116 protein-coding genes, 1 tRNA gene and 1 pseudogene (1 of these 118 only partly in view) are annotated in these 109,770 nt (G+C 67.7%); 54 read left to right on the top strand and 64 right to left on the bottom strand.

Annotated features, from left to right (window positions below; genetic code table 11):
* From J0J01_RS01995 to J0J01_RS02005, 3 genes and pseudogenes are all read left to right on the top strand, one after another.
* Positions 1–112 (top strand): annotated as a pseudogene (locus tag J0J01_RS01995) (IS110 family transposase); the annotation flags it as partial.
* Positions 113–170: 58 nt separating this feature from the next.
* Positions 171–773 carry an SRPBCC family protein gene (locus tag J0J01_RS02000; RefSeq protein ID WP_296378475.1) on the top strand — a complete coding sequence of 201 codons (603 nt, stop codon included), beginning with the start codon at positions 171–173 and terminating at the stop codon, positions 771–773.
* Complete coding sequence (locus J0J01_RS02005) at positions 770–2,437, top strand: thiamine pyrophosphate-binding protein (protein WP_296378476.1); 1,668 nt, start codon at positions 770–772, stop codon at positions 2,435–2,437. The genes J0J01_RS02000 and J0J01_RS02005 overlap by 4 nt, the downstream gene beginning before the upstream one ends.
* Positions 2,438–2,452: 15 nt before the next feature.
* Here the strand turns inward: J0J01_RS02005 and J0J01_RS02010 are convergent, their stop codons facing one another.
* The 3 genes from J0J01_RS02010 to J0J01_RS02020 all read right to left on the bottom strand — a co-directional run bounded on the left by J0J01_RS02010 (position 2,453) and on the right by J0J01_RS02020 (position 5,155).
* Positions 2,453–3,847 (bottom strand): hypothetical protein, encoded by a 1,395-nt coding sequence (locus J0J01_RS02010; protein ID WP_296378477.1) that lies wholly within the window; start codon positions 3,845–3,847, stop codon positions 2,453–2,455.
* Between the two features lie 119 nt (positions 3,848–3,966).
* Positions 3,967–4,203: a helix-turn-helix transcriptional regulator gene (locus J0J01_RS02015; RefSeq protein ID WP_296378478.1), complete on the bottom strand. Its 237-nt coding sequence runs from the start codon at positions 4,201–4,203 to the stop codon at positions 3,967–3,969.
* Positions 4,204–4,408: 205 nt separating this feature from the next.
* Positions 4,409–5,155, bottom strand: coding sequence for a hypothetical protein (locus J0J01_RS02020; RefSeq protein WP_296378479.1), 747 nt, complete (start codon positions 5,153–5,155; stop codon positions 4,409–4,411).
* A 369-nt stretch (positions 5,156–5,524) separates the two neighbouring features.
* Here J0J01_RS02020 and J0J01_RS02025 point away from each other — a divergent pair, with 369 nt between their 5' ends.
* The 3 genes from J0J01_RS02025 to J0J01_RS02035 all read left to right on the top strand — a co-directional run bounded on the left by J0J01_RS02025 (position 5,525) and on the right by J0J01_RS02035 (position 9,053).
* On the top strand, positions 5,525–6,805 hold the full coding sequence (locus tag J0J01_RS02025) for a Rieske 2Fe-2S domain-containing protein (protein ID WP_296378481.1): 1,281 nt from the start codon (positions 5,525–5,527) through the stop codon (positions 6,803–6,805).
* Positions 6,806–6,879: 74 nt separating this feature from the next.
* Complete coding sequence (locus J0J01_RS02030; RefSeq protein WP_296378482.1) at positions 6,880–7,665, top strand: hypothetical protein; 786 nt, start codon at positions 6,880–6,882, stop codon at positions 7,663–7,665.
* A 185-nt stretch (positions 7,666–7,850) separates the two neighbouring features.
* Positions 7,851–9,053, top strand: coding sequence for an acyl-CoA dehydrogenase family protein (locus J0J01_RS02035; RefSeq protein WP_296378790.1), 1,203 nt, complete (start codon positions 7,851–7,853; stop codon positions 9,051–9,053).
* A gap of 42 nt (positions 9,054–9,095) precedes the next feature.
* On the opposite strand, the gene J0J01_RS02040 is transcribed toward J0J01_RS02035, so the two are convergent.
* The gene (locus J0J01_RS02040; protein ID WP_296378483.1) at positions 9,096–9,398 is read right to left on the bottom strand and encodes a hypothetical protein; all 303 of its coding nucleotides are present in this window, start codon (positions 9,396–9,398) and stop codon (positions 9,096–9,098) included.
* A gap of 515 nt (positions 9,399–9,913) precedes the next feature.
* Here J0J01_RS02040 and J0J01_RS02045 point away from each other — a divergent pair.
* Genes J0J01_RS02045 through J0J01_RS02065 form a run of 5 tightly spaced genes read left to right on the top strand, consistent with a single transcriptional unit; the run spans position 9,914 to position 13,740 of the window.
* On the top strand, positions 9,914–11,101 hold the full coding sequence (locus tag J0J01_RS02045) for a urate hydroxylase PuuD (RefSeq protein WP_296378484.1): 1,188 nt from the start codon (positions 9,914–9,916) through the stop codon (positions 11,099–11,101).
* Positions 11,098–11,574: a hypothetical protein gene (locus J0J01_RS02050; RefSeq protein ID WP_296378485.1), complete on the top strand. Its 477-nt coding sequence runs from the start codon at positions 11,098–11,100 to the stop codon at positions 11,572–11,574. Before J0J01_RS02045 ends, J0J01_RS02050 begins: the two co-directional genes overlap by 4 nt.
* Positions 11,571–11,951, top strand: a complete 381-nt coding sequence (locus J0J01_RS02055; RefSeq protein WP_296378486.1) for a hypothetical protein — start codon at positions 11,571–11,573, stop codon at positions 11,949–11,951. Before J0J01_RS02050 ends, J0J01_RS02055 begins: the two co-directional genes overlap by 4 nt.
* The gene (locus J0J01_RS02060; protein ID WP_296378487.1) at positions 11,948–12,715 is read left to right on the top strand and encodes a crotonase/enoyl-CoA hydratase family protein; all 768 of its coding nucleotides are present in this window, start codon (positions 11,948–11,950) and stop codon (positions 12,713–12,715) included. Before J0J01_RS02055 ends, J0J01_RS02060 begins: the two co-directional genes overlap by 4 nt.
* Before the next feature lie 2 nt (positions 12,716–12,717).
* Positions 12,718–13,740 (top strand): NADPH:quinone oxidoreductase family protein, encoded by a 1,023-nt coding sequence (locus tag J0J01_RS02065; RefSeq protein WP_296378488.1) that lies wholly within the window; start codon positions 12,718–12,720, stop codon positions 13,738–13,740.
* 236 nt (positions 13,741–13,976) lie between these two features.
* Here J0J01_RS02065 and J0J01_RS02070 read toward each other — a convergent pair whose 3' ends face one another.
* From J0J01_RS02070 to J0J01_RS02085, 4 genes are read right to left on the bottom strand one after another with little or no spacing between them, the layout of a single operon-like run.
* A complete protein-coding gene (locus tag J0J01_RS02070) occupies positions 13,977–14,210 on the bottom strand; it encodes a hypothetical protein (protein WP_296378489.1) in 234 nt (77 codons plus the stop codon).
* Position 14,211: 1 nt separating this feature from the next.
* Positions 14,212–14,988 (bottom strand): crotonase/enoyl-CoA hydratase family protein, encoded by a 777-nt coding sequence (locus J0J01_RS02075; protein WP_296378490.1) that lies wholly within the window; start codon positions 14,986–14,988, stop codon positions 14,212–14,214.
* A gap of 2 nt (positions 14,989–14,990) precedes the next feature.
* Positions 14,991–15,449: an acyl dehydratase gene (locus tag J0J01_RS02080; protein ID WP_296378491.1), complete on the bottom strand. Its 459-nt coding sequence runs from the start codon at positions 15,447–15,449 to the stop codon at positions 14,991–14,993.
* Positions 15,450–15,473: 24 nt separating this feature from the next.
* Positions 15,474–15,659 carry a zinc-finger domain-containing protein gene (locus J0J01_RS02085; protein ID WP_296378492.1) on the bottom strand — a complete coding sequence of 62 codons (186 nt, stop codon included), beginning with the start codon at positions 15,657–15,659 and terminating at the stop codon, positions 15,474–15,476.
* A gap of 79 nt (positions 15,660–15,738) precedes the next feature.
* On the opposite strand from J0J01_RS02085, the gene J0J01_RS02090 reads away from it, so the two are divergent.
* Together J0J01_RS02090 and J0J01_RS02095 are read left to right on the top strand one after the other, a co-directional pair.
* The gene (locus tag J0J01_RS02090) at positions 15,739–16,677 is read left to right on the top strand and encodes an alpha/beta hydrolase (RefSeq protein WP_296378493.1); all 939 of its coding nucleotides are present in this window, start codon (positions 15,739–15,741) and stop codon (positions 16,675–16,677) included.
* Positions 16,674–16,943 (top strand): hypothetical protein, encoded by a 270-nt coding sequence (locus J0J01_RS02095; RefSeq protein ID WP_296378494.1) that lies wholly within the window; start codon positions 16,674–16,676, stop codon positions 16,941–16,943. Before J0J01_RS02090 ends, J0J01_RS02095 begins: the two co-directional genes overlap by 4 nt.
* 21 nt (positions 16,944–16,964) lie before the next feature.
* On the opposite strand, the gene J0J01_RS02100 is transcribed toward J0J01_RS02095, so the two are convergent.
* The 3 genes from J0J01_RS02100 to J0J01_RS02110 all read right to left on the bottom strand — a co-directional run bounded on the left by J0J01_RS02100 (position 16,965) and on the right by J0J01_RS02110 (position 20,507).
* Positions 16,965–18,257, bottom strand: a complete 1,293-nt coding sequence (locus J0J01_RS02100; protein WP_296378495.1) for a hypothetical protein — start codon at positions 18,255–18,257, stop codon at positions 16,965–16,967.
* Positions 18,254–19,987, bottom strand: a complete 1,734-nt coding sequence (locus tag J0J01_RS02105) for a hypothetical protein (protein ID WP_296378496.1) — start codon at positions 19,985–19,987, stop codon at positions 18,254–18,256. Before J0J01_RS02105 ends, J0J01_RS02100 begins: the two co-directional genes overlap by 4 nt.
* Positions 19,988–20,129: 142 nt before the next feature.
* On the bottom strand, positions 20,130–20,507 hold the full coding sequence (locus J0J01_RS02110) for a Rid family hydrolase (RefSeq protein WP_296378497.1): 378 nt from the start codon (positions 20,505–20,507) through the stop codon (positions 20,130–20,132).
* Between the two features lie 38 nt (positions 20,508–20,545).
* Between J0J01_RS02110 and J0J01_RS02115 the strand changes: the two genes are divergently transcribed.
* From J0J01_RS02115 to J0J01_RS02130, 4 genes are all read left to right on the top strand, one after another.
* Positions 20,546–21,307, top strand: a complete 762-nt coding sequence (locus J0J01_RS02115) for an SDR family oxidoreductase (protein ID WP_296378498.1) — start codon at positions 20,546–20,548, stop codon at positions 21,305–21,307.
* Entirely contained in the window at positions 21,304–22,803 is a 1,500-nt protein-coding gene (locus J0J01_RS02120) for a class I adenylate-forming enzyme family protein (protein WP_296378499.1), read from the top strand. Before J0J01_RS02115 ends, J0J01_RS02120 begins: the two co-directional genes overlap by 4 nt.
* 11 nt (positions 22,804–22,814) lie before the next feature.
* Positions 22,815–23,675 (top strand): LLM class F420-dependent oxidoreductase, encoded by an 861-nt coding sequence (locus J0J01_RS02125; RefSeq protein WP_296378501.1) that lies wholly within the window; start codon positions 22,815–22,817, stop codon positions 23,673–23,675.
* 82 nt (positions 23,676–23,757) lie between these two features.
* Positions 23,758–23,834, top strand: a tRNA-Arg gene (locus J0J01_RS02130).
* Positions 23,835–23,973: 139 nt separating this feature from the next.
* Here the strand turns inward: J0J01_RS02130 and J0J01_RS02135 are convergent.
* On the bottom strand, positions 23,974–24,537 hold the full coding sequence (locus J0J01_RS02135; RefSeq protein ID WP_296378502.1) for a histidine phosphatase family protein: 564 nt from the start codon (positions 24,535–24,537) through the stop codon (positions 23,974–23,976).
* Between the two features lie 211 nt (positions 24,538–24,748).
* On the bottom strand, positions 24,749–24,910 hold the full coding sequence (locus tag J0J01_RS02140) for a hypothetical protein (protein WP_296378503.1): 162 nt from the start codon (positions 24,908–24,910) through the stop codon (positions 24,749–24,751).
* 295 nt (positions 24,911–25,205) lie between these two features.
* Between J0J01_RS02140 and J0J01_RS02145 the strand changes: the two genes are divergently transcribed.
* Positions 25,206–25,976, top strand: coding sequence for an FkbM family methyltransferase (locus tag J0J01_RS02145; RefSeq protein WP_296378504.1), 771 nt, complete (start codon positions 25,206–25,208; stop codon positions 25,974–25,976).
* 5 nt (positions 25,977–25,981) lie between these two features.
* Here J0J01_RS02145 and J0J01_RS02150 read toward each other — a convergent pair whose 3' ends face one another.
* Entirely contained in the window at positions 25,982–26,893 is a 912-nt protein-coding gene (locus tag J0J01_RS02150) for an energy transducer TonB (protein ID WP_296378505.1), read from the bottom strand.
* 65 nt (positions 26,894–26,958) lie between these two features.
* A complete protein-coding gene (locus J0J01_RS02155; RefSeq protein ID WP_296378506.1) occupies positions 26,959–27,876 on the bottom strand; it encodes a hypothetical protein in 918 nt (305 codons plus the stop codon).
* A gap of 323 nt (positions 27,877–28,199) precedes the next feature.
* Between J0J01_RS02155 and J0J01_RS02160 the strand changes: the two genes are divergently transcribed.
* From J0J01_RS02160 to J0J01_RS02175, 4 genes are all read left to right on the top strand, one after another.
* On the top strand, positions 28,200–29,918 hold the full coding sequence (locus tag J0J01_RS02160) for a dihydroxy-acid dehydratase (protein ID WP_296378507.1): 1,719 nt from the start codon (positions 28,200–28,202) through the stop codon (positions 29,916–29,918).
* A 64-nt stretch (positions 29,919–29,982) separates the two neighbouring features.
* On the top strand, positions 29,983–31,050 hold the full coding sequence (locus J0J01_RS02165; RefSeq protein WP_296378508.1) for a hypothetical protein: 1,068 nt from the start codon (positions 29,983–29,985) through the stop codon (positions 31,048–31,050).
* Between the two features lie 7 nt (positions 31,051–31,057).
* Entirely contained in the window at positions 31,058–31,579 is a 522-nt protein-coding gene (locus J0J01_RS02170) for a UGSC family (seleno)protein (RefSeq protein ID WP_296378509.1), read from the top strand.
* 13 nt (positions 31,580–31,592) lie between these two features.
* Positions 31,593–32,810: an LLM class flavin-dependent oxidoreductase gene (locus tag J0J01_RS02175; protein WP_296378510.1), complete on the top strand. Its 1,218-nt coding sequence runs from the start codon at positions 31,593–31,595 to the stop codon at positions 32,808–32,810.
* An 88-nt stretch (positions 32,811–32,898) separates the two neighbouring features.
* Here the strand turns inward: J0J01_RS02175 and J0J01_RS02180 are convergent, their stop codons facing one another.
* Positions 32,899–33,834, bottom strand: a complete 936-nt coding sequence (locus J0J01_RS02180; protein ID WP_296378511.1) for a tripartite tricarboxylate transporter substrate-binding protein — start codon at positions 33,832–33,834, stop codon at positions 32,899–32,901.
* A 240-nt stretch (positions 33,835–34,074) separates the two neighbouring features.
* Between J0J01_RS02180 and J0J01_RS02185 the strand changes: the two genes are divergently transcribed.
* Complete coding sequence (locus J0J01_RS02185) at positions 34,075–34,371, top strand: hypothetical protein (RefSeq protein WP_296378512.1); 297 nt, start codon at positions 34,075–34,077, stop codon at positions 34,369–34,371.
* Between the two features lie 430 nt (positions 34,372–34,801).
* Here the strand turns inward: J0J01_RS02185 and J0J01_RS02190 are convergent, their stop codons facing one another.
* Positions 34,802–35,875, bottom strand: coding sequence for a helix-turn-helix domain-containing protein (locus J0J01_RS02190; RefSeq protein WP_296378513.1), 1,074 nt, complete (start codon positions 35,873–35,875; stop codon positions 34,802–34,804).
* A 271-nt stretch (positions 35,876–36,146) separates the two neighbouring features.
* Here J0J01_RS02190 and J0J01_RS02195 point away from each other — a divergent pair, with 271 nt between their 5' ends.
* The 3 genes from J0J01_RS02195 to J0J01_RS02205 are packed head-to-tail and all read left to right on the top strand — an operon-like array spanning position 36,147 to position 40,749.
* A complete protein-coding gene (locus J0J01_RS02195) occupies positions 36,147–37,343 on the top strand; it encodes an efflux RND transporter periplasmic adaptor subunit (RefSeq protein ID WP_296378514.1) in 1,197 nt (398 codons plus the stop codon).
* A gap of 5 nt (positions 37,344–37,348) precedes the next feature.
* Positions 37,349–40,507 carry a multidrug efflux RND transporter permease subunit gene (locus J0J01_RS02200; RefSeq protein ID WP_296378515.1) on the top strand — a complete coding sequence of 1,053 codons (3,159 nt, stop codon included), beginning with the start codon at positions 37,349–37,351 and terminating at the stop codon, positions 40,505–40,507.
* Positions 40,507–40,749, top strand: a complete 243-nt coding sequence (locus tag J0J01_RS02205) for a hypothetical protein (RefSeq protein WP_296378516.1) — start codon at positions 40,507–40,509, stop codon at positions 40,747–40,749. The genes J0J01_RS02200 and J0J01_RS02205 overlap by 1 nt, the downstream gene beginning before the upstream one ends.
* Positions 40,750–40,783: 34 nt before the next feature.
* On the opposite strand, the gene J0J01_RS02210 is transcribed toward J0J01_RS02205, so the two are convergent.
* Genes J0J01_RS02210 through J0J01_RS02225 form a run of 4 tightly spaced genes read right to left on the bottom strand, consistent with a single transcriptional unit; the run spans position 40,784 to position 44,064 of the window.
* Positions 40,784–41,716 carry a branched-chain amino acid ABC transporter permease gene (locus J0J01_RS02210; protein WP_296378517.1) on the bottom strand — a complete coding sequence of 311 codons (933 nt, stop codon included), beginning with the start codon at positions 41,714–41,716 and terminating at the stop codon, positions 40,784–40,786.
* Positions 41,713–42,603, bottom strand: a complete 891-nt coding sequence (locus tag J0J01_RS02215) for a branched-chain amino acid ABC transporter permease (RefSeq protein WP_296378518.1) — start codon at positions 42,601–42,603, stop codon at positions 41,713–41,715. The genes J0J01_RS02210 and J0J01_RS02215 overlap by 4 nt, the downstream gene beginning before the upstream one ends.
* 5 nt (positions 42,604–42,608) lie before the next feature.
* A complete protein-coding gene (locus tag J0J01_RS02220; protein WP_296378519.1) occupies positions 42,609–43,313 on the bottom strand; it encodes an ABC transporter ATP-binding protein in 705 nt (234 codons plus the stop codon).
* Positions 43,306–44,064: an ABC transporter ATP-binding protein gene (locus tag J0J01_RS02225; protein ID WP_296378520.1), complete on the bottom strand. Its 759-nt coding sequence runs from the start codon at positions 44,062–44,064 to the stop codon at positions 43,306–43,308. The genes J0J01_RS02220 and J0J01_RS02225 overlap by 8 nt, the downstream gene beginning before the upstream one ends.
* Positions 44,065–44,298: 234 nt before the next feature.
* On the opposite strand from J0J01_RS02225, the gene J0J01_RS02230 reads away from it, so the two are divergent.
* From J0J01_RS02230 to J0J01_RS02250, 5 genes are all read left to right on the top strand, one after another.
* Complete coding sequence (locus tag J0J01_RS02230) at positions 44,299–44,433, top strand: hypothetical protein (RefSeq protein ID WP_296378521.1); 135 nt, start codon at positions 44,299–44,301, stop codon at positions 44,431–44,433.
* A gap of 63 nt (positions 44,434–44,496) precedes the next feature.
* Positions 44,497–44,895: a hypothetical protein gene (locus J0J01_RS02235; protein ID WP_296378522.1), complete on the top strand. Its 399-nt coding sequence runs from the start codon at positions 44,497–44,499 to the stop codon at positions 44,893–44,895.
* Complete coding sequence (locus J0J01_RS02240) at positions 44,790–45,395, top strand: hypothetical protein (protein WP_296378523.1); 606 nt, start codon at positions 44,790–44,792, stop codon at positions 45,393–45,395. Before J0J01_RS02235 ends, J0J01_RS02240 begins: the two co-directional genes overlap by 106 nt.
* Complete coding sequence (locus tag J0J01_RS02245; RefSeq protein WP_296378525.1) at positions 45,392–46,624, top strand: ABC transporter substrate-binding protein; 1,233 nt, start codon at positions 45,392–45,394, stop codon at positions 46,622–46,624. Before J0J01_RS02240 ends, J0J01_RS02245 begins: the two co-directional genes overlap by 4 nt.
* Positions 46,625–46,650: 26 nt before the next feature.
* Positions 46,651–47,880: an ABC transporter substrate-binding protein gene (locus J0J01_RS02250; protein WP_296378526.1), complete on the top strand. Its 1,230-nt coding sequence runs from the start codon at positions 46,651–46,653 to the stop codon at positions 47,878–47,880.
* A 51-nt stretch (positions 47,881–47,931) separates the two neighbouring features.
* Here the strand turns inward: J0J01_RS02250 and J0J01_RS02255 are convergent, their stop codons facing one another.
* Positions 47,932–48,906, bottom strand: coding sequence for a tripartite tricarboxylate transporter substrate binding protein (locus J0J01_RS02255; RefSeq protein ID WP_296378527.1), 975 nt, complete (start codon positions 48,904–48,906; stop codon positions 47,932–47,934).
* 117 nt (positions 48,907–49,023) lie between these two features.
* Here J0J01_RS02255 and J0J01_RS32675 point away from each other — a divergent pair, with 117 nt between their 5' ends.
* Genes J0J01_RS32675 through J0J01_RS02265 form a run of 3 tightly spaced genes read left to right on the top strand, consistent with a single transcriptional unit; the run spans position 49,024 to position 51,460 of the window.
* Entirely contained in the window at positions 49,024–49,488 is a 465-nt protein-coding gene (locus J0J01_RS32675) for an MFS transporter (protein WP_365735684.1), read from the top strand.
* Entirely contained in the window at positions 49,407–50,318 is a 912-nt protein-coding gene (locus tag J0J01_RS02260; protein ID WP_365735687.1) for an MFS transporter, read from the top strand. The genes J0J01_RS32675 and J0J01_RS02260 overlap by 82 nt, the downstream gene beginning before the upstream one ends.
* Before the next feature lie 14 nt (positions 50,319–50,332).
* Positions 50,333–51,460 carry an alpha/beta fold hydrolase gene (locus J0J01_RS02265; RefSeq protein ID WP_296378528.1) on the top strand — a complete coding sequence of 376 codons (1,128 nt, stop codon included), beginning with the start codon at positions 50,333–50,335 and terminating at the stop codon, positions 51,458–51,460.
* Between the two features lie 145 nt (positions 51,461–51,605).
* Here the strand turns inward: J0J01_RS02265 and pqqE are convergent, their stop codons facing one another.
* From pqqE to J0J01_RS02315, 10 genes are all read right to left on the bottom strand, one after another.
* Complete coding sequence (gene pqqE / locus J0J01_RS02270; RefSeq protein ID WP_296378529.1) at positions 51,606–52,691, bottom strand: pyrroloquinoline quinone biosynthesis protein PqqE; 1,086 nt, start codon at positions 52,689–52,691, stop codon at positions 51,606–51,608.
* On the bottom strand, positions 52,678–52,959 hold the full coding sequence (gene pqqD / locus J0J01_RS02275) for a pyrroloquinoline quinone biosynthesis peptide chaperone PqqD (protein ID WP_296378791.1): 282 nt from the start codon (positions 52,957–52,959) through the stop codon (positions 52,678–52,680). The genes pqqE and pqqD overlap by 14 nt, the downstream gene beginning before the upstream one ends.
* Before the next feature lie 25 nt (positions 52,960–52,984).
* On the bottom strand, positions 52,985–53,716 hold the full coding sequence (gene pqqC / locus J0J01_RS02280) for a pyrroloquinoline-quinone synthase PqqC (protein ID WP_296378530.1): 732 nt from the start codon (positions 53,714–53,716) through the stop codon (positions 52,985–52,987).
* Positions 53,713–54,648, bottom strand: a complete 936-nt coding sequence (gene pqqB, locus J0J01_RS02285) for a pyrroloquinoline quinone biosynthesis protein PqqB (protein ID WP_296378531.1) — start codon at positions 54,646–54,648, stop codon at positions 53,713–53,715. Before pqqB ends, pqqC begins: the two co-directional genes overlap by 4 nt.
* A gap of 61 nt (positions 54,649–54,709) precedes the next feature.
* Positions 54,710–54,793 (bottom strand): pyrroloquinoline quinone precursor peptide PqqA, encoded by an 84-nt coding sequence (gene pqqA / locus J0J01_RS02290; protein ID WP_296378792.1) that lies wholly within the window; start codon positions 54,791–54,793, stop codon positions 54,710–54,712.
* A 54-nt stretch (positions 54,794–54,847) separates the two neighbouring features.
* Positions 54,848–55,450 carry a c-type cytochrome gene (locus J0J01_RS02295; protein WP_296378532.1) on the bottom strand — a complete coding sequence of 201 codons (603 nt, stop codon included), beginning with the start codon at positions 55,448–55,450 and terminating at the stop codon, positions 54,848–54,850.
* 63 nt (positions 55,451–55,513) lie between these two features.
* Entirely contained in the window at positions 55,514–56,773 is a 1,260-nt protein-coding gene (locus J0J01_RS02300; protein WP_296378533.1) for a PQQ-dependent sugar dehydrogenase, read from the bottom strand.
* Positions 56,774–56,917: 144 nt separating this feature from the next.
* The gene (locus tag J0J01_RS02305; RefSeq protein ID WP_365735693.1) at positions 56,918–57,571 is read right to left on the bottom strand and encodes a 2OG-Fe(II) oxygenase family protein; all 654 of its coding nucleotides are present in this window, start codon (positions 57,569–57,571) and stop codon (positions 56,918–56,920) included.
* Positions 57,572–57,723: 152 nt separating this feature from the next.
* Positions 57,724–58,116: a DCC1-like thiol-disulfide oxidoreductase family protein gene (locus J0J01_RS02310; RefSeq protein ID WP_296378535.1), complete on the bottom strand. Its 393-nt coding sequence runs from the start codon at positions 58,114–58,116 to the stop codon at positions 57,724–57,726.
* The gene (locus J0J01_RS02315; RefSeq protein ID WP_296378536.1) at positions 58,113–58,442 is read right to left on the bottom strand and encodes a metalloregulator ArsR/SmtB family transcription factor; all 330 of its coding nucleotides are present in this window, start codon (positions 58,440–58,442) and stop codon (positions 58,113–58,115) included. Before J0J01_RS02315 ends, J0J01_RS02310 begins: the two co-directional genes overlap by 4 nt.
* Before the next feature lie 63 nt (positions 58,443–58,505).
* Here J0J01_RS02315 and ubiG point away from each other — a divergent pair, with 63 nt between their 5' ends.
* A complete protein-coding gene (gene ubiG / locus J0J01_RS02320) occupies positions 58,506–59,249 on the top strand; it encodes a bifunctional 2-polyprenyl-6-hydroxyphenol methylase/3-demethylubiquinol 3-O-methyltransferase UbiG (RefSeq protein WP_296378537.1) in 744 nt (247 codons plus the stop codon).
* Between the two features lie 73 nt (positions 59,250–59,322).
* Here ubiG and J0J01_RS02325 read toward each other — a convergent pair whose 3' ends face one another.
* From J0J01_RS02325 to J0J01_RS02340, 4 genes are all read right to left on the bottom strand, one after another.
* Positions 59,323–60,177 carry a carbohydrate ABC transporter permease gene (locus J0J01_RS02325; protein WP_296378538.1) on the bottom strand — a complete coding sequence of 285 codons (855 nt, stop codon included), beginning with the start codon at positions 60,175–60,177 and terminating at the stop codon, positions 59,323–59,325.
* A 10-nt stretch (positions 60,178–60,187) separates the two neighbouring features.
* On the bottom strand, positions 60,188–61,054 hold the full coding sequence (locus J0J01_RS02330; protein ID WP_365735825.1) for a sugar ABC transporter permease: 867 nt from the start codon (positions 61,052–61,054) through the stop codon (positions 60,188–60,190).
* Between the two features lie 83 nt (positions 61,055–61,137).
* Positions 61,138–62,505, bottom strand: a complete 1,368-nt coding sequence (locus tag J0J01_RS02335; RefSeq protein ID WP_296378540.1) for an ABC transporter substrate-binding protein — start codon at positions 62,503–62,505, stop codon at positions 61,138–61,140.
* A 38-nt stretch (positions 62,506–62,543) separates the two neighbouring features.
* Positions 62,544–63,353: an alpha/beta hydrolase gene (locus tag J0J01_RS02340; protein ID WP_296378541.1), complete on the bottom strand. Its 810-nt coding sequence runs from the start codon at positions 63,351–63,353 to the stop codon at positions 62,544–62,546.
* A 20-nt stretch (positions 63,354–63,373) separates the two neighbouring features.
* Between J0J01_RS02340 and J0J01_RS02345 the strand changes: the two genes are divergently transcribed.
* The gene (locus J0J01_RS02345) at positions 63,374–64,348 is read left to right on the top strand and encodes a tripartite tricarboxylate transporter substrate binding protein (protein ID WP_296378542.1); all 975 of its coding nucleotides are present in this window, start codon (positions 63,374–63,376) and stop codon (positions 64,346–64,348) included.
* Positions 64,349–64,351: 3 nt separating this feature from the next.
* Here the strand turns inward: J0J01_RS02345 and J0J01_RS02350 are convergent, their stop codons facing one another.
* The 3 genes from J0J01_RS02350 to J0J01_RS02360 are packed head-to-tail and all read right to left on the bottom strand — an operon-like array spanning position 64,352 to position 65,924.
* Positions 64,352–64,678: an NIPSNAP family protein gene (locus J0J01_RS02350; protein WP_296378543.1), complete on the bottom strand. Its 327-nt coding sequence runs from the start codon at positions 64,676–64,678 to the stop codon at positions 64,352–64,354.
* A 15-nt stretch (positions 64,679–64,693) separates the two neighbouring features.
* The gene (locus J0J01_RS02355) at positions 64,694–65,581 is read right to left on the bottom strand and encodes an MBL fold metallo-hydrolase (RefSeq protein ID WP_296378544.1); all 888 of its coding nucleotides are present in this window, start codon (positions 65,579–65,581) and stop codon (positions 64,694–64,696) included.
* 46 nt (positions 65,582–65,627) lie between these two features.
* Positions 65,628–65,924 (bottom strand): hypothetical protein, encoded by a 297-nt coding sequence (locus J0J01_RS02360; protein ID WP_296378545.1) that lies wholly within the window; start codon positions 65,922–65,924, stop codon positions 65,628–65,630.
* Between the two features lie 89 nt (positions 65,925–66,013).
* On the opposite strand from J0J01_RS02360, the gene J0J01_RS02365 reads away from it, so the two are divergent.
* The 4 genes from J0J01_RS02365 (at position 66,014) to J0J01_RS02380 (ending at position 69,697) form a co-directional block, all read left to right on the top strand.
* On the top strand, positions 66,014–67,432 hold the full coding sequence (locus tag J0J01_RS02365; RefSeq protein WP_296378546.1) for an amidase: 1,419 nt from the start codon (positions 66,014–66,016) through the stop codon (positions 67,430–67,432).
* A 151-nt stretch (positions 67,433–67,583) separates the two neighbouring features.
* Positions 67,584–67,946 (top strand): SPW repeat protein, encoded by a 363-nt coding sequence (locus tag J0J01_RS02370; protein ID WP_296378547.1) that lies wholly within the window; start codon positions 67,584–67,586, stop codon positions 67,944–67,946.
* Positions 67,947–68,179: 233 nt separating this feature from the next.
* Positions 68,180–68,854, top strand: coding sequence for a lectin (locus tag J0J01_RS02375; protein WP_296378548.1), 675 nt, complete (start codon positions 68,180–68,182; stop codon positions 68,852–68,854).
* Positions 68,855–68,896: 42 nt separating this feature from the next.
* Complete coding sequence (locus J0J01_RS02380; protein WP_296378549.1) at positions 68,897–69,697, top strand: dienelactone hydrolase family protein; 801 nt, start codon at positions 68,897–68,899, stop codon at positions 69,695–69,697.
* Here J0J01_RS02380 and J0J01_RS02385 read toward each other — a convergent pair.
* Positions 69,694–70,671: a tripartite tricarboxylate transporter substrate binding protein gene (locus J0J01_RS02385; protein WP_296378550.1), complete on the bottom strand. Its 978-nt coding sequence runs from the start codon at positions 70,669–70,671 to the stop codon at positions 69,694–69,696. The two genes, J0J01_RS02380 and J0J01_RS02385, sit on opposite strands and share 4 nt — an antisense overlap.
* A 132-nt stretch (positions 70,672–70,803) precedes the next feature.
* Positions 70,804–71,703, bottom strand: a complete 900-nt coding sequence (locus J0J01_RS02390) for an SDR family NAD(P)-dependent oxidoreductase (protein ID WP_296378551.1) — start codon at positions 71,701–71,703, stop codon at positions 70,804–70,806.
* An 89-nt stretch (positions 71,704–71,792) separates the two neighbouring features.
* Between J0J01_RS02390 and J0J01_RS02395 the strand changes: the two genes are divergently transcribed.
* The 4 genes from J0J01_RS02395 (at position 71,793) to J0J01_RS02410 (ending at position 75,586) form a co-directional block, all read left to right on the top strand.
* A complete protein-coding gene (locus tag J0J01_RS02395) occupies positions 71,793–73,019 on the top strand; it encodes a serine hydrolase domain-containing protein (RefSeq protein WP_296378552.1) in 1,227 nt (408 codons plus the stop codon).
* 14 nt (positions 73,020–73,033) lie between these two features.
* Positions 73,034–73,909 (top strand): TauD/TfdA family dioxygenase, encoded by an 876-nt coding sequence (locus J0J01_RS02400; protein ID WP_296378553.1) that lies wholly within the window; start codon positions 73,034–73,036, stop codon positions 73,907–73,909.
* Positions 73,910–73,912: 3 nt separating this feature from the next.
* A complete protein-coding gene (locus tag J0J01_RS02405) occupies positions 73,913–75,328 on the top strand; it encodes an MFS transporter (protein WP_296378554.1) in 1,416 nt (471 codons plus the stop codon).
* A 105-nt stretch (positions 75,329–75,433) separates the two neighbouring features.
* A complete protein-coding gene (locus J0J01_RS02410; protein ID WP_296378555.1) occupies positions 75,434–75,586 on the top strand; it encodes a hypothetical protein in 153 nt (50 codons plus the stop codon).
* 4 nt (positions 75,587–75,590) lie between these two features.
* On the opposite strand, the gene J0J01_RS02415 is transcribed toward J0J01_RS02410, so the two are convergent.
* Entirely contained in the window at positions 75,591–76,538 is a 948-nt protein-coding gene (locus J0J01_RS02415; protein ID WP_296378556.1) for a GlxA family transcriptional regulator, read from the bottom strand.
* Between the two features lie 79 nt (positions 76,539–76,617).
* Between J0J01_RS02415 and J0J01_RS02420 the strand changes: the two genes are divergently transcribed.
* Positions 76,618–77,304 carry a DJ-1/PfpI family protein gene (locus J0J01_RS02420; RefSeq protein ID WP_296378557.1) on the top strand — a complete coding sequence of 229 codons (687 nt, stop codon included), beginning with the start codon at positions 76,618–76,620 and terminating at the stop codon, positions 77,302–77,304.
* Between the two features lie 82 nt (positions 77,305–77,386).
* Entirely contained in the window at positions 77,387–78,784 is a 1,398-nt protein-coding gene (locus J0J01_RS02425) for a serine protease (RefSeq protein ID WP_296378558.1), read from the top strand.
* Positions 78,785–78,951: 167 nt separating this feature from the next.
* On the opposite strand, the gene J0J01_RS02430 is transcribed toward J0J01_RS02425, so the two are convergent.
* The 4 genes from J0J01_RS02430 to J0J01_RS02445 are packed head-to-tail and all read right to left on the bottom strand — an operon-like array spanning position 78,952 to position 82,481.
* Positions 78,952–79,497 carry a hypothetical protein gene (locus J0J01_RS02430; RefSeq protein ID WP_296378559.1) on the bottom strand — a complete coding sequence of 182 codons (546 nt, stop codon included), beginning with the start codon at positions 79,495–79,497 and terminating at the stop codon, positions 78,952–78,954.
* A 9-nt stretch (positions 79,498–79,506) separates the two neighbouring features.
* The gene (locus J0J01_RS02435; protein ID WP_296378560.1) at positions 79,507–80,676 is read right to left on the bottom strand and encodes an acyl-CoA dehydrogenase family protein; all 1,170 of its coding nucleotides are present in this window, start codon (positions 80,674–80,676) and stop codon (positions 79,507–79,509) included.
* Positions 80,677–80,685: 9 nt separating this feature from the next.
* The gene (locus J0J01_RS02440) at positions 80,686–81,699 is read right to left on the bottom strand and encodes an ABC transporter substrate-binding protein (RefSeq protein WP_296378561.1); all 1,014 of its coding nucleotides are present in this window, start codon (positions 81,697–81,699) and stop codon (positions 80,686–80,688) included.
* Positions 81,696–82,481 (bottom strand): YdcF family protein, encoded by a 786-nt coding sequence (locus tag J0J01_RS02445; RefSeq protein WP_296378562.1) that lies wholly within the window; start codon positions 82,479–82,481, stop codon positions 81,696–81,698. Before J0J01_RS02445 ends, J0J01_RS02440 begins: the two co-directional genes overlap by 4 nt.
* A gap of 57 nt (positions 82,482–82,538) precedes the next feature.
* Between J0J01_RS02445 and J0J01_RS02450 the strand changes: the two genes are divergently transcribed.
* Positions 82,539–83,777 (top strand): aminotransferase class III-fold pyridoxal phosphate-dependent enzyme, encoded by a 1,239-nt coding sequence (locus tag J0J01_RS02450; protein ID WP_296378563.1) that lies wholly within the window; start codon positions 82,539–82,541, stop codon positions 83,775–83,777.
* Positions 83,778–83,880: 103 nt separating this feature from the next.
* On the opposite strand, the gene J0J01_RS02455 is transcribed toward J0J01_RS02450, so the two are convergent.
* The gene (locus J0J01_RS02455; protein ID WP_296378565.1) at positions 83,881–84,177 is read right to left on the bottom strand and encodes an HU family DNA-binding protein; all 297 of its coding nucleotides are present in this window, start codon (positions 84,175–84,177) and stop codon (positions 83,881–83,883) included.
* On the opposite strand from J0J01_RS02455, the gene J0J01_RS02460 reads away from it, so the two are divergent.
* From J0J01_RS02460 to J0J01_RS02470, 3 genes are read left to right on the top strand one after another with little or no spacing between them, the layout of a single operon-like run.
* A complete protein-coding gene (locus tag J0J01_RS02460) occupies positions 84,104–85,261 on the top strand; it encodes a thioesterase family protein (protein WP_296378566.1) in 1,158 nt (385 codons plus the stop codon). The genes J0J01_RS02455 and J0J01_RS02460 overlap by 74 nt on opposite strands.
* An 11-nt stretch (positions 85,262–85,272) precedes the next feature.
* A complete protein-coding gene (locus tag J0J01_RS02465; RefSeq protein ID WP_296378567.1) occupies positions 85,273–85,449 on the top strand; it encodes a hypothetical protein in 177 nt (58 codons plus the stop codon).
* Positions 85,446–86,867 carry an amidase gene (locus J0J01_RS02470; RefSeq protein WP_296378568.1) on the top strand — a complete coding sequence of 474 codons (1,422 nt, stop codon included), beginning with the start codon at positions 85,446–85,448 and terminating at the stop codon, positions 86,865–86,867. The genes J0J01_RS02465 and J0J01_RS02470 overlap by 4 nt, the downstream gene beginning before the upstream one ends.
* A 308-nt stretch (positions 86,868–87,175) precedes the next feature.
* Here J0J01_RS02470 and J0J01_RS02475 read toward each other — a convergent pair whose 3' ends face one another.
* From J0J01_RS02475 to J0J01_RS02500, 6 genes are all read right to left on the bottom strand, one after another.
* Entirely contained in the window at positions 87,176–88,660 is a 1,485-nt protein-coding gene (locus J0J01_RS02475) for an aldehyde dehydrogenase family protein (protein ID WP_296378569.1), read from the bottom strand.
* Between the two features lie 179 nt (positions 88,661–88,839).
* Positions 88,840–89,202 carry a hypothetical protein gene (locus J0J01_RS02480; RefSeq protein ID WP_296378570.1) on the bottom strand — a complete coding sequence of 121 codons (363 nt, stop codon included), beginning with the start codon at positions 89,200–89,202 and terminating at the stop codon, positions 88,840–88,842.
* Between the two features lie 235 nt (positions 89,203–89,437).
* Positions 89,438–90,289: a transglutaminase family protein gene (locus tag J0J01_RS02485; RefSeq protein WP_296378571.1), complete on the bottom strand. Its 852-nt coding sequence runs from the start codon at positions 90,287–90,289 to the stop codon at positions 89,438–89,440.
* A gap of 78 nt (positions 90,290–90,367) precedes the next feature.
* Entirely contained in the window at positions 90,368–90,919 is a 552-nt protein-coding gene (locus tag J0J01_RS02490) for a carboxymuconolactone decarboxylase family protein (protein ID WP_296378572.1), read from the bottom strand.
* Positions 90,920–90,921: 2 nt separating this feature from the next.
* Positions 90,922–91,461: a peroxiredoxin gene (locus J0J01_RS02495; protein WP_296378573.1), complete on the bottom strand. Its 540-nt coding sequence runs from the start codon at positions 91,459–91,461 to the stop codon at positions 90,922–90,924.
* A 92-nt stretch (positions 91,462–91,553) separates the two neighbouring features.
* Positions 91,554–91,985: a VOC family protein gene (locus J0J01_RS02500; protein WP_296378574.1), complete on the bottom strand. Its 432-nt coding sequence runs from the start codon at positions 91,983–91,985 to the stop codon at positions 91,554–91,556.
* 58 nt (positions 91,986–92,043) lie between these two features.
* Here J0J01_RS02500 and J0J01_RS02505 point away from each other — a divergent pair, with 58 nt between their 5' ends.
* Positions 92,044–93,036, top strand: coding sequence for an LLM class flavin-dependent oxidoreductase (locus J0J01_RS02505; protein ID WP_296378576.1), 993 nt, complete (start codon positions 92,044–92,046; stop codon positions 93,034–93,036).
* On the opposite strand, the gene J0J01_RS02510 is transcribed toward J0J01_RS02505, so the two are convergent.
* Together J0J01_RS02510 and J0J01_RS02515 are read right to left on the bottom strand one after the other, a co-directional pair.
* Entirely contained in the window at positions 93,037–93,945 is a 909-nt protein-coding gene (locus tag J0J01_RS02510) for an HNH endonuclease (RefSeq protein ID WP_296378578.1), read from the bottom strand.
* A gap of 15 nt (positions 93,946–93,960) precedes the next feature.
* Positions 93,961–94,542: a hypothetical protein gene (locus J0J01_RS02515; protein WP_296378580.1), complete on the bottom strand. Its 582-nt coding sequence runs from the start codon at positions 94,540–94,542 to the stop codon at positions 93,961–93,963.
* A gap of 70 nt (positions 94,543–94,612) precedes the next feature.
* Here J0J01_RS02515 and J0J01_RS02520 point away from each other — a divergent pair, with 70 nt between their 5' ends.
* Positions 94,613–97,072: a DUF6600 domain-containing protein gene (locus J0J01_RS02520; protein ID WP_296378582.1), complete on the top strand. Its 2,460-nt coding sequence runs from the start codon at positions 94,613–94,615 to the stop codon at positions 97,070–97,072.
* Between the two features lie 6 nt (positions 97,073–97,078).
* Here the strand turns inward: J0J01_RS02520 and J0J01_RS02525 are convergent, their stop codons facing one another.
* The gene (locus tag J0J01_RS02525) at positions 97,079–98,047 is read right to left on the bottom strand and encodes a D-2-hydroxyacid dehydrogenase (protein ID WP_296378583.1); all 969 of its coding nucleotides are present in this window, start codon (positions 98,045–98,047) and stop codon (positions 97,079–97,081) included.
* A 33-nt stretch (positions 98,048–98,080) separates the two neighbouring features.
* Entirely contained in the window at positions 98,081–99,316 is a 1,236-nt protein-coding gene (locus J0J01_RS02530; protein WP_296378584.1) for an FAD-dependent oxidoreductase, read from the bottom strand.
* A gap of 104 nt (positions 99,317–99,420) precedes the next feature.
* On the opposite strand from J0J01_RS02530, the gene J0J01_RS02535 reads away from it, so the two are divergent.
* Positions 99,421–100,278, top strand: a complete 858-nt coding sequence (locus tag J0J01_RS02535) for an aldolase/citrate lyase family protein (RefSeq protein ID WP_296378585.1) — start codon at positions 99,421–99,423, stop codon at positions 100,276–100,278.
* On the top strand, positions 100,275–102,353 hold the full coding sequence (locus tag J0J01_RS02540) for a S9 family peptidase (protein WP_296378586.1): 2,079 nt from the start codon (positions 100,275–100,277) through the stop codon (positions 102,351–102,353). The genes J0J01_RS02535 and J0J01_RS02540 overlap by 4 nt, the downstream gene beginning before the upstream one ends.
* Positions 102,354–102,398: 45 nt before the next feature.
* Here the strand turns inward: J0J01_RS02540 and J0J01_RS02545 are convergent, their stop codons facing one another.
* The 7 genes from J0J01_RS02545 to J0J01_RS02575 all read right to left on the bottom strand — a co-directional run.
* Positions 102,399–103,610: an adenylate/guanylate cyclase domain-containing protein gene (locus J0J01_RS02545; RefSeq protein ID WP_296378587.1), complete on the bottom strand. Its 1,212-nt coding sequence runs from the start codon at positions 103,608–103,610 to the stop codon at positions 102,399–102,401.
* On the bottom strand, positions 103,607–104,455 hold the full coding sequence (locus J0J01_RS02550) for an SMP-30/gluconolactonase/LRE family protein (RefSeq protein ID WP_296378589.1): 849 nt from the start codon (positions 104,453–104,455) through the stop codon (positions 103,607–103,609). Before J0J01_RS02550 ends, J0J01_RS02545 begins: the two co-directional genes overlap by 4 nt.
* A 32-nt stretch (positions 104,456–104,487) precedes the next feature.
* Positions 104,488–105,840 (bottom strand): calcium-binding protein, encoded by a 1,353-nt coding sequence (locus tag J0J01_RS02555; RefSeq protein ID WP_296378591.1) that lies wholly within the window; start codon positions 105,838–105,840, stop codon positions 104,488–104,490.
* A gap of 111 nt (positions 105,841–105,951) precedes the next feature.
* The gene (locus tag J0J01_RS02560; protein WP_296378592.1) at positions 105,952–106,689 is read right to left on the bottom strand and encodes an ABC transporter ATP-binding protein; all 738 of its coding nucleotides are present in this window, start codon (positions 106,687–106,689) and stop codon (positions 105,952–105,954) included.
* A 68-nt stretch (positions 106,690–106,757) separates the two neighbouring features.
* The gene (locus J0J01_RS02565; RefSeq protein WP_296378594.1) at positions 106,758–108,560 is read right to left on the bottom strand and encodes a branched-chain amino acid ABC transporter ATP-binding protein/permease; all 1,803 of its coding nucleotides are present in this window, start codon (positions 108,558–108,560) and stop codon (positions 106,758–106,760) included.
* A 10-nt stretch (positions 108,561–108,570) separates the two neighbouring features.
* The gene (locus J0J01_RS02570) at positions 108,571–109,428 is read right to left on the bottom strand and encodes a branched-chain amino acid ABC transporter permease (protein WP_296378597.1); all 858 of its coding nucleotides are present in this window, start codon (positions 109,426–109,428) and stop codon (positions 108,571–108,573) included.
* Positions 109,429–109,770: the 3' end of an ABC transporter substrate-binding protein gene (locus J0J01_RS02575; protein ID WP_296378598.1), read on the bottom strand. It continues 855 nt past the right edge of the window; the window shows 342 of its 1,197 coding nt (coding positions 856–1,197); the start codon falls outside the window, past its right edge — the gene reads right to left on this strand; its stop codon occupies positions 109,429–109,431.

Raw genomic sequence — 109,770 nt, forward strand, 5'->3', positions numbered from 1 at the left:
CGCTGCCGGCAAGAAGCCCAAGGTCGCCATCGTCGCCGTCATGCGTAAGCTCATCGTCACCCTCAACGCCATGAGCCGACACAACCTCCCTTGGCAGCCTGCCGGCGCTTAGGCCAAAAGACAGTTGCTCCCCATATGAATGGGGAGGGATTGCCGAGTATTGTCGCGCCATGCCCTCCGTTACCGAGACGACGACCATCCCCTCGCCGGCCGACAAGGTCTGGCCCTTGCTGCGCGATCCGGTGCTGGTGGCGTCGTGCATTCCCGGCGCCACGCTGGCGCCGGACCAGGGCGACGGCCAAAAGGACGGGATGTGGCGCGGCTCGGTGCGGGTCAAGTTCGGCCCGACCGTCGCGGTGTTCCGCGGCGAGGCGAGCCTCGCCTTCGACGACACCACGCGCACCTGCACCATCGAAGGCCGAGGTATCGACGGCCGCGGCGCCTCGCGGGCGCTCGCCTCGGGCACGGTCAAAGTCTCCGGCACCGACATCACCGCGCTCGCGGTCGACGGCAGCTTCTCGGTGAGCGGTCCGCTCGAGACCTTCGCCAATGCCGGCGGCGTCCACGTCGCGCGCGCCCTGCTCCAAGAGTTCTCCGCCAACATGGCGAAGAAAGTCGCCGAGCAGACTGCTGAGGTTCCGCACGTCGAGGCCACTCCGCTTGCCGCGCCGCCGCCCGCGACGGCACCATCGCCTCCGCCGCCGGCGGCCGAGATCAGCGGTTTCGGCCTTCTGTGGCGGGCGTTCCTGTTCTGGTTGCGAGGAAAGCGATGAGCAGCAAGCTGAAGGTTTCCGACATGCTGGCCCGCGCCTTCGCGGCCGAGGGCGTCGATCACCTGTTCACCCTGATGGGCGACGCCAACATGTACTGGTCGACGGCGATGGCCGAGCTGCCGGGCATGAAGGTGGTGCATGCCCGCCACGAGCACTGCGCCGTGGCGATGGCCGACGGCTACGCCCGCGCCACCGGCAAGGTGGGCGTCGCCTCGACGACCTGCGGCCCGGGCTTCACCCAGATCATGACGGCGCTCACCATCGCGGCGCGCGGCAACGTGCCGATCGTGGTGTTCGCCGGCGATTCGCCGCTCGCCGCCGCGTGGTACCTGCAGCAGATCGACATGGCGCCGCTGGCGCTGGCCTGCGGCGCGCACTACGTCGCGGTCAAGCACATCGACCGCCTGCTCGACAACGTGCGCGAGGCCTTCCTGGTGGCGCAGCTCGAGCAGCGGCCGGTGGTGCTGAGCGTGCCGATGGACCTGCAGAAGCAGGCCTGGCCGCACCTCACCGACTACACGCCCTCCGCCGATCTGGCGCCCGCGGCGCAGCGGCCGGTGCCCGATCCGGCGATCGTCGACAAGGTCGTCGACATGATCGCCGAAGCGGAGAAGCCCATCCTGATCGCCGGCCGCGGCGCGATCCTGTCGGGCGCCGCGCAGGCGCTCGAGGCTCTCGCGGCCGAAGCGGGCGCGCTGACGGCGACGTCGCTGCTCGGCAAGGGCCTGTTCGACGGCAATCCCTACGCGCTCGACATCGCCGGCGCCTTCGCGAGCGACTTCGCGCGTGAGCGCTTCGCCGAATCGGACCTGGTGATCGGCGCCGGCGCGGCGCTCGGCCACTACACCACCGAGGGCGGCTACCTCTATCCCAGCGCGCGCACCATCCAGATCGACACCAACCCGCGCGGCCTGTGGCAGGGCCTGCGCACCGCCGACCTGCATGTCCGCGCCGACGCAAGAGCCGCGGCCGAGGCGATCGTGGCGCGCCTGAAGCAGCGCGGCGTCAAGCGCGCCGGCTTCCGCACCAACGAGATGGCCAAGCTGATCGCGGGCGATTCGCCCGATTCAAAGGAATTCCCGGTGCAGCCCAACACCGTCGATCCGCGAAAAATAGTTGTCGAGCTCGACAACGTGGTGCCGAAGGACTGGGAGGTCGTGGTCGGCGCCGGCCATTACTTCAGCATGGTGATGACCCACATGAAGGGCCGGCCAGCCGAGCGCTATCATGTGGTCAACGATTTCGGCGCGATCGGCTCGGCGCTGCCGGCCGCCATCGGCATCGCCGCGGCCAAGGGCGACGGCAAGGTGCTGCTGGTCGAGGGCGACGGCAGCCTGATGATGCACGTGCAGGAGCTGGAGACCGTCCGCCGCCAGGGCATCCGCATGCTGATGGCGATCATGAACGACGGCGGCTACGGAGCCGAGGTCCACAAGTTCCGCGCGAATGGAATTACGGCCAAGGAGGCCATCCACGGCCGCGGCGATCTTGCCGCCGCCGCCACCGGCTTCGGCCTGCGCGGTGCCTCCGTCACGCAGCCCGGCCGGATGGCGCCGCTATTCAAGGAGCACCAGGGCGCCAACATCGGCACGGTGTGGGACGTGCATATCGACGATCTCATCCCGTCACGGGCGTATCGGCGGGTGCATTACGGCGAGGCGTGAGCCCCGCTCGCCGGATCAGCGTCGCAGGTCCGCAATGCCGAGTTCTTCCCACATCCATCTCACGTCGTAGGCGGCGATCGGGGAATCCGGCGCCTGTTGTGCAGCGTAGTTCTCGAGGAGCTTGAGCCAGCCGACCAGTTTCTCGCGGCCCTTCTTCGTTTTCGCAGCCTTGCGCGGGGTCACGTTTCCCAGCATCGGTACTGGCTCGTCGAGAAGATTGCGATAGTGGCGTTCCATGGCGTCGTGAAGGATGGCGCTCTCTTCCTCCGGCGAGAGACCCGACGACGGGATGGGCGCCTCGACCGCCGGCCGGGATGCCATCATCTCCGCCACCGTCCTTGACTCGACGACCGGCTCTCCGACGAACGTGCCGATGACGGGATCGAGCAAGGCCCGCCCCCTTTGAGCGCGCTGCGGTGAGTTCGTCTCCAGCTTGAGCGCGTCGGCGTCCAGCTCGACCTCTCCCATGTTGACGGAACCGTCCGCGAGGGTCGAAACGAAGGTTTGGGCGCCTTCGGGCGCTTTACCGGCCGGGCGCGACGCCGGCGCGACCCAGGTCCAGCGGTTCTCGTCCGTCCGACGCAACTCCGGGATTGCCGTCAGCCCGGCTTCGAGCGCTTCGCGGTCGGCGCCTTCCTCCAAGGGATAGCGAACGGTCGTGAAGGCGATCTCCTCGCCGTCGCTGTTCGACAGGGCGGGCAGTCGGGGATTGAGCGTGCGCTCGAGAACATCGTCCAGCCAGACATTGGTGAACAGAAACGCGCCGCGGCGGAGGATTTCCGTGTCGAGCATGAAGGGATCAACCTTTGCGCCGCCATGCCGTTCCCGCGCCAGCTCGAGGGCTTCGGGGCAGGCATCCGCCTTGAGCTCGGCAAACCCCTCGCGAATCTCTTCCGCCAGCTCGTGGCTGAACGGCAGGACGCCGCCCGCCATCTCGACCCTCGGTCCCACCCGGACGATGCGCGCAGCGAGCCGATCCCATGGCTTCAGGCTACGCGTGCCCATTTTCTCGCTGACGCGCACCGGCTCCCCGCCGCGCAGCAGGTCGCGCGCCAGGAACGACTGGTCGCGCACGATGTCGCTCACCTCGTACAGGCTCATGACCGAGGAGCGCAGCGCCGCGATGTAGCGTTTGTTGGGGACGCTCTCCTTCCAGCCGCGCCTTTTCAGGTAGTCGTCGACGATGTTGCTGCCGTCGTCGAGATCGGACGCCAGGAAGTCCTCGAAGACGCATCCCCATACGACGGCCGCCCGCTGATCGCCGATGACGTCGGCCAACCCGTCGAGCGCGATGCCTGCCGACTGGCAGGGTGGCACCAAATGCCGCTCCAGCAAGTCGTCGAACGGCTCCTGCCACTCCTCGCGGGAGAGCCACCTCGTCAGGCCAGAGAGGGCGGTCGCGCTTGCCATGACCCAGCCTCCCTCTCCGGAAAACCGGGATCAAGCGGAAGCTTTCCACGATGTCGCGCCTTCCCGCTTCCCGCGCAAACGCGCGTCTCCACGATGCTACCTCATCCCGGCGCAACCAGTCAGGCGGCTTCGCGGTCGCCCAGGCGAATGATCTGAGCCCGTTTGCCTTTGGGCCGGACGACAATCTCGACCTCGCAGCCGGCGGCCCTGAGGAAGCGCATGATCCGTTCGATCGAGTAGTTGGCGAACTGGCCTCGCAGAAGCCGCGACACGTCGGGTTGAGCCATGCCCATGACCTTGGCGGCGTGGGCCTGGGTCCATCCCTCACGGTCGACGATATGCTTGAGCTCGCTCACGAGCTCGGCTTTGGCCAGGTGATCCTGGGCATCGTGGAACCAAGATCCTCGAAGACATTCCCGCCGCCACGCGTTGCCCGACGGTCACGTGGGTTTGGCATCTGATGCGCCATTCGACCTCAAACATAGCGATTTTGCTATAGACATCACGGCATGCCCGACAGCAAGGAATTCCCGGTGCAGCACGGCGAGGCCTGACGGCCTCTCAGAACCCGATCGCGCGACGATAGTTGGCAAGGATGGCCCCGCCCTCCGCGCCCATGGCGTCGGTCCAGCGCCGGACGTCCGGTTCGGCCGCCTTGCGCAGCGCAGGCAGGACATCGGCCGGAGGCTCGGACACCAGGACGCCCCGGTGGGCGACCTCCTGCTGGTCGCGGCGCACGAACGCTCTGATCCGGCGCCACAGGTCAGCCTCGATCTCGCGGCCAACGGCAACGAGAGCCTCACGCTGCGCCCCGGTCAGGGCCTCGACCATCTCCCGGTTCGCCGTCAGGAAGGTGAGCTGCTGGGCGAAGAAGACTTCGGTGACGCAGGCGAACTCGCGAGCCAGCACCTCGCTGGGGATGTAGCCGCCGGACAGGACCACCTCGGCTTCGGTATAGGCGGCGCGCTCCGCCCCCAGCCGGGCGAACAGCTCCGCCCATCCGGCACCGGCATAGGATGTCGCGTCCAGCGCGAACCGGGTGCCGCGAAGATCGCCGGCCGAGCGCAGGCGAAAGGTGCTCCACAACGCCGCCGGCCGCCACGGTTCTGTCGCGAGCAGGATCTGGCCGTGTCGCGCCAAAGCAGCGGCGTAGGCCGGCCGCGCGATGCGCAACAGCACCTCGGCCTCATCGAAGGTCGCGGCGAGCATCGGCACGGCGGACAAGCCGAGGACGGGTTCGTCCGTCGCGAACGCCGGCGCATAGTAGGATGCGAGGGCCGAGGCTCTGCCGATCGCGGCGAAGGGCATCGTGGGCGGCTGCTCGGCCACTACGACCTGGGAAAGTGCCTGGGAAAAGCGCGGCCGCCTTGTCGACGAGCAGCTGCGCCGCCGTCGCCCCCAGGGTCTGGGAGGAATAGCAGGTCAACTCCAGCCGTCTGGCCTGGGATTGGGATTGGGCCTGGGCGCGGCCCGCAAGCAACGCGGCCGGCAATGCTGCGAAAAGCACTCTGCGACGCATGATCAGCAGAGGCATTGCAAACAGCGTGCCGGTCAATGTGTCAAACGATAGCGACATCGGCTATCCTCACGGTGCGTGTTTTCGTGCGTCGATACCCGGCGGCAACGCCGTTCGGTCAACGAGCATCCGTCCAGGCCCTTCAGCCCAGGAGAAACCGCATGCTCTCCAAGGAAGAGAACGACCTTCTCACCCGCACCGGCCCCGGAACGCCGATGGGCAATGCGATGCGGCGTTATTGGGTCCCCGCCTGTCTGTCGAGCGAGATCGGCGAACCGGACGGTGCGCCGGTGCGCGTCAAGCTGATGGGCGAGGAACTCGTCGCCTTCCGCGACACCGAGGGACGCATCGGCCTGGTCGAGGAGTATTGCCCGCATCGCGGCGTGTCGCTCTACTTCGGGCGCAACGAGGAGTGCGGCCTGCGCTGCGTCTATCACGGCTGGAAGTTCGACGTGACCGGCGCCTGCGTCGATCAGTTGAACGAGCCGGAGGAGCATCAGTTCAAGCACAAGGTACGGCTGACGGCTTATCCGACCTGCGAGCTCGGCGGCATCGTCTGGGCATACCTCGGGCCTGCCGAGAAGATTCCGCCTTTGCCGAAATTTGCCTGGACCCAGGTGCCGCAAACCCGGCGCCACGTCACCAAAGTCATCGAGGAATGCAACTACCTGCAGGCGCTCGAAGGCGGCATCGACACCTCGCACGCGCCGATCCTGCATCGGCTGCTGACCGACACCTCGACCCGCGGCGGCATCAAGCCGTCAAATCCGTTCGTGCGCGGCAAGGCGCCGATCCTGCGGGTCGACCTGACCGACTACGGCTATCTCTACGCCGGCGTGCGGCCGCTCGGCGATTCGGAGATCCATGTCCGGACCTATCACTTCATCATGCCGTTCCACCAGATCCGCCCGTCGCGCTCGGAAAGCGGATTGCCGACCGATGCCGGCCACATCTGGGTGCCGATCGATGACCACACCTGCGTGGTCTACAACTGGATCTACAGCACCACCGAGGCGCCGCTGACCGCGGGGGACCGGCTCGAACGCAGCCTCGGCAACGGCCCGTTGCATGTCGACCCGAAGACCTTCCGGTCGCTGCAGAACCGGACGAACAACTATGGCCTCGACCGTGCGATCCAGAAGACCGAGAGCTACAGCGGCATCGACGGCATCAACCAGCAGGACCGTGCCCTGCAGGAAAGCATGGGCCGGATCGTCGATCGCAGCCGCGAGCATCTCGGCCCGGCCGACAAGGCGATCATCCAGGCGCGCAAGCTGTTGCGCGAGGCGGTGAAGGCCGTCGAGGCCGGCAGCCAGCCGGTCGGCACCGGCACCAGCTACTACACGGTCAAGGCCGGCGAGAACGTCTTCGCGCGCGATGCCGATTGGCACCGGGCGTTGGCGCCCGACATCACCAAGGACAGGATCTTGCAGACCGTGTAGGGCGGATTTCGCCAGAGATTTCGTCGGGGCCCGATCTCGTCTAGGGTTTCCTCCACCCCATAAGAGGAGCCGTCGTGAACGCTGCCGCCGCCACCATGACACCTCTTCATGAGGCATGGGCGGCCTTGCAGCCTAGACTGAAGATATTGGACCCAGTGCAGTTCTCCCCCGACCAGTGGTCTCTCATCGAATGCATGCATGCAAAGTTCAATGATCGCGAAGCGCATACTTACTTGCCCATACCAATTGCCCGCTTTCGCGAAGCTGCGAAGAAGACGATCTACGAACACGCGAAGCAATTCGACGACGTCAAAACGGAATACGTCGATGACAGGTGGTTCGTAGAAAAATTCGTCAACGGAACTCCCGACACGATGGCGAACTTCGTGCGCCTCTGTAACGACGATGTCGATGCAATGATGGGCGTGCTCGTTCCTTCAGCGCGCTATCGCAAAGGGCACTATGCGTACGGCAAATTCACGGTGCCCCAACCGCATGGTCTGCATACCGACCACAGCGCAGAAGATCGAGGCGCCGCGGGAGAACCGATCTGCATCGCCAGGATCGAGACTCTGGGGACGCACTGCGTTGCCGGTGACTACAAGGCGCATGACCCTGAAACGCAGGGCATGCTCAAGGCTCTGAGGTATTGGATTGCCGTTCCCGAGGGTCAGCCGGAAGACATCTTCGATGAACTGTTGAAACGGGGAGCGCTCAAAACCATCCCGGTCAATCACGTCATGCTGATGGTCGCCGGGAACGGTTCACCGAATGCCCAGATCACGCAGCATATCGCCGCCAGGCCGCCCGACGGCGGGCTGCATTCGGCGTTCTTTCAGAGGCAATACAAGCTCACCTAGAATCCGTCGATTCAGGCGGTGGCCTTCCGCCCCGTGGACGTCGATTTCGCCCTTGCCGAATCTCGTCTAGGGTCTCCCCAGACCATAGAGAGGAGACACCCGTGAACGTCCACGTCGCCGCCCAGTCCAAGGCTGGCTCGAAGCCCAAGCGCCCCGACCTCGAGGCCGAGCTGAACAACCTCGCCATGTCGAAGGAGTCGCAGCCGCTGTTCGACGCGGTCAAGGCGCATATCGACGAGAACGTGGCGCCGATGATCGAGGAGTTCTTCAAGCTCGGCGAAGGCCGCAAGGAGCGCTGGAGCTGGGCGCCCGGCCAGCTCGAGCTGCTGGAGAAGGCCAAGGACAAGGCCAAGAGGGCCGGCCTGTGGAACTTCTTCCTGCCGACCTCGGAGATCGGCCGCGGGCTGACCAACCTCGACTATGCCTACATCGCCGCCGAGCTCGGCAAGTATCCGCTGGCCTCCGAATCGCTCAACTGCTCGGCCCCCGACACCGGCAACATGGAGGTGCTGGAGCGCGTCGGCACACCCGAGCAGAAGGAGAAGTGGCTGAAGCCCTTGCTCAACGGCGAGATCCGCTCGGCCTACGCCATGACCGAGCCTGGCGTCGCCTCCTCCGATGCCAAGAACATCGCCACGCGCGCCGAACTGGACGGCGACGAATGGGTGATCAACGGCGAGAAGTACTACATCTCCGGCGCCGGCGATCCGCGCTGCAAGATCATGATCGTCATGGTCAAGACCAGCCCCGACGCCTCGCCGCAGTTCCAGCAGTCGCAGATCCTGGTGCCGATCGGCACGCCCGGCCTCGAGATCGTGGGCCCGATGACCGTGTTCGGCCACGACCACGCACCGCGCGGCCACATGCACCTGCGCTTCAAGAACTGCCGCGTGCCCGCCGCCAACATCCTGCTCGGCGAGGGCCGCGGTTTCGAGATCAGCCAGGTCCGGCTCGGCCCCGGCCGCATCCATCACTGCATGCGCTCGATCGGCGCCGCCGAGAAGGCGATCGAGCTGATGGTCAAGCGCGGCGCCACCCGCACCGCCTTCGGCAAGCCGATCATCCAGCTCGGCAAGAACCTCGAGCTGGTGAGCCGCGCCCGCATCGAGATCGAGGCGATGCGCCTGATGGTGCTCAAGGCCGCCAAGGCGATGGACGTGCTGGGCAACCGCGAGGCCCGCGTCTGGGTCAGCATGGTCAAGGCGATGGTGCCGGAGAAGGTCTGTCTGATCATCGACCAGGCGATCCAGATCCACGGCGCCACCGGCATCTCGCAGTGGTCGCCATTGTCGGAGATGTACGTCAACCAGCGCCACCTCCGCTTCGCCGACGGGCCGGACGAGGTCCATCACATGGTGGTCGGGCGCGCCGAAATAAGCCGGCACTAATAGAAAGGCACCTGACGAGGCGCGCAAACGGCACGGTGCGAGCTACGCTCGCGCCAGGAACTCCGCCGCCAGCAAAGCCCACTCCTCCTCGAGCGCCACGGCGCCGTCGGGCATCGGCTTGCCGGCGCGGCTGTACCAGCCGCCGGCATTGCGCAGGTCGCCCTCCTGGCGGTGCAGATGAGCGTGCACCCAGTTGACGTCGTCCTGGTCCTCGTGGCCCTGGCAGACCCGGTGCGCGGCGTCCCAGTTGCCCTTGGCCAGCCACCACAGCGCCTGCAGCGCCGGCGCGACCTCGGGCGGTGCGTCGGCGGAAAGGCTGCTGCGAAACGCGTCGATCGTCTTCATTTCAGCCTCCGTTGCACCGCGATCCTGCCGCGCCGGTCGACACAATGGCAAGCCATGAGCACGCCATTCGTCGCCGCCCTGCTGATGCTGATCAACGCCTCGCGTGCCGACGCCGCCGTTCGGAATCGGCCACGCCTGCTCCATCGCGGTGGAGTTGTTCGGCGGGTAGAGCGCCACCCTCCCCTGTGGATGGAGAGGGTTTTTGGAGTCTTATTATGGGCGATGGACCGCGACTCTCGGCGCGGATTCCGGGCCTTTTCCTCGCGTCCATTGCCCTTATTAGGTCCACGCGCGCGGGCGGCTTATCCTGCGGCAACCATGCAGAACTTCACCCCATACATGACCGACCGCCCACCACCATCGCCAAGAAAAGAATCTCGCGCGCGGGGCGCGGGGATGCTCCCGAACTCCGGACTTTGCCGTAAAAAGCTTGTGCCATCGGCATCGAACGAGTCCGAAGCGCCCGGACTCGGCGGACTTCCAGCCCATCGGCAAAGCCGGTAGGAGGGAAGCCCGTGGACGCCGCTTTCCTCGCCGACTGGCTCAATCTCGTGCTGCGCTGGGCGCATCTGATCGTAGGCATCGCCTGGATCGGCGCCTCGTTCTACTTCATCTGGCTGGACAACCACCTGCACGCGCCGCTCGACCCGGCCGACGCCGACAAAGGCATCGGCGGCGAGGTCTGGGCCGTCCATGGCGGCGGCTTCTACACCGCCAAGAAGTTCAAGGTCGCGCCCGCGACGCTGCCGCCCGAGCTGCACTGGTTCATGTGGGAAGCCTACTCGACCCTGATCACCGGCTTCCTGCTGCTGGTGCTGGTCTACTGGCACGGCGCCGAGGTGGCGCTGATCGATCCCGCGGTGATGCCGCTCGACAAATGGGAGGCGATCGCGATCAGTGCCGCCTTCCTGGTCGCCGGCTGGCTGGTCTACGACTGGCTGTGCCGCTCGGCGTTCGGCGACGACGAGGCCGTGCTGGGCGGGCTGGTGGCGTTGTACTGCGCAATCGCCGCCTGGGCGCTCTGCCACATCTTCTCCGGCCGCGGCGCCTACCTGCATTTCGGCGCCATGCTCGGCGTGATCATGGTACTGAACGTCTACTTCGTGATCATCCCGGGCCAGCGCGAGCTGGTGAAGGCCAAGCAGGAAGGCCGCACGCCCGACCCCAGGTACGGCCTGATGGGCCGCCAGCGCTCGGTCCACAACACCTATTTCACCCTGCCCGTGCTGTTCACCATGATCAGCAACCACTACGCGGGCCTCTACGGGCATGAGTGGAACTGGGTGCTGCTGCTGATGATCTCGGTGGCGGGCGCGCTGATCCGCGTCTGGTTCGTGCAGCGTCACAAGGGGCAGCAGGATCCGCTGGTGCTGGCGGCCGGGCTGGTGATGCTGGCGCTGACGGCGATCGTGTCGCTGCCGCGGCCGGCGGTCGATATCGGCCCGCCCGCCGCGTTCACCGAAGCGAAGCCGGTGTTCCAGGCGCGCTGCCAGCCCTGCCACGCCACCAAGCCGACGCAGGAAGGCTTTGCCACCCCGCCGAAGGGCGTGGTGCTGGAGACCGAGACGGAGCTGCGCGGCCGCGCCGGCATGATCAACCAGCAGGTCTGGGTCACGCGGGTGATGCCGCCGGGTAACCTGACGAACATCACCGAGGCCGAGCGCCGGCTGATTGCGCGCTGGGTCAAGGGCGGCGCACAATGAGCGCCATGATCTCGCGCCAGTTTGGAGGCGGAAGGGGACCGCTGCCGTGGCGCCGTCTGATCACGGCGGCGCTCGCTGCCTTTGCGATCTTCGTCTACTGGACCCATGTCGAGGAGCGCGGCCAGCGCCTCGACCGGCGCGACATCGCCGCCGCTCCGGCGGCCGAGGCGCGGGACCGCGCCAATATCGGCTTCGTCGACGAACGGCGGCTCGAGGAGCACTACCGCAAGCACGGCGCGGAGTTCGGCACCATCACCCGGCACGACTACCTGCGCCAGGCCCAGCTGCTGCGCGACGCGGCGGTCGGCGGGCCGGTGTTGCAGACGGTGCGGGCCGACGGCGTCACCACCCGGTTCGACCGCCAGACCGGCGCCTTCATCGCCTTCAACCCCAACGGCACGATCCGCACCTTCTTCAAGCCCAACGACGGCGAGCGCTATTACCGGCGGCAGGCCGAGCGGGGCGCCGAATGAAGCCACCGATACCGATGGGCCCGCCGGACGTGAGCGAGCTGCGCGACCTGATCGACCAGTGGTCGGAGCTCGCTGCCGAGCTGGAGCGCAACGACTACACCTTCGACCTCGACAACTGGCGCAACGACGTCGACGTGCGCGAGCTGATCCTCGAGGCGCTGCCGATGTTCAGCCGCGAGGAGATGGGCGACCACGCGCTGAAGCTCGACGATGCCGACAAGGCGTTCCAGGCCAACACGCGGCCGTTTCGCCGCTGCGTCTGGGGCCACGGCACGCAGCGCAAGGAGAAATGGACCCCGGAATCGAACTGGTGGTACTTCCGCAGCCCGCGCCGCTCCAACGCGCAGCTCGAGGACGAGTTGGCAACCGTACGATGACCGACAGGATTCTGGTGGAGCGCAACGGTCCGGTGACGACGATCGTCATCAACCGCCCGAAATCCAAGAACGCGCTCGACAACGAAGCCGCGCACGGCCTCGCCGATGCGCTGAAGGCCTTCGAGGCCGATGCCGACGCGCGCGTCGCCGTGCTGACCGGCGCAGGCGGTGCGTTCTGCGCCGGCGCCGATCTCAAGGAGCTGGGCGGCGGCACCGACTACTTCCCGTGGGCCGGCAGTGCCGACGGGCCGTTGCGCAGCACCCTGTCGAAGCCGGTGATCGCCGCGGTCGAAGGCCATGCCTGCGCCGGTGGGCTGGGCGTCGCGCTGTTCTGCGACATCCGCATCGTCGACGACACGGCGGTGTTCGGCGTGTTCTCGCGCCGCTGGGGCGTGCCGATGAGCGACGGCACCACCGTGCGGCTGCCGCGCATCGTCGGTCAGGGCCGTGCGCTCGACATGTTGCTGACCGGCCGCGCCGTCGGCGCCGACGAGGCTGTTGCGATCGGGCTCGCCACGCGCAAGGTCGCGCGCGGCACGACCCGCGCCGAAGCGGAGAAGCTCGCGGCGGAGATCGCGGGATTTCCGCCGATCGCGATGACGTCGGACCGTCAGTCGGCCTACGAGAGCTTCGACCGCGACCAGGCCCACGCGATCCAGCGCGAGATGGAGCTGTCGCTCGAGGCGCGCCGCCGCGAATCGCAGACCGGCGCGGCGCGCTTCGCATCGGGCGAAGGCCGGCACGGATCGTTCGAGAGGAAGTGAGAATGCGCGCGTTGGTGTGTCATGCGTACGGGCCGATCGACTCGTTGAAGCTCGAGGACGTCCCCAAGCCGGCGCCCGGCCCCGGCGAAATCCTGGTCAAGGTCGGCGCCGCCGGCGTCAGCTTCGCCGCGATGCTGGGCGTCCAGGGCAAGCACCAGAACAAGCCGCCGCTCCCCTTCGTGCCCGGCAACGAGATCGCCGGCGAGGTCGTGGCGCTGGGCGACGGCGTCACCACCCTCGAGGTCGGCCAGCGCGTCGCCACCGGCGGCAGCCGCGGCGGCTTCGCCGAGTTCTGCACCACCATCGCCGCCAACGCGATCCCGATCCCCGACGGCCTGCCCTACGCCGAGGCGACCAACTTCCCGACGCTCTATCCGACCGCCTACGGCGCGCTACGCTGGAAGGCCAACCTGCTGCCGGGCGAGGTGCTGCTGGTGCATGGCGCGGGCGGCGGCTCGGGCCTGACCGGCATCGAGGTTGGCAAGGCGATGGGCGCGGTCGTGATCGCCTCGGCCGGCGGCGCCGACAAGCTCGTGGCCGCCAAGTCGGCCGGCGCCGATCATCTGATCGACTACCGCAAGGAGGACCTGCGCGCGAAGGTGCTGGAGCTGACCGGCGGCCGCGGCGCCGACGTGATCTACGACCCGGTCGGCGGCGATGCCTTCAACGCCTCGCTGCGCTGCATCGCGCCCGAGGGCCGCCTCATCCCGATGGGATTCGCCAGCGGCACGATCCCGCAGATCCCGGCCAACATCCTGCTAGTCAAAAACGTGACGGTGATCGGCTTCTACTACGGCTACTGGAACGGCTGGGGCGGCAAGACCGAGCCGTCGCCCAAGGAGGCCGCCGCGCTGGCGCAGCGCCGCGCCATGGTGATGGCGGCGCAGGACGAGATGATGCGCTGGTACACCGAGGGCAAGCTGAAGGCGCTGGTCGCGGGCTCGTACGACCTCGCCGACTGGGTGAAGGCCTTCAAGCTGATCGAGGACCGCGCCGTCGTCGGCAAGGCCGTGCTGGTGCCGTAGGTGCCAGAGGGGTGGCGGGAAGTGAGAAGAATCGCTGAAAACCCTTATGGAATGGGCATCGAAGGCTTCCCACGCGGGTGGGAAGTTGGTGGGAAGCCCGTGGGAAGCGCTCCCTAGAGCATATTCCGTTCGGCTGGAATCAGCCGAACGGAATATGCCTGCTGCAACAACACCCCCCGTGCGCGCATTTCCGAGCAGATGGAACCGCTCGCGGGTCCATCTGCTCGGAAATCGCTCTAGGACCGGGTCAGGATCGGCCAGAAGCCGGCCAGCATCGTCGCCAGCAACGCGGCGCCGATCCAGCCCATGCCGGCGACCGACACGCCGGCGAAGATCACCAGCCACCACAGGACGACGCCCAGCACGTAGCCGCCGTCGATCTTGGCCGGCTTGTCGCGGCTCGCCACGGTGCGCGCGAAGTGGCGCTTGATGTCGAGCGCGACGTCGAGCGGATCCTTGTCGAGCCGCATCTCAGATGTTCCCGAAGTCGCCGCCGCGGCCCTTGCCGGAGGCGAAGCGCGCCGCGCCCTTCTGGGCTTCGGCCAGCAGCGCCGGCATGCCCAATCGGGCCTCGTTGGTGAGTGCCTCGCGCTGCTCGAGGGTCCATTGCTCGTAGGACGAGCGGCGATCCGAGCGAATGCAGACCTGCGGGAACTTCGCGACCTGCTCGGCCAGTGCCTTGGCCTCGGCCAGCGCCTGGCCCTCCGGCACCAGCCGGTTGGCGAGGCCCCAGTCGAACGCCTCGCGCGCGCCGACCTCGCGGCCAGTCAGGATCATGTCGAGCGCACGGCTGTGGCCGATCAGCCGCGGCAGCCGCACCGTGCCGCCGTCGATCAAGGGCACGCCCCAGCGCCGGCAGAACACGCCGAACTTCGCCGTCTCCGACGCCACCCGCAGGTCGCACCACAACGCGAGCTCGAGCCCGCCCGCGACCGCATAGCCTTCGACCGCGGCGATCACCGGCTTGGTGAGCAAATGCCGCGTCGGCCCCATCGGGCCCGCCGCCTCGGGATTGAAGACCGGCGTGCTGCTGCGCCCGGCGACCGCTTTGAGATCAGCGCCAGCGCAGAAGGTGCCGCCGCGGCCCGTCAGGATCGCGACCGATTGCGCCTCGTCCTGGTCGAAGGCGAGGAAGGCTTCGCGCAGCAGCCCGGCCGTCTCGGGATCGACCGCGTTGCGCGCTTCCGCGAAGCGATCGATCGAGACGACGGTGGTAGAGCCTTCCTTCTCAACCGCGACCTTGGCCATAGCTAGCGTCCCTGCATCATCCTGAGCGGCGTGTAGACCAGCACGGTCTCGCCGCGCTGGGTCTTCACCTCGTTGGTCGTGCGCACCAGCGCGCGCGTCGGGTTCTTGGAGGTCGGCTTGATCTCCGTCACCTCGATCTCGACATGGATGGTGTCGCCCACGTAGGTCGGCCCCTTGATGTCGAAGCCCATCGACAGGAAGGCGAGCCCGGTCCCCTGCAGGGTGGTCGGGATCACCAGCCCCTCGGCCATCGAATAGACCAGCGCGCCCGGCACGGGATGCCCACCGCGCATGGGTGCATGCCCGGCGATGTATTCCTTGTTGGTGAACAGCTCCTCGGAAAAGCCGCAAAGCGTCACGAAGTTGAGGAGGTCGGCCTCGAACAGCGTCCGGCCGTAGGTGGTGAACTTGTCGCCGATCGAAAGATCGCGCCAGTTCCAGCCTTCACCGAGCTGCTTCATGGATTGCTTCACAGGGACCGGCTCTCAGTGCGCATGCTCGTGCGGCTCGGCGCCCTCGCGCAGCTCGAAGACCCGGCTGCAATAAGGGCATTCGACCCGCCCTTCGGCGCCGAGATTGAGGTAGATTTTGGGATGCCCCAGCGGGCCACCGCCGCCGTCACAGGCAACGCGGTCGGTGTCGACGGTGATGGTTTCGAAAGGCTCGGTCACGATTCCTGGTCTCCTTGGACGCCGGCGGATGATAGCCGCCGCCCTCTCTCCGGTCATGCTCGGCGCATGCTCCCCGACGGTGGTTCCGGCGGGCGAGAGGGCGACGATCCCCTACCTGACGGCGGACAAATATGTCGCGGCCGACGGCACCGTCCTGCCGCTCGCGGTCTGGCCGGCGGCCGACAAGGCGGCCCCCCGCACGGTGATCCTGGGTTTGCACGGCTTCGGCGACTACCGCGACGCCTTCGACGAGCCGGCCAAGGTCTGGTCCAAGCACGGCATCGTCACCTACGCCTACGACCAGCGCGGCTTCGGCAAGAGCCCGAGCCGTGGCCGCTGGCCCGGCACCGAGACCCTGGTCGGCGATGCGCTGGCGGTCGCAGCCCTGGTGCACGAACGCCATCCCGGCGTGCCGTTCTACCTGGTGGGCGAGAGCATGGGCGGCGCGGTGGCGCTGGTCGCCGCCGACCGCGGCCTCGTGGCCGACGGGCTGGTGCTGAGCGCGCCCGCCCTGCGCGGCCGCGAGGAGATCGGGCCCCTCGCCAGCGCCGGCCTGTGGTTCTTCGCCCACACCATCCCGTGGCTGCCGGCCGGCCCGACCTCGATCGACTTCAAGCCGACCGACAATCCCAAGACCCTCGAGAAGCTGCGCAACGATCCGCTGATGCTGCGCCAGCCGCGGGTCGACATGGGCTACGGCCTGGTCGACCTGATGGACGCCGCGCGCGATTCGGCCGAGCGCATCCGCCTGCCCTACCTGATGCTGCACGGCATGGGCGACCGGCTGGTGCCGACGGCCGCGATGAAGACCGCCATCGAGGTCATGCCGGCGCGCAAGGATTCGCGGCTCGGCTTCTACAAGGAAGGCTATCATCTCCTGATGCGCGACAAGCAGGGCCCGGTGGTGGCCGCCGACATCGCCGCCTGGATCGCCGATCACCGGGCTCCGCTGCCGTCCGGCGCCGACGCCGAGCGCTCGCAGCCCAAGCTCGCCGCGCTGTGGGGGACCCGACGATGACGCGTTGTCTTTTTCTGGCGGCCGCCGCGCTCTGCGCCGTGCCCGTCGTGGCTCAGGCGCAGGACGACAAGCTCAAGGCGCGCTGCAATCAGCTCTACGCGATGGCCGATCGCGCGCTGTCGCGCCGCGGCGAAGGCGGTGGCGGACCGAACATGATCGTGCAGAGCGCCGGCATCGACTGCCAGAAAGGCCGCTACGAACAGGGCATCCGCGATCTCGAGAAGGTGCTGCGCGCCCAGGGCTACACGGTGCCGCCGGCCCCTTAGATCGGATACGCCCGCGCAGCCTCACCGATCGGTCGGCTGGCAGTCCACGTTCGGCGAGAACAGGCCGCGCGTGCCGCGGTCCTCGAAGCTCGGGGGCGCTATCAACAGCCCTTGGGCCGTGGCGACGGGCACGCCCGACCGGTATGTCGGGCTCAAATAGGCGCGCAACGGCACGAACATCGAGCACTCATGATTTTCGGAGAACCCCAGCGCCCGGACGTCGAGGCGTTGGCGGTCCATCCATCGGGCGCCCCAGTAGAGCTGGGGCATGAGCGCAACAAGCATCGCCGCCAGCGCCGCAATCGGCCGCAGGTGCGATCCTGCAACGAAGACGAGCGGCACGAGAACGAACGGAATGAACAACAGATAGAGGCCGTAGAGCTCGTTGAAGATCCAGACGATGCTGAACAGCAGGATGACGCCCGACGCGGCGCACCCGACGAACAGCAGGCCCAGCCTGAGGGCGACCGCCTTTTCACGTCGCGCCACCAGCACAGCCAACGCCAGCAAGGAGGCGAGCGCGACGAAGTTGAGCCCGTCCGCGGCCGGCGCCAGCAGCCATCCCGTCCCTTCCGCCATCTGCCAGAGATACGTCGCCGGACTGAATTGGCCCTGGCCAAAGCCGATGACGTGACTGGCCGTGTGGCCGAAGGCAAGACGAACCACCAGCCAGCTCGCAACCGCCGCGGCAACGATCAGCGCCGCGAGGGCGAGACGGTGAAACAAGCGGGGTGGAAGGATCGCGACGATGAAAGCCCCGGCGCCCACGAACGCGAGCGCCATGCTGTGGGCGAGAGGGAGCGCGGCGCCCAGCGCCAGCATCGGCACGATGGAGGTGGACCGGCCGAGCGCGTACGTCCAGACCGCGCCGAGGTAGAACGGCAACAGCGTGTAGAGGAGGTTGTGGCTCGTCACGTCTCTTTGATTGACGGTCGCAAACAGCGCGATGAAAGCGGCCAGCGCGATGGCATGCGCCCCGAATCGCCGGCCTTCCGGAAAATCGACGATGAGTCGCGCAAAGTGGACCCACCCTGCGGCCTGAAGAACGATCAGGACGCCGTCGGCCAGGACGACGGTCGAGGCCGCCGGGCCAAGGACGACGATCCAGAGGCCCAGATACAGGGGATAGAGCGGAGGCCAAGAGACGATCGGGGTGCCGGAGAAGTAGCTGTAGGTCCCGCGTTCCGCCAACGAAACCGAACCTTGCCAAAGAGCCCAGCCGTCGACGGTCAGACCCAATCCCTTCCAGTGCAGCAGGACGAAGCACGCCAACGCGAGAGCCGGGGCACTCGCGTCACGGAGCGTCCACTTCATCGATCTCTCGTTCGCGGACGAAGCCGTCCGACGACCGGCATCCCGGCCGTTCGGTCACGCACGAGCCCGATGTGGCGCCCCAGGAAGAGGATCATGAGCAGCGCCAGCAGGAAATCGACCGCACGCATCAGGCTCAGCCAATTCATCCGCCCCTCCGAGACCGCGACACGGGCGCCCACGGGAAGCGGCCCGAGAATCAGGTCCTCGCCGCAGGCGCGCGGCCGAATGAGGATACCGTTGGCGACATAATCGACCAGCCCCACGGGTCCGTGGCGGACCAGGAAATAGGGAGCCTTTGCCTCGACGCCCGCCTGGAGGTCCCGGTAGGAGACACGGGCGGCCGCCGATACTTCGCAGTCCGTCGTGGTCCTGTCGTACCGCGGCCAATACTCGCGAACGCCCCAGATACCGCCGTCATAGCGGTCGAAGTTCTGAAGGACGTAGCGGTCCTCCCGCCATTCTCGGCCCAGCGGCGCTTCCGGGTGCGGCGTAGACTGGACCAGCACGAACGTCATGGTCATGACGCCCAGGGTGGCGACCGTTACGAGGCCTCTCGGGCTGGTTTCGCGGGCTTCACGCAGGCCGACGACAAGAGCCGCGAAGAGAATGAACGCCACCGGCAGGGCCAGGCGCCAGACGAACAGCGAGAGATCGAGGGTGGGGATATGGCTGGCGACCGGCGCCAAGGGACGCGTCTCGAGCGCGGTCGCGACAGCGGCGATCAGGACCGGCAGCCAGAAGCGCTTGGACAGCCGGTTCCCCGTCAGGAACGCAACCATGACGACCGCCAGGGGCAGCCAGAGGCCGATCGTACGGATGTGCTGTATTCGCAGCATGTCCGGGATCGTCAGGAAGGAATCCGCGAATTTTACAGGCAACGCCTGCGGTCCCAGGATCGCGCCCTGCCAAATGGCCTGCGGCAACCAGAACGGGATGCCCAGCAGGATCGCCGCCAGCAGCGCCGGCAGGGTGCGCCTGGCCACCCCCAGCACCATCAGGCCGGACAGGCACCAGACCGCGAGAGCTTCGGCGACCAGGCTCTGCGCGAGCACGATGGGGTGACCGCAGATCTGCAGGAAGAGGAAGAATGTCAGCCAGCGTCCTCCGTCCGGCCGCAGCGCGCTCGCAACGACCCAGGGCATGAAGATGTAGACCCAGACCTCGCCGAGCGAGGCACGGGAGCACCACAGCGAAAAGACGTAGTTGGCGGAAATGAAAAGTATGGCGGCCGTGAAGAAGCGCGTGCGCGACTGACCCGAGGGTCCGACCACCGACAACAGGACGTGGACGCCGATCGCCATGATCAGGAAGAGCAGCACCATCCAGATCTTGAAGGCATAAGCTGCCGAGAAGCCCAGGAGGTCCAACACGACAGGGACGACGTAGGAGGCATGCCCGTAGAAGACGAAAGTGGGAACGCCCTCGCCCGTGGTCGGGCTGCTGAGGAAGGCACTGTAGGAATTCGTCCGAACCTGGTCGGCGAGAGCGGCGATCCTGTAGATGTGGGTGTAGCTGTCGTCGCCCCACGAGAACGCAAAGCTGACGACGATCGCGCCGATGATGCACCAGAACGCCTGCGGCGCTCGATCGCGCCACAGGAGAACCACTGCGGCGATCACGCCTGCGGCAACGCCGACGAAATAGAGGCCATACCAAAACGGGTATTCGTTTGCGATTTGGCCATGCGCGGCCAATATCGCCCCAAGCCTATCGGCCAGTAGCGCCCACACCCTGCAATCCCCTGTCCCGAGTCTCGGCCCCCGCCGAGCGCTGTCCCGGGCGCGATATAGCACGGATCATCGTCATTCTGCGGCTACATCTGGACGCCACCCCGACTGCAATTGGCGCTGGGAAAGTGGCTGCCTGCGGGGGCTAGCCGACCACCGCGGTCGACTCGATCTCGACCAGCAGGCCCGGAACGGCGAGCGCGCTCACCGCCACCAGCGTCGAGCTGACCACCGAGCTCTTGAGCACCTTGGCCAGCGCCGTCGACACCGCGCCCATGTCGCGGATGTCGGTGACGAAGATGGTGAGCCGCACCAGGTCCTTCAGCGTCGCGCCGCCCGACTTCAGCGCGGCCTCGACCTTGCGCATGGTGACGACCGTCTGCTCGGCGGCATCCTTGCCCTGCACCCGGCCCTTGGCATCGAGCGAGGTGGTGCCCGACACGAACACGAACGGCCCGTTCTTCACGGCGCGGGCGTAGAAGCCCGCCACCTCGGTGCCGTCGCGGATCACTTGCTTGGCCATGAATGACTCCCCGGCTGGAATTGGGCTATGCCCATAGCATGCCCGCCGCCGCCTACCGAACCGCGCCCTACCGAACGGCTATCGTGACCGGCGCCAGTCGCGGTATCGGCGCCGCCACCGTCCGGCGGCTGGGCGAGCTGGGGCTGGCGGTGCATGCGGTGGCGCGCTCGGCCGAGCGGTTGCGCGCGCTGGCAAAGGAGACCGGCTGCATGCCGGTCGCGCTCGACATCGCCGACCGCGCCGCGGTGCTGGCGGCGCTCGGCCCGATCGAAGCCGACGTGCTGGTGAATAACGCCTCGCCGCTGGTGCGCTCGGCGCCGCCTTGGGAGACGGCGCCCGAGGACATCGACGCCTTGGTCGACGTCAATATCCGCGGCGTCCTGAACGGCCTCGCCGCCGTGGTGCCCGGCATGAAGCAGCGCAAGCGCGGGCACATCGTCAATCTCGGCTCGATGGCCGGCACCTGGGTCTTCCCGGGCATGCCGGTCTACGCCATGACCAAGGCGGCGATCCACAGCCTCAGCCACACCCTGCGGCTCGACCTGCATGGCAGCGGCGTGCGGGTCAGCGAGATCGCGCCCGGCCGGGTCGAGACCGGCGCGCACCTCGCCCTGTTGCCGGACCGCGAGGAGGGCCGTCGCCGCTTCTACGAGGGCTACGACAGCCTGCTGGCCGAGGACATCGCCAACGCCATCGCCTTCGTGCTGTCGGCGCCGCAGCGCATGGATGTGAGCTTCATGGAGATCGTGCCGACCGATCAGAGCTACGGCGGCTCGCAGTTTCATCGCCGGACGCCATGACGATCACCAATCTCGCCGCCATCCTCGATCCCGACGCGCCCGACGATCGCGACTTCATCATCCAGCTCTCGCCCGAAGCGGAGGAAGAACTGCGCCTCTCCTGGGGCGAGGCCCGGGCCCGCGTCGGCGGCCTGGCGCGTGGGCTGCTCCGACGCGGACTGAAGCACGGCGACGCCGTCGCCATCGTCGCGGCCAACAGCGCCGACTACCTGGTGCTCTATATGGCGACCATGGCGGCGGGCCTGGTCTCGGTGTGCGTCAACCACAAGCTGCCGCGCGAGACGGTGGCGCACATCATGACGGACTCGGGCGTGAAGCTCGCCGTGGCCGACGACGAGCGTGCCCCGCTGGTCCGCGAGCTGGTGCCGACGCTCGCCCTGGCCGATCTCGAGTCGTTGATCGATCCCGGCGCGTTCACGCCGGTCGAGATGAAGTCCGAAGAGACCGCGATGGTGCTCTACACCTCGGGGTCGACCGGCCTGCCAAAGGGCGTGCCGCTCAGCCATGGCGGCTATGTCTGGGCGACCACCTGCACGCCCGAGCAGCGGCCGGCGATCGAGGGCAAGGCCGTGATCATCGCCGCGCCCTTGTTCCACATGAACGGCCTGTTCAGCGCCAAGCTGGTGATGGCTTACGGCGGCACCATCGTGCTGATGACCGGCTTCACGGCGAAGGGCTACATCCGCGCCATCGAGCGCCATCGCGTGTCGATGGTCACCTCGGTGCCGACCATGCTGGCGCTGGTGATGCGCGAGGCCGAGGCGCTGGTCACCGCCGACCTCAGCTCGGTCACCACCGCGGTCACCGGCTCGGCGCCCTCGACGGCAGAGTTCTTCGAGCAGATGCACCGGCTGTTCCCCAACGCCGAGACGGCCAACAGCTGGGGCACGACCGAATCGGGGCCGATCGCCTTCGGCCCGCATCCCGACGGCGTACCCAAGCCGCCGAGTGCGCTCGGCCATCCGCGCAAGGGCATCGAGGTCAGGCTGGTCGATGGCGACGCCCATCAGGGCGTGCTGCACATCCGCACGCCGGCGCTGATGAGCGGCTACTACAACCGCGAAGCCGACACCCGAAAGCGCCTGATCGACGGCTGGTACGACACCGGCGACGTCATGCGCCGCGATGCCAACGGCTTCTACTCCTTCGTCGGCCGCGCCGACGACATGTTCCAGTGCGGCGGCGAGAACGTCTATCCCGGCGAGGTCGAGAAGCTGCTCGGCCGGCATCCCGACGTGGCGCAGGTCTGCGTCGTGCCGGTAGCCGACGCGATCAAGTACCAGCTGCCGGTCGCCTTCGTGGTACCAAAGCCCGGCACGACGCCGAGCGAGGATGCGCTGCGCCGCTTCGCGCTCGACAACGGGCCAGCCTATGCCCATCCGCGGGCGGTGTGGTTCGTCGCCGAGCTGCCGCTCGCCGGCACCAACAAGATCGACCGCAAGGCGCTGGTCGAGCGCGCGGCGGCTTCGTACAAACGCGAGACACGCCAGGTCTGACGGAGGAATCGATGAAGCTGAATGCCCTCTTCCCGACGCGCGACATCGGCACCGATCCGGCGAAGATCCGCGACTGGGCGCAGGCGGCGGAGGATCTCGGCTTCGACGGCATCGAGGTCGCCGACCACGTGTTCGGCGCCGCGCCGCGCGGCGACTGGAAGCCGACCTACAGCGAGCACGACCCGTTCCACGAGACCTTCACGACCATGGCGTTCATCGCCGCCGTCACCAAGAAAGTCGAGCTGGTGAGCGGCGTGCTGATCCTGCCGCAGCGCCAGACCGGCGTGGTCGCCAAGCAGGCGGCCGAGGTCGACATCCTGAGCAGCGGGCGGCTCAGGCTCGGCGTCGGCGTGGGCTGGAACCATGTCGAGTACGAGGCGCTGAACGAGGACTGGAAGACCCGCGGCGCCCGCCAGGCCGAGCAGATCGAGGTGATGCGCAAGCTGTGGACCGAGGACCAGGTGACCTTCCGCGGCCGCTTCCACACCCTGGTCGACGTCACCATGCTGCCGGTGCCGGTGCAGCGGCCGATCCCGATCTGGTTCGGCGGCTCGTCCGATGCGGTGGTCAAGCGCGCCGCCCGCATCGGCGACGGCTACATGCCGATCATGACGCCCGAGGTGGCCGAGCCCAAGATCGCCATGCTGCACAAGCACATGAAGGCGCACGGCCGCGATCCGGCCAAGTTCGGCCTCGAGGGCTGGCTGCGCTTCGATGACGCCAATCCCGACGCCTGGCTGAAGGCGGGAGAGGGCTGGAAGCGGCTCGGCGCCAGGATCGTGATGCTCTATCCGATGTACCGCATGCCCAGCGTCGACGACCAGATCGCGACCCTGCGCCGCTTCAAGGAGGTCGCGGCGGCGCTGGGCTGAGGAATTCGCAGATTTCGGGCGATTTGCAGCCCGCAGCGGCACATTGCGGGCGCAAGCCCCCTCCGCTATCTTCCGCCGCGCCGGACCCGTAGCTCAGCTGGATAGAGCGCTGCCCTCCGAAGGCAGAGGTCGTGAGTTCGAATCTCGCCGGGTCCGCCATTCCCACGCCAAAATGCCACAGTTCTCGGCACTGTTCGCAAGAATAACTGAGCATCCCCGCCATTCACCATTGAATGCTCGGGACGGACCGCTACTCGACGCCAGCAGCGAGCCGGGTATCCATCCGGCGGGGGCCGCGTCACTGCCCCGCGAAGCGCCGTAGGGCGTCCAGTCGCACGAACCTGATCGGCCGACCGGCGTCGAGTTCTACTTCGAACAGGTCGGGGGTACGCAAGTCTTGCCATTGCTCGAAACCAAACGCCGTATCCATCGATCGTAGTACGGAAGCGATCAAGTTGCGGTGGCTGGAGACGGCCGGCAGCCGATGGCCCGCGGCGGCAATGTCGGTCAAGGCGGCGATGGCGCGTTGCTTCGTCTGATTGAGGCTCTCTCCGCCTGGCGCACGGTAGTCCGGCTCGGCGAACGACCGGCGGACGTGGTCCAACCGGTCCTCAAGATCCCTGTCCGAGAGCGCCCGCTCGCGAAGCCGGTCATCGAGCCCAACTGACAAGCCAGCCGAGATCGCGAAGGGCCGAACTGTCGCGTGCGCCCGCTCATAGGGGCTAGAGTAGACGGCGTCTGGCGCCAGGTCATGGAGTCGGGTGATCAGCCCTCCCGCGGTCTTGGCGCCGGCTTCGCTCAACGGCGCGTCCGGATGCCGCCCAGTCGACTGGCAGTGGCGGATAAGGAGCAGCTTCGACATCGCGGCCAGAATAATGGAATCATCGCCGATTCAGAACCCGACCGGAAGGCGGCCCTTCGCTCCGGATCGGATCCTGCTCCGCCAGTGTGGCTGGACGCCTATGGACGCGGCTTAGAAGTACGCCGGGTCCGCCATCAACCATGGCGAACGCAATCACGGCCAGAGGCCCAGCGGGATTGTGCCGACAGAGCTCGACAGCCTGCCGTAAGACTTACCAACCGGTGATGCGCGACGCGACATAGCCGGCGGCCACGCAGATGCCGAGCAGCGAGGCGAAGCTCAGCAGCCGCTGCTCGAAGAAGCGCTCGGGCTCGGGATGCAGGAGCACCGCCGGACCGAAGACGGGCCGCGGCTCCGACGGCACCCACGCCATGACATTTCCGGACGGACCGACGGTTCGCACGAGTCGAATGCGACTGACGCGAATCGCGTCGAGGCTCAACGAGTGCTGCACGGCACCACCCAACAAGCGCCGCATTGGCGAGCGGCGCTCCCCTCTTCCCCAAAAGCGGCGCGTCCCCACGTGCCGCAGCCGGACGATAGCCCAATCGTCGGTCCTGTCGAGTAACGCAATCGCGACGAGTCACAGCGCTGTCACACACGCGGCAGCGGCAGCAGCCTCCCCTTTGTCACACCCGCGGCCGGCCGTCGTCGCTAAGTCTCCGGGCATGCGCTTTTCGGATGCCCTGCGCGGCCAGCACCGGCCGCACGAGAACCCGTTCATCGACCGCTTCAAGGGGCTGCTGCGGCCGTGGCTCAATCACCTGCCGGGCCGCCGGCCGGTCGCGCCGTCATGGCAGCGCTCGCTCACGCTGCTCGACCGGTACGGTCTCGCACCGGCGACGGTGTTCGACGTCGGCGTGGCGTTCGGCACCTACCCTCTTTATCGGGCGTTTCCCGACGCCTTCTATCACCTGATCGATCCGACGCCGGAATCGCTGCACTACATGAAGCGGCTGAGCCGCGAGCTGCGTTGCGAGGTCCATAGCGTGGCGCTCGGCGACCGCGACGACGAAACGACGATCGAGATCCGGCCCGACATCCAGGCCGCCACGCTGTTCGAGGACCAGGGCGCGCGCGACGTCGTGCGGCACGACGTCGTGCCGCTGCGCCGCTTCGACAGCCTGATCGGGCAGTTCGAGCGGCCCGCCCTTTGCAAAATCGACGTCCAGGGCGCCGAGCTGATGGTGCTGCAGGGCATGACCGAAAAGCTCGCCGAGATCGACGTCGTCATCGTCGAGGCCAGCACGCTGTCGACGCTGAAAGCCGGCGCCGAGCTGCACGACATCGTGCACTTCATGCACGGCCACGGCTTCGTCGTTGCCGACGTGCTGGCGCTGGTGCCCCGGCCGCTCGACGGCGCGACCGGCCACATCGACCTGCTGTTCCTGCCGGAGGACTCGGCCCTGCGCGCCGATCGCCGCTGGGCGCCGGAGTAATCCGTTCAACGCTCGCGCGTGTAATTGACCGGGACGATGAAGGTCTTGCGATCCTGCGCGAGGTCGCCCGGCAGCGGCGCAAACGGCGACGCCAGGCGGATGGTCTCGACGACGGCATTGTCGAGATTGGGAAAGCCGCTCGACTTGACGAGCGCGACATCGAGCAGCCGGCCGTCGCGCGCGATCGTCATGCGGGTCACCACCAGCCCACGCGGCACGTTCTCCTGCGAGCGCGAATAGAACCGGTATTGCGAGATCTTCCGCACGATCTGGTAGAGGTAATCCTCCTCGGCCTTTTGCTGCGCGGCGTCGCTCTTGAGTGCCGCGGCCGGTGGCGGACCGCTCGGGGCCGTGGCAACCGGCCGGACATCCGGCGGGCCATGCCGGGCCGAGGGCAGCTGGACGGCCGCCACCTGTGGGCGATGCTGCGCGGGGGGGCTCGCCGGTATGGGCTTGGCGCGCGCGAAGTCGTGCGCGTCGACGGCAGGAGGTGCGTCGGTGGCGGGCACCATCTTCTCGAGCGACGGCTGCTCGGGCGCCAGCGCGGCGCTCACATCCGGCTGCGGCGGCTCGGCCGCGATCGACGGCTGCAGCGCCGTTTCGGGAACGTCGCCGGCCGACGAGGCTTCGGCGGGCGCCGGCTCGCTGAGCAGCAACTGCGTGGCCGGTGCCGGATCAGGCGTCACGGCCTGCGGCTCCAGCGCGCTGGCGGACACCTCTTCGACCTGCGGCGCAAAGGCGATGGTGACGTCGACGCCGCCCCAGGCGCTCGCCTCGGGGGACGTCCACGGCAGCTGGGCGAAGGCGGCGCCGATCAGGCCGGCATGAAGCAGGCCCGACAGGATGGCGGCGACCGACGGCAAGCGCCCGCGCCGCTCGGCGATCTCGTCGGAGAGGAACGCTGCCCACGTCATCATCGCGGCGCCGCGCGGCGTGGGTCAGCGGCAGAGGTCGAGCGGCAGTCCCTGCGCCGACGCGGCGGTCAGGCAATCCGCGGTGCTGCTGAATTGCTGGGGACTGAAATAGACTCCGCGCAGCGAATAGATGCCGCCGGCGTCTCCGGTCGGCGCGGTGCCCGGCGCCGATCCCGCCGGTCCAGCCAGCAGGCTTTGGCTGGTTCCCGCCGCGTCGCTGCCGGCCGCCCCGCCGCGACGGGCGCGCAGGACATCGATATCGCGCGGCGCGTAACCCACGCCACCGTCGCCCATCGCTGAGTTGCCGCCCGCTCCGGGTCCCGTGGCACCGGCGCCGGCAGCGCCCGCCGCACCGGCGGCTGCGCCTGAGCTTGCTGCGCCCGCACTGGCCGCGCCTGCGCTGGCTCCTGCACCTGCAGCTCCACTGCCCGCGGCACCTCCGGACGCCGCACCCGAACCACTCGATCCGCTGCCCGCGCCGGCGCCACTGGCGCCACCGCTGCTCGCGCTTCCGCTGCCGGCACCTGCGCCACCACTGCCGGCGCCAGCACCACCGCTTCCCGAGCCGGCGCCGCCACTGCCCGCACCGGCGCCGCCCGATCCGGCACCACCACTTCCGGCACCGGCGCCGCCACTGCCCGCACCAGCACCGCCCGATCCGGCACCACCACTTCCGGCACCGGCGCCGCCACTACCCGCACCAGCGCCGCCCGATCCGGCACCACCACTTCCGGCACCGGCGCCGCCACTACCCGCACCAGCACCGCCCGATCCGGCACCACCACTTCCGGCACCGGCGCCGCCACTACCCGCACCAGCACCGCCCGATCCGGCGCCACCACTTCCGGCACCGGCGCCGCCGCTGCCCGCGCCAGCACCACCGCCAGAACCTCCAGCGCCACCACCGCTGCCGCCTCCTGCACCGCCGCCTCCGGCACCACCAGCTCCAGCGCCACCGCTGCCTGCGCAGGAGTCATCGTCACCATTCGTCAACAATGCCGATAGCGAACTATCCGAAGAATGCGCGACCGGCCATCGCTCGGCGCAGGCCGTCAGGCCCAGGCACAGCAGTCCCAACCCGAGTGCCGTCATCGGCGGCGAGGTCATTGCCTTCCTCCGCTTGCCAGATCGAAGCAACACCCTCGGGCACGCGTGCGCAGCGATGAAGGGACCAATCGGTGATTTCCCCCGCGACGACCGACGGTCGGCATCGCACCGATGCCTCGCGATTCGAGTCGGAACCGGCGCGCGCCCTCGCCGTTCGCGCCGTCTTTGCGCCGCCGATCCGAACCGCCATAATCGATGACCCATGACGCAAGACAGCAGCACCTACTGGAAGAAGGCCCGTACCGAAGTGCGCGCGGCCGGCTTCGATCCCGATCGCGCGGCGCAGACCAACGCCGTCGTCACCATCGCCAGCGCCTACACCAACGCCCATCGTTGCAACAACCGCGTGCGCCAGATCACCGACCTGCTGGTCGAGCTGATCGGCGAGCGCGGCGGCACCGGTCTGATCGTCGGCGCGCCGGCGGTGTCGGATGCGCTGACGCAAGGCACGCCGACCGCGGGCTACAGCCTGGTGTCGCGCGACGTCGCCGCCGACTGCTTCGAGATCGGCCACTACGCCCATCACGGCGACGCCATGATCGTCATCTCGGGCTGCGACAAGACCGGCGCCGCGGCGCTGATGCCGCTCGCCCGCACCAATGCCTTCGGCCTGGTGCTCTATCCCGGCACCAGCTCGCCGGGCAGCGTGTCGTTCGGGCCGTGGGCCAAGAAGGGCACCAACCTCACCATCATGGACTATGCCGAGGGTCGCGCCGCCGCCGAGGCCGGCCGCATCTCGCAAGCCGAGCTGCTCGAGCTCGAGCGCAACGTTCTGCCCGGATCCGGCACCTGCGGCGCGATGTTCACCGCCAACACCATGAGCACGACCGCCGAGGCGATCGGCATGATGCTGCCGCGCGGCGCCTCGCATCCCGCCGACTACAATGCGCAAAGCGACATCCATGCCGACGTGCGCGCCCAGACCAGGGCCTCGGTCGATGCGCTCTACCGCCTGATCGAAGCCGGTATCCGGCCGCGGGACATCATGACCGAACGTGCCTTCGAGAATGCGATCGCCACGGTCTATGCCATGGGCGGCTCGACCAACATGTACCTGCACATGCTGGCGATCGCGCGCGAGGCGCAGGTGCCGATCACCATCGAGCGCATCCAGGCGATCGGCGAGCGCATCCCACTGCTTTCCAGGCTGCAGCCGCACGGCCCCTACGCCATGACCAGCCTGCACGCGATCGGCGGCGTGCCGGTGGTGATGAAGGAGCTGCTGCGCGCGGGGCTGCTGCACGGCGATGTGCTCACCGTCACCGGCAAGACGCTGGCGGAGAACCTCGTCGCGGTGCCGACGCTCGACCAGCTCGGCGACCAGGACATCATCCGTCCGGTCTCGAACCCCGTCGCCGCGGCCAACAACCACATCAGCGTGCTCAAGGGCAATCTGGCACCGGAGAGCTGCGTGCTGAAACTCTCGGGCAAGACGCTGGAGAAGGGCGAGTTCCACGGCACCGCGCGCGTCTTCGACTCCGAAGCCGATACGATGAAGGCGATCCGCGCCGGCGAGATCGCCAAGGGAACCGTGATCGTGGTGCGCAATGTCGGGCCGGTCGGCGGGCCGGGCATGCCGGAGATGGTGATGCTCACCATCCAGTTGCAGGGGCGCGGGCTCGGCGAGGACGTGGCGCTGATCACCGACGGCCGCTTCTCGGGCGTGAGCCACGGCATCCTGATCGGCCACATCTCGCCCGAGGCGGCGCGCGGCGGGCCGATCGCAGCGGTGCGCGACGGCGACACCATCGTCATCGATCCGCGCAAGCGCACGCTCGACCTCGATGTGCCGGCGGAGGAGATCGCCAGGCGCATGGCCGCCTGGCGCGCGCCCGACCTGGCGGCGCGCATCCGGCCGGGCTCGGTGCACGACAAGTACGTCCGCCTGGTCAAGTCGGCCCACTACGGCTGCGTGGTGTAGCCGTCTCGCCCTGCGCAACGGGAATTTCTTTGCGCGCAGCGGCGACGCTGCCTAGGCTTCGCCCATGAGCGCCATGGCTTTTCGCACCCACGAAGTGCCCGACGACCTGCTGGCCGCGATCGACTATTGCTACGACCAGGGCTGGACCGACGGCCTGCCGGTCGTGCCGCCGGTGGTCGATCGCGTGAAGGCGATGCTGGGCGCCGACAGCCGGCCGCCCGACACCGTGATCGCCAAGCACCCCGCGACCGGGCTCGACCTGTCGCTGCATGCCGCGGCGGTCAATGCGGTGATGGCGGGCTGCCTGCCCGAATACTTCCCGGTGGTGGTCTCAGCCTTCGAGGCGATGGACAAGCCCGACTTCAACTTCCACGGCTCGACCGCCAGCACCGGCGGCTCGGCACCGCTGCTGATCGTGAGCGGTCCCTACGCCGACGCGATCAACATGAACGCCGACGTCAACCTGTTCGGCCCCGGCAATCGCGCCAACTCGACGATCGGCCGCGCGACCCGGCTGATCCTGCGCAACGTCTTCCAGATGCTTCCCGGCATCTCCGACAAGTCGACCCAGGGCAATCCCGGCAAGTACAGCTTCTGCATCGCCGAGCGCGCGCGCGGCAATCCATGGCCGCTGCTCTGCGAGGTCCAGGGCTACGCCAAGGGCACGTCGAGCGTCACGGCTTACGCCGGCGGCGGCTTCTGCAACGTCGAGAACCACGGCGGCAACACGCCCGAGCAGGTGCTGGGCTCGGTTGCCGATGCGATGGCCAACTACGGCTGCATCACGCTGGGTCAGGCCGTGGTGATCCTGGCGCCCGAGCACATGCAGATCGTGGCCGAGGCCGGCTGGACGCGCGAGCAGGCGCAGGCCTTCCTGTTCAGCCAGGCCAAGCGTTCGGTCGAGGGCATGAAGGGTGTCGGCAAGTATCGCGACCGCGAGTACGACACCCAGCACGGCGAAGGCGCGCATGCGCTGGCCGAAACGGGCTTCGTACATCGCGGGCTGACGCCCGAGGACATCCTGATCACCATGGGCGGCGGCGATGCCGGCGGCCATTCCTGCTTCATCCCGTCGTGGAGCCGCGGCCGCGGCTCGATCATGCAGCACGGCGCGATCCGCGCCCCGCAATGAGGTGACGATGCAGCTCTACTCTCCGCTCTCGACCACGCCCCGGCGCAAAGCGGTGCGTGCCCCGGCCCTGCCCAAGATCGACGGCCTGCGCATCGGCATCCTGGAGAACGGCAAGCTCAATGCCGAGGAGATGCTGAACGAGGTCGCAGCGCTGTTCGTGCAGCGCCATGGCTGCACCGTGCGCACGCTCGCCTCGAAGAAGAATGCCAGCGCGCCAGCGCCCTCCAACACCCTGACGACGGTCGCCCAGGAGGTCGACTTCCTGATCACCGGATTGGGCGATTGAGGGTCCTGCTCCACGTGCAGTCTGCACGACGGCATCACCTTCGAACAGCTCGGCAAGCGCGCGGTGGTTCTGTGCACCACGCCCTTCGAGGTCACCGCCCGCAACATCGCCCGTGTGCTCGGCCTGCCCGACTATCCGTTCCTGACGGTCCAGCATCCGATCGGCAGCTGCACGCTGCCGGAGCTCAAGGCGCGCGCGGAAGTCGCCTACAAACAGGCCCTGCCCATCCTGATGCAGGCATGAAGAGGAATCGCTCATGAAGTTCGGGATTTTCTACGAGCTGCAACTGCCGCGCCCGTGGGCGCCCGGCGACGAGCACCGGTTGTACCAGAACGCGCTCGAGCAGATCGAGATCGCCGATCGCTGCGGCTACGACCATGCCTGGCAGGTCGAGCACCACTTCCTCGAGGAATACTCGCACTCGCCGGTGCCCGAATCCTTCCTCGCCGCCGCCAGCCAGCGCACCAAGCAGATCCGGCTGGGCCACGGCATCATGCAGCTCACCACCAACCATCCCGCCCGCGTCGCCGAGAAGATCGCCACGCTCGACCTGTTGTCGAACGGCCGCTGCGAGTTCGGCATGGGCGAAAGCGCCTCGATCACCGAGCTCGAGCCGTTTGGCGTCGACATGGAGAACAAGCGCGAGATCTTCGAGGAAGCCGTCCGCGCCATCATGCCGATGTTCAAGGACGGCCCGAGCGAGCACAAGGGCAAGTACTTCAACATGCCGCTGCGCCAGGTCGTGCCGAAGCCGCTACAGAAGCCGCATCCGCCGCTGTGGGTCGCCTGCTCGCAGCTCGAGACCCTGGCCAAGTGCGGCGAATGGGGCATGGGCGCGCTCGGCTTTCAGTTCGTCTCGGCCGATGCCGCGCATGCCTGGGTGCATGCCTACTACAACGCCTTCGTGAAGCGGCAGAAGAAGCTCGCCGACTACGTCAGCAACCCGAACATGGCGCTGGTCTCGTTCTTCATGTGCGCGCCGACCGACGAGGAGGCGCGCGAGCGCGCCGACGGCGACACCTTCTTCCAGTTCGCGCTGCGCTTCTACGCGGCGGCGCCCGGCCGCCGCCGTCCACCCGCCGGCACGGTCAACATGTGGGACGAGTACCAGAAGTGGAAGGCCGCCAATCCCGAGGCGCACCAGGCCGCCCTGCGTGGCGGCCTGATCGGCTCGCCGGAGACGATCCGGCGCAAGCTGCGCCGCTTCCAGGCCTCCAACATCGACCAGGTCGTGCTGCTCAACCAGGCCGGCCGCAACACCCACGAGCACATCTGCGAATCGCTCGAGCTGTTCGCCAGGGAAGTCATGCCCGAGTTTCAGGCGGCGCATCCCCAGCTGCTCGAATGGAAGCAGCGGGTGCTGAACCGCGAGATCGAGCTCGAGGAGATCGACACCACGGCCTTCACCGACCGCTACGGCGGCACGATGAAGAACATCGCGCCGTCGGCCGACAAGCGGGTGGCGGCAGAATAGCCATCGCCTGCAAGGCTCCACGCAGCGGGCTCTCACGCGTGATTACACGCGCTGCCGCCCGCCGTCGCGTTTCGCGTCGCGAAGCGCGCTAATTTGCGGCCGCGACTCCGGTCGTCGCCATGCGCAGTTGCCAGGTCTGGCGGTGCGCCTCGATCAGCTTGGCGAGCTCGTCCGGCTCACCGGTGTCGACCTCCAGGCCGAGCGGCTTCAAGAGCTCCGTCACCTCGCGATCGGCGATCACCGAGCGCAGGCGATTGTTGAGCTGTGCCACCAGAGGCGCCGGCGTGCCGGGGGCCGCGAAGAAGGCGAACCATTCCTCCATGTCGAGGCTGGGATAGCCGAGCTCCGGCCCGATCGGGATGTTGGGCGCGGTCGACAGCCGCCGCGTGCCGGTGGCCAGCAGGATGCGGGCGCGGCGGCCGCGATGCGGCGGCAGCAGCGAGGTCATGGTGTTGACGGTGGCCGGGATCTTGCCGTCGCGCATCTCGGACAGGATGGCGGTGATGCCGCGGAAGTATACCGGCTCGAGCCGCTGCCGGGTCGAGCGGCTCAGCAGCACGTTCAGCACCTCGACGAAGGTGGTGTTGGACGACACCGCGATGCGGCGGCGCTGGTCGTCGCCCTCCTGGATCCAGGCGAGATAGTCCTTGAAGGTGTCGACGGGAAGCTGCGGCGCCACCGCGAAGGCGATCGCGAAGTTGCCGATCTTGGTGATCGGCGCGAGGTCCTTCGCCGGATCGAACGGGAAGGTCTTGCTCGCCAGCCGCGACACCAGGGTGGTCGACGACAGCAGCGCCAGCTCGGCGCCGTCGGGCGGCGCCTTCTTCACCAGCTCGCCCGGCACGGCGCCGAACTGGCCGGTGCGATTCTCGACGATCACCCGCCGGCTGGTCCGGCGCTGTAGCTGCGAAGCGATGGTGCGGGCGACCTGGTCGGCGCCGCCGCCCGGCTCGAAGCCGACGAAAATGCGCAGATCCTTCTCGCGGTCGCGGCCAACCTGGCCGTACGCGGAGCCGAGCAGCAAAGCCGGAGCGGTCAGGGTGGCGGCAGCGACAACCGTCCGACGTCTTATAGACATTCCGTCAGAAATCCGATCCTTTGGAAGAAGAGCATCGCCAACCCGGCGGAGCGAGGCAACTGCCGTCGACCTCGCAGTTTCATCGTATCTGTGCGAAAACTCCGGGACTTCCTCCGCCTTGTCACCGGATTGTCCTCAACCGGCGCGCCCCGCCAGAGTAACTTTGCGGACGTAATGTATCAGCCCATGACCGACGACGCTCCCGGCGCCGCCGCGCGCGGCAAAATCACCCTAAGGATCACCCGATTCCTCGGCGGTCTCGAGCGCGCCCGCCGGCAACCCAACCGCCGCGAGGCCTATCACCTGCGCCATGCGCTCGAGCGATTGCAGGCCGAGCAATATGCCGAGAGCGAGGAGGCGCTGGTGCGCGCCGAACGCTCGGCGCCCTTGCCGGAGCATGTCGCCAACCTGTTGGCGACCAACGAGAGCGTGACCATCAGCCAGCTCCGAGACGAGCTGCAGCAGGTCGCCAAGGAACCCTGACTGCAGTCGACGCTGAAACTTGCACGCTCAAGTCGGCCGGATATCTTCCATAAAAATGCAAGATCTTCCGGCATTTCAGAGGCTGCGTACGTTGGTCCTCAAGACCGACCTGCCGATCGATAATGCCGACGATACGCATCCTCCGGCTCCTTCCTTGCGTTCGAGCTCGGGGCCCAAGCAACCGTTCGGGTTCAGGAAGACACCGGGCCTGTTCCTCGCTCCGTCTCAGAATGCGAACTGTGGGGTCAACGGACTCAGGCCTGGCGGCGGATGGCCATTTAGATCGCCTTCCGCTCCGCCATTCTGCCAGAGATCCAACACACAAGGGGTCAAGAGTCCAACGTGCTGTCGCTTCTGACCCCTCTGTCAGCGTAAGACGCCGCCACCTCCCCATATGAATGGGGAGGGATGCTTGGCGCGCGTTGCCGCTCTAGCGATTGACGACCAGCCGGTCATAGAGATCCTCGGCCAGGCCGTAGAAGCCGCCCGCCGCCGCTTCGAGTTGCGGCCGGTCGAGCAGGCGCACGCGCCGCCGCTCCGAGCGCAGGGCCTGGCGGCCTTCCAGCGCATGCATCGCCACGGTCACGCCGGCGCGTCGCACGCCCAGCGCCTGCGCCAGGGCCTCGTGCGTCACCGCGACCTCGTTGACCTCCAGCCGGTCCGCCGCCATCAGCAGCCAGCGCGCCAGGCGCTGCTCGATGGTGGCTCGGCCGGTCGCCAGCGCGTTGGCGGAGATCTGCGACATCAGCGCGTGCACGTAGTGCAGCAGGTGCGCGCGCAGGCGCCGGTTCTCGAGCAGCGACGCCAGCGCCGGCGCCGGCACGCGCCAGGCCTCGCCCGGGAACAGCACGCTCGCCTCGCCCGCCGCGATGTCGCCATCAAGCAGCGCCATCGCCCCGACCAAACCCTCGCGGCCGACCAACCCAACCTCGATCCGGCGATCCGCCACCTGGGCGGCGAGGGAGATCACGCCACTCACCGGGAAGACCACGTAGCGCGCGGGCTCCGCCATCGTCTCGAGCACATCGCCGGCATGCAGCGGCACGCGCTCCAGGCAGGACTCGAAGAATGCCCAGTCCTCGTCGCCCAGCCTCTGCAGCAGCAGGTTGCCCCGCACGGGTCCGGGCTGGACCAGCGCGGTCAGCGCCGACTTCACCTGGCTCGCCTCGACCGGCTTGGTCACCAGCGGCGTGCCGCGAAAGGCCGGCGGAATGGCCGCCCCGCTGCCGTTCTCCATCAGGAAGCAGAACGGCACCTTGCGGCGCGTGAGCTCGGCGCAGAGCGGGAAGCTCTGGCAGCCGTTGAGGCTGATGTCGACGATCGCACCATCGATGTCGCGTTTGGCGAGCAGCTCGAGCCCGCTTTCGACGCGTCCCACGGCGCCGGCGATGGCAAAGCCGCAGTCCTGCAGGATGTCGCAGACGGTCTTGGCGATGAGGTAATTGCCCTCGACGACGAGAATGCGCGGCTTGGCCGCCTGCGAGTCACTTGCAGCGATCGTCATCGCGAACACCCCACTTTTAATCGGCCTGACAGGACAAACGCCGCGACGCCGAGTGAGGTTCAGAATTGCTTGCGGACGAATCAGCGCGCCGCGCGTCACCAGGGATGAAAGCGATCGCCGGTTACATCGGCCATACCAAGCGTTCGTTACCGCATCCCTTTGGACCTTCACGCGTTTTTGAGTCCTGAAGCGGCGATCTGCCCCGCGAAAAGCCTCGCGTCCGACACAAACGGGTCTCAAGTCTGTCGCGGGCGATGCGGGAGTTTGGCGGATGGCGAAGGCGAAAAAGTCGCGATGGGCGATTGTCGGCGTTTTGCTGGTGATTGCCGCCGCCGGCTATTTCTTCATCGACCAGGCCGAGCGGGACAAGGCGCGCGCTGCGGCCGCCAACGCGCCGTCGCCCGGCATCCCGGTGACGGTCGGCGTCGCCGAGCAGCGCGACATGCCGGTCTACGTCCGCGGCATCGGCACCGTGCAGGCCTACAAGACGGTTACGGTGAAGAGCCGCGTCGACGGCCAGATCGTCAAGGTGTCGTTCGAAGAAGGCCAGGAGGTGAAGGCCGGCGATCCGCTGTTCCAGATCGATGTGCGGCCATTCCAGGCCACGCTCGACCAGGCGACCGCCAACAAGCAGCGCGACCAGGCGCAGCTGGCCGGTGCGCAGGCCGACCTCGACCGCTTCAGCAAGCTGGTCGGCCGGGGCTTCCAGTCGCGCCAGAGCGTCGACCAGCAGACCGCGACGGTCGACGCGCTGAAGGGCTCGATCGCGGCCGACGAGGCGGCGATCGAGACCGCCAAGCTCAATCTCGACTACGCGAACATCCGCTCGCCGGTCGACGGTCGCACCGGCTCGCGCCTGGTCGATCTCGGCAATCTCATCCAGGCCGGCCAGAACACCGCGCTGGTCACCGTCACGCAGATCAAGCCGATCTACGTCAACTTCACGGTGCCGCAGGATCAGACCGACGCGATCCGTACCAACCAGGCCAAGGGCCCGCTCACCGTCGTCGCCTATGCCAGCGACGACAAGACCGAGCTCAGCCGCGGCACGGTGACCCTGATCGACAACCAAATCGACTCCACCACCGGCACGCTGCGGCTCAAGGGCACGTTCGGCAACGCCGACGAGCGGCTGTGGCCGGGCGAGTTCGTCAACGCGCGCCTGATCCTGTCGACGCGCAAGGGCGCGGTGACCGTGCCGCAGCGCACGGTGATGCAGGGCGCCGACGATTCCTACATCTATGTCGTGAAGCCCGACAGCACGGTCGAGCGGCGCACCGTCAAGGTGGCGATGTCGCAGGACGGCGTGGCGGCGATCGAGACGGGCCTGGCGCTGGGCGAGAAGGTCGTGGTCGACGGCCAGTACCGGCTGACCAACGGCGCCCGCGTCAGGCTCGACACGCCCCCACCCGGCCAATCCAGGCCCGACCAGCCTGCGGCCGCGCAGACGGCGCACGGCAAGGACTGAGTTCCGTGAACATCTCCGAGAGCTTCATCCGGCGGCCGATCGCCACCTCGCTGATGATGCTCGGCCTGCTGGTGTTCGGCGCGGCCACCTACAATCTGCTGCCGGTGGCGGCGCTGCCCAACGTCGATTTCCCGACCATCACCGTGTCGGCGACGCTGCCCGGCGCCAGCCCGGAGACGATGGCGTCGTCGGTCGCCACGCCGCTCGAGCAGCAGTTCGCGGCGATCCCGGGCCTCGCCTCGATGAACTCGACCAGCGGGCTGGGCAGCACCTCGATCACCCTGCAGTTCGACCTCAACCGCGCGATCGACGGTGCCGCCACCGACGTCCAAACCGCGATCAATGCCGCGAGCGGCCTTCTCCCGAAGGACCTGCCCAACCCGCCGACCTACCGCAAGGTCAACCCGGCCGACCGCGCCATCCTGATCTACGCCGTATCGTCCGAGGACCTGCCGATCTACAAGGTCGACGACTACGCCTTCACCATCCTGGCGCAGAAGATCTCGGCGGTGACCGGCGTCAGCCAGGTGCTGGTCGCGGGCCAGCAGGACTTCGCGGTGCGGGTGCAGGCCAACCCGGCGGCCCTCGCCGCGCATGGCATCGCGCTCGAGGACGTGCGCAACTCGATCGCCAACGCCACCGTCAACCAGGCCAAGGGCAACCTCGAGAACGCCCATCAGCAGGCGACGATCGACACCAACGACCAGCTGTTCAACGCCGCCGCTTACCAGAACATCATCGTCGCCTACCGCAACGGCGCGCCGGTCAAGCTGCAGGACATCGCCCAGGTGGTCGACGCCACCAAGTCGCCGCGCAACGGCGCCTGGTACAACGGCAAGCGCTCCGAGCTGCTGCTGATCTTCCGCCAGCCCGGCGCCAACACCGTCGAGATCGTCGACCGCATCAAGGCGATGATGCCGCGCATGCTGGCCTCGATCCCGAAGGCCGTGCATGTCGAGCTGATGTCGGACCGCTCGCAGTCGATCCGCGATTCGGTGTTCGACGTCGAGTTCACGCTCTGCCTGACGGTCGGCCTGGTGGTGATGGTGATCTTCATCTTCCTGCGCCACTTCTGGGCGACCGTGATCCCGTCGATCACCGTGCCGCTCGCCATCGTCGGCACCTTCGGCGTGATGTATGTCTGCGGCTACTCGATCGACAACCTGTCGCTGATGGGCCTCACCATCGCCGTCGGCTTCGTGGTCGACGACGCGATCGTGATGATCGAGAACATCGTCCGGTACCTCGAGGAGGGCGAACGGCCGTTCGATGCGGCGCTCAAGGGTGCGGGCCAGATCGGCTTCACCATCATCTCGATCACCTTCTCGCTGATCGCGGTGTTCATCCCGCTGCTGTTCATGGGCGGCATTGTCGGTCGGCTGTTCCGCGAGTTCGCGGTGGTGGTCACCGTTGCCGTCGTCATGTCGGCCTTCGTGTCGCTGACGCTGACGCCGGTGATGTGCTCGCGGTTCCTCAAGCGCGAGAGCCACGACAAGAAGCGCGGCCGACTGAACCAGATGGCCGAGGACGCCTTCGACGCCTCGGTGCGCTTCTACGATCGCGGCCTGCAATGGGTGCTGCGGCACCAGTTCCCCGCCCTGCTCGCGACCATCGCCCTGATCGGGGTCACCGGCTGGCTCTACGTCATCATCCCCAAGGGCTTCTTCCCCGAGCAGGACACCGGCTTCATCTTCGGCCAGGCCGAGGCGCGGCAGGACATCTCCTTCGAGGCGATGGCCGACCTCAGCAACCGGCTCGCCGCGATCATCCAGAAGGAACCCGGTGTCGATGGCGTGGTCGGCTTCGTGGGCTCGACCGGCGGCAACTCGTCGGAGAACACCGCCCGCATGTTCATCCAGCTGAAGCCGTTCTCCGAGCGCGACGCGTCGGCGCAGCAGATCATCCAGCGGCTGCGACCGAAAGTGGCACAAGTGCCGGGCGTAAAATACTTCATGCAGGCCGGACAGGACATCAATGTCGGCGGCCGCCTCAGCAAGACCCAGTATCAGTACACGCTGACCTCGACCGACAGCGGCGAGCTGAACCACTGGGCGCCGATCATCGAGCAGGCGATGGGCAAGCTGCCCGGCCTGCAGGACGTCACGTCCGACCAGCAGATCGCCTCGCCGCACATCGCCGTCGACATCGACCGCGACACCGCCTCGCGGCTCGGCCTGTCACTGTCGCAGATCGACCAGACGCTGTACGACGCCTTCGGCCAGCGCCAGGTCGCGACGATCTACACCTCGAGCACGCAGTACAAGGTGGTGCTGGAGGTGATGCCCCAGTTCCAGACCGATCAAGCGGCGCTGTCGCGCATCTACGTCACCGGCACCGGCGGCGCCCAGGTGCCGCTGGGCACGGTCGCCAAGTTCAGCAACAAGATCGCGCCGCTCACCATCAACCATCAGGGCCAGTTCCCAGCGGTCACGATCTCCTTCAACCTGGCGCCCGGCACCGCGCTCGGCCAGGCGGTCGAGCGCATCCAGCAGATACAGCGCGATCTGCACGTGCCGATCACCGTCGACGGCACCTTCCAGGGCACGGCTCAGGCCTTCCAGTCGTCGCTCTCCTCGACGCCGCTGCTGGTCGCCGCCGCCATCCTCGCCGTCTACATCGTGCTCGGCATGCTCTACGAGAGCTACGTCCACCCGGTCACGATCCTGTCGGCACTGCCGTCCGCCGGCGTCGGCGCGCTGCTGGCGCTGATGCTGTTCGGCTACGATCTGAGCGTGATCGCGCTGATCGGCATCATCCTGCTGATCGGCATCGTCAAGAAGAACGCCATCATGATGATCGACTTCGCGCTGGAGGCCGAGCGCGAGCACGGCAAGAGCCCGATCGAGGCGATCCACGAGGCCTGCCTGCTGCGCTTCCGGCCGATCATGATGACGACCTTCGCCGCGATCGGCGGCGGCCTGCCGCTGGCCGTCGGCTCGGGCGCGGGCTCGGAGCTGCGCCGGCCGCTCGGCATCGCCATCGTCGGCGGTCTGCTGGTGTCGCAGTGGCTGACGCTCTACACGACGCCGGTCGTCTATCTCTATCTCGATCGCTTCGCCCACTGGCTGAGCGGCAAGCAGCGCCGGCCGGCGGGCGAGATCCCCGAGGCCGTGCCGGCCGCGGCGCACAATGCCGACGTCGCCGGCACGAAGGCAGCCGACTGATGCCGGAACGTGAAGGCGGCTACGAACGCGAAGAATATCTCGAGCAGGAAGAGGAGGAGCGCGAGTCCGCCGGCCGGCGCAAGAGCGTGATCGCGCTGGCGATCATGGCGGTGCTGGTGGTCGCGGGCATCGTCCTGGTCGACCGCCTGCGCGAGGTGTCGGCAGTGCAGGACTGCCTGATGACCCGCGCCACCAACTGCAACGATCTGGTGCAGCCGCCCCGACCCGCAAGCGTGCGCTAACTCTCGCCGGACCGCGGGCCGGCATGAGCAGCGCCTATCCCGGCCGGCGGCGGGCCTTCCACCACGCGCTGAACTCGCCGACCAGGCCGCGCCGCGCGCCGAGCACGATCACGACGAAGATCACGCCCTGGATCACCAGCACGAGCTGGCCGACGAAGGCGAGATAGTCCTGCATGGCGATGACCACGAAGGCGCCGATCACTGGGCCGGTGATGGTGCCGAGTCCGCCGATCAGCGCCATCAGCACGACCTCGCCCGAGGTGCCGGCGCTGACGTCGGTCAGGGTGGCGAAGTGCACGACCATCGCCTTGGTCGCGCCGGCGAGACCCGCGACCGCGGCCGAGAGCACGAAGGCCAGCAGCTTGTAGCGGTCGGCCTCGTAGCCCAGCGACACGGCGCGCTGCTCGTTGTCGCGGATCGCCTTCAGCACCTGGCCGAACGGCGAATGGATGAAGCGGTAGATCGCGCCGTAGCCGAACAGGAAGATCACCAGCACGATGTAATACATGCCGTAATCGTTCTCGGTCGGGATGACGCCGAGCAGCGGCTTGCGCGGGATGCCCTGCAGGCCGTCCTCGCCGCCGGTGAACGGCATCTGGACGCAGAGGAAGTAGACCATCTGCGCGAAGGCGAGCGTGATCATCGCGAAGTAGATGCCCTGGCGGCGGATCGCCAGCGCGCCGGTGACCAGGCCGAGGGCGGCGGCGCCGAGCACGCCCGCCAGCAGCCCGAACTCCATCGGCCAGTTCCAGACCTTGACGGTGTGGCCGAAGAAGTAGGCCGCCATGCCGAAGAACATGGCATGACCGAAGCTCATCAGGCCGGCATAGCCCAGCAGCAGGTTGAAGGCGCAGGCGAACAGCGCAAAGCACAGCGCCTTCATCAGGAAGACGGGATAGAACACCCACGGCGCCGCCAGCGCGGCGATCGCGACGACGATGGCGATGAGGAGGCGGTTGCCGCTCATTTGGTCTGCCCGAACAGGCCGGCCGGCTTGATCAGCAGCACCAGCGCCATGACGACGAAGATCACCGTGTTGGAAGCCGGCGGACAGGCCACTTTCGTAAATCCCTCGACGATTCCCAGGCCGAAGCCGGTGACGATCGAGCCCATGATCGAGCCCATGCCGCCGATCACCACCACCGCGAACACGACCAGCACCAGGTTGGTGCCCATCAGCGCCGAGACCTGCTGAATCGGCGCCGCCAGCACGCCCGCCATCGCCGCGAGCCCGACGCCCAAACCGTAAGTGAGGGTGATCAGACGCGGCACGTTGATGCCGAAGGACTGCACCAGCGTCGGGTTCTCGGTCGCGGCGCGCAGATAGGCGCCGAGCTTGGTGCGCTCGATGGCGTACCAGGTGGTGAGGCAGATTACGAGCGCCGCCACCACGACGAAGCCGCGGTAGCTCGGCAGGAACATGAAGCCGAGATTGTAGCCGCCGGGGATCGGGCTCTGGTACGGCGCGCCCGACGAACCCCACTTCCACTGGAACAGGCCCTCGATGATCAGCGCCAGGCCGAAGGTCAGCAGGAAGCCGTAGAGATGGTCGAGGTGATAGATGCGTTTCAGCATCAACCGCTCGAGCAGAATGCCGAACAGCCCGACCACGATCGGCGACAGAATCAGCGCGAACCAGAACGGGATGTTGAGCTCGGTCAGCATCAGCCAGGCGGCGAACGCGCCCATCATGTACTGCGCGCCGTGCGTGAAGTTGATCACGTTCAGCATGCCGAAGATCACGGCGAGGCCCAGGCTCAGCATGGCGTAGAAGGCGCCGTTGATCAGGCCGAGCAGCAGCTGGCTGAACAGCAGCTGGGTCGAGACCTCAATCGACAGGCTACACGTACCCATTGCACCTACACCCCGAGATAGTCGTGCATTTTGTCGACGCTCGCCGCGACGTCAGCGGCGGCGATCATGTCGACCACCCGCCCGTCCTCCATCACGTAATGGCGGTCGGCGACGGTGGCGGCGAAGCGGAAGTTCTGCTCGACCAGCAGGATGGTGAAACCGCGGCTCTTCAGCGTCCGGATCACCTCGCCGATGCGCTGCACGATCACCGGGGCGAGGCCCTCGGTCGGCTCGTCGAGCAGCAGCATGTCGGCGCCGGTGCGCAGGATGCGGCCGATCGCCAGCATCTGCTGCTCGCCGCCCGAGAGCTTGGTGCCCTGGCTGCGCCGCCGCTCCTTGAGGTTCGGGAAGAGCTGGTAGATCTCGTCGAGAGTCATGCCGCCCTGTTTGACCTGCGGCGGCAGCAGCATGTTCTCCTCGACATTGAGGCTCGAGAAGATGCCGCGCTCCTCGGGGCAATAGGCCAGCCCGAGGCGCGCGATGACATTCGACGGCTGCCCGATCGTCTCCTGACCGGCGAAGGTCACCGAGCCGGCGCGCTTCTCGACGATGCCCATGATCGACTTCAACGTCGTGGTCTTGCCGGCGCCGTTGCGGCCCAGCAGCGTCACCAGCTCGCCGCGGCCGATCTCGAGCCCGACGCCGTGCAGGATATGCGATTCGCCGTACCAGGATTGCAGGTCCTGGACCTTCAGCAAGGTCTCAGCCATGGCCGGTTCCGACATAGGCTTCGACGACCTGCGGGTTCTTCGACACCGTGTCGTACGGCCCCTCGGCCAGCACCTCGCCGCGCGCCAGCACGGTGATGGTGTCGGAGAGGTCGGCGACCACGCTCATGTTGTGCTCGACCATCAGCACGGTGCGGTCCTTGGCGACAGTGCGGATCAGCGCGGCGATGCGCTTGATGTCCTCCTGGCCGAGGCCAGCCATCGGCTCGTCGAGCAGCATCATCTCGGGATCGAGCGCCAGCGTCGTGGCGATCTCCAGCGCGCGCTTGCGGCCATAGGGCAGCTCGACGGCCGGCAGCTCCGCGAACGCCGTGAGGCCGACCGCCTCGACCAGCTCCGAGGCGCGGCCGTTGAGCTGGTCGAGGACCCGCTCGGAGCGCCAGAAGACCAGCGAATTGCGCAGCCGGCGCTGCAGCGCGACCCGCACGTTCTCGCGCACCGACAAGTGCGGGAACACCGCCGAGATTTGGAACGAGCGCGCCAAACCCATGCGCGCGATTGCCGCAGGCGAGGAACCGGTGATCTCCCGACCGTTGAACTCGATGCGTCCCGCGGTGGGCGTCAGGAAGTGGGTCAAGAGGTTGAAGCAGGTGGTCTTGCCCGCCCCGTTAGGCCCGATGAGCGCATGGATCGTATGGCGGCGAACGCGCAGATTCACGTCCTTCACCGCGACGAATCCCTTGAACTCCTTGGTCAGTCCCTGGGCTCCCAGAATTATTTCTTGTTGTGCCATAGCCTCCCTATGGGCCGCGACTAAATCGAAGCTTTTCTGCGATGTCCAGCCTGCTCGTGCGACCCGCAGGTAGAATCGCCTGGGCTTTCGGGCGCAACGCATCGGCAGCCATGCTGGTGCTGGCCGCGGGGCTGCCGGTCGTGGCTGCGGCCTGGGTCCTGCTGACGCCGAAAGCGGTGGCGGCCGGCGTGGCGATCGTCGCCGCGGCGATCTTCGCGACGGCGGGCTCGTCGCGTGGCGACGGCTGCCGCTGGTGCCCGCGGTCTGCTGGTGCTGCGGCCGGCCAATGTCGGCGACCCGCCGAACGCCTATTCCTTCGCCATGGTCTACAACCGCTACGGCTGGAGCGGCTCGCCCTCCTGGCGCTGATCCTGTTCCGGCCGGCCCGAGGGCCGCGCCGGTAACCTCGGCGAGCAGGTCTTCGTCGCGATCGTGCTGGCGGCGCTGTTCTACCTGAAGATGACGTATTTTGCCGTCGGCATGGCCATGATTGCAGTGGCCGTCATCGCCTCCGAGCCGATGCGCGGGGACTGGCGTGGATGGACCCTCGTCTTCCTGATCGGCGTCGCGCTGCCGCTGCTGCCGTTCAACTGGGCCTATCTCGAGGACCTTCGCGGCGCGGCGCAGGCCGGCATCGTGCGTGGCGACGCGGCCTTCTTCCTCAACGACTTCGCCGAGAACGCGCCGGAATACGCGCCCTACGTCGTCGCGATCGGAGTCGCGGCGTGGCCGCGTTCCTGTTCTGCGGGCAGTTCTACAATCATAAGCTGCCGCGGCTCCTGCTCGTCCTGCCGGTCGCGTCGATCGTCTCCTCCAGCACGAGCCTGGTGAGCTATCACAACCGCCTCGACGCGGGTTACCTCCGTATGGTCGACAAGACCGCGAGCGCCTGTTCGGCCGCTCGCGCCATCCGTCCACGATACGAACTTTCGCCGTACGAATACGTCGAGACCCTGATGGAGGTGGCAGCCCTGCTCGAGGAGAAGGGCCTCGCCAACGGCCTCATCGCCGTGCTCGACCAGGTCGATCCGCTGCCCTTCATGTTCGGCCTCGAGCCGCCGCGCGGCAACCTGTGGTCGGGTGCCGGCGCGCCGGTGGCCTCGCCCGCAGACTATCTCGCCGGCGCCGACCGTGTGCTGATCCCGCGATTCACCACCAACTTCGCCATGGGCCGAGACGGCCAAGGCGACCTACGGCGCCTACCTCGCCGAGCATTTCCCGGTGCGGCTGGAAGGTCGCGGCTGGATCGTGTTGAGCCGGGCGGACCGGCCGCGCTAAGTTTCCGCCCGTGTAGGCGGCGTGGCCGCATTTGGGAGGAAATCAGCGTATGAGCGTAGGTAGCGTGGTCCGCCGCGGCGCAGCCGTGGCCGGTGTACTCGGCCTGACCGCGATCGGTGTCGCCGCGGTCGTCTCCAGTCAGAGCGTGGCGCAAGGCGGACCGATCAAGATCGGCGTGCTCGCGGGCCTTTCCGGCGTCTATGCCGACATCGCGCTCGGCCAGCCCGAGGCGGCCCAGCTCGCCGTCGACGACTTCGGCGGCAAGGTGCTCGGCCGGCCGATCGAGGTCGTCTCGGCCGACCATCAGAACAAGCCCGACATTGCGGCCTCGGTCGCGCGCAAGTGGTACGACGACGGCGTCAGGATGATCACCGGCATCGATACCTCGTCGGTCGGACTCGCCGTGCGCAAGGTCGCGCAGGAGAAGGGCCAGATCGATCTCAATGTCGGCTCGGCGACCGCCGATCTCACCGGCCCGGCCTGCTCGGCGACCGGCGCGCACTGGGTCTACGACACCTATGCCCTCGCCCACGTCACCGGTGACGCCGTCGTGAAGGACGGCGGCACCACCTGGTTCTTCGTCACCGCCGACTACGCCTTCGGCAAGTCGATGGAGGACGAGGCCACCAAGGTCATCAACGCGGCCGGCGGCAAGGTGCTCGGCCACGTCCTCCACCCGATCAGCACGCAGGACTTCTCCTCGTTCATGCTGCAGGCGCAGGCGTCGAAGGCCAAGATCGTCGGCCTCGCCAACGCCGGCATGGACACCGTCAACGCCATCAAGCAGGCGGGCGAGTTCGGCCTGGTCCAGGCCGGCCAGCGGATCGCCGGCCTGCTGATCTTCGAGAGCGACGTGCAGTCGCTCGGGCTGAAGACCGCGCAGGGCCTGGTGCTGACCACCGCCTTCTACTGGGACCAGAACGACGAGACCCGCGCCTGGACCAAGCGCTTCCGCGCGAAAAAGGACAAGGTTCCGAACCTCACCACCGCGGGCGTCTACAGCGCCACTACGCACTATCTGAAGGCGATGGCGGCGGCCGGCACCGACGATCCCAAGGCAGTGATGGCCAAGATGCACGAGCTGCCGATCAATGACATGATGACCAGGAATGGGAAGCTTCGCGAGGACGGTCGCGTGATGCGCGACATGTACCTCGCCCAGGTGAAGTCGCCCGCCGAGTCGAAGGGCAAGGACGACATCTACAAGATCCTCGCGACGGTGCCGGCCGAGAAGGCCTGGCGGCCGCTGAACGAGGGCAAGTGCCCGCTGATCAAGAACTGAAGGACACTTCTGGGAGACTGACGAAGATGAAGATCAACAACATCGTCCGGTTCGGCAGCGTCGTCGCTGCCGCGCTCGGGCTCACGGCCGCGGGCATCGCCGCGATCGCCCAAGCCCAGACACCACCCGGTCCGCTGAAGATCGCCGTGATGGACGGCTTCTCCGGCGTCTACGGCGACCTCACCGCCGGCGAGGTCGAAGCCATGCAGATGGCCATCGAGGATGTCGGCGGCAAGGTCAACGGCCGCGCGGTCGAGATCCTGTCGGCCGACCACCAGACCAAGCCCGACATCGGCGCCGCGATCGCGCGCAAGTGGTACGACGTCGACGGTGTGAAGATGATCACCGGCCTCGGCACCTCGTCGGTGGCGCTGGCGGTGCGCAAGGTCAGCCAGGAGAAGGGCCTGATCGACATCAACACCGGCGCTGCGTCGAGCGATCTCACGGGGCCCGCGTGCTCCGAGACCGGCGCGCACTGGGTCTACGACACCTACTCGCTGGCCCACGTGACCGGCGAGGCGATGGTGAAGGCGGGCGGCGACAGCTGGTACTTCCTCACCGCCGACTACGCCTTCGGCCATGCGCTGGAACGCGACGTGTCGGAAGTCGTGAAGCAGGCTGGCGGCAAGGTGCTGGGCGCGGTGCGCCATCCGCTCAGCACGCAGGACTTCTCGTCCTTCCTGCTGCAGGCCCAGGCCTCCAAGGCCAAGGTGATCGGGCTGGCCAACGCCGGCCAGGATACCATCAACTCGATCAAGCAGGCGGGCGAGTTCGGCATCGTCAAGGGCGGCCAGAAGCTCGCGGGCCTGCTCGTGTTCGCGACCGACGTGCAGTCGCTCACCCTGCCGGTGGCGCAGGGCCTGGTGCTGACCGAGTCGTTCTACTGGGATCTCAACGACGAGACCCGCGCCTGGACCAAGCGCTATCGCGCCAAGAAGGACCGCCTGCCGTCGATGCTGACCGCCGGCGTCTACAGCTCGACCTTGCACTACCTCAAGGCCGTGCAGGCCGTGGGCTCCGCCGACGACGCCAAGAAGGTGATGGCCAAGATGCGCGAGATGCCGGTCAACGACGTCATGACCAAGAACGGCAAGCTGCGCGAGGACGGCCGCCTGGTGCGCGACATGCACCTGTTCCAGGTCAAGGCGCCGTCGGAGTCCAAGAGCAAGGACGACATCTACAAGCTGGTCGCCACCGTGCCCGGCGACAAGGCCTACCGTCCGATGAACGAAGGCAAGTGCCCGTTCGTGAAGTAGACGAGGAACCGATCCGGGAGAAGGGGCGCTGCAGCGCCCCTTTTTCTTGGCCTATTCGATCTTGATGTTGGCGGCCTTCACCACCTTGCGCCACGCCTCGATCTCGCTCTTGGTGAACGCCATCAGCCCCTCGGGCGTGGTGAAGCTGGGCCCGCCGGCCATGCTGTCGAGCTTGGCCGCGATCTCGGGCGCGCTACCGGCGGCGATGATGTCCTTGTTGAGCTTGAGCACGGTGTCGCGCGGCGTGCCCTTGGGCGCATAGAACGCCGACCAGGTGGTGAAGATCAGGTCCGGCATGCCGGCCTGCACAGCGCTCGGCACGCCCGGCATCTGCGGATAGGGCTCGGCCTGGGTCACGGCGAGCGCATCGGCCCAGCCCGAGTTCAGGATCATCTTGGCGCTGCCGACGTCGCAGACCATGAACGAGATGATGCCGTTGTTGAGGTCGGGCGCGGCGAGCTGGTTGTTCTTGTAGCCGACATAGACCGCATCGACCTTGGCCAGCATCTTGTAGAGCTCGCCCGCGACCCGCGCCGAGATCGCGCCGGCGCCATAATTGTGCTTGCCGGGCTCGGCCTGGAGCCTGGCGGTCAGCTCGGCCAGCGTCTTGATGCCGAGCTTCTTGGTCACCAGCACGCACATCGGCACCAGGCTCATGCGCGTCACCGGCTCGAAGTCGTTGATCGGATCGTACGACAGCTTGTCGTAGAGCACCGGATTGCCGGCATGGGTCATCGACGAGGTGGCGAGCAGGGTGTAGCCGTCCGGCTTGGCGTTCTTCACCGCCTCGGCGGCGATGATGCCGTTGCCGCCGCCCTTGTTGTCGACCAGCACCGTCTGGCCCCACATCTGAGTGAGCTTGTCGGCCATCACCCGCATGGTGACGTCGGTCGAGGCGCCGGGCGGGAACGGCACCACCAACGTGACGCGATTGGACGGAAAGCCGTCGGCCCGCGCGATCGCCGGCGCCGCCAAGGCCGCGCTCATCCCGGCGAGCGCGCCCCGGCGCCCGATCCTGCTCGTCATCGTTCTCTCCCCTTTGTTGCGCGGAGTATGTCGGCAGCTTCCCTTGCATGCCATCGGCGAGCCCTGTCTTATGTGCAGACAGGCCCGGCAAAAATGGGCCCTCGGGAGCGACGCTGCGTGACTGATCGGACCCGCCCGCTCAAGGGCGCCTGGGGCATGACCGCCCTGCTCTTCCTCTTCATGCTGGTCAATTTCGCCGACAAGACGGTCCTGCAGCTCACGGCCGTGCCGATCATGGAGGAGCTCAAGCTCAGCTACGAGCAGTTCGGCCTGCTCGGCTCCTCGTTCTTCTTCCTGTTCGCGGTTTCCGCCGTCGCGGTCGGCTTCATCGCCAACCGCGTGCCGTCGAAATGGACGCTGCTCGCCATGGCGGTCGTCTGGTCGCTGGTGCAGTTCCCGATGATCAGCATCGTCAGCTTCGAGATCCTGATGGCCTGCCGCATCGTGCTCGGCGCCGGCGAAGGCCCGGCGGCACCGATCGCCACCCACGCGATCTACAAGTGGTTCCCCGATTCGCTGCGCGCGCTGCCGACGGCGATCATCGCCCAGGGCTCGGCGTCATCGTCGCCGTGCCGGCACTGAACTACATCGTCATCCACTATTCCTGGCACTGGGCATTCGGCGCGCTCGGCATCGTCGGCCTGCTCTGGGCCGTGCTGTGGCTCTTCCTCGGCCGCGAGGGCACGCTGGTCGACACGCCCGTCGTCGCCGCGGGCTCGGGCGAGGAGCGCGTGCCCTATCGCTGTCTGCTCACCTGCCCGACCATCCTGGCCGCCTGCTTCGCGGGCTTCGCCAGCTATTGGGGCATCGCGCTCGGGCTGACCTGGTTCACCTCCTATCTGCGGACCGGCCTCGGCTATAGCCAGCAGGTCGGCGGCAATCTCAGCACCCTGCCCTGGCTGTTCGGTTTCATCGTCCTGATGATCGGCGGCTTCATCTCGCAGCGCATGAAGTCGAAGGGTGCATCGAGCCGCACCAGCCGCGGCGTGCTCGCGTGCGCCACCATGGTGGTCGGCGGCTGCACGCTGCCCTTCCTGCAACTGATGCCGACGCCGGGCGCCAAGGTCGCGTTGCTGGTGTTCGGCTCGGCGATCGGCAGCACGATCTACGTCGTCGTCCCGATGATCGTGAGCGAGCTCACGCCGCAGCCGCAGCGCGCCGCCATGCTGGCGATCTCGACGGCGATCGTGACGCTGTCAGGCGCCTTCGGCCCGTTCGTCATGGGCTGGGTGATCCAGCACGCCGCCACACCGCTGCAGGGCTACGAGCTCAGCTTCACCATCCTCGGTATCCTGCTGCTGGCCGGCGGCATCGTCGGCCTGCTGTTCATCCGCCCCGAAGCCGACCGCAAGCGCCTCGCCGCGCACGCGGTCGCCGACCCGTCGATCAAGGTGCAGCCCATCCGCGCCTGAGAAGGAGAGCCCCCATGAGCAGTCCGCTGTCGCGTCGTCCGGTCGTCGCTTCGCTCGCCGTGCTTCCCCTCGCCACCCGAACGGCCCGCGCCGAAGGCTCGGTCGGCATCGTCGAGACAAGGAAGTTCGTCGCCAGGGACTTCAAGCTGCAGGGCGGCGCCGTGCTGCCGGAAATGACCCTCGCCTACGAGACCTACGGCAAGCTGGCGCCGGACGGCCGCAACGCGGTGCTGCTGACGCACGGCTTCACCTCGAGCCATCACATGGCCGGCCTCACCATCGCCAACGGCGCCGAGGGCTCGTGGGACGGGCTGGTCGGCCCGGGCAAGGCGATCGACACCGACCGGCTGTTCGTCGTGTCGTCCAACATGCTGGGCTCGTCCTACGGCTCGACCAGCCCGGCCTTCAAGAACCCGGCGACCGGCAAGCCCTGGGGCCCCGACTTCCCCGACATCACGCTGGTCGACATCGTCGGCGCGCAGAAGGCGCTGCTCGACAGCCTCGGCGTCAAGCACCTGGTCGCGGTCGCCGGGCCGTCGTTCGGCGGCTACCAGACCTTCCAGTGGGGCGTCGCCTATCCGACGTTCATGGACGGGCTGGTCGCGGTGGTCAGCGCGCCCAAGGGCTCGGGTGGCGAGGCGGCGGTGGCGTCGCTGGTCGACCAGCTCGCCAAGGATCCCCACTGGAACGGCGGCCGGTACTACGACAACGGCGGCATCCAGGCGGTGCTGACCGACATGCGCATCGCCACCCTGAAGCGCTACGGCATCGACCAACAGCTCGCCGCGCAGTTCCCCGACAAGGCCGTGCGCGAGGCCGAGATCAAGAAGCGCGCCGAGACCTGGTCGAAGGTGTTCGACGGCAATTCGCTGGTGACCCTGCGCAAGGCGAGCGTGCGCTTCGACGCCGAGAAGGACCTGGCGAAGATCAAGGCCAAGGTCCTGTACGTGCTGTCGCGCACCGACAAGCTCTTCCCGCCCTCGATCGCGCCCGGCGTGATGGCCAAGCTCAAGAAGGCCGGCGTCACCGCCGACTACTACGAGATCGACAGCGACTTCGGCCACTCGGCCTCCGGCCTCGACGCCGCCAAGTGGGCGCCGCGGCTCACGACCTTCATGGCCGGGCTGGAGAAGCGCAGCTAGACCGTCCGGCCGCGTCCGGACGCGTCCGGGCGCGAATCCGGCCGATGGCCGGACACATCCGATGCCGATGCCATAAGGCTTTCTGGCGATTCGTCCGGAAATCCGGCCACCCCCTGATATCATTGATATCAATGATATCAGTTTCTCAACGGAACTGACGGTAGACGAAGGGCTGGGGCGCCGCGGCAGCCGCCTCGCCGAGAGCCGCCTCGACCAGCGTGTGGTCGGGGGACAGCGCGCAGACCGGATCGGTACGCGCGGCGTCGCCGGTCAGGGCCAGCGCCTGGCAGCGGCAGCCGCCCCAGTCGATCTCGCGCCGGTCGCATCCTCGGCAGGGTTCGGGCATCCAGTCGGTGCCGCGAAAGCGGTCGAAGGCATCCGAGCGGTACCAGATGTCGGCGAGGCTCTGCTTGCGCACCGACGGGAAGGAGAGGTCGGGGATGGTCTCGGCGGCGTGGCAGGGCACGACGGTGCCGGACGGCATGACATTCAGGAACTGCCGGCCCCAACCGTTCATGCAGCCCTTCGGTCGCACGCCGTAGTAGTCGGGCACGACATAGTCGATCGCCAGCACGCCCCTGAGCCGCTCGCGCGCCGCCTCGACGATCCGCGTCGCTTCATCGAGTTGCGCGCGGCTCGGCAGCAGCGCGGCGCGGTTCTCGAGCGCCCAGGCGTAGTACTGCACATGCGCGATCTCGACCCGGCGTGCGCCCAGCGCTTGCGCCATGTCGATCATCTCGGCGATGCCGTCGAGATTCTGGCGGTGCACGACCATGTTCAGCGTAAGCGGCAGGCCAGCAGCGCGCACGGCGGCGGCGAACTTCAGCTTGCGCTCGAACGCGCCGGCCAGACCGGCGATGCGATCGGCGTTGGCCGCTTCGTGGTCCTGGAAGCTGAGCTGCACGTGGCGCAGGCCGGCTTCGGCGAAGGCTGCGATCTCGCGCTCGCCGCCCAGCGCGCCCGAGGTGATGAGGTTGCTGTAGAGGCCGTGCGACGCCGCCTCGGCGATCAGCGTCCGAAGCTCGCGCCGCACCATCGGCTCGCCGCCCGAGAAATGGACCTGCAGGACGCCGAGCGCCGCCGCCTCGCGCAGCACGCGCTGCCACTCCTCGCCGCCGAGCTCACCCGACGCGCGCTCGAGCTCGACCGGGTTGGAGCAATAGGGGCAGGCGAGCGGACAGCGATGCGTCAGCTCCGCGAGCAGGGCGAGCGGCGGGTCAACGGCCGGCATCGGCAAGGCATCCCTTGTCCGCGAGGTCCTGCAGCATCTCGGCGACGTCGCCCGCAATCTCCTCGCGCGGGGCGTTGAAACGGGCCGCCAGCGTGTCGACGATGGCGGCAACGCTCGCCCTGCCGTCGACCAGCTTCAGGATCTCGACCGCCTGCTCGTCGGGCAGCATCAGCCGCTCGGGCGCCATCATGATCCAGCGCTGCCGCGTCTCGTCGAAGCGGAAGACGATGTGCGGCGCGAGCTTCAGGGTGCTCGCGCTGCCGACCATGAGGCGCTCGGTCATTTCGGCCCCATTACTTTGGGACGAAAGCGCCGGGCGGGATCAGGCCCGGCTCGACATAGGCGAGATAGAGCGCATCGAGCTGCGTCCACAGCACGTCGCACTTGAAGCGCAGCGCGGCCAGAACCTTCTCCTGGTCGGCGCGCGTCTTCGCCTCGGCCTTGACGTAGCGCAGCGCGAAGTCGACGTCCTGCGGCGCCTGGGTGAGCCGCGGCGTGAAGTAGGCCAGCGTCTCCTCGGTGACGAAATCGTAGTTCGCCAGCATGCCCTGCACGCGGTCGGCGATGATGCCGGGCGAGAACATCTCGGTCAGCGACGAGGCGATGCCCTCGAGGATCGGCTTGTCGCGCACGAAGTTCACATAGGCTTCGACGGCGAAGCGAGTGCCCGGCAGGATGCCCTCGGTCGATGCCACGTAGGTACGGTCGAGCCCGACGCCCTCGGCGAGCTTCAGCCAGCGCTCGATGCCGCCGGTGCCCTCGCGGTCGCCGTCATGGTCGATGATGCGGCGGCGCCATTCGCGGCGCAGCTCGGAGGTCGGCAGCTTGGTCAGGGCGTGCGCGTCCTTGATGGGGATCATCACCTGATAATAGTAGCGATTGAGCGCCCAGGCCTGGACCTGCGGCTTCGTCAATTTGCCGCCGTGCAGCAGCGCGTGGAACGGATGCAGGTGGTGGTAGCGCACCGCGCCGATCGCGCGCAGCTCGCCCTCCAATTCGTCGGGCGTGCGGAGGCGATCATTCATGGCGTAACCTCCATGCCGTCATAGGCGACCTCCCATCCTTCCTCGTCGAGCGCGCGGCGCTCGACCGAATCGTCGAGCAGGATCGGGTTGGAGTTGTTGATGTGCACCAGGATCTTGCGCGCGACCGGGATGTCGCGAAAGGCCGCGACCGTGCCGTCGGGGCCGCTGACGCTCATGTGCCCCATGCGCTGGCCGGTCTTGGGACCGAGGCCGGCACGCACCATCTCGTCGTCGCGCCACAGCGTGCCGTCGAACAGCACGATCGAGGCGCCGGCCAGGCGCCGCTTCAGGCCGTCGGTCATCGCCGCGCAGCCGGGTACGTAGATCAGGCGCTTGGCCGCCTTGTCGTCCATGGGGCGGATCTCGACCCCGACCGTGTCGCCTGCCTTGCCGGCCAGCTCCTGCGGCGACGAGCCGGTCTCGAGATAGAGCGCGACCTTGCCCGGCACGTCGAACAGCTCGATCGAAAGCCCGCAGCCGCTGCCATCGACATGGCGCGGCTCGAACGGCTGGCCGAGCGGCACCATCTCGCGGCGCACGCACTCGCCGGAGAGCACGTTGAAGATCGGGTTGGTCTTCAACACGCCCAGCACGCGGTCGCTGCCGTAGAGGGTGAAGGCCTGGCGTTCGCGCATGTGCAGGAGCCCCGCGATCGCATCGACATCGGCGCCCGTGAGGATCACGCCTTCGATCGGCGATGACCGCAGGTTGCGCTTGGGATGGAGGATCGCCTGCGCCTGGATCTGCTCGCGCAGGTCGGGCGAGGCGTTGATCAGGAACCAGCGCTCGCCGTCGCCGCTCACCGCCAGCGACGCCTGGGTGCGGTGCGGCGCACCGGGATCGCCGGCGCGGGCGCGACGGCAGGCTTCGGCGTTGGAGTTCCACTGGGGAAAGCCGCCGCCGGCAGCGGCCCCCAGCACAACGGCCCTCACCGCGGCCCCCTATCGATGGATAGAGCCGCAGAGAGGGCCGGAATGCAGCCTTTCGAGAGGCTTATTTCTTGAGGTCGGCGCAGGCGTAGGAGTTGATCTCCATGCCGACGGCGATCTCGACGATCCGTGGTTTCTTCCAAGCCATTGGCCTTCTCCTCCGAAAAGGATCGATGAGGATGCGGATGAACAACCGTAGGTGTCAAGGCTTACGGGCCAGATAAGCGGCGATGGTCTGGATGTCCTCGTCCTTCAGCGTGGCTGAGACCTCCATCATGGCGCCCAGCCCGCGACCGCGCCGTTCGGCGCCGCGGAAGTCCTTCATCGACTTCACGAGATAGTCGGCGCGCTGCCCGGCCAGCCGTGCGGTCTCGCCCTGCCCGGAGAAGTCCTCCTTGTGGCAGTTGTCGCAATGGCGCGGCTTGATCAGCGCCATGGCCTTGGCCTCCTCGACCGCCGGCCCGGTCTTGGCAGGCGGCGGCGGGGCCAGCGATTCGTAGTAGGCGCCGAGCTCGCGGATATGGTCGTCGGTCAGGGTCTTGACCACGGCCGACATGACGCCCGGCTTGCGCCCGCCGTCGCGCATGAAGACGAGCTGGTACTGGGTGAAGATGTTGGGCTGGCCGGCCAGCGACGGCGAACCCACCATCGGCGAGATGCCCTTCGAGCCGTGGCAGGCCACGCAGGTCTGGAGGACGGACTTGATGCCGGCCGGCGGATCGGCTGCCCGGGCGGCGGACGGCAGGGCCCAGGGCAGGACAACGGCAATCATCGCCGCAAACAGGAAACGCGCTTTGGCGGGCATGGTGCTCTACTGGAAGGATTGAACGCCGCCCGCGGGGTTCCCGCGGGCGGGTTAACGGACCGGCTACTTCGAGTAGCTGATCTGGTAGATCGCGCCGGTCTGGTCGTCGGCGACCAGCAGCGAGCCGTCGGGCGCCACCAGGATGTCGGCCGGCCGGCCGACGATCTTCTCGCCGTCGAGGAAGCCGCCCTGGGCGAACACCGTCTCCTTGGGGTTCTTGCCGTCGGGACCGACCGAGATGAAGACGATGCGGTAACCAGTCTTCTTGTGGCGGTTCCACGAGCCGTGCTCGGCGATGAAGATGCCGTTCTTGTACTCGGCCGGGAACTGGTTGCCGGTATAGAACTTCATGCCCAGCGGCGCGACGTGCGGGCCGAGCTTGACCACCGGCGCCGTGAACTCCGAGCACTTGTGGCCCATCGCGAACTTCGGATCCGGCGTGTCGCCCTGGTGGCAGTACGGATAGCCGAAATGCTCGCCGCGCCGCGAGACATGGTTGAGCTTGTCGCTCGGCATGTCGTCGCTCAGCCAGTCGCGGGCGTTCTCGGTGAACCACAGGTCGCCGGTGCGCGGATCGACGTCGCCGCCGACGCTGTTGCGCTGGCCGAGCGCCACCAGCTCGGCCGTGCCGTCGGCCGGATTGATCCGGCGATACTGCGCGGTGCTGGTCGGCGGCAGGCAGATGTTACAGGGCACGCCGACGGCCATGTAGAACCAGCCCTTGCCGTCCGGAACGATGTACTTCCAGCCGTGCGGCACATAGGGCGGGAAGTCGTCGTAGACGACCTTGCCTTCCGGCGCCTTGCTGAGGTCGGCCTCGGGGTTGTCGTACTTGTACAGCTTGTCGATGTCGCTGACGTAGAGCGCATTGTTCTGGAAGGCGACGCCGGTCGGCATGCGCAGGCCGGTGACGAAGGGTTTCGCGACCTTCTTGCCGCCCTCGTCGATGACGGCGCTCACCGTGCCCTTGTCGAAGGTGCCGACGAACAGCGTGCCCTTGGCGCCGAACGCCATCTGGCGCGCTTGCGGCACACCTTGCGCCCACACCTTGATCTTGAAGCCTGGCGGCAGCTTGACGTTGGCCAGCATCTTCTCGAGGTCGGCTTGCGACGACGGCAGCGGCTGGCCGGGGTTGGGTGCGAGGCCCTTCTGCTCCGCCGTCTCGTCGCCCAGGAACCAGTCGGCCGGCGGATTGAGCCAGAAATTCTTGTTGTTCGATTCGTACTTCTTGAGGTCTTGCGCCTGCACCGTGAGCGCGCCGCAGCCGAACGCCGCCGCGATCGCACCGACAAGGCACGCTTTGACTGCTTCTTGCCTTCTCATGGGTGTCTCCTCCTGTGACGGACAGGAGACGCATGGATTGTATTGTTGTCGGCGCGTTTACTGTCGGACGAGAAGGCTATGCCTCCTACCGAATCGGTCAAGCGACTATAGCGCTGACTGCATCAGCTATGCGCTCACGCAGCGCTAAACGGTCAGGTTGAAGGCGATCGAGATGCGCTCGGCGTTGCCGTAGTAGGGCCGCACCTGGTGGAAGACCCAGGACGGGAACATCACCATCTTGCCGGCCTTCGGACGGATGCGCTCGGTCGAGCCGGCCGACAGGTTGCCGGCGATGCGCAGATGCGGCGCGTTCATCAGCGGCACCGAACCGCGCGGGTCGAGGAACTCGAGCTCGCCGCCCAGCGACGGATCGGCGTCGATGCCGCCATCGTCGACGTAGTAGGTCCCGGACCAGTAGGAGCCGGGATGGGAATGGTACTCGTTGGCGTTGCCGGAGCGGTTGACGTTCGCCCACATGTTGCCGATCCAGGTCACGGCGAAGTGGCCGGGGTAAGGACCCTTGCCGACGTTCCCTTCCTGGTCGGTCGTCAACCGGTTGGCGACGTTGCGCGCATAGGCGAGCAGCTTGATCGCGGCCGTGCCGCCCCAGCGATCCATGTCCCAGCTCGACTGCCAGCCGCCCATGTTCGACCTGTGGGTGCTGGGATGAGTCTTCATCCGCTCCTCGATGGCGCGGCGCAATTCGACATTGAGCGCGGCCGCGTCCGGAAGTTCGAACACGACGAGCGGGGTCGCAAACAACGGCACTACTTCAGGCACATTATTCATAAGCGGCATTCATAAGCGGCGGGCACGCTACGGCACCGACGGGACCATGACCTGTGCAAAGTTCGCATGGCAGGTTGATGACCGCGCGTGTCACACGAACGTGGAAGCGTGGCAGCAAACAATCACGAAAGCGTGTGTCTGGATGTCAGCCTTTGACAGCCTTACCAACGCCCCTTCCGGCGATTCCAGGCGTAGAGCACATCGGCGAACCGATCATAGGCAAGGCGGGCAATCTGACGGATCACCGGCAAGCCGATCGTCCGTCCAAGCCACACGTCCCCGGGCGTTCTCAGCCAGATGGCCATGGCGCAATCGGCGCCGACATGCAGCCGGCCCGCGGCGTCTACGCCATGCAGCCGGCGCCGCACGTCCTCGATGTCGGCGCCGAAGCGCGACAGCGCGTCGGGCTCGAGAGCGATGTCGCGGAACTCGATCGCCCCGGCCCTGGCGGCGCGGACGAGCCGGCTGCGCTGCCATTCGATGCCCGCAGCGCAGACCGGGCATTTGGTATTGTACCAGACCGTGAGCTTCGAACCCGCTTCGGGGCTTTTCACGACTGCCCCTTCTTGCGTCGGGCGACGGCTTCACTGTCCTTGCGGAACGGGCGGGACCGCGGGCACACCTCCGCGAGGAAGTGCACGAGCGTGCCGGTGAGCGCGTCCTCCTTCAGCCCGTAGTGGACGTTCTGTCCCCGCTTCTCCCGCCACACCACGCCCGCGTTCTCGAGGATCGACAGATGCTTCGAGATCGCCGGCTGCGACATCATCTCGGCAAAGCGCTGGACGATCTCGCCGGCGGTCATGTCGGTCCTCGACAGATAGGCGAGGATTCGCCGGCGCGGCGCCGACGACAGCGCCTCGAAGACCTTGTCGACCGTCATCGCCCTTCCGCGCGCATCGGAACTCTCCTTGCCTATATAACTAATTAATTATACGATTTTCCGATGCTGGGCAAGGACGTCCGGAAGGCCGCGAGACCGGGCACCGCCGACGCGGCCGAGGTTGCGCGCTTCGATGCGCTCGCGGAGGAATGGTGGAGGCCGGACGGCGCGTTCAAGGTCGTCCACGCCTTCAATCGCGTCCGCGTGGCGCACCTCGTCGAGCGCCTGCCCGTCCTGCTGCGACGCCCCTTGGCGGACCTGAGGGTGATCGACGTCGGTTGCGGCGCGGGCCTGGTGTCGGAGCCTCTCTCCCGGACGGGGGCGGCGGTGATCGGCATCGATGCGGCCGAGCGCAACGTGCTGGTCGCCGAGCGGCACGCCCGGTCCACCGGAGCTGCCGTGGAATATCGCCATGCCCTGCCCGAGGAGCTTGCCGACCGGAGCGGCGCGTTCGACGTGGTGCTGTCGCTCGAAGTGGTCGAGCACGTCGGCGATCTACCGGCGTTTCTCGACGCCCTGGCCCGCCTGGTCGCACCGGGCGGGGTTCTCGTGATCGGCACGCTCAATCGCACCTTCCGTTCCTTCGTGAAAGCGATTGTCGGCGCGGAATACGTCCTGCGCTGGTTGCCGACCGGAACCCACGATTGGCGGAAGTTCGTCACGCCGCAGGAACTCGATGTCGGCCTGCGGCGGCACGGGTTCACGGTGCTGGAGCGCTGCGGCGTCGCGTTCAACCCGATGACACGGCGGTGGGCGATCAGCGGCGACGACAGCGCCACCTACCTGCAATTCCACCAGAGGTCCTAGAAACGCGCGCACCGGGATGCCTGTTGCGGCAGGCACATTCCGTCCGGCTGATTCCAGCCGGACGGAATGTGCTCTAGCCTTTAACCGCGCCGGCGGTGAGTCCCGAGGACATGTACCGGCGGAAGGCGTAGTAGATCGCCGCCGGCGGCAGGGCGTAGATGAAGCCCGCCGTCATCAGCAGCTCCCAGGGCGAATCGTCGGCCGAGAGGAAGTTGCCCAGCGCCACCGGCAGGGTGATCGCCGTCTCGCGCGACAGCAGCAGGAAGGCGTAGAGGTATTCGTTCCAGGCGAGCAGCAGCGCGTAGGTGCCGACGGCGATCAGCGACGGCACCATCAGCGGCAGGTAGACCATGCGGAAGAGCTGGAACGGCGAGGCGCCGTCGATCAGCGCCGCCTCGTCGAGCTCGACCGGCAGCTTGTCCGAGGCCTGGCGCAGGATCCAGATGGCGTAGGGCGACGCGACGGTCACCATCGCGAGGATCAGGGCCCAGTCGTTGTTCAACAGCCCGTACATGCCCATGGTCTTGTACATGGGCACCGCCAGGAAGGCGGCGGGGATGAAGTAGGTGAACAGGGCCAGGTTCATGACCAGCCGGCCGCCCTTCATGCGCAAGCGCGAGATGGCGAAGGCGGCGGCCGAGGCGACCATCAGGGTGAGGACCGCGGTGGCGCAGGAGATCGCCAGCGAGTTCCACATCTGCAGCCAGAAGTTATAGAGAAAGTGGTGCTTCTGGCCGAACACGATCTCGAAGTTGCGCACGGTCGGATGGGCCGGCCAGAGCTGGCCGGAGAACGCCGCGTCCTTGGGCGAAATCGCGAACAGGAACATGTGGTAGATCGGGATCATCGTCCATAGCAGGACGGGGATGCCGATCAGCAGCAGGCCCGCCTCGGCGCTGACCTCGCGGAAGAGCTTGCGCCTAGTCATCGCAACCCATTCATCGAGACAACCGCTTCATCATGAAATAGACCAGCGGCAGGATGAGCGGCAGGCAGCAGACGATCGAGGCCATCGCCATGCCGACCTGGTCGAGCCGCAGATAGCGGATGCCGAGCGTCGCCAGCACGTGCGTCAGGTCGGCCGGGCCGCCGCCCGTGAGCAGATAGACGCTGTTGAAGTCGCCGACCGTGAAGATCATCGAGAGCAGCGTGCAGGTCACGTACAGCGTGCTGATCGACGGCCAGGTGATGTAGGCGAAGCGGTGCCAGGCGCCGGCGCCGTCGACCGAGGCGGCCTCGTAGAGCTCGTGCGGGATGGCGAGGCGGCCGGCCAGCAGGATCAGGGTCCAGAACGGCAGCGACTTCCAGATGTGCACGACCATCGACAGCGACAGCGCCAAGGTCGGGTCGTTCAGCCAGTTGGGGCCGTCCTCGGCGGTGAGCTGGAAGATCAGCTGGTTGATCACGCCCCACTCGGGATTGAGCATGAAGCGGACCGAGATGATGGTCGGGATCGACGGCACCGCCCAAGGCAGCACGAACAGCACCGCCAGGATCTTCACCCACCAGCGCTTGTGGGTGAAGAAACCGGAGAGGAACAGCGCGATCGCCATCTTCACGTTGATGGCGACGATCAGGAACACCAGCGTGTTGACCGCGGTGCGCAGGAAGACCGGGTCGTTGTAGAGGTCGACATAGAGCTGCGGGCTGCGCGCCAGCCAGAAGGCATAGCCCACCGGGAAGACCACGAAGCCCACGAAGATCGCGAGGTACGGCGCGACGAATAGCAGCCCCCACACCTGTTTCTCGGAGAGGGCGAAGCCAAAGCCGGCCCGCCGGGAGTCCCGGCGGGTGTTCGAGTCGATCGTGGTGGTGGTCACAGTTGCACACTACTCCAACCGGGCTTTCCTCCCCTTCGCGGACTCCGCGAAGGGGAGGAAAGCTCTTATCAGCCGGCCACTTCCTTGATGCGGGCGATCAGCTCGTCCACGGCCTTGTCGACCGGCACCTTCTCGTTGACCACCCGGTTCATCGCCTTGGCCCACGCATTCTCGTTGTTGAGGATGGTGAACTTGTAGTTCTTGGTGAACTCGAACGGCGTCGTGCCGGCCTTGAACTGGTCGTACACGGCCTTGCGATGCTTGTCGGCCTGCCAGAACGGCGACTCCTGGCTAGCCTTGGTCACCGGGAACCAGCGGCCGAGCGCACCCTCGACGTAGGGGCGGAGGTTGTCCTCCTCCATCAGGAACTTCAGGAAGTCCTTGGCCTTGGCCTTCTGCTTCGACGCCTCGAAGATCACGCCGACCTTCACCGCGGTGCGATAGACCATCGGCGAGCCGTCCGGCTTCTTGGGGAAGCCCGCGGTCGCGATCAGCTCGTCGTAGGCCTTGCGGCCGGCGGCGCGCTGCTCGGCGGTCAGCGTCTCGTTGTTGGCGTCGTCGAGCCACTTGGCGGCGATCGAGATCGTGTAGTTGTGCGTCATCACCGTCGTCTTGTTGTGGAAGGCGACGTTGTTGTCGGGGTCCTTCCAGGTCGTCGACGAGGGCGGCGTGCAGCCCTTGAGGTAGGGCTGGGTGTAGTCGGTCAGCGCCGACACCAGGCCCGTCTTCACGGCCGGGTCGTTGACCAGCAGCTTGCCGTTGTCGTCGACCAGCTTGACGTTGTAGGCGTCGACCCAGCTCAGGAACGACTGGAAGGAGTCGGTCGACTCCACGCCCATCGGGAAGCCGGTGCCGAACAGGCGCTGGCCGGTCGCCTTGCGGATGCCGGGCTGCACCTTGTCGCACCAGAACGACCAGTACTCCTTCCAGGTGCCCGGGATGTCGGACTCCTTGAAGCCCGCCTGGCCCAGCATGTCCTTCCAGTACTGGATGTGCAGCGTCTGCTGCTTGATCGGGAAGGCGTAGTAGGCCTTCTTCTTGGCCTTGTCGCTGTAGAGGTTGGCGGTCGACAGCGCGACCGCCTCGAAGCGGTCCTTCATCGGCACCAGGACGTCGGAGAGGTCCTCGAGCTTGCCGTCGAACGCCCACTTGCCGGCAGTCTGCACGTCGTAGGTGTCGGAATAGGCGATGTCGGGCACGGTGCCGGCGTCGAGCGCGGCCACCGACTTCGCGTTCATGTCCTGCACGGCGTACTGCGACAGCTCGATCTTGGTGCCGGTCTTCTGCTCGTACTTCTTGATCGCCGCGTACAGCGCGTCGTCCTCGGACTTGTAGAAGCCCTTGACCCACCACACCGTGAGCTTGTCCTGGGCCATGCCCGGGACGGCGGAAAAGGCGACCGCCAGCGCGGCGGCACCGGCCAGAATCCGTCTCATCGTTTCCCCACTCTATAGTTGTCTGACAACTTTATGTATCAGGCGGCCCCGCGCGAGTCGAGGAAAGTCCGCAGCAGCGCCGCGCACTGTGACGCATGCGAGAACGGCAGGCCGTGCCGCGAATGCCCGATCACGTTGAGCTCGGCATTGCCCAGCAACCGGTGCAACTCAGCCATGACGGGCACCGGAATGAACGGACTCCCGTCGGGATGCAAGAGCAGAGTGGGGCACTCGATTTCCTTCAGTCGCGGTGTGAGATCGGCGCCAATCAGCACGCCGAGCGCATTAAGGATCGCGTCGGGCGTCCATCGCGCCTGCTCCGCCTCGAACCACTGCCGGCGCTCCGGCGTCAGCGCATCGTCATGGAAGCGGTCGGCCATGAAGGCCTTCGACCAGCCGGCCGAGCCGCCCTCGGCGAGCTGCTGCTTCCAGGCATGCACCCGGCCGATGGTGGCGCCGAGATGGGCGCCGTTGCTGACGGTGAGTGTCGCAATGCGGTCGGGCCGCGCGATCGTCGCCGCCAGGGCGATCGTGCCGCCGATCGATTCGCCGACCAGATGGAATCGCGTCAGGCCGGCGGCGTCCGCGACGGCAAACAGATCGTCGACCATGCGCTCGAGCGACCACTTGAAATCCGGCCCGGGGCTGTGCGAGCGGCCACAGCCGCGCATGTCGAACGCCGCCAGCGGATAGCGGTCGATCAGCGCCGGATACCAGCCGCGCCACAGCGCGCTGCTGCTGCCGATGCCGTGGTGAAAAAGAATCGGCAAGCCGCGCGCATTCCACGGCGCGGCTTGCTCGATCGCTTCGCAGTGAAGCGGCCCGTCGGTCGTTTGCACCAATGCCATAACCCACCATACTTGGTCCGATGACCCGCCTCACCCGCCGCGCCCTACTCTGCGGAACCGTCGCGACGCCGTTCGTCGGCCGTGCGCAGACCGCCGATTTCCCCGACCGTCCGTTGCGCTTCGTCGTCGGCTTCCCGCCCGGCGGGCCGAACGACCTGCTGACCCGCCTGGTCGCGCCCGGCATCGGCGAGCGGCTGGGCCGCAACGTCGTGGTCGAGAACCGCGCCGGCGCCAACGGCGAGATCGCCTGCGCCTCGGTCGCCAAGGCGCCGGCCGACGGCAGCGTCTTCATGCTGGCGTCGAACGGCTCGACCACGGTGGCCGCGGCGCTCAACAAGGCGCTGCCCTACGACATCCGCACCGATTTCGCGGCGGTGGCGCCGGTCGGCATCAATCCCATGCTGCTGGTGGTGCGGCCCGACCTGCCGGCCCGGAACGTCGCCGAGCTGCTCGACATGGCGCGCGCCAAGCCGGGCAAGCTGAACGGCGCCTCGGCCGGCGCCGGCGGCGCCACGCACCTCGCGCTCGAGCTGTTCAAGTCGCTGGGCAAGGCCGACATCGTCCACGTGCCGTACAAAGGCGGCGGACCGGCGATGGCCGACCTGATGGCGAGCCTGGTCGACATCTATTTCGGCGGCCTGTCGACGGCGCTGCCGCACGTGAAAGCGGGCAAGCTGCGCGCGTTGGGCCAGACCGGCGAGAAGCGCTCGGCCGCCGCGCCCGACATCCCGACCATCGCCGAGTCGGGCCTGGCCGGCTACGAGGCGGCGATCTCCTACGGCATCTTCCTGCCGATCGGCGCGCCGCAACCCTTGGTCGACAAGCTGCACGCCGCCGCCGCCGCGACCGTCCGCTCGCCCGGGGTGGCGAAGAAGTTCGCCGATTTAGGCGCCGATCCGCAGTTCGGTACGCCCGCAGCGTTCGCAGCCTACGTCGCCGGCGACATGGCCAAGTGGGCCAAGGTCGCCAAGGACGCAGGCCTGAAGGCCGAATAGACCTTATTTGACCGACGAGAACGCGGTCGGCTGCAGGATCTGCACCTCGACGTTGGTGACGATAGCGCCGTCCTTCTCGGTCTCGGCACGCTTGGCGTGCCACTCGGGATCGGCCTGGAAGGCGTTCCACTTCTTCTCCCGGTCGGCCAGCGAGTCCCATTGCAGGAAGTAGGTGAGCTCCTGGTTGGACTCGCCGATCACGGTGGTGAAGAAGCCGGCCTGCTTGATGCCGTGCCGCTCCCAGATCTTGAGCGTGATGTTGGCGAAGCGGTTGAGCAGCGCCGGCAGACGGCCCGGCACGCAGCGATAGACGCGCATTTCGTAGATCATGTCTCTCTCCCCTTCTTAGAAGTTGGCGGCGAAACGTGGCGCGAAGCCCGCGCCCTTGTGATCGATGTGGCAGTGGAACGGCGCGCCGAAGTGGCAGGGCAGCAGCATCGCGCCGGTGCCGGCGCAATGCTCGATCGCCGCGCGCCGGCTCTTGCGCGCATTGTCCTGGTCGAGACAGGCGAAGCTGTTCCACTCCGGATGATAGACCTGCACCGCGTGGTGCAGGATGTCGCCGCAGAACAGCGCCTTCTTGCCCTGCGAGTCGAGCTCGATGCGCACCGTGCCGGGCGTGTGCCCGGCCGCCGGCGTGACCTTCAGACCGTCCTCGATCTCGGCGCCGCCCGTCACCATCTGCGCCTTGCCGGCATCGACCACGGGCAGCACCGAATCGCGGAACGAGCCGCCGTTGGCCGGTCCCTTCTGCGGATCCGAATCGAGCTGCTTGTAGAAGTCGAAGTCCTCCTGGCTCCAGACGTACTTCGCATTCTTGAAGGTCGGCACCCAGCGGCCGTTCTCCAGCCGCGTGTTCCAGCCGACGTGGTCGACATGCAGGTGGGTGCACATCACCATGTCGACCTGGTCGGGCGTCACGCCCGCCGCCTTCAACCGGTCGAGATAGGGCGTGTTCATCATGTCCCACTTCGGCCGGTGCTTGCGCGGCTTGTGATTGCCGACGCAGGTGTCGATCAGGATGGTCTTGCCGCCGAGCCGCAGCAGCCAGCTATGAATGCTGAGCTTCAGCCAACCCGACGCCGCGTCGTAGTGGTTGGGCGACATCCAGGCGCCATGCTCGCGCACCACGTCCGCGCTCCAGTCGGGAAAGAACACCTTGGCGTCGAAGTTGGGCTCGTAGCTTTCCTCGATGCGCGTCGCCGTGGCGGCGCCGAGCTTCACCTCGACCATGCGTTTCCCCTTCTGCTTTGGGCGAAGTCTAAGGGCACGCCCGGCCTCAGAACAGGCCGCCCCGCATGGCTTTTCGATAGCCGAACCAGGCGCCGATCGCGCCGCTGAGCCCTGCCGCCACGATCAGGACCATGAAATGCACGCCGACGGCGCGCGGATCGAGCAGGCCGTTCCACATCCGGGCCGCCCAGTTCGCGAGGCCCAGGTAGACGGCGGCGACCACTTCGCCCAGCACCAGCCCGATCAAGACGATCCACGGCTGGCCGATCGGAATGCGCAGTCCCGCGATCACGCCCAGCACCAGCGCGACACCGCATGCAACAACGGCAGCGACGGTTTCCACGATACGCAACGCTCCTTGATTGACCCCAGGCGCTCACTCTGTCTCAAGTGAATCGATCACGAAACGAACGAACATGCATGTCTAAAGATATGTGCTGGACCTCCGCATCAGAACTCGGCCGCGCCTTCGCCCGCGGCACAACTTCTCCCGTCGAGGCCGTCGAGCAGGCGCTGCAGCGCGCAGAACGCTTGCAGCCGCTGTTCAATTTCATGGTTTTGATCGACCGCGACGGCGCTTTGGCGGCTGCCCGCGCGGCCGCGGCGCGCTGGCGCAAGCACGAGCCGCTATCGCCGCTCGACGGCGTGCCGACCTCGATCAAGGACACGACGGCGGTAAAGGGTTGGCCGACGCGCTACGGATCGCACGCCACCGACGAGACGCCAGCCGCCGAGGATGCCGCCGTCACCGCGCGGCTGCGCGCCGCCGGCATGGTCTTCATCGGCAAGAGCACGACGCCCGAGTTCGGCTGGAAGGCACTGACCGATTCGCCCCTACAAGGCACTACGCGCAGCCCGTGGAATCCCAACCATTCACCCGGCGGCTCGTCGGGCGGCGCCTCGTCGATGACAGCGGCCGGCGTCAATCCGTTCAACCACGGCAACGACGGCGGCGGCTCGATCCGCATCCCCGCCGCCCATACCGGCCTGGTTGGCTTGAAGCCGTCCTACGGCCGCATCCCGCAATATCCGGCCGACTCGCCGTTCGCCGACGTGATCAGCCAGGGCGTGCTGGCACGCAGCGTGCTCGACACCGCGCTGGCACTGAACGCGATGGCCGGCCCCGACCCGCGCGACTGGCGCTCGCTTCCGGCCGAGGATCGCGACTACACGATCGGCCTCGACGGCGGCGTGCGTGGCTGGCGACTGGGCCTCAGCCTCGACTTCGGCCATGTCAAAGCCGACCCCGAGGTCCGCGCCCTGGTCGAGGCGGCGGCGCGCCGTTTCGAGGCGCTCGGCGCGCATGTCGAGGACGTCGGGCCGCTGATCGCGCCGTTGAAGGAGCCGTTCGAGGCGCTGTGGAGCGGCAGCTTCGGCGTGCGCCTGCGGCAGATCCCGACGCAGCTCCACGGCAAGCTCGACCCCGGGTTCAGGGCGCTGGCGGAGCAAGGTCTTTCCGTCACCCTGGCCGACTACGCCCGCGCCTATGAGGCCAAGTCCAAGCTCGCGCGCGACATGGCGCTGTGGCACCAGACCTACGACCTGCTGCTGGCGCCGGTGACGCCGACCGCGGCGCCGCCGGTCGACACGCTCTACAACTCCGACGCCTTCCCGCGCTGGACCAAGGGCGCGCCCTACACCCTGCCGTTCAACCTGACCGGCGCGCCGGCGGCCTCGATGCCGGCCGGCCTGACGCAGGCCGGGCTGCCGGTCGGCCTGCAGATCGTCGGCCCGCCGCGCGCCGACCATCGCGTGCTGCAGGCGATGCGGGCCTACGAAAGCGCCTGCGGCTGGAGTTGGCCGCAGGAGCGGGTTCTGAAAACCCTGGCCGGGCTCCAGTCTTCGGCTTGAAACCCGACCGCCGGCTGACTAAGTCTTCCGTTGGGCAACCGGTATCCGGGAGCCCGCATCGTTTTGCGTGGTTGTCGCTTCGACGAGAAGGGACGGCTGGGGCAAGACACCTCCCTTCATGCCGGGCGACCGCCGGGCAACGGAGGTTGACATGAGCAATTTCAACGACACGCTGAAGCAGCACTGGCGCGATGTGATCAATCTGATCCTCGGCCTTTGGCTTATCATCTCGCCCTGGGCGCTGGGCTATCTCGCGGATACGACGGCGGCGTGGAACGCCTACATCGTCGGCATCATCGTGGTGGTCGCGGCCGCTGCGACCCTGGTCGCGTTTCATCGCTGGGAGGAGTGGATCAACGTGGCGTTCGGCGCCTGGCTGATCGCCTCGCCGTTCCTGCTCGGCCAGGAGGGGCATGTCGCCGTGATGTGGAACCAGATCGTGACGGGCGTGCTGGTCGGCGGCCTGGCGCTGTGGGCGGCCTTTGCCGAGCCCAAAGGCCGGGTGGCGGCCTGAAGGCAACTGATATCGGCGTCATCAACGAGGGGCCGCTGCCCTGTTCATGACGCCGATCCTCACGGCCGTGGCGGCTGCGGCAGCCATCCGTTTCCGCAGCGCCACTTGGCCGCCGTTGCAACTGCGACTCGCCAAGGCCGGCGACAACATCAACTGATTTCCACGGCGTTGTGACTTGGCCGGCTCGGCCGCGGCGGCTTCACTAGCCCTGCTAAAAGGCTAGGGAGCACGTCATGAAACGCCATCACGTCATCGGGCTCATCGTCGGCGCCGCAGCGCTTGCGACCATCACCGGGTCGCAAGCCCAGCAGCAGCCGCCGCAATTCCCCAACATGACCTTCTTCATCACCAGCACCGGCGGGCCGAGCGGCGCCAACTTCGGCGGCCTCGACGGCGCCGACAAGCACTGCCAGACGCTGGCCGAGAAGGCCGGCGCCGGCGCCAAGACCTGGCGCGCCTATCTCAGCACCCAGGCGGTGGGCGGCGCGACCGCAGTCAACGCCAAGGACCGCATCGGCAAGGGACCGTGGGTCAACGCCACGGGCGTGCAGATCGCCGCAAGCGTCGACGATCTCCATGGGCCCGGCAACAAGATCGCCGCAGAGACCTTGGTTTCCGAGAACGGCCGGCTGATCCCGTCGCGGCTCTACACCGTGAACCAGCACGACATCCTGACCGGCTCGAAGCCCGACGGCACCGCCTTCCCGCCGGACAAGGACATGACCTGCGGCAACTGGACGAAGTCGGGCGAAGGCAACGCCATGGTCGGCCATGCCGACCGCATGGGCCTGCGCGACGACGACGCCTCGAAGTCGTGGAACTCCTCGCACCCGTCACGAGCGTGCGATGCGGCCTCGCTGGTGGCGACGGGCGGTGCCGGCCTGCTCTACTGCTTCGCCGCCAACTGATTTAAGGTCGACGTCATGAGAGCGTGGCTCACAGCCCTCCTCATGACGCCGATCCTCACGACCGCGGCGGCCGCGGAAACCATCCACTTCCGCAGCGCCACCTGGCCGCCGACGCCGTTGCAACTGCGGCTCGCCAAGGCCGGCGACACCATCGCCGAGCAGGCGAGCGTGCCGCTCAGCGCCGAGCTCTACCGCCCGCCGGGCAAAGGTCCTTTCCCGGCAGTGATCCTCCTTCATCCCTGCAGCGGCCGCCTGCCGGCGCGCATCGAGCAGGCCGACGCCGCGCGCTACATCGCGCTCGGCTATGCCGTGCTGGCGCTCGATAATTTTACCGCGCGCGGCATCGCCGACGGCGGCTGCACCGGCGGCGGCGCCTCGGTCGACGGCGTGATGGATGCGTACGGCGCGCTGACGCAGTTGGCGAGCCTGCCGTTCATCGATCCCGAGCACATCGCCATCGTCGGCTACGCCTTCGGCGCCAACGTCGCGCTCTCGGCCGTCGAGTTCGACGGACCCGAGCGGTTGTTCGACCGGCGGTTCGCCGCCGCTGTCGCCTACTATCCCTACTGTCCCGAGAAGCTCTCGGTATCGGTGCCGACCGTGATCCTGACCGGTGCGCTCGACGCCTGGGCGCCGCCGCGGTCCTGCGAGCGGATGATGGCGCAGCGCACGGGCCTCGGCGCAGCGATGCGGCTGGTCGTCTATCCCGAGGCGCATCACGCCTTCAACCTGCCGCTCGAATCGCGCCGCTTCTACGGCGAGCAGCTCGAGTACAACGAGGCCGCCGCCCGCTCCGCCTGGGCCGAGACCGCGGCACTGCTGCGCCAGGCTTTCGGCCGTTAGGCGTCGACCTTGACGTTGGCGGTCACGATCACCTTGCGCCACTTCTCGACTTCCTCGGCTAGGAACTTCGCGGTGTCGGCCGGCGTGTAGCCGCCTGGAATGACCGCGAGCTCGGCGAAGCGCTTGCGCAGGTCCTCGTTCTTCATCGCCTTGGCGACCTCGGCCGACATGCGCTCGACGATGTCCTTGGGCGTGCCGGCGGGCGCGAGGAACATCGACCAGCTCGACGATTCGATCAGCGGGCCGCCCGCCTCGACGATGGTCGGCACCTCGTCGGCGCCGGGCACGCGCTCTTTCGACAGCATGCAGAGCGCCCGGACCTTGCCCGAGCGGACATGCGCCATGACGCCGATCGGCGCGTCGATCAGCATCTGGATGTTGCCCGAGACCAGGTCGGCCAGCGCCGGCGCCGTGCCCTTGTACGGCACGTGCTCCATCTGGATGCCGGCGACCTGCTTGATCAGCTCGCTGGTGAGGTGCGCGGCGGCGCCGACGCCCGACGAGCCGAACGAGATCTTGCCCGGGTTGGCTTTGGCGTAGGCGATCAGCTCGCCGACATTCTTGACCGGCAGGGTGTTGGACACGGTCAGGATCAAGGGCGCGATGCCGACCAGCGACACGGCCGCGAAGCTCGACTCCGGATCGAAGGCGAGCTTGCCGGCGTAGAGCGTCTTGTTGGCCGCGTGCGCGGCGATCACCGTCAGGAAGGTGTAGCCGTCGGGCGCCGACTTCGCGACCGCCTCGGCGCCGATCAGCGAGTTGGCGCCCGGCTTGTTGTCGACCACGAACGGCTGGCCGAGGCTGATCTTCTCGACCGTCAGCCGCGTCGAGACGTCCGTGAAGCCGCCCGCGGTGTACGGCACCACCCAGCGGATCGGCTTGGCAGGCCACGCGGATTGAGCGCGTGCGGCCGCAGGCACGAACGAGGCAGCGGCGCTTGCCGCCAGAACCAAACGGCGTGTGATCTTGGTCATCGTGAAACTCCCTAACTCGCTTTTCTTCTCATCTCCTCCCCCGTATGACGGGGGAGGATACAGGAGGGGGAAGGCCGCAGTGCCGGAGCTCTCCCCCTCCCTGCCTCCCCCGTATGACGGGGGAGGAGATGGTCAGTCGAGATCGAGGCCGTTCATGCCGGCGTTCTTGCGCGCCTTCTTGGCGAGCTCCATCAGGATCTTGCCGGCCTGGCGCGGATCGAGGATCGGCTTGGCCTCCGGTCCCTTGTGCCAGCCCTCGGCGACGGCGAACTGGCCATTGCCGGCCTGGAAGACGCGGCCGGTGATCTCGCGGCTCTCCTCGCTGACCAGCCAGGTCGCGACCGGCGCGATCCACTTCGGGCTGCGCGTCTCCTTGTCCTCTTCGGTGTAGTTGCGCAGGTCCTCGGTCATGCGGGTGAAGGCCGAGGGCGAGATCGAGTTAACGGTGATGCCGTAGCGGCCGAGCTCGCGCGCCGCGATCACGGTGAACGAGGCGATGCCGGCCTTCGCGGCGCCGTAGTTGGTCTGGCCGATGTTGCCGTAGATGCCCGACACCGAGGTCGTGGTGACGATGCGGGCATCGACCGGGCCGCCGGTCTCCTTGGCCTTGTCGCGCCAGTAGGCGGCGGCATGGCGGGCCGGCGCGAAGGTGCCCTTGAGGTGCACCTTGATCACGGCGTCCCATTCGTCCTCGGTCATGTTCACGAGCATGCGATCGCGCAGGATGCCGGCGTTCAGGACAACGGCATCGAGCTTGCCGAAGGTCTGAATCGCCTGGTCGATCATGCGCTTGGCGCCATTCCAGTCGGAAACGTCGTCGCCATTGGCCGCGGCTTCGCCGCCCTTGGCCTTGATCTCGTTCACGACCTGCTGCGCCGGGCCGACATCGTTGCCCTTGCCGGCGCGATCGCCGCCCAGATCGTTCACGACAACTTTAGCGCCATGCTCGGCGAGCATCAGGCAATGCTCCCGGCCGACGCCGCGGGCGCCTCCGGTGACGATCGCCACCCGGCCCTCACACAATCTTGCCATTGCTCCCTCCCGTCTTTTGCGTGTCTGGAATGGTCCTTGCTGCGCTAGTCTAGCGACGACCTTTATGGTTTCCCATTGGGAGGATCGCCATGGATACCCTGCCGCTCGTCAGCCCCGAACAGGTCGGCCTTTCCGCAGCGCGGCTCGCGCGCATCTCCGGCTGGATGAAGGGCTGGGTCGACAGCGGCAAGCTGCCGGGCCTTCTGGTGGCCGTCATGCGCAAGGGCGAGCTCGCCTTCGCCGAGACCTACGGCAAGGCCGACGTCGAGCGCAACAAGCCGGTGCGGCCCGACACGATCTACCGCATCTATTCGATGACCAAGCCGCTGACCTCGACGGCGATCATGATGCTGTACGAGGAAGGCCGCTTCCAGCTCGACAACCCGATCTCGAAGTTCATCCCGGCCTTCGCCAACCAGCGCGTCTGTGTCGGCGGCAGCCGCGGCAAGCTCGAGACCGTCCCGGCCGAGCGCGACATCACCTTCCGCGACCTGCTCAGCCACACCTCGGGCCTGACTTACGGCTTCATGGAGGCGACGCCGGTCGACGCGCTCTATCGCTCGAAGAGCGGCGTCGACTTCCAGACCGCGACGACCAGCCTGAAGGAGCTCGTCGAGAAGCTCGCGACCTTCCCGCTGATCGCCCAGCCCGGCAAGGCGTGGAACTACTCGGTCTCGACCGACGTGCTGGGCTACCTGGTCGAGGTGATCTCCGGCCAGCCGTTCGAGAAGTACCTGGTCGAGAAGGTGATCAAGCCGCTCGGCATGGTCGACACGGATTTCTTCGTGCCCGACTCGAAGCACGACCGCTTCTCCGCCAACTACCAGGCCGGTGCCGGCGGCAAGCTCGAGGTGATCGACGACCCGACCAAGAGCCGCTACCTCAAGCCGCGCACGGTCAATTCCGGCGGCGGCGGACTGGTCTCGACCGCGTCGGACTATCTGCGCTTCTGCAAGTTCATGCTCAACAAGGGCCAGCTCGACGGCGTGCGCCTGCTCGGCCGCAAGACGGTCGAGCTGATGACCATGAATCACCTGAAGGGCGACATGGCCGACATGGGCACGCCGCGCTGGTCGGAGTCCACCGCCGAGGGCATCGGCTTCGGGCTGGGTTTCTCGGTCACCCTCGATCCCGCCAAGGCGCACATCGTGGGCACGCGAGGCGAGTATTCCTGGGGCGGCGCGGCCTCGACCACGTTCTGGTGCGATCCGACGGAGGATATGGCGGTGGTGATGCTGACCCAGCTCATGCCGTCCACGACCTACCCGATCCGCCGCGAACTGCGGGTGCTCGCTTATCAGGCGATCGTCGACTGAACGCGGGAGGCGTCATGCGCAACACCGGTCCGACCAAGGTCACCAGGCTCCATCCGCTGTTCGGCGCGGAGGTCGAGGGCATCGACATCACGCGGCCCTTGAGCCCGCGCGAGTTCGGGCCGATCCGCGCCGCCTTCGAGGAGCATTCGGTCCTGCTGTTCCGCGACCAGCACATGGACGACGAGATGCAGGTCCGGTTCAGCGAGTATTTCGGCCCGCTCGAGACCACCGGCAGCGCCAACCCCGCCGCCGGCACCAAGTTCCAGCGCCAGTCGAACCTCGACATCATGACCGGCGAGCCGATCCCGCCGGACGACATGCGCATGATTTACCAGAAGGCCAACTACTTCTGGCACTCCGACTCCTCGTTCAAGCGCATCCCGTCGCTGTGCTCGATTCTGACCGCGCGCGTCTGCCCGCCGGAGGGCGGCAACACCGAGTTCCTGTGCATGCGTGCGGCCTGGGACTCGCTGCCGCCGGCGCTGCAGTCGACGCTCTATCCGCTGATCGCCGAGCATTCGCTCGGCCATTCGCGCGATAGAGTGCAGAAAGGCATCCTGAGCGACAAGACGCTGAAGGAGCTGCCGCCGGTCAAGCAGCGGCTGTTCCGCGACAATCCGGTGAACGGCCGGCGCGCGCTCTATGCCGGCGCCCATGCCGGCCACATCGTCGACTGGCCGGAGGCGACCGGGAAGGCGCTGCTGCACGAGGTGATGTGGCGCGCCGACCAGCCCGAGTTCCGGCTGAGCCATGCCTGGCGCGAGGGCGACGTCATCGTCTGGGACAACCGCGCCGTCGTCCACCGCGCCACCTTCTACGATCCCGTCAAGTACAAGCGTTTCATGCAGCGTACGACCATTGGCGGCGACGAGATGACCGTGCCGCAATAGGCGATGCCGGACACTTCCTCCGTCGACCCGGGCGTAAGACCAGTCGAAAGCTTCCACGACGGCATGCCGGAAGGCTGGCCGCGCCGCTTCGCCGTGGCCACGATCACGATCGGCCTGTCGATGTCGGTGCTGGCCAACTCGATGACCAATCTGGCGCTGCCCTACATCGCGCACGATCTGGCGATCAGCGCCGAGTCCTCGATCTGGATCGTCAATGCCAGCCAGATCGCGCTGATGATCTGCCTGCTGCCGATCGCGGCGCTGGCCGACATCGTCGGCTACCGGCGCGTCTATCGCGTCGGGCTGGGGCTGTTCTGCCTGGCCTCGCTGGGCTGCGCGCTGGCGCCGTCGCTGTCGTGGCTGGTCGGCGCGCGCGTCTTCCAGGGGCTGGGCGGCGCCGCGCTGATGTCGGTGCAGCCGGCGCTGGTGCGGGCGATCTATCCGCGCAACATGCTGGGGCGCGGCCTGGGCTTCAACACTACGGTGGTCGCGACCTCGCTCGCCGCCGGCCCGTCGCTCGGCGCGGCGGTGTTGACGTTCGCCTCGTGGCCCATCCTGTTCGCGGTCTATGTCCCGCTCGGCATCGTCGCCTTCCTGTTGAGCGAACGCTTCCTGCCGCACACCACGCACGTGCACCGGCCGTTCGACTGGCCGTCGGCGATCCTGTCGGGCTTCACCTTCGGCCTGCTGATCTTCGGCATCGACGGCATCGCCCATGCCCATCGGCCGGCGGCGATCGCCGCCGAGCTCGGCGGCGCGGCGGTGCTGGGCTTCCTGTTCGTGCGCCGCCAGACGCGGCTCGCCGACCCGATGATGCCGGTCGACATGTTCAAGCGGCCGATCTTCGCGCTGTCGATCTCGACCGGCAGCTGCACCTTCACCGCCCAGGGCCTCGCCTTCGTCAGCCTGCCGTTCCTCTTCCACACCGTGATGGGCAAGAGCGCGACCGACACCGGCATCCTGCTGACCGCCTGGCCGCTGGCGCTCGCCTCGGTCGCACCGATCGCCGGCCGGCTCTCCGACCGCTATCACGCCGGCATCCTGGGCGCGATCGGCCTCACCAGCATGACGACGGGCCTGGTGCTGACGGCGCTCCTGCCGGACAACCCAAGCACCGCCGACATCATGTGGCGTCTGGTGCTGTGCGGCGCGGGCTTCGGCATCTTCTCCGCGCCCAACAACCGGCTGATGATGAACGCCGTGCCGCGCGAGCGAAGCGGCAGCGCCGGCGGCATCATCGCCACCGCGCGCACGCTCGGCCAGACCATGGGTGCCGCGTTGGTCGCGCTGATATTCGGCCTGTTCGACTTCTCCGGCGGCGGCGCCGCCGCTGCCGCCAAGGCCGCGCTGTGGCTCAGCGCCGGCTTCGCCGGCACCGCGTTGATTGTCGGCAGCTTCAGGCTCAGGCTGCAGCGCTAGCGCGGCTTCCGATGTACGAGGGCATCTCGATCAAAGGCATAGTCGGCCCAGCTGATTCCGGCTGGGCCGACTATGCTCTAGTCGCGCTTCACACGGAGGTTGGCCATGGTCCTCCGATACCTGCTGGCTCTGGCGATCGTCGCCGTGCAACTCGCGGCTTGCAGCGGCAATGGGCGCAACACACCGGCCGTCGACGAGATAGAGCGCCGGCACGAACAGGAGCTGATCCGCATGGGCGGTGGCGGCGGCAGCATGTAGCGGCTCACGCCGCGGCGTGCATTTGGCGGAACAGCGACGGCGCCATGCCGAAGCGCCGCTCGAACGCCTGGCCGAGCCGGGCCGATGACTTCAGGCCGACCCGGCCCGCGATCGTCTTGAGGGCCATTCCCTTCGACAGCAGCGTGCGCGCCGCGTCGAGCCGCAGATCCTCGACGAAGTGCGCCGGCGTCTTGCCGGTCGCCTCGGTGAACTTGCGGTAGAAGCTGCGCTCGCTGTAGCCGGCATGGCGCGCCAGGGTCGGCACGTCGAGCTCGCGGTCGAGATGGTCCTGCATCCAGTCGATCAATGAAGCGAACGGCGCATCGGCGGCAGCCTGCGCCTGCAGCATCGGGCTGAACTGCGACTGGTAGCCCGGCCGCCGCGCATAGAGCACGAAGTGGCGCGCGATCAGGTTGGCGGCGGCGGCACCGAGGTCGGCCTCCACCAGCGCCAGCGCCATGTCGATGCCGGTGGTGACGCCGGCCGAGGTCCAGACCTTGCCGTCGACGACGTAGAGCGCCTCGGCATCGACCGAGAGAGCGGGGAATTTCTCGGCCAACCGCGCACAGCTCGCCCAGTGCGTCGCCACCCGCTTGCCGTCGAGCAGGCCGGCCGAGGCGAGCACGAAGGCGCCGGTGCAGACCGAGCCGTAGCGCCGGGTGCGCGGCGCCACGCGCTGCAGCCAGGCACGGACGCCCTCGTGTGCCATCGCCGCCTTCAGGCCGCGCGAGCCGCCGGCGACCAGCACGGTGTCGGGCTGGCCGCCGATCTTTTTCGACTGTAGCGCCACGCCGCAGTTCGCGGTGACGAGGCCGCCGTCGGCCGAGACGATCTGCAGGTCGTAGACCGGCTTGCCGGCCGCTTCGTTGGCCGCGCCGAACACCGCCGCCGGCCCGCTGACGTCGAGCAGCTGGCAGCCGTCGTAGGCCAGGATGACGAGCTTGTGCGCCATGGCAGAAAATAAACACTCTTTGTCATTTCTGCCAAGCCCCGATGACGCTAGTTTCGCCGCGACCCGAAGGAGGACTTCCATGGCCAACCCGCTCGCGATCGGCATCCTGATCTATCCCAACGTCACCCAGCTCGACGCCACCAGCCCGGCCCAGGTGCTGGCGCGCGTGCCGGGCGCGACCGTGCACATGATCTGGAAGACGAGAGATCCGATCCCGACCGACGCCGGCTTCTCGATCGTCCCCAACACCACCTTCGCCGACTGCCCCAAGCTCGACGTGATCTGTGTGCCGGGCGGCTACGGCCAGGTCGAGCTGATGACCGATCCCGAGACGCTCGACTTCCTGCGCCGGCAGGCCGCGACCGCGCGCTACGTCACCTCGGTCTGCACCGGTTCGCTGGTGCTGGGCGCGGCCGGGCTGCTCAAGGGCTACCGCTCGGCCTGCCACTGGGCGTGGCGCGAGATGCTTTCCGACTTCGGCGCCACTCCGGTCGCCGAGCGGGTGGTGCGCGACCGCAACCGCATCTCGGGCGGCGGCGTCACCGCCGGCATCGACTTCGGCCTCACCGTCGCCGCCGAGCTCGCCGGCGAGGAGGTCGCCAAATCGATCCAGCTCATGCTCGAGTACGACCCGCAGCCGCCGTTCGATTCGGGCTCGCCGGAGAAGGCCGGTCCCGAGCGCGTGCAGCGCCTGCGCGAGCGGATGGCGCCGGCGCTGGAGAGCCGCCGCAAGGCCAACGCCGAGGCGGCGGCACGGCTGAACTGACGCACGCCCCGGAAGCGATTGATACAAGAGTGACATTGGCCCCTTCCGCCGCTGCAGCGACAATGCGGCGGAAGGAGTTTGCGTGTCCGCCCTGCCCGCTGCCCTCCATCGCTTCCTGGTCGTCGTCGTCAGCAGCCTGGCGCTGCTACCCGCGCTCGCGCACGCCCAGAACGAGCTGCCGTTCGACAAGGTCTCGGGCAGCGAGCTGCGCCAGGCGCTGATCTGGACCAGCCATCTCGAATTGTGGGACGGCGACCCGGTCGCGGCGATGCAGAAGGCGACCCGGAGCTGGCAGGCCGCGAAGGGCTACAAGGAAACCGAGACGCTGAGCGAGGACCAGACCAGCGAGCTTCTGGCCGAGGCGGTGAAGAAGCGCGAAGCGGTCGGCTGGTCGATGCTGAACGACAAGTCGATCGGCCTGTCGGTCGGCGTGCCGACGCGGCTGGTGAAGTACGTCGCGACCCGGCCGATCAACGGCGGCATCGCCTACGACTTCGAGGGCGCCATCGGCTGGTCGCTGGGCACCCGCTACGGCGACATCACCTGCAGCAACTTCGGCCTGCTCTACAACCTCCTGAAGCGCCAGATGCGCGGCACCTGGATGGTGAAGCTCGACGACATGTTCGCGATCTTCGAGCGCAAGGACGGCCGCGAGACCTACCTGCAGGCGACCTGCCGCACCTCCGGCGCGGCGATCGCCAGCGTCACACTCACCGAAACCCAGGCGAAGGCCTACGGCATGCTGTACGGCGCGCTGGCCGACAGCCTGACGGTGAGCCGCAACTTCAACCCGACGGCAGCGCCCCGGCCCAAGGTCGACGACTCGCCGTTCGGCCCCGGCGACATGCGCACCGACGTGATCGCGCGCTCGTCCGGCGCGGCCAAGCTGCCGCCCAACGTCGACGGCGAGGGCAAGAGCGGCAAGATCAAGCTCAAGCCGCGCGACGGCGAGGACCTCACCACCCGCGAGGTGTTCGAGAAGGCCGGCGGCGCAGTCTATGTCGTGAAGGCCGAGCGCAAGATGGGCTCGGCGGTGGCGATCAGCGACTACGAGCTGCTGACCAACTGCCACGTCGTCGACGAGAACCCCAAGGTCACGATCGGCCGCGACAAGAAGGAGCAGAACGCGACCGTGATCTCGATGAACGTCGCAGCCGACCGCTGCGTGCTGCGCACCGACCAGAAGCTGTCGACCTGGGTAGCGGTGCGGCCCTACGAGGACATCAAGGTCGGCGAGCGCGCCATCACCATCGGCACGCCGCAGGGGCTGGAGCTGACGGTGGCCGAGGGCCTGGTCTCCTCCAAGCGCACCCACAAGGGCGCGAAGCTGGTGCAGACCTCGGCGCCGATCAGCCAGGGCTCGTCGGGCGGCGGCCTGTTCGACGCCCAGGGCCAGTTGCTCGGCATCACCACCTTCTACTTCGCCGGCGGCCAGAACCTGAACTTCGCCGTCGCCGCCGAGGAATTTTCGAAGAACTAAGTTCCTCCCCATTCAAATGGGGAGGTGTCAGCGTCCTACGCTGACGGAGGGGTCATAGCGGCAGCACGACTGGAGCTCATGCCACCTCCGTCGCGGATAGGGCACTTTCACGCGAAGCGTGAAAGTGCCGACGCGCCACCTCGCCATATGAATGGGGAGGAGTTGCCCTAGCCGCTCGCCGAGGCGCTTTCGATGGTGATCGCCTTGCCCGCGGCCTCGTCGTACTTCAGCCGCTTGACGTGATCGAGGTCGCGGCCGGTGACGCGCACGAAGCGGCTGCCTTCGGGATAGTCGATGGCGTGCACCGCGCCGACGTCGTAGACGCCGGCATGGCCGGGCTCGAGACGATAGGACTTCACCTTCTCGAGCCTGGCGTCGCCGGCGTCGCTGCCGCCGTCGAGCCGCTTGTACTCGCTCATGTCGGTGTACCTGACCGCCTGGCCGTAGACCGCCCACGACGAGCCATGGTCGTGCGGCGGGCTCTTGTGGCCCTTGGCGTTGACGTGGGCCAGCACGACGAAGCCCAGGTCCTTGTCCTCGTAGAGCTTGCGCGTGCCCATTGGCGCACCCTGCCCCACCGCCTCGTCGACGAAGCTCTTGTTGGTCAGCAGCTTCTCCAGCAACTGGCGGACCTGCTCGCGGCCGCCCGGGTTGTTGTTGGCCGAAAGCGCCGAGCGCGCTTCCTTCACGAAGGCGTCGAGCGTGTAGGTCATTGCTTCCTCCTAGCGGCCGCCGAGGACGCGGCGCGCGATCACCATACGGTGCACCTCGGACGGGCCCTCGTAAACCCGCATGGTGCGGACCTTCTGGGCCATGATCGCCAGCGGCAGCTCCTGGGTGACGCCCATGGCGCCGAACGACTGCTGGGCATGGTCGACGATCTCGGTCGCCATCTCGGTCGCGAAGACCTTGATCATCGAGGCCTCCATACGCACGTCGCGGCCCTCGTCCTGCTTGACCGCGGCGTCCATCACCATCAGACGGCAGGCATGCAGCTTGGTCGCCGCATCGGCGATCCACCACTGGATGGCCTGCCGGTCGGCGAGCTTCTGGCCGAAGGTGACTCGCTGGCTGACATGCTCGACCATCATGTCGAGCGCGCGCTGCGCCATCCCGATGCACCACGAGCCCATCTGCAGGCGGCGCACCGTGAGGCGGAGCTGCATCGGCGCGAAGCCGGCGCCGAGGCGGCCCAGCACCTGGCTTTCGTGGACGCGGCAATCCTCGAACACGACTTCGTAGGTGCGCTGGCCGGCGAGCATCGGGATGGCGCGCGCCACGACCAGGCCGGGCGTGCCCTTGTCGACCAGGAAGGCGGTGATGCCGCCGCGCGAGCCGAGGTTGGTGTCGGTCACCGCCATGACGATGGTGAAGTCGGCCTTGGCGATGCGGCTGATCCAGATCTTGCGGCCATTGATCACCCAGTGGTCGCCGTCCTTCACCGCGCGGGTCTTCATGCCGGCCGGGTCGCCGCCCGCGCCGGGCTCGGAGATGGCGATCGCCGAGGTGGTCTCGCCGGCGGCGTAGGGCTCGAGGTATTTCTTGCGCTGCTCGGGATTGGCCGTCGACAGCAGCATGTGGAGGTTCGGCGAATCGGGCGGGAAGGTGAAGGGCACGCAGGTGTAGCCCAGCTCCTCGTTGACGCCGACCAGCGCCACTGCCGGCAGGTTGGCACCGCCCGCCTCCTCCGGCACGTCGAGTGCCCACAGGCCCAAATCCTTGCACTGCTTGAAGAGCTTCTTGTTCTCGTCGTCGGACAGCGCCGCCGGCTGGCCGGAAGCGAAGCGCTCGAGGATGTTCTTCTCGAGCGGGATCAGCTCGTTGCCCACGAACTTCTTCACGAGGTCGCGCAGCATCGTCTGCTCTTCGGTCACCTTGAACATGCCGTCCATCGCGTCCTCCTACTTGCCGATCCCCTTGTTCACGAAATCCAGCGTATAGGCCTGCCGCGGGTCGAGGCCAACCGGCAGCACGCCGACATCGACCATGGAGCTGTAGAAATCCGCCCAGCGGCTGTCGCTCATGGCACCGATTCCGCCTGTCAGCGCGTCGCCCGACAGCACGATGCCGCGCTGGTTCAGCTCCTTGACGGCATGCCGGATGCGGTCGTCGGTCTGCTCGGGATTGTCCTTCTTGATCAGGGCGTTCGCCGCCTCGGTCGCCGGGCCGCCCTTGAGGTACTGCGCCCAGCCCTCGACCGTGGCGTCGACGAAGCGCTGGATCAGATCCTTCTTCTCGGCGGCGAGCTTGCGCGAGATCGCGATCGTCGTCTGGTAGGCGCTGAAGCCTGCATCGGCGATCAGCAGCGCTTCGGGTTCCTTTCCGAGCGCCTGGGCGATCGAATAGACCTCGGAGCTGACGAAGCCCTGCTGGATCGCCTGCGGATCGGCGAGGAACGGCGCCATGTTGAAGTTGTAGGGCCGCAGTTGCGCGTCGGAGAGGCCGTACTTCTTGCGCAGGTACGGCCAGAAGGTCGAGCGGCTGCCGTTGGAGATCAGCAGCGGCCGGCCCTTCATCTTCTCGAAGCTGTCGAAGCCCGAGCCGGGATGGGCGATCATCACCTGCGGATCCTTCTGGAAGATCGACGCTATGGTGAAGAACGGCGCCTGCTCGCGGACGTAGGTGAATTGCTCGAAGCTGTTCGACATGACCATGTCGACGCGGCCGGCCAGCAGCATCTGGCCGATGTTGAGGCTGGGACCGCCGGGCCTGAGCTCGAGCTCGATGCCGCGCGACCTGTAGAGGCCGGCGGCGATCGCCTGGTAGTGGCCGCCATGCTCGGCCTGCGCTCGCCAGTCGGTGTGGAATGACAGCCGCTCGAGAGGCTGCGCACGGGCCGGGCGCGCCAGCGGCACCAGCAGCGGGGTGGCGAGCGCGCCCAGCGCGGCGCGACGGTCGAGGCGGAAGGCGGTCATCGGTCGAGCGCGGAGCGGCGGAAGTCGAAATTCAAGGCGACGATCTCCTTCAGCGCCGCGGTCGAGAGCCGCAGGCCCTCGACCGACGGCAGCCAATTGTCCCACGGCATGCGCGGCAGGGCCAAGGCCTGGTAGTCGGTCGGGAAGGCCGCGGCGTCGAGCCCGGCGCGCCGGGCAAGCTGCAGGGCGCGCGGCATGTGGAAGGCCGAGGTCACCAGCGCCACCCGGCCGTCGCCGATGATCGCCTTCACGTTGCGGATGTTCTCGATGGTGTTGATCGACTTGCCCTCGTCGATGATGGCCTCCGACGGCACGCCGAGATCGAGCAGGAAGACACGCATCGCCGCAGCCTCGGTGGTCGCCGCTTCGTGCCCGGGCGAGAAGCTGCCGCCGCTGACGATGATGCACGGCGCGGCACCACGCCGCCACAGCCGCGCCGCCTGCCAGATGCGGTCGGCGTTGTCGGTGAGCTCGGGCAGCGGCCGCTGCGGCGGATGCGCCGCGGCGATGCCGCCGCCCAGCACCACGATGGCGTCGTAGCAGCACGGCGGCGCCTGCAGCTCGGCTTCACGCGCCTTGTCCTCGAGCTGGTGCATAAGCACGTCGCCGACCGGCTGGTAGGCGAGCACCAGGGTGTAGGCGAGCGACAACACGAGGACGGTGACGGCCAGCCGGCGCCGTCGCGCGATCAGGAGCAGCAGCGTCAGCACGACGCCGACCCCCAGCGCCGCCGGCGGCAGGATCAGGTTGGCAAGGAATTTGAGGAGTGCGTAGGCATCCATGCGGGCGACGGTCGTCCGGCTATACTTGGCGGCGTTCCCTCGAGCAAAGAGTTCCCGATGATCTCCAATCGCCTTCCCATCGATGCCGCCCTGCGAACCCGCGCCCGCCAGGTCATCCCCGGCGGCATGTACGGCCATCTCAACGTCGCGCGGCTGCCCGAGGGCTATCCGCAGTTCTTCGCCCGCGCCGAGGGCGCCACGCTGTGGGACGTCGACGGCAACGCCTATGTCGACTTCATGTGCGCCTACGGTCCGATGGTGCTGGGTTACGGCAACCGCGAGGTCGAGGCCGCCGCCGAGGCGCAGCGCCACCTGGGCGACGTGATGACCGGCCCGTCCGAACGGCTGGTCGAGCTGGCGGAGAAGCTGGTCGGCATGGTGGCGCATGCCGACTGGACGCTGTTCCAGCGCAACGGCACTGACGCCACCACCCTCTGCGTCGTCATCGCGCGCGCCGCGACGGCGCGGCGCAAGATCCTGGTGGCGCGCGGCGCCTATCACGGCTCGGCGCCGTGGTGCACGCCGCATCCCGCCGGCACGACCGCCGAGGATCGGGTGCACCTGGTGCACTACGACTACAACGACGTGGCGAGCCTGCAGGCCGCCGCCGCCTCGGTCGAGGGCGACATCGCGGGCGTCATCGCCTCGGCCTTCAAGCACGACTACGGCAAGGACCAGGAGCTGCCGACGCCCGCGTTCGCGAAGGCCGTCCGCCAGCTCTGCGACGCGTCAGGCGCCGCGCTGATCCTCGACGATGTGCGGGCGGGTTTCCGGCTCGATCTCGGCGGCAGCTGGCAGACGGTCGGCGTGAAGCCCGATCTCGCCGCCTACTCCAAGGCGATCGCCAACGGCTACACGCTGGCGGCGGTGACCGGCAGCGACAAGTTCCGCGACGCCGCGTCGTCGGTGTTCATGACCGGCTCGTTCTGGTGCGGCGCGGCGTCGATGGCGGCGGCGCTGAAGACGCTCGAGATCTTCGAGCGCGACGACTCGATCGCGCACATGACGCGGATGGGACAACGGCTGCGCGACGGCCTCGCGGCGCAGGCCAAGGCGCATGGACAGGGGCTGAAGCAGACCGGGCCGGTGCAGATGCCGACGGTGCTGTTCGCCGACGACCCTCAGGTCGAGAAAGGAAAGCTGTTCGTCGTCGAGGCGCTGCGAGGCGGCGCCTGGCTGCATCCGCAGCACAACATGTTCCTGTCGGCGGCGCACACCGAGGCCGACATCGATCGCACGCTGCAGGCCACCGACGCGGCGCTGGCCGCGGTCGCCAAGCACTTTGGTCGTGACTGATTGGGGTCGTGACTGATTGGGGCCGCGACGGATGCGGATTGTGGAAAAAGAAAAGGGCGGGCTCGGTGTGCACCGAGGCCCGCCCGATTCTGTCGCGGAAGCGTTAGATGGCTTCCTTGAGGTCCTTGGCGACGCGGAAGGCGACCTTCTTCGACGCCTTGATCTTGATCGCCTCGCCGGTCGCCGGGTTGCGGCCCATGCGAGCCGGACGGTTGCGGACCTGAAGGATGCCGAGGCCCGTGATGCGGACCTTGTTGCCCTTCTTGAGGTGCTTCACGACCAAGCCGACGAAGTCGTCGAGGCAGCCGGTCGCGTCCTTCTTGGTCATGCCCGTCTTCTCGGCCAACTCGGCCGCCACCTTGGACAGCGGGACGGTAGGAGCGGAGGGTTTGGTAGCCATTGTGGAGGGGTCCCTTGCGTTTTTTCGTTTCGCCAACGTCTTCCCGACGCCCCGGGGCAGCGTTGACGGGCCCAAGGTTATCCACGAATCGCTTCTTCGCAAGGGCCGAAACGCTGAAAAATGTCGATTTCTGGGGCTTTTTCGGCCATTTGAGGCGGCCATCCACAGGTTAGAGAGAGTGTCCCGCGTGTCTTCGGCCGAACTTGTCCCGACTTTCACCACCGCCGTGAACACCTGGCAGTGCGATGAGAACGCCCATTTGAACGTGCAATTCTACACCGAGTTCGGCCACGAGGCATCGGCGCACCTGATGCACAATCTGGCCTGGGGACCACGTGCGCAGGCCGCGGCGGGCCTCTCGGTAAACGTGCAGGAAGACCATATCCGCTACCTGCGCGAGTTCCGCGTGGTCGATACCGTCGAGGTCCGCTCGGCCCCGGTCGAGGTCGGTGAGCGCTCGCTCGCCCTCTATCACGAGATCCGCAACCCCGCCGACGGCACGCTCGCCTCGACCATCGTGCGCCGCCTGGAATGCGACAAGCCGTGGCCCGAGTCGTTCCGCCGGCGCGCCGAGGCCGCCCGGATCGAGCTGCCGGCGAGCGTGCGGCCGCGCAGCGTCGGGCAGGCGCCGCTTCCCGACATCCGGCTCGAGGATTGCGCGCGCATCGGCCTGATCGGCGCCGGCCGCACGCTGATCAAGCCCGCGGAATGCGACGAGCACGGCCGCTTCCTGCCGCGCCATCAGTTCGGCCGCTACTCCGATGCGGCGCCCTGGCTGTGGAATCACCTGGGCTTCGATCGCGCGGCGATGCAGGAGCGCGGCGAAGGCTCGGTCGTGGTCGAGACGCTGCACGGCTATCGCCGCCCCCTGAAGGCGGGCATGCTGCTGACGATCATGAGCGGGCTCGTAGGCTACACTGCCAAGATCCTGAAGCTGGCGCATTTCGCATTCGATGCCGAGTCCGGCAAGCTTGCTGCTTGCAGCGAAGCCATCGGCATGAAGTTCGACCAGAAGATCCGCAAGATCATGACCTTCTCGGCCGAGGACCAGGCGCGCCTCGCCCAACGCACGCTGCGCCTCTGACGGAGAGCGACATGAAAGACATCCTGAAACTGCAAGGCCTTCAGCACGACGAAAAGCGGCTCGCCGAGCTCACGGCCGAAGTGCAGGTGCTGAACGACGCCGTGCGCAAGGCCGCCGAAGCGCGCCTCACTTTCGACGACGAGCCGGCGGCGTTCGCCAGCCTGATGGAGCGCGAGGCCCGCACATGAGGAACGACGACATTGCCCTCTGGGACCTGAGCGAGGTCGCCGACGCGATCGCTGCCAAGCGCATCTCCTCGGTCGAGGCGACCGAAGCCTGCCTCGCGCGCATCAACGTGTGGCAGCCGCGCGTCAATGCCTTCCTGCGCCTCTACAAGGACAAGGCGCTGGCGCAGGCCAAGGCGATGGATGCCGAGCTGGCAACCGGCAAGCGGCGCGGTCCTCTGCATGGTGTGCCGATGGCGCACAAGGACATGTACTACCGCAAGGGCGAGCTCTCGACCGGCGGCAGCGCCATCCGCAAGGACTGGGTGGCGCCGGTGACCGCGACGACGCTGGAGAAGCTCGATGCCGCCGGCGTGGTCGAGCTTGGTTTCCTCAACATGGCGGAATTCGCCGCCGGCCCGACAGGCCATAATGTGCATCACGGCCATTGCCGCAATCCGTGGGACCAGAGCCGAGTCACTGGTGGCAGCTCGAGCGGTTCGGGCGCTTCGGTCGCGGCGCGCCTGGTCTACGGTGCGCTGGGCTCCGACACCGGCGGCTCGATCCGCCTGCCCGCCGCGGCCTGCGGCGTGGTCGGCATGAAGGCGACCTACGGCCGCGTCAGCCGCGCCGGCGCGGTCGCGCGCTCGTGGAGCCTCGACCATGTCGGGCCGCTCACCCGCACCATCCGCGACAACGCGCGGATGCTGGCGGCGATCGCCGGTGCCGATCCCAACGATTCGACCACCAGCGAGAAGCCGGTGCCCGACTACGAGGCCGGGCTCGAGGGCGGCGTTGCGGGTTTGAAGATCGGCCTCGCGCTGCCGAAGGAAGGCCTGGTGCCGCTCGATCCGGCGATCGGTGCCGTGGTGCAGGCCGCCGCCGACGCGCTCGGCAAGCTCGGCGCCAAGATCACACCGGTCACCTTGCCCGACTTCACCGCGCTCTATCGCGCCGCCGAGGTGATGGTGAAGTGCGAGGCCGCGGCGATGCACCGGCCGTGGATGGAGAAGACGCCGGAGCTCTACGCCAACCAGGTGCGCACGCGCATGGAGGCGGGCTTCTTCATACCGGCGACGCAGTACATCGACGCGCTGCGGCTGCGCCCCCACTTCGTGAAGGAGTTCCTGTCGATGTCGATGGAGGGCGTCGACGCGGTGATCCTGCCGGCGATTCCCTTCCCGCTGCCGACCATCGAGGAGACCGACACCGAGGAGCAGGGCGGCCCTGCCGTCCTGAAGATGGTGGCCGGCTTCACCGGCCTCACCCGCCCCTTCAATACGCTCGGCGTGCCGGCGCTGTCGGTGCCCTGCGGCTTCGACAGAAACGGTGCGCCGATCGGCCTGCAGCTCGTCGGACGGCCGTTCGACGAGGGCCTGCTCTATCGCATCGGTCACGCCTACCAGGGCACGACCGACTTCCACACCAAGGTTCCAAGCTGAACGAAAGGCTGTGGATAAGCCATCGCGCGCGAGCCTCATTATGGGCAATGGAACGCGAGTCTCGCCCCCGATTCCTTAGGGAACGCGAGCGGCCATTGCCCATAATAGGTGTCTGGCGCGCCTTCGTGCAGAGTCGCGCGCATGATGATGCTTGCCTTGTATGCGATGCGCCTGAGGCGAAGAAAAACGCGAACCGGGGAATTCGCTCAAAAAAATTTGGGACTCACAGGCCTCCGATGCCGATGCCACCGGCATCCAACCCGTCCCACACCCCCTTGGGACGGGTGAGACGGGGCGTCGGCGTCTTTCTACACGGCCAAATTGACCGTGACGCTCTTCCTCTGGGTGAAGCTGTCGAGCATGCCTTCGAGGGAGAACTCGCGGCCGATGCCGCTCTGCTTGTAGCCGCCGTACGACATGCCGGGGGTCTGGCCGCCACCCTGGTTGACCTGCACCCAACCGGATTCGATGGCATGAGCGGCGCGCAGGCCCTTGCCGATATCGTGCGTCCAGATGTAGGCGGCGAGTCCGTAGTGGCTGTCGTTGGCCATGCGGATCGCCTCGGCCTCGTCGCTCCAGCGGATCGCCACCAGGACCGGCCCGAAGATCTCCTCGCGCGCCAGCCGCCAGTCGTTCGAGCGGTCGGCGAAAACGGTCGGGATGGCGAAGTAGCCTTCGCTCAGCGGACCGGTCTTCGGCGGCAGGCCGCCGAACACCAACTGGGCGTCGGAACGATCGAGGCCGTCCTGCACGTACTTGCAGACCTTGGTGAACTGCTTGTTGTTGATGATGGTGCCGATGTCGGTCGCCTCGTCGAGCGGGTCGCCGATCTTGAGGCCGGTGGTCTTCTTCTCCAGCTTCTTGAGGAAGCTGTCGAAGATGTCCTCGTGCAGGAACAGGCGCGAGCCTGCGGTGCAGCTCTGGCTCTGCCTGGTGAAGCGCATGGCGGCGATGATGCCGTCGACCGCCCAGTCCTCGTCGGCGTCGGGATAGACCAGCGACGGGCTCTTGCCACCGAGCTCGAGCGACACCGGCACGATGCGCTCGGCCGCGGCGCGCATGATCACCTTGCCGACCTCGGTCGAGCCGGTGAAGGAGAGCTTGCGGATCTTCGGATGGTTGGCGATCGCGGCGCCTGCATCGGCGCCGTAGCCGGTCAGCACGTTCAGCACGCCGGGCGGCAGGAACTGCTGGCAGATGTCGGCCATCATCAGCACGCCGAGCGGGGCGTCCTCGGCGGCCTTCAGCACCATGACGTTGCCGGCGCACAGGGCGGGCGCGATCTTGAGCGCGCCCAGCATCACCGGCGCGTTCCACGGGATGATGGCGCCGACGATGCCAATCGGCTCGCGGCGGGTGTAGGACAGCACGTGCTCGCCGAGCGGCACGGTCTCGCCCTTCAGTTCCGAGGCGAGGCCGCCGAAGTAGCGGAAGATGTCGGCGGTCATGTTGGCCTCGCCGCGCGCCTGGGTGCGCAGCGCGTTGCCGGTCTCGAGCGCGATGGTGCGCGCGAGCTCTTCGCTGCGCGCCTGGATCGCCTCGGCAATCTCGAGCAGCAGCTTGCCGCGCTCGCGCGGCACCACGCTCTTCCAGGCAGGGAAGGCCTTCTCGGCCGCGGCGACGGCGGCATCGACGTCGGCCGCCGCGGCGCGCGGCATGTCGGCGATCGGCTTGCGGTTGGCCGGGTTCTCGACGGCGAAGCGCGTGCCGGACGCGCTGTCGACCCATTTGCCGCCGACCAGCATCCCCTTGGGCTGATAGGTGGCGGGTGTTTTTTCAGCAGTGATCGACATGTTGCTCTTCCACGCGTTTTGAACCGCGCGGAGTTTGGCGCTCGCGCGCCGCAGCGACAAGGCCGCGAGTCTGACCTCGCGCGTCGGCTCGTTCGGCAATGTCGCCACAGCAGTCTCCGCAGGCAGCGTGCTTCTTCGGCCGCTTCCGGCCAACGCCGCGGCGACCTGCGCGTCGGTCTTCAGGTCTTGGGCGTGGCCACCGCGGCCAGGCTCTCGGCGCAGGCGCGTGCCACGTCCGAATCGGCCGTCTTGCTGCCGGGCATCTGCGCAAAGCCGCTTTTCTCGATGAAATTGCCGCGATCCCACGAGCTGACCTTGCTGAGCTCGACCAGCTTGGCCGGAGAATCGGCCTGGGCGCGGAAGCGATCGGCGCAGATCGAGGCCAGCGCCACCACGGTGGCGTCGTGCGCGGCCACAGCGGCGCGCTTGTCGGCGCTGCCGCCGGTGACCCAGCCGCCCCAGCCGAAGCCGATGATGGCGGTCGCGATGGCGCCGATGACCATGCCCTGGATCCAGGGCTTCGTGTTGGTTGGAAGATTCATGATTGTCCTTTCGGCCGGCACCGCGGCCAGCCTCAAACAGGCCCTACGCGACAGCGCGCAGCCGACGATCGACAGGATCGGAAAAGGGAACGGGATGGGCTGTACGAGCCCTGTCCTTCATGCGTGTACCTCGCACCTTCGGGCGGGTGCACACGCATCTCTCTCAGCCATCGCGACCGGAAAATTCCTTGCCGATGGTGAAGCAGGTGTACACGGCGGCATCGACCGCGTCGACTCACGAAGTGACGGAGACGTCGACCCACAGGCCCTGGAAGGCGTCGGTCATGCCGGTGAAGCTGCCCACCACGGGCATCACTTGATGGATGCCTCGTCCGACGGCGACGGGGATCAGGTTGAAACCGCCGACGCCGCGGTTGGTCGGATCGAAGGTGATCCAGCCGGCGCCCGGCACGAAGACTTCCGCCCAGGCATGCGTGGTGCCCGCTTCCTGCTCGCGCTCCGGATTGTACAGATAACCCGACACGATGCGGCCGCCGAAGCCCAGGCCGCGCGCCGCTTCCACGAACAGGACCGCGAAGTCGCGGCACGAGCCCCAACCGCGATCGAGCGTCTCGAGCGGCGACTGCGTGCCTTCGTCCTCGCGACTCTGGTAGCGGACCCAGGCGATGATCCCGGCGCTCAGGTCCTTGAGCAACGACAGCGTGTCGGTCGGCCGGCTGCGCACGAACGCCTCGGCCCACTGGCGCAGCCGGCCCGTCGGATCGGGGTATTGCTGGAGAGCAAGCGCGCCCAAATCGGCGCGATCGTCGGACTGGTAGGGGAACGGATAGGAGATGGCGGAGGCCGCCACCTCGAACACCGGCCATGCCGTCGCGTCGAGCTCCAGTTCGACCACGCTGTCGACCACGAGATGATCGGTCGTGCCGGCGAACGTCGCGGTGGCAACGGCATTGCCGAAGACATCGTGCGCCCAGGTGACGACCGCCTCGGGCAGCACGATCAACTCGCTGGAGATCAGGCGGAGGTCGCGGCTCTCCCGTGGGCGCAGCATCAGCCGGTGAGCGTCCAGCTTGACCGGCCTGTTGTATCGGTACGTCGTCTTGTGACGGATCGTCAGCACGATCAACGGATGCTCCAGCGGGGCGAGAGGGTCTCCACCCGCCCCGCTGTCGTTACGCTGCTTTGCCGGCTCCCGCCAGCCGCACTACGCCGCCTGGGCCAGCGCCGGCATCAGCGCCTCTTCGGCCGCCAGCGTGCGCGCCGCCGCATGTACCGTCGCCGCGATCCGGATGCCCGCCTGGATCTGCTCGGCCGACAGGCCGTGGTCGCGCAGCACCTTCTCGTGGCTCTCGAGGCACATGCCGCAGCCGTTGACCGCCGAGACGACCAGCGACCACAGCTCGAAGTCGACCTTGTCGACGCCGGGCTTGGCCATTGCCGTCATGCGCAGCTTGGCCGGCAACGTCTTGTAATCGTCGGCATGCACCAGGTGCACGAAGCGATAGTAGATGTTGTTCATCGCCATCAGCGTCGCCGCGATCTTGACCGCGTTCAGCGCCTCCGGCGTGAGCTCGCCCGCGAACGCATCGACGACGGCTCGCGTCGTGGCTGCGTGGTTGGCCGCCAGCGCGGCAGCGATGAAGCTGCCGGCCTTCTGCTGCGGGCTGAGGAGCTGCTCGGACGCCAGGCTCGAGAGGTTGAGCTTGCAGTCGCGCGCGTAGTCCGGCAGCCGGTCCTTCAGGGTGTCGATCGACATGATCAGGCTGCCTTCAGGACCTCTTTGCCCTTCTGCCAGTTGCAGGGGCAAAGCTCGTCGGTCTGCAGCGCATCGAGCACGCGCAGCACTTCCTGCGGATTGCGGCCGACCGAGAGGTCGTTCACCGACACGAAGCGAATGATGCCCTCGGGATCGACGATGAAGGTGGCGCGCAGGCACACGCCCTCGGCCTTGTCGAGGATGCCGAGCGCGGTCGACAGCTCGCGCTTGAGGTCGGCCAGCATCGGGAACGGCAGCGCCTTCAGGTCGGCGTGGTTCTGGCGCCACGCGAGATGAACGAACTCGCTGTCGGTCGAGACGCCGTAGACGACCGCGTCGCGCTCGTTGAACTCCTTGTTGAGCTTGCCGAAGGCGGCAATCTCGGTCGGGCAGACGAAGGTGAAGTCCTTCGGCCAGAAGAACACGACCTTCCACTGGCCCTCGTCGGTCTTGTCGTTGATCGGCTTGAAGGCCGTCTTGGGGTCGATGCTCACCACGGCCTTGAGGTCGAAAGCCGGGAACTTGTCGCCAATCGTCAGCATGAAACGCTCCAGAACACTGTTTAGAACGTTTCTAAATATAGAAGCCTCAGGCTGGATTGCAAGTCATTCGCAATATCTGGTCAAGAACCAATTCAACCCTTCGATTTGCGGGTCTTTTTCTTCTTCGCAGTCAATTCGCCGTACCTCATGCCCTCGAGCTTGATGCCGTCGGGATCGAGGAAGAACACCGCGTAGTAGTCCTCGTAGTACTCGTCGGCCGGGTCGACGATCTTCACCTTCTCCTTCTCGAGGAAGGCCTGCAGCGCATCGACATCCTTTCGATTGCGCAGCTGGAACGCATAATGATGCAGGCCGACATCGCCGATCTTGTAGGCCTTGCGGCCCTCGGCCTCGGCGATCCAGTAGCGGGTCTTGCCGTTGGTCCAGCCGATCGTGCTGCCGTAGTCCTCCGAGATCTCGAAGCCCAGGAACCCGAACAGCTTCGAATAGAAGGCCTTGGACTTCGCGTAGTCCCTGACCCTGATGGAGATGTGGTCAATGCCGACGACCTTCGAAACGGGCATGGCTTCCTCCTCTTGCCGTTAGTTGGACAACCGACACCGACTCCCTAAGTTGCGTCCGATGCGTCTTTCCGTCCTCGACCAGTCCGTCGCCATCGCCGGCCGCCCGCACGAACAATCGATCCGCAACACCGTGGCGCTCGCAAAACATTGCGAGACCTTGGGCTACGAGCGGTTCTGGGTATCGGAGCACCACAACCACCCGACCATCGTCGGCACCGCGCCGGAGATCGTGATGGCCGCGATCGCCGCCACCACCGAGCGCATCCGCATCGGCAGCGCCGGCATCATGCTCCCGCACTACTCGGCCTTCAAAGTCGCCGAAGTGTTCCGCGTGCTCGATGCGCTGGCGCCCGGCCGAATCGACATGGGGTTGGGCCGCGCGCCGGGCTCCGACGGCCTCACGGCCTATGCCCTCAATCCGCTCGCCAACGAACGACCCGAGCACTTCCCTTCCGACATCCGCGACCTGATGGCCTGGGTGCACGACGAGCCGCTGGTCGAGGGCCATCCCTTCGCCCAGGTGAAGGCCTATCCCAACGGCCCGACCGCGCCCGAGATCTGGATCCTCGGCAGCTCCGACTACGGCGCGCAGGTCGCGGCCCTGTTCGGCCTGCCCTACTGCTACGCCTGGTTCTTCAGCGACGGCAAAGGCGGCGAGCGCGCGATCGAGCTCTACAAGCGCACCTACCGGCCGAGCGAACGCCATCCGACGCCGCGCGCGGGCCTCTGTGTCTGGGCGCTCGCCGCGCCCAGCATGGCGGAGGCGCAGCACCACCTCACCTCGCGCGTGCTCTCTCGCATCAACCGCGACCGCGGCATCCTCGGGCCGCTGGCGTCACCTGACGATGCGGCCAAGGTGCTGGCGACCGCTGACCCGGCGCGCATCGAGAAGATCCGCACCGATTCCTTCGTCGGCACCGGGCAACAGGTGATGGACCGCATCGTCGAGCTCAAGGATCGCGTCGGCGTCGACGAGATGGCGGTCGTCACCTGGACCTTCGACGAGCAGGTCCGCCGCCAGAGCTACAGCGAGCTCGCCAAGGCCTTCTGATCAGCCGAGGAACGTCGCGCGATGCTGCCGGATGTATTGCGGTCGTGGCCAGAGAGCCTGGTTCTTCGGCAGGCGAATGCGCTGTAGCTGTTGCTCGAACAGCGATCGCAATTCACCCGGCACGCGGTTGTGCGAGACGAGCAAGCCGTAGTCGTCGGTGAGCGAGATCAGATGACGATCGAACAGCCAATGAACGGTCGCTGACAAGGCCAGCCCGTTTTGCACCACATCGGGTCCTCCCGATGCGACGGACCAGATGTGGGCAGCCTGCGCTTCGGCCTTGCCGCCACCATTGACCATCCGCAAGCCCGTAATGGCGCAAGTATTGTCGTAGGCCTCGCAAACCTGCCGCCGGAAACTGGCGTCACGAATCTTTCGATTCATCAGGATTTGGACGACACGCCTCTCCTGCTCCTCCTCGGACGCATTCACCAGTGCCAGGGTTTCAGGGTCCGCGTGCGCGGCATCCAACTCCAGCCGAACGGCATTGGACGGATCGAGCGTCTTCTCCAAGCCATCGCGAACGATTTCGCCGAACTCGATCTCGGAGATCGTCCGAACGGAATGCCCCTGCAGAGTGCGGCCGATCAGGGACCGCTTGGCGACGAAATTGAGCCGGTCCTCATAGAACCCTGTCGCCCGCTCCAGCGGAACGATCTCGTCGAACGGCAAGAAGTCCGTCATCCGGGCATACGAATGCCCGGGCAGGTCGGGATCGGGATCGAGGCTGACGACGCGCGCCGCCGCAAAGTAGCCGATCTTGCCGCCACCGCGGCGGGGTGCCCGGTAGACGATCCAGTCCCCTATCGCCTTCCGCGCCCCATCCAGGTAGCGGTCGGGAAAGTGGTATCGGGTCTGAATCTCATCGTCGTATCCAGACCCCGGCCGGGTATCAAAAACAGCCTTCATCCAGGGCGCGAGCCGTCAGCGGGGCTCCGTCCAGCTTTCCGAGAACGCCAGGGCGCAGGTGCTGAAGGGCTGGCCCTCGCGCTCGCGCTTCCAGGGCTGGCCCTTGGCCTGCTGGCCATCGACGGTCAGCCGTGCGCCCAGGGCGGGGATGAGCAGCGTGCACACACCGTACGGCCGCGGGTTTGGCGGCTGGTTCGGCTGGGTGTGGATCAGGAGTGGCTCCCCAATGTCGTACCAAGTCAGCCCGATTTCGCTGTCGGCCGCCGAGACGTGCTCGGTCCAGAAGTACCGCGGATCGCCCGACTTGCTGAAAGCGGCATCGGTGACCGGAATCGTCAGGTCTTTCAGCTCGTTGTTCAGCATCCCCTGCACGGTCTGCTGCAGCCAGCGGGCCATCGCGATGTTGTCGGAATAGATGCGCCAGCGGCCTTCGGTGAGCTCGCTCTTCAAATAAAGGACATGTCCCGGCCCCATTGGGCAATGGATGATCCGCCAGTAGCTGGCATCGGTCGAATTGGGATCGCCATCCTTGGCACTCAGCCGGATGAACGGATTCTCCCCTGTGAGAATCGTGCGATTGGCATCGGCAACGCTCATTGACTCCCTCCGTTCCGGAACTCGCCTCGCGGTCCCGCGTTCTTCTCGCTGCAATAGCAGGAGACCGTTCATGGTCGTCGTTCGGCAGGCGCTTGTCATCCTCGTCACGGGGACATTGGGCTATTCGGCGGCCGCATTCGGGCAACAAGTGTCGGCGCCGAACGACCCGCCGGGTCGGGTCGGGCGTCTGGCCTTCACGCAGGGCACCGTCTCCATCCACGACGCCGAGCGGACCGACTGGGAGCCCGCCGCCATCAACACGCCGCTGACCACCGGCGACGCGGTCTGGACCGAGCCCAATGCCCATGCCGAGATCTCCATCGCCGGCACCCGCGTCCGCATGGACGGCGCCAGCCAGCTCGACATGCTGACCCTCGACGACCGCTCGACCCGCCTGCAGCTCGACCAGGGTCGCGTCGACATCAAGACCTTCGCCTACGACGCCAAGCAGCCCTACGACCTGGTGACCCCGCGCGGCACCGCCACCCTGCAGCTGCAGGGCGACTACTATGTCGAGGCCGGCAGCACCGAGGATCCGACCCGCCTCGGCGTGCGCGCCGGCGCCGCCCAGTTCCAGGCGCCGGACGGTCGCGTGCTGGCGGTGCGCGCCGGCGAGGTCGCCGAGATCACCGGCGACGGCAGCTCGATGGAGCTGCACACCATCCAGTCCCCGCCGCCGCCGATGCCGCAGTACTGGGCCGCGCGCGACAAGCGCGTCGTCTACGATCAACCGCCGCAGTACCTGTCGGCCGGTGTCACCGGCTACGAGGACCTGAACGCTTTCGGCGCGTGGCAGAACGATCCGGAGTACGGCCAGGTCTGGTATGTCCGCGACGCGCCGTCCGGCTGGGCGCCCTACACCACCGGCCGCTGGGACTACCAGCCGGTCTATGGCTGGACCTGGATCGACGAGCAGCCGTGGGGCTTCGCGCCCTACCACTACGGCCGCTGGGCCCAGCGCAACAATCGCTGGTTCTGGGTGCCGCCCGAGCGCTCGCGGCCGGCCGTCTATGCGCCAGCGCTGGTCGCCTTCGTCGGCGGCACCGAGCTCAGCCTGGCGCTGGGCGCGCAGAACCGCCAGCCGGTCGGCTGGTTCCCGCTGGGACCGCGCGAGGCCTATGTCCCGCCCTACACCACCAACCGCGACTACTATCGTCGCCTCAACTATTCCGCGCGGGTGCAGGATCGCATCCTCGACGATCGCTGGATGCGGGCGCAGCGTCACGAGGCGGTGGCGCAGCAGCAGAACTGGATGAACCGCCGCTTCACCACGGTCGTGCCGGCCGAGACCTTCGCCCGCTCGCAGCCGGTGCAGCGCGCCGCGATCCGCGTGTCGGCCGACAAGGTCGCCACCGTGCCGGTCGCCGCGGTCGCCGCACCGCCGCAGCCGACCCAGTCGATCCGCGCGCTGGTGGCGGCGCCCAACACGGCGCAGCGTCCGAACGTGCCGGCCACGCCCACCGCGCCGAACCAGGCCGCTGCAGGAGCCAACGTCGCAGCCCTGGCGGCGATCATGCCCGATCTGCAGGCGCAGAAAGCGCCCGGCCCGCAGATCATGTCGCGTTCGGCGGTGACGGCGAACGCGGGCGCCACCACGGGCGCCACTGGAGGCGCCGACGCCAAGGCGGCGCTGCCCAAGCTCGAGCCGCGCAATGCCTCGGCGCCGCCGCTGCCGCAGATCCAGGGCGAGCGAAAGCCCGCGACGGTGCAGGCCGGCCCACAGCAGGCGACCGCACCGGCCAACCAGCCGGCCGCGACACCGCCCAAGCCGGGCGAGCCGCAGGCCAATGCGCCGGCCAACCAGCCGGGCGTGCCGCCGCTGCCCGGTGAGCAGAACCGCGCGCAGCCCGGTCAGCCGAGCCAAGCGACCCTGCCGCCGATGCGCGATCGCAACGAGCAGCGTCCCGAGCCGCCGCGCCCGGGTCAGCCGCCGCAGGCGAACACGCAGCCCAACGCGGCGACGCCGGATGCTCAGCCGCCGAAGCCCGGTGAGCCGCCGAAGCCGCCACAGGCTCAGACGGCGCCGCAGCCGCCCAAGCCTCAGGCCGCACCCGCGCAGCAAGCCGCGCCTCAGCCGCCGAAAGCCGAGCCGCCCAAGCCGCCGCAGGCGCAGACACCGCAGCCGCCGAAGCCGCCGCAGGCAATGAATGCGCCGCAGCCGCCTCAGCCGCAGCACCAGCCGGTGCCTCCGCAGCCGCCGCAGCACCAGGCGACGCCGCCGGCACCACAGCCTCAGCAGCAGCTCATGCGTCAGCCATCGGCTCCGCCGACGCAGCAGCAGACGCACGCCGCGCCTCCACCGCAGCCGCAGCAGGCGCCGGCCCCACCGCCGCAGATGCAGCAGCACACACCGGCCGCGCCGCCGCAGCAGGCTCACGCGCCCGCGCCTCCTCCACAGCCGCAGCGCCAGGCCGCGCCGCCGCCCCCGCCGCAGCAGGCCCAGCAAGCGCCGCATCCGCAGCCGCCTCCGCAACCTCAGCAGGCGCCGAAGCCACCGCAGGGCCAGCAGAAGCCCGACGAGAAGAAGTAGCCTGAGCTACAGAACCTGATTGCGGAGAACCTGGTCGCCTTTCCAAAGGCGCTCCAGGTTCTCGATCAGGATGTCGATCACATTGTCCTCGTAGGCCCGAGTCTCGCCCGCCGTATGAGGCGTCACGAAGACGTTGGGCATCGTCCACAAGGGCGATGCCTCGGGCAGCGGCTCCTCCGCGGTGACGTCGAGCGCCGCCGCCGCGATCTTGCCCGCCTTCATGGTCGCGATCAGCGCCGCCTCGTCGGCGACCTTGCCGCGCGCCACGTTGACGAACATCGCCGACGGCTTCATCGCCGCGAAGGCCGCCGCGCTCATCAGGCCGGTGGTCTCGGGCGTGAGCGCGCAGGTCAGGGCGACGATGTCGGCCTGGGGCACCAGCTTCACCAGGTCGCCCATGGCGTGGATCGAGTCGGCGCCGTTGGTGCCTTTGCCGGGATCCTGGCGGATGCCGATCACCTTCATGCCGAACGCCTTGCCCAGCATGGCGAGATGGCTGCCGATGCGGCCCATGCCGACCACCAGCATGGTCTTGGCGCCGAGCTCGTCCTCGCGTTGGGTGAGGTCGCCGATCATGCCGCGCCAGAACTTCTTGTGCTGATTGTCGCGCGCCTCGGGCAGGCGCCGTGCCACGGCGAGGATCAGCGCGATCGCGTGCTCGGCCACCGCGCGGGCATTGACGCCGGCGGCGCTGGCCAGCCGCACGTTCTTGGCGGCGAGCTGCTCCCTGGAATACTGGTCCATGCCCGAGCTGATCGACTGGATGAACTTCAGCTTCGAGGCCGACGGAATGAGATCGTTCTTCCACATGCCCGAGACAACGACCACGTCGGCCTCGCCGACCCGCTTCTGGAAATCGTCGTAGTTCCAGACCTGGAAATTGCGGATGCCGGTTTTGCGCAAATCGAAGCGCGCCTGCATCTGGTAGGCGGCATGTGCGAAACAGATGGTCAGATCCTGCTTGGCCGGAAACATGTAACTCCCCTCAAAACGACACGACGCCGTACATCAGAAACGATCCGGCCGGAAGGGCTCCAAATCGACGGTCGTAGGCTTGCCGGTCGCCAGCTCGGCCACCAGCTTGCCTGTGATGCCCGCCATGGTCAGGCCGAGATGATCATGACCGAAGGCGAAGTACACGTTCCTGTGTCGCGGCGAGCGGCCGATCACCGGCTTGGAATCGGGATGCGAGGGGCGCGGCCCCATCCATTTCGAGGCCGCCTCTCCCTTCAGGCCCGGCACCAGCTCCCTGGCATGGCGCATCACCCTGTCGGCGATCCGCATGTCGGGCGGCGCGTCGGGGCCTGCGAACTCGGCGACGCCGGTGGCGCGGATGCCTTCGTGCATGTGGGCGAGCGACACGCTGCGATCGGCCGAGACCAGCGCGCGCTTCAGGCCGAACTCCTGCGGGCCGAACATGACGTGATAGCCGCGCTCGGCCTCGAGCGGGACCGACGTCCCGAGCTCAGCGGCGAGCGGCCGCGACCACACGCCGGCGGCGATCACCAGCCGATCGACGTCCAGCGGACCGCGACCGGTGACGATCCGGTTCGGGCCGTCCGCGCCGATCTCGAAGCCCTTGACCTCGGCGGCGACGATCTCGCCGCCGCGCCGCACGAAATCCCTGGCCAGCGCATCGCACAGCCGCCACGGATCGATCGTCCGATGCACGTCGGGCAGCGACACCGCCTTGATGACCTTCTTGCTGAGCGCCGGCTCGATCTGGCGCGCCTCGTTGCCGTCGAGGATGTCCATGTGCACGCCGTTGCGCCGGCGCAGGTCGAGGGCATAGGCGGCATTCGCGAACGCCGCCTCGCTCTCGAAAGTCATCAGCAGGCCGTCGTCGGACACCCACTGGCCGGCATCGGCGCCTTCGATCAGCGGCGCATAGCCCGCATGCGTGTGCACCAGCAGCGCGTTGCGCGCCCGGGCGATCTCCTCGACCCGCGACGGCCGCGACGCCGCCACGAGGCGCAGGAAGAAGGGCAGCGCCTTCGGGACATGCCCCCAGCGCAGCTTCAGCGGCGAGGTTGGGTCGAGCAGCATCTTCGGCACCTTCCTCAGCACGCCCGGCAGGGCGAACGGCACGCACGAGGCGGTGCCGAAGCTGCCGGAATTGCCGAAGGACGCCTTCATGCCCGGCGCGCCCTTGTCGACCAGCCGCACCGTGAAGCCCTCGCGCTGCAGGTGAAGCGCGCAGCAGACGCCGACCAGGCCGGCGCCAATGACCGTGAACTGCTGCAAGACGAAACCTCCCGCGCTTCCCCCAGCCTAGAGCATATCGACGAGCATTGCCTGTGCTCTAGCGTATCGCGCACTATGGCCAACGACCAATTCAGGGGAATCCGATGGCCATCCGCCGTAACCTGCTTCGCGAACGTCTCAATGCCGGCCAGCCGACCGTCGGCACGCACATCCTGTCCTGCTGGCCGACCCTGGTCGAGCTGATCGGGCACTCGGGCCAGTACGACTACGTCGAGTTCACCGCCGAGTACGCGCCGTTCGACATGCACGATCTCGACAATCTCGGCCGCGCCTTCGAGGTCGCGAATCTGGGCGGCATGATCAAGATCGAGCAGACGCAGTACACCCACCAGGCGATGCGTGCGATCGGCTCGGGCTTCCAGAGCGTGCTGTTCGCCGACATCCGGAACGTCGAGGATGCGAAGACCGCCGTCGACGCGGTGCGCGCCGAGACGACGATGGCGGCCGGCGCGCGCGGCCGCGGGCGGCTGGGCGTCGGCATGCGCCGCGACGTCGGCGTGGTGCGGCACGGCGGGCAGCCGGCCTATGTCGATGCGCTGAACGACGTGGTGATCGCCATCATGGTCGAGAAGAAGTCGTGCGTGGACGACCTCGAGCGGATCCTGTCGGTGCCGGGCATCGACATGGTGCAGTTCGGCGCCTCCGACTTCTCGATGAGCATCGGCAAACCTGCGCAGTACACCGATCCCGAAGTGCTGGCGGCGGAGAAGTACACGATCGAGCTGGCGCTGAAGATGGGCAAGAACCCGCGCGTCGAGCTGCGCGATCCCAGCGCCGCGGCCAAGTATCTCGAGATGGGCGTCCAGCATTTCTGCATCGGCTGGGACGTGCGCATCCTCGCCGACTGGTGGGACGCCAAGGGCGCGGAGATGCGCGGCATGGTCGACGGCAAGGCCAAGCCCGCCGCGAAGCCGGTCAAGGTCGCGGGCAACTACTCTTGAGGCCGCCGGTCGCCGAGCGGCGGCCGGCGCCGGTCACGCGGCACGGCCTCACCGTCGCCGACGACTATGCCTGGCTGAAGGACCCGAACTGGCAGAAGGTGCTGCGCGATCCGGCGCTGCTGCAGACCGACATCCGCGCCTATCTCGAGGCTGAGAACCGCTACGCCGAGGACATTCTCGGACCGACCGAGGCGCTGCAGAAGACGCTGGTCGCCGAGATGCGCGGCCGCATCAAGGAGGACGATTCGGGCGTGCCGATGCCTGACGGGCCGTTCGCCTACACCTGGAAGTATCGCCAGGGCGGCCAGCACGAGCAGATCGGCCGCACGCCGCGCGACGGCGGCGACTTCCACACCATCCTCGATGGCGATTCGCTGGCCAAGGTGTCGGACTACTTCAAGTTCGGCAGCCGGCGGCATTCGCCCGACCATAGGCTCGAGGCGTGGAGCGCCGACCTGCGCGGCTCGGAATACTTCACCCTTCGCGTGCGCCGCTGGGACACCGGCGAGGACCTGCCCGACACGCTGACCGAGACCGGTGGCAGCGTGGTGTGGGGCCGCGATTCGACATTCTTCTTCTATGTGCAGGTCGACGAGAACCATCGGCCTCTGAAAGTCTTCCGCCATTGCCTCGGCACGCCGCAATCGGCCGATGTGCTGGTCTATGAGGAAAAGGACAGCGGCTGGTTCACCCGGATCGGCGAAAGCGCCAGCGGCCGGTTCTGCATCATCTCCGGCGGCGATCACGACACCTCCGAGGAGCGGCTGGTCGATCTGTCCGATCCGACTGCGATGCCGCGCCTGATCCAGCCGCGCGAGAAAGGCGTGCGCTACAGCGTCGAGGATCGCGGCGAGGAGCTGTTCATCCTCACCAACGCCGGCGACGCCATCGACTTCCGCATCGCCACCGCCCCTCTTGCCACGCCGGACCGCGCGCGCTGGCGCGAACTGATCCCGCATCGGCCCGGCGTCTACATCCTGTCGGTCGAGCTGTTCGCCGGCCACCTGGTGCGGCTGGAGCGCGCCAACGCCCTGCCCTCGATCGTGATCCGCGACCTCGGCTCCGGCGCCGAGCACAGCATCGCCTTCGACGAAGCGGCCTACTCGCTCGACATGCAGGGCGGCTACGAGTTCGAGACCACGACTCTGCGCTTCACCTATTCGTCGATGACCACGCCGGCGGAGGTCTGGGACTACGACATGGCGACGCGCCAGCGCGTACTGCGCAAGCGCCAGGAGATCCCGTCGGGCCACGATCCGGCACGCTACGTGACCACGCGCCTGTTCGCCACGGCGCAGAACGGCGCCGAGGTGCCGGTATCGCTGCTGCATCGCCGCGATGTGACGCCGGACGGCACGGCGCCGCTGCTGCTCTACGGCTACGGCTCGTACGGCATGGCGATGCCGGCGGCCTTCTCGGCCAACCGGCTGTCGCTGGTCGATCGCGGCTTCGTCTATGCCATCGCCCATATCCGCGGCGGCGCCGACAAGGGCTGGAACTGGTATCTCGACGGCAAGCGCGAGAAGAAGACCAACACCTTCGACGACTTCATCGCCGCCGGCCGCGCGCTGGTCGAGCGCGGCTACACCTCGGCCGGCCGCATCGTGGCGCATGGCGGCAGCGCCGGCGGCATGCTGATGGGCGCCGTCGCCAACCGCGCGCCCGAGCTGTTCGCCGGCATCGTCGCCGAGGTGCCGTTCGTCGACGTGCTCAACACCATGCTCGACGACACCCTGCCGCTGACACCGCCGGAATGGCCCGAATGGGGCAACCCGATCGCCGACGCCGAAGCGTTCCGCACCATCCTCGCCTACTCGCCCTACGACAACGTCGCGGCACAGCGCTATCCCGCGATCCTCGCCATGGCGGGCCTGACCGATCCGCGGGTGACCTACTGGGAGCCGGCCAAGTGGGTGGCACGGCTGCGCGCCACCATGACCGGCGGCGGGCCGGTGCTGCTGCGCACCAACATGGGCGCGGGCCACGGCGGAGCCTCGGGCCGCTTCAGCCGGCTCGACGAGGTGGCGATCGCCTATGCCTTCGCGCTGCTGGCGGCCGGGAAAATCTCCTCCTGATTAGCAATCCGGAAGCGCTCAGGCCGGACGCTCATGCCGCAGCCCCTACCGCGCCAGCGTGAACAGTTCGGTCTCGTCGCGCACGCCGCGCAGGCGGTGCTGTCCGAGCGACACGAGGTGGCTGCGGCTGTCGTCCGCCGCGGCGGCGAAGGCGTCGCTGACCAGCAGCGGATGGCCGAGCTCCTTGCACAGCACCTCGATGCGCGCTGCCTCGTTGACCGCCGGGCCGATCACCGTGAAGTCGAGCCGGGCGTCGGTGCCGACATTGCCGTACTGCACCGCGCCGACATGCAGGGCGATGTCGAGGCCGGGCGTCGGCTTGCCCTCTTTCAGCCGCTCCGCCGCGTAGAGCTCCATGAGGTCGAGCGCCTCGCTGGCCGCGGCCAGCGCCGAGGCGCAGATCGCCGCGCGCCGCTGCTCCTTTAGCCGGAAGATCGCCAGCAGCCCGTCGCCCAGGAACTTCAGCACCTCGCCGCCATGGCGATTGACCGGCCGCACCATGCAGTCGAAGCAGCCGTCGAGCAGCGTGATCAGCTGGTCGCCCGGCAGGCTGTCGGCGAGCGGCGTGAAGGAGCGCAGGTCGGCGTAGAGCAGCACCGCCTCGACCGCGTGCACCTCGCCCCGCCGCACCGTGCCGGCGAGCACGCGCGCGGCCGGATCGGCGCCAAGATAGGATTCGAGCAGGCCCTGCTGAACCGCGCGCATGGTGATCGCCTTGGCGGCGAGCGCAAACATCGGCAGGATCTCGCGCAGCTTGGCGATATGGGCCTCCTCGAAGCCGCCGGCGCGGTCGGTCGCCATCGAGCTCAGGAACCAGAGCTGGCCGACGCCCCGGTCGGCGCGCGGACTGCCGCCGGGAGCCAGCTCGCCGAACGGGAAGACGTTGCCCAGCCAGTCGGTCATGCCGAGGCCGCGCAGCCCGGCGAACACCGGCGCCTCGCCGGCCGCGGGCGGTTGCCTGAGATCGAGCCTGCGCTCGAAGAGTCCCGTCCGCAGCATGTCGGCGAACGGGCTCTCCCGCATGATCGGCGCGTCGATCTCGCCCTGACGGAACTCGAAGCGCTGGGCGAAACCGCTCGCGCGATCCCAGATCAGGCTGCGCGCCAGCACCTGCGGATGCAGCGTGTTCGTCGCGACGAAGATGCGGGCCACCGGCACGCCGGCCTGGTCGAGACGGCGCGCGAAGCCTTCGACCATCTCCTCGAACGGCAGGTTGCGCAGGCCCGCCTCGACGAGCCAGCCGGCGAGCTCTGTCAAAGCGCGACACGCGCCGGCGGCAGCGGCAAGCCGGCGACGTCGGCGCGCACCTTGAAGATGCTGCCGCAATTGTCGTGCGGGCCGCCGCGCGAGCCGGTGACGATGTAGAGGTCGCGCAGATCGGGGCCAGCGAAGCACAGGCTGGTGACCATCGGCAGCGGCACCGCGATGTCCCGGCGATGCGTGCCATCGGCATTGAACACCGCGATCCGGCCGCCATGGGCATCGGCGACCCAGACCGAGCCGTCGACCGCGACCTTCATGCCGTCCGGCACTTTGTCGTCGCCCAGCGAGGCGAACTTGCGCCACGGCCCGACGCTGCCGTCGGCGTTGACGTCATAGGCACGGACATAAGGCCCGCGCGCGTCGCAGTGATAGAGCGTCTTGCCGTCGGGCGAGAAGCCGAGGCCGTTGGTCAGCAGCACGCCGTCCGACAGCGTGCGCATCTTGCCGTCGAGGTCGATGACGTGCAGATGGCCGGGCTTGGGCGTCTCGCCGCCGAACACCCGGAAGGCGAGCGAGCCGACATAGATGCGGCCCGCCGCGTCGGTCGTCAGGTCGTTGAAGCCGGTGGCGCCCGGGATCGCGTCGAGCGCCAGCAGCGACCTGGTCGCGCCGTCCTTCAGCGACACGCAGGCGATGTCGCGGCCGCCGACCACCAGGCCGCCCGCCGCGTGCAGCGCCATGCCGCCGATGCCGCGGCGCTTGGGCACCGCGGTCGAGATCTGGCCGGCGCGATCCAGCAGGAACACGCCGCCATTGAGGACGTCGCTGAAATAGAGGCCCCGGTCGGGATCCCAGACCGGACCTTCGATCAGGCCGTAGCCCGTTGCCACTCGTTCCATGGCCGGCAGGATACACCGGCCCGCGGCGCTTGCTAGCCGTGTTGCCAGTTCGCGGCCAGGATCGGCGCCAGCGCGTCGGACGAGCCGTGCGACCAGTGGCCGTGGTCGTGGCCCGACGACGGGAACGAGGCCATCGCCTGCACCAGCTGGTCGACGCCCTGGTCGCTGATCGAGAAACCGTCGCTGGTCTTGATCGTGCTGATGTGGTTGTCGGGCGAATCGAACCAGTCGGCGACGGTGACGCTCTGCGAGTGCCTGCCGCGCACCGAGATCACGAGGTCGCCATGCGAGTTGGCGAACCGCAGCTGCTCGTGGCTGAACGTGCCGCCGAGGGCCAGCACGTCGGCGTCATCGGCGCCCGACGCATGGATCACGTCGCCGGAGAAGTCGGTCAGGCTGAGCGTCGAATCGAGGCCCATCGTGATGGTGTCGTTGCCGCCGTCCAGGCTGGCGCTGACGCCGCCGCCCAGCGTGATCGCCGCGCCCGAGGCGTCGATCGATGCGCCGCTGCCGGTCACGGAAATCGCATTGCCGCGGCCGGTGCTGGTGATGTGGGCGTCGCTGCCGATCACCGTGGCATTCGCGTGGTCGCCGCGCAGCACGAGCGTGTCGCCGGTGCCGATATCGAGCAGGGACACATGGTCGCCATGGACCAGCGCGGTGTTCCGGACGCCGATGAGCTGCAGCGAAGCGCCGTCCTCCGTCGCGATCACCGTGCCATCCGTGCCGACCAGGCGGGCGGTGTTGCCATGGCCGGCGAGCCGCGTGAGGTTGCCGGTGCCGGTGTCGACGATGGTGTTGCTGTCGCTGTAGACGCGCGCGCTGTCGTCGCTGCCCTGCAGGCGCACGAAGTTGGTGTCCCCGGTGACGGCGATGACGCCGTCGCTGCCGGCCAGGCTGGCCGAGTTACCGTCGCCGCGCAGCTCGATGCGATTGTGGGTGCCGAGATCGCTGACCGTCGACTGATCGCCGCGCATCGTCACGTCGTTGCGCGTGCCGCGGAGGAAGATCGCGATGCCGTCGCCGGTGGCGTTCATGTCGTTGTTGCTGCCCGAAACGTTGGCGGCGGCGCCGGCGCCGCCGAGCGTGGCGTCGTTGCGCGTGCCGCCGATCATCATGAACGCGCCGTCGCCGGTCACGGTCGCGGCATTGCGCGTGCCGCCCAGCGACACGAAGGCGCCGATGCCGGTGCTGACGAGCTCGCCGTTGTCGCCGGACAGGGTGGCGCTCTGGTTGGCGCCGGTGAGCGTCGTGCGATTGTGGTCGCCGCTGTCGAACACAGAACTGCCCTCGCCGCTCATCGTGATGGTGTAGCGCGAGCCGTCGACGGATACGGAGTCGCCCGCCGCGGTGCTCTTGACGGTCTTGCTCGATTTATTGCTCATGTCTCGATCCTCAGGGAATAAATCGCATCCCGGGACCATCATGCGCGCAGCCCTGCACCGACGACGCGTATCGTTGGATGCATTTGTATTCGGTAACGAAAGTAACGGAAGCTACGCGTCGAGCGGTGCGTGCGCGCCCTCGCCGAAGTAGGCGCGCTCGAGTCGGTTGGCGAGGTCGGCTTCGCTGGCGCGCGCCTCGAGCACGATCGCGCCGCGCGCAAGCGCATAGACGCGGTCGACCACCGCCACAGCCTTCTCGATCAGCTGCTCGACCAGCAGCACGGCGGTGCCGCCCTGGCGCAGCTGCGTCACCGCCGCCAGCACGCGGTCGACCAGCACCGGCGACAGGCCGGCCGACGGCTCGTCGAGCATCAGCAGCCGCGGCTTGGCGACCAGCCCTTGCGCCACGGCGAGCATCTGCTGTTGGCCGCCCGACAGCGTGACCGCCTTGTCGTTGCGCTTGGCGGCGATCTCCGGAAAGAACGCCAGCGCCTCCTGGACCTGTTTGTCGCGGGCGGCGCGCGGCAGGCCGTAGCCCGCGAGCAGCAGGTTGTCGAACACGCTGAGCTGCGTGAAGACGCGATGGCCCTCGACGACGTGCGCCATGCCGGCGGCAACCGACGCGCGCGGATTGGCGTTGGGCAGCTCCTGGCCGCCGAAGCGGACCTGGCCGGTGCGCGGCAGCAGGCCCGACAGCGCGCGCAGCAGGGTGGTCTTGCCGGCGCCGTTGGGGCCGAGCAGCGCCACCGCCTCGCCGGCGCCGATGGTGAGCGCGATGTCGCGCAGCACGACGATCTTGCCGTAGCCGGCGGTGAGGCCGGTGACCTGCAGCAGAGGATCAGCGGGCATGCTGGCCCTCCAAAGTTCTTGTGCCGCGAGCGCGCCGTTCCAGTGGCGCGCACCCGGCGTAAGACGGATCAGGCGCCGAGGTAGGCACTGACCACCTCCCGGTGCGAGCGGATCTCTTCCGGCGTGCCGGCCGCCAGCACCTTGCCGAGATTGAGCACGGTCACGCGATCGCAGATGTCGAAGATCAGGTCGGCATGGTGCTCGACCAGCAGCACGGCGGTGCCGACGCGGCTGATCGCCTTGATCAGACCGCCCAGCCGGCGGATCTCCTCGGCCGACAGGCCGGCGGCCGGCTCGTCGAGCATCAGGCAGGCCGGGCGCAGCATCAGGGCGCGCGCGATCTCGACGAAGCGCAGCTCGCTGTGCTGCAGGCGGTCGGCACGCACCGCCGCCAGCGATTCCAGGCCGACCGTCGAGAGCGCAAGCATCGCGGCTTCCTCGAGCGCTTTCTCGTCGAGGCGGTGGCGCGGCAGGCTGAGCATCGATTCGGTGAAGGTGCCGTGGCCGTGCACGGTGCCGCCGATCATGACGTTCTCCAGCACCGAGGCGGCACCCACCACGCGCGGCGTCTGGAAGGTGCGGGCGATGCGATGCAGGGCACGCAGGTGCGGCTGCTCGAAGGCTAAGTTGGCGCCGTCGATCGTGAGCGCGCCGGCGTGCGGCTTGTAGTAGCCGGAGACGACGTTGAGCGTCGTCGTCTTGCCGCTGCCGTTGGGGCCGATCAGGCCATGCACCTCGCCGCCGCGGATCTCCAGATCGAGGCCGTCGATCGCCTTCACGCCGCCGAAATGGAGCGCGATGGCCTTGAGCGCGATCAGGGTCCGGCCGTCCTGCCGGCCGAGCACGCGCGCCAGCAGGTCGGGCCGCGGCACGATCTCGCGATGCTGCTCGATCGGCCGGCGGTTCTTGTAGTCGAGCAGGTCGGCGATGCCGCCGGGGATCACCAGCACGATCAGCAGCAGCAACGCGGCGTAGAGGAAGGTCGACCACTGCACCAGCGGCGCGGCGAACTCGGGCAGCACCGTGAGGATGAGCGTGCCCAGGGCCGGCCCGAGGATCGAGCCGCGGCCGCCGATCAGGATGCCGATGAAGAACAGCACCGACATCTCGAAGGTGAAGGCGTCGGGCGTGATGTAGGACTGCAGCGAGGCGAACAGGCCGCCGGCGATGCCGCCCATGGCGCCGGCCAGCAGGAACACCATCATCAGCAGCGCGGGCTTGGAGATGCCGCAGGCCTCGGCCGCGACCTCGGCGTCGCGGATCGCGACCAGCGCGCGGCCGTAGCGGCTCGAGCCGATGTTGGCGGTCATCCAGGTCGCGAGCGCCGCCAGGATGAAGCAGAGGTAGTAGAAGCCCCAGCCGGGGTCGAACGGCCACGGGAACACCGGGCCGGGCGTGCCGACGCCGCCGCCGGTGACGTCCTTCCAGGCCAGCGCCACCTGGGTGACGATGGTGGCGAAGCCGAGCGTGGTCATCGCGAAGTAGAAGGTGCGCAGGCGCAGCGCCGGCAGGCCGACGATGACGCCGAACACCGCGCCCATGGCGCCGCCCGCGATCAACGCAAGATAGGGATTCCATTCGGCGCCGACGCGGCCGGCGGCGAGCGCCGCGGTGGTGTAGGCGCCCAGCGTCAGCATCGACACCCAGCCGATGGCGATCTGGCCGGCATAGCCCACCACGAGGTTCAGGCCGGCGCTCAGCACCCAGTAGATGTAGGCGCGCGTGGCGATCGTGCCCATGTACGAGTCGTCGAGCAGCGGCAGCAGCAGGCCCGCCAGCCCGAGCATGATCCACGACAGCTTGCCCTCGAGCCAGCCGAGCCGGCCCGCGCTCGCGGCGCGCGTCGGTATGGGAGAGGTCGCCTCCGTCATACGCGGCCTCTCAAACGCGTCTGGCGGTCGCTGCGCCGGCGAGGCCCTCGGGCCGGACCAGCAGGACGACGATGAAGACCGCGAACACCGCGACCGCGGCGAAGATGCCGCCGACCAGGAAGTTCGCCGCCTGCTGGAACAGGCCGAGCGCCAGCCCGCCGATCAGCGCGCCGCGGTTGGAGCCCATGCCGCCCAGCGCCACCGGCACGAAGCCGTAGAAGTTCAGGATCGACTGGTTGCCGAAGAAGGCGAGCAGCATCTGCGCCCCGGTGAAGCCGGCCAGGGTACCGATCACGCCGGCGAGCGCGAAGCTCGCCAGCCGGAGCCGTGTCTCGGGCAGGCCGAGCGCGCGGGCGGCGTAGTTGTCCTCGGCAATGGCCAGGAAGGCGCGGCCGATCAGCGTGTGGCGGTAGAGGAACTCCAGCCCGCCGATGGTGACGGCGCAGGCCAAGAGCGGCAGCCAGAACTTCTGGTCGAGCCAGCCTTCCGCCGGCGGGAACAGCGGCGGAAAGGGCTGCGCCTCGGTGCCCCATTCGATGGCGGTGACCTGCTGGATCATCAGCGCGAAGGCGAGCGTCGACAGCACGTAGAGGTGCTGCTCGATGCTCTTCAGCACCGGCCGCACCGTCAGGATCTCGGTGACGAGGCCGAGCCCGGCCCCGCACGCCAGCACCAGGACGAAGCCCAGCACCGGATTCATGTCCATCCGCTGGATGAAGAGCGCGCCCAGCACACCGCCCAGCATCCCCAGCATGCCCGCGGTGAAGCTGAACACGCGGGATGCCGAGTACATCACGTTGTAGGTGATGCCGATCAGTGCGTAGACCGCTCCTACCGCGAGGCCGTAGGAGACGATCGACTGGAACATCTAGCTGGCGTAGCCCGGCGCGATGTTGAAGGCGCCGTCCTTCAGCGAGTTGACCTCGCACATCACGACCTCCGAGTCGGGGAAGCCGTTGTGCTGCTCGGGCGTCCAGGTGACCGTGCCGTAGATGCCCGGCCAGCCCTTCACCTTGTTCATGTAGCCGACGATGTCGTCGGCCTTGGTGCCGCCGTTCTTGAAGACATCGGCCATCAGATTGGCGCCGTCCCAGCCCAGGGCGACCCACCACAGCAGGGTGTCGGCGAACTCGATCTTGGCCGCCTTCAGCCGATCGAGATACTCCGCCGTCTTCGGCTCGAGCTTGCCGTTGACGTAGCAGCACTTGCG

The sequence above is a fragment of the Reyranella sp. genome (genome assembly GCF_017305915.1).
Lineage (GTDB): Bacteria > Pseudomonadota > Alphaproteobacteria > Reyranellales > Reyranellaceae > Reyranella.

What these genes read in the sequence shown, in the direction of transcription:
- J0J01_RS02000 (WP_296378475.1), top strand. Translation starts at nt 171, where the DNA reads ATGCCCTCCGTTACCGAGACGACGACCATCCCCTCGCCGGCCGACAAG.
- J0J01_RS02005 (WP_296378476.1), top strand. Translation starts at nt 770, where the DNA reads ATGAGCAGCAAGCTGAAGGTTTCCGACATGCTGGCCCGCGCCTTCGCG.
- J0J01_RS02010 (WP_296378477.1), bottom strand. Translation starts at nt 3,847, where the DNA reads ATGGCAAGCGCGACCGCCCTCTCTGGCCTGACGAGGTGGCTCTCCCGC.
- J0J01_RS02020 (WP_296378479.1), bottom strand. Translation starts at nt 5,155, where the DNA reads ATGCCCTTCGCCGCGATCGGCAGAGCCTCGGCCCTCGCATCCTACTAT.
- J0J01_RS02025 (WP_296378481.1), top strand. Translation starts at nt 5,525, where the DNA reads ATGCTCTCCAAGGAAGAGAACGACCTTCTCACCCGCACCGGCCCCGGA.
- J0J01_RS02035 (WP_296378790.1), top strand. Translation starts at nt 7,851, where the DNA reads ATGTCGAAGGAGTCGCAGCCGCTGTTCGACGCGGTCAAGGCGCATATC.
- J0J01_RS02040 (WP_296378483.1), bottom strand. Translation starts at nt 9,398, where the DNA reads ATGAAGACGATCGACGCGTTTCGCAGCAGCCTTTCCGCCGACGCACCG.
- J0J01_RS02050 (WP_296378485.1), top strand. Translation starts at nt 11,098, where the DNA reads ATGAGCGCCATGATCTCGCGCCAGTTTGGAGGCGGAAGGGGACCGCTG.
- J0J01_RS02055 (WP_296378486.1), top strand. Translation starts at nt 11,571, where the DNA reads ATGAAGCCACCGATACCGATGGGCCCGCCGGACGTGAGCGAGCTGCGC.
- J0J01_RS02060 (WP_296378487.1), top strand. Translation starts at nt 11,948, where the DNA reads ATGACCGACAGGATTCTGGTGGAGCGCAACGGTCCGGTGACGACGATC.
- J0J01_RS02065 (WP_296378488.1), top strand. Translation starts at nt 12,718, where the DNA reads ATGCGCGCGTTGGTGTGTCATGCGTACGGGCCGATCGACTCGTTGAAG.
- J0J01_RS02070 (WP_296378489.1), bottom strand. Translation starts at nt 14,210, where the DNA reads ATGCGGCTCGACAAGGATCCGCTCGACGTCGCGCTCGACATCAAGCGC.
- J0J01_RS02075 (WP_296378490.1), bottom strand. Translation starts at nt 14,988, where the DNA reads ATGGCCAAGGTCGCGGTTGAGAAGGAAGGCTCTACCACCGTCGTCTCG.
- J0J01_RS02080 (WP_296378491.1), bottom strand. Translation starts at nt 15,449, where the DNA reads ATGAAGCAGCTCGGTGAAGGCTGGAACTGGCGCGATCTTTCGATCGGC.
- J0J01_RS02095 (WP_296378494.1), top strand. Translation starts at nt 16,674, where the DNA reads ATGACGCGTTGTCTTTTTCTGGCGGCCGCCGCGCTCTGCGCCGTGCCC.
- J0J01_RS02100 (WP_296378495.1), bottom strand. Translation starts at nt 18,257, where the DNA reads ATGAAGTGGACGCTCCGTGACGCGAGTGCCCCGGCTCTCGCGTTGGCG.
- J0J01_RS02110 (WP_296378497.1), bottom strand. Translation starts at nt 20,507, where the DNA reads ATGGCCAAGCAAGTGATCCGCGACGGCACCGAGGTGGCGGGCTTCTAC.
- J0J01_RS02115 (WP_296378498.1), top strand. Translation starts at nt 20,546, where the DNA reads ATGCCCGCCGCCGCCTACCGAACCGCGCCCTACCGAACGGCTATCGTG.
- J0J01_RS02120 (WP_296378499.1), top strand. Translation starts at nt 21,304, where the DNA reads ATGACGATCACCAATCTCGCCGCCATCCTCGATCCCGACGCGCCCGAC.
- J0J01_RS02125 (WP_296378501.1), top strand. Translation starts at nt 22,815, where the DNA reads ATGAAGCTGAATGCCCTCTTCCCGACGCGCGACATCGGCACCGATCCG.
- J0J01_RS02135 (WP_296378502.1), bottom strand. Translation starts at nt 24,537, where the DNA reads ATGTCGAAGCTGCTCCTTATCCGCCACTGCCAGTCGACTGGGCGGCAT.
- J0J01_RS02140 (WP_296378503.1), bottom strand. Translation starts at nt 24,910, where the DNA reads ATGGCGTGGGTGCCGTCGGAGCCGCGGCCCGTCTTCGGTCCGGCGGTG.
- J0J01_RS02145 (WP_296378504.1), top strand. Translation starts at nt 25,206, where the DNA reads ATGCGCTTTTCGGATGCCCTGCGCGGCCAGCACCGGCCGCACGAGAAC.
- J0J01_RS02150 (WP_296378505.1), bottom strand. Translation starts at nt 26,893, where the DNA reads ATGATGACGTGGGCAGCGTTCCTCTCCGACGAGATCGCCGAGCGGCGC.
- J0J01_RS02155 (WP_296378506.1), bottom strand. Translation starts at nt 27,876, where the DNA reads ATGGTGACGATGACTCCTGCGCAGGCAGCGGTGGCGCTGGAGCTGGTG.
- J0J01_RS02160 (WP_296378507.1), top strand. Translation starts at nt 28,200, where the DNA reads ATGACGCAAGACAGCAGCACCTACTGGAAGAAGGCCCGTACCGAAGTG.
- J0J01_RS02165 (WP_296378508.1), top strand. Translation starts at nt 29,983, where the DNA reads ATGAGCGCCATGGCTTTTCGCACCCACGAAGTGCCCGACGACCTGCTG.
- J0J01_RS02175 (WP_296378510.1), top strand. Translation starts at nt 31,593, where the DNA reads ATGAAGTTCGGGATTTTCTACGAGCTGCAACTGCCGCGCCCGTGGGCG.
- J0J01_RS02185 (WP_296378512.1), top strand. Translation starts at nt 34,075, where the DNA reads ATGACCGACGACGCTCCCGGCGCCGCCGCGCGCGGCAAAATCACCCTA.
- J0J01_RS02190 (WP_296378513.1), bottom strand. Translation starts at nt 35,875, where the DNA reads ATGACGATCGCTGCAAGTGACTCGCAGGCGGCCAAGCCGCGCATTCTC.
- J0J01_RS02195 (WP_296378514.1), top strand. Translation starts at nt 36,147, where the DNA reads ATGGCGAAGGCGAAAAAGTCGCGATGGGCGATTGTCGGCGTTTTGCTG.
- J0J01_RS02205 (WP_296378516.1), top strand. Translation starts at nt 40,507, where the DNA reads ATGCCGGAACGTGAAGGCGGCTACGAACGCGAAGAATATCTCGAGCAG.
- J0J01_RS02210 (WP_296378517.1), bottom strand. Translation starts at nt 41,716, where the DNA reads ATGAGCGGCAACCGCCTCCTCATCGCCATCGTCGTCGCGATCGCCGCG.
- J0J01_RS02215 (WP_296378518.1), bottom strand. Translation starts at nt 42,603, where the DNA reads ATGGGTACGTGTAGCCTGTCGATTGAGGTCTCGACCCAGCTGCTGTTC.
- J0J01_RS02220 (WP_296378519.1), bottom strand. Translation starts at nt 43,313, where the DNA reads ATGGCTGAGACCTTGCTGAAGGTCCAGGACCTGCAATCCTGGTACGGC.
- J0J01_RS02225 (WP_296378520.1), bottom strand. Translation starts at nt 44,064, where the DNA reads ATGGCACAACAAGAAATAATTCTGGGAGCCCAGGGACTGACCAAGGAG.
- J0J01_RS02245 (WP_296378525.1), top strand. Translation starts at nt 45,392, where the DNA reads ATGAGCGTAGGTAGCGTGGTCCGCCGCGGCGCAGCCGTGGCCGGTGTA.
- J0J01_RS02250 (WP_296378526.1), top strand. Translation starts at nt 46,651, where the DNA reads ATGAAGATCAACAACATCGTCCGGTTCGGCAGCGTCGTCGCTGCCGCG.
- J0J01_RS02255 (WP_296378527.1), bottom strand. Translation starts at nt 48,906, where the DNA reads ATGACGAGCAGGATCGGGCGCCGGGGCGCGCTCGCCGGGATGAGCGCG.
- J0J01_RS02265 (WP_296378528.1), top strand. Translation starts at nt 50,333, where the DNA reads ATGAGCAGTCCGCTGTCGCGTCGTCCGGTCGTCGCTTCGCTCGCCGTG.
- pqqE (WP_296378529.1), bottom strand. Translation starts at nt 52,691, where the DNA reads ATGCCGGCCGTTGACCCGCCGCTCGCCCTGCTCGCGGAGCTGACGCAT.
- pqqD (WP_296378791.1), bottom strand. Translation starts at nt 52,959, where the DNA reads ATGGTCGGCAGCGCGAGCACCCTGAAGCTCGCGCCGCACATCGTCTTC.
- pqqC (WP_296378530.1), bottom strand. Translation starts at nt 53,716, where the DNA reads ATGAATGATCGCCTCCGCACGCCCGACGAATTGGAGGGCGAGCTGCGC.
- pqqA (WP_296378792.1), bottom strand. Translation starts at nt 54,793, where the DNA reads ATGGCTTGGAAGAAACCACGGATCGTCGAGATCGCCGTCGGCATGGAG.
- J0J01_RS02295 (WP_296378532.1), bottom strand. Translation starts at nt 55,450, where the DNA reads ATGCCCGCCAAAGCGCGTTTCCTGTTTGCGGCGATGATTGCCGTTGTC.
- J0J01_RS02300 (WP_296378533.1), bottom strand. Translation starts at nt 56,773, where the DNA reads ATGAGAAGGCAAGAAGCAGTCAAAGCGTGCCTTGTCGGTGCGATCGCG.
- J0J01_RS02305 (WP_365735693.1), bottom strand. Translation starts at nt 57,571, where the DNA reads ATGCCGCTTATGAATAATGTGCCTGAAGTAGTGCCGTTGTTTGCGACC.
- J0J01_RS02315 (WP_296378536.1), bottom strand. Translation starts at nt 58,442, where the DNA reads ATGACGGTCGACAAGGTCTTCGAGGCGCTGTCGTCGGCGCCGCGCCGG.
- ubiG (WP_296378537.1), top strand. Translation starts at nt 58,506, where the DNA reads ATGCTGGGCAAGGACGTCCGGAAGGCCGCGAGACCGGGCACCGCCGAC.
- J0J01_RS02325 (WP_296378538.1), bottom strand. Translation starts at nt 60,177, where the DNA reads ATGACTAGGCGCAAGCTCTTCCGCGAGGTCAGCGCCGAGGCGGGCCTG.
- J0J01_RS02335 (WP_296378540.1), bottom strand. Translation starts at nt 62,505, where the DNA reads ATGAGACGGATTCTGGCCGGTGCCGCCGCGCTGGCGGTCGCCTTTTCC.
- J0J01_RS02340 (WP_296378541.1), bottom strand. Translation starts at nt 63,353, where the DNA reads ATGGCATTGGTGCAAACGACCGACGGGCCGCTTCACTGCGAAGCGATC.
- J0J01_RS02345 (WP_296378542.1), top strand. Translation starts at nt 63,374, where the DNA reads ATGACCCGCCTCACCCGCCGCGCCCTACTCTGCGGAACCGTCGCGACG.
- J0J01_RS02350 (WP_296378543.1), bottom strand. Translation starts at nt 64,678, where the DNA reads ATGATCTACGAAATGCGCGTCTATCGCTGCGTGCCGGGCCGTCTGCCG.
- J0J01_RS02355 (WP_296378544.1), bottom strand. Translation starts at nt 65,581, where the DNA reads ATGGTCGAGGTGAAGCTCGGCGCCGCCACGGCGACGCGCATCGAGGAA.
- J0J01_RS02365 (WP_296378546.1), top strand. Translation starts at nt 66,014, where the DNA reads ATGTGCTGGACCTCCGCATCAGAACTCGGCCGCGCCTTCGCCCGCGGC.
- J0J01_RS02370 (WP_296378547.1), top strand. Translation starts at nt 67,584, where the DNA reads ATGAGCAATTTCAACGACACGCTGAAGCAGCACTGGCGCGATGTGATC.
- J0J01_RS02375 (WP_296378548.1), top strand. Translation starts at nt 68,180, where the DNA reads ATGAAACGCCATCACGTCATCGGGCTCATCGTCGGCGCCGCAGCGCTT.
- J0J01_RS02380 (WP_296378549.1), top strand. Translation starts at nt 68,897, where the DNA reads ATGACGCCGATCCTCACGACCGCGGCGGCCGCGGAAACCATCCACTTC.
- J0J01_RS02385 (WP_296378550.1), bottom strand. Translation starts at nt 70,671, where the DNA reads ATGACCAAGATCACACGCCGTTTGGTTCTGGCGGCAAGCGCCGCTGCC.
- J0J01_RS02390 (WP_296378551.1), bottom strand. Translation starts at nt 71,703, where the DNA reads ATGGCAAGATTGTGTGAGGGCCGGGTGGCGATCGTCACCGGAGGCGCC.
- J0J01_RS02395 (WP_296378552.1), top strand. Translation starts at nt 71,793, where the DNA reads ATGGATACCCTGCCGCTCGTCAGCCCCGAACAGGTCGGCCTTTCCGCA.
- J0J01_RS02400 (WP_296378553.1), top strand. Translation starts at nt 73,034, where the DNA reads ATGCGCAACACCGGTCCGACCAAGGTCACCAGGCTCCATCCGCTGTTC.
- J0J01_RS02405 (WP_296378554.1), top strand. Translation starts at nt 73,913, where the DNA reads ATGCCGGACACTTCCTCCGTCGACCCGGGCGTAAGACCAGTCGAAAGC.
- J0J01_RS02410 (WP_296378555.1), top strand. Translation starts at nt 75,434, where the DNA reads ATGGTCCTCCGATACCTGCTGGCTCTGGCGATCGTCGCCGTGCAACTC.
- J0J01_RS02415 (WP_296378556.1), bottom strand. Translation starts at nt 76,538, where the DNA reads ATGGCGCACAAGCTCGTCATCCTGGCCTACGACGGCTGCCAGCTGCTC.
- J0J01_RS02420 (WP_296378557.1), top strand. Translation starts at nt 76,618, where the DNA reads ATGGCCAACCCGCTCGCGATCGGCATCCTGATCTATCCCAACGTCACC.
- J0J01_RS02430 (WP_296378559.1), bottom strand. Translation starts at nt 79,497, where the DNA reads ATGACCTACACGCTCGACGCCTTCGTGAAGGAAGCGCGCTCGGCGCTT.
- J0J01_RS02435 (WP_296378560.1), bottom strand. Translation starts at nt 80,676, where the DNA reads ATGGACGGCATGTTCAAGGTGACCGAAGAGCAGACGATGCTGCGCGAC.
- J0J01_RS02440 (WP_296378561.1), bottom strand. Translation starts at nt 81,699, where the DNA reads ATGACCGCCTTCCGCCTCGACCGTCGCGCCGCGCTGGGCGCGCTCGCC.
- J0J01_RS02445 (WP_296378562.1), bottom strand. Translation starts at nt 82,481, where the DNA reads ATGGATGCCTACGCACTCCTCAAATTCCTTGCCAACCTGATCCTGCCG.
- J0J01_RS02450 (WP_296378563.1), top strand. Translation starts at nt 82,539, where the DNA reads ATGATCTCCAATCGCCTTCCCATCGATGCCGCCCTGCGAACCCGCGCC.
- J0J01_RS02460 (WP_296378566.1), top strand. Translation starts at nt 84,104, where the DNA reads ATGCCCGTCTTCTCGGCCAACTCGGCCGCCACCTTGGACAGCGGGACG.
- J0J01_RS02455 (WP_296378565.1), bottom strand. Translation starts at nt 84,177, where the DNA reads ATGGCTACCAAACCCTCCGCTCCTACCGTCCCGCTGTCCAAGGTGGCG.
- J0J01_RS02465 (WP_296378567.1), top strand. Translation starts at nt 85,273, where the DNA reads ATGAAAGACATCCTGAAACTGCAAGGCCTTCAGCACGACGAAAAGCGG.
- J0J01_RS02470 (WP_296378568.1), top strand. Translation starts at nt 85,446, where the DNA reads ATGAGGAACGACGACATTGCCCTCTGGGACCTGAGCGAGGTCGCCGAC.
- J0J01_RS02475 (WP_296378569.1), bottom strand. Translation starts at nt 88,660, where the DNA reads ATGTCGATCACTGCTGAAAAAACACCCGCCACCTATCAGCCCAAGGGG.
- J0J01_RS02480 (WP_296378570.1), bottom strand. Translation starts at nt 89,202, where the DNA reads ATGAATCTTCCAACCAACACGAAGCCCTGGATCCAGGGCATGGTCATC.
- J0J01_RS02490 (WP_296378572.1), bottom strand. Translation starts at nt 90,919, where the DNA reads ATGTCGATCGACACCCTGAAGGACCGGCTGCCGGACTACGCGCGCGAC.
- J0J01_RS02495 (WP_296378573.1), bottom strand. Translation starts at nt 91,461, where the DNA reads ATGCTGACGATTGGCGACAAGTTCCCGGCTTTCGACCTCAAGGCCGTG.
- J0J01_RS02500 (WP_296378574.1), bottom strand. Translation starts at nt 91,985, where the DNA reads ATGCCCGTTTCGAAGGTCGTCGGCATTGACCACATCTCCATCAGGGTC.
- J0J01_RS02505 (WP_296378576.1), top strand. Translation starts at nt 92,044, where the DNA reads ATGCGTCTTTCCGTCCTCGACCAGTCCGTCGCCATCGCCGGCCGCCCG.
- J0J01_RS02510 (WP_296378578.1), bottom strand. Translation starts at nt 93,945, where the DNA reads ATGAAGGCTGTTTTTGATACCCGGCCGGGGTCTGGATACGACGATGAG.
- J0J01_RS02515 (WP_296378580.1), bottom strand. Translation starts at nt 94,542, where the DNA reads ATGAGCGTTGCCGATGCCAATCGCACGATTCTCACAGGGGAGAATCCG.
- J0J01_RS02520 (WP_296378582.1), top strand. Translation starts at nt 94,613, where the DNA reads ATGGTCGTCGTTCGGCAGGCGCTTGTCATCCTCGTCACGGGGACATTG.
- J0J01_RS02525 (WP_296378583.1), bottom strand. Translation starts at nt 98,047, where the DNA reads ATGTTTCCGGCCAAGCAGGATCTGACCATCTGTTTCGCACATGCCGCC.
- J0J01_RS02535 (WP_296378585.1), top strand. Translation starts at nt 99,421, where the DNA reads ATGGCCATCCGCCGTAACCTGCTTCGCGAACGTCTCAATGCCGGCCAG.
- J0J01_RS02550 (WP_296378589.1), bottom strand. Translation starts at nt 104,455, where the DNA reads ATGGAACGAGTGGCAACGGGCTACGGCCTGATCGAAGGTCCGGTCTGG.
- J0J01_RS02555 (WP_296378591.1), bottom strand. Translation starts at nt 105,840, where the DNA reads ATGAGCAATAAATCGAGCAAGACCGTCAAGAGCACCGCGGCGGGCGAC.
- J0J01_RS02560 (WP_296378592.1), bottom strand. Translation starts at nt 106,689, where the DNA reads ATGCCCGCTGATCCTCTGCTGCAGGTCACCGGCCTCACCGCCGGCTAC.
- J0J01_RS02565 (WP_296378594.1), bottom strand. Translation starts at nt 108,560, where the DNA reads ATGACGGAGGCGACCTCTCCCATACCGACGCGCGCCGCGAGCGCGGGC.
- J0J01_RS02570 (WP_296378597.1), bottom strand. Translation starts at nt 109,428, where the DNA reads ATGTTCCAGTCGATCGTCTCCTACGGCCTCGCGGTAGGAGCGGTCTAC.